This is a genomic window from Aliamphritea ceti, from assembly GCF_024347215.1.
Lineage (GTDB): Bacteria > Pseudomonadota > Gammaproteobacteria > Pseudomonadales > Balneatricaceae > Amphritea > Amphritea ceti.
On the sequence record NZ_AP025282.1, the window covers coordinates 4,322,061 to 4,437,403 of the forward strand.

General features: G+C 47.7%; 96 protein-coding genes (2 of these 96 cut by a window edge). 56 read left to right on the forward strand and 40 right to left on the reverse strand.

Going from position 1 to position 115,343, the window contains the following annotated elements; genetic code table 11:
• The 3 genes from OCU49_RS19590 to OCU49_RS19600 form a co-directional block, all read left to right on the forward strand.
• A protein-coding gene (locus OCU49_RS19590; protein ID WP_261842229.1) for a cytochrome-c peroxidase crosses the window boundary here: on the forward strand, window positions 1-660 show its 3' portion. The gene continues 261 nt to the left of window position 1, outside the view; only the last 660 of its 921 coding nucleotides appear in the window; the start codon falls outside the window, past its left edge; the stop codon is at window positions 658-660.
• On the forward strand, window positions 657-2,009 hold the full coding sequence (locus OCU49_RS19595; protein WP_261842230.1) for a GGDEF domain-containing protein: 1,353 nt from the start codon (window positions 657-659) through the stop codon (window positions 2,007-2,009). Before OCU49_RS19590 ends, OCU49_RS19595 begins: the two co-directional genes overlap by 4 nt.
• Before the next feature lie 189 nt (window positions 2,010-2,198).
• Window positions 2,199-3,122, forward strand: coding sequence for a DMT family transporter (locus tag OCU49_RS19600; protein WP_261842231.1), 924 nt, complete (start codon window positions 2,199-2,201; stop codon window positions 3,120-3,122).
• A gap of 79 nt (window positions 3,123-3,201) precedes the next feature.
• Here OCU49_RS19600 and OCU49_RS19605 read toward each other — a convergent pair whose 3' ends face one another.
• Window positions 3,202-3,930, reverse strand: a complete 729-nt coding sequence (locus OCU49_RS19605) for a class II aldolase/adducin family protein (protein ID WP_261842232.1) — start codon at window positions 3,928-3,930, stop codon at window positions 3,202-3,204.
• 499 nt (window positions 3,931-4,429) lie between these two features.
• Here OCU49_RS19605 and OCU49_RS19610 point away from each other — a divergent pair, with 499 nt between their 5' ends.
• Window positions 4,430-5,191 carry an ABC transporter substrate-binding protein gene (locus tag OCU49_RS19610; RefSeq protein WP_261842233.1) on the forward strand — a complete coding sequence of 254 codons (762 nt, stop codon included), beginning with the start codon at window positions 4,430-4,432 and terminating at the stop codon, window positions 5,189-5,191.
• Window positions 5,192-5,354: 163 nt separating this feature from the next.
• On the opposite strand, the gene pdxH is transcribed toward OCU49_RS19610, so the two are convergent.
• Window positions 5,355-5,987, reverse strand: a complete 633-nt coding sequence (gene pdxH, locus OCU49_RS19615; RefSeq protein WP_376787898.1) for a pyridoxamine 5'-phosphate oxidase — start codon at window positions 5,985-5,987, stop codon at window positions 5,355-5,357.
• Between the two features lie 364 nt (window positions 5,988-6,351).
• On the opposite strand from pdxH, the gene OCU49_RS19620 reads away from it, so the two are divergent.
• Entirely contained in the window at window positions 6,352-7,320 is a 969-nt protein-coding gene (locus OCU49_RS19620; RefSeq protein ID WP_261842235.1) for a class I SAM-dependent methyltransferase, read from the forward strand.
• Between the two features lie 305 nt (window positions 7,321-7,625).
• Here the strand turns inward: OCU49_RS19620 and OCU49_RS19625 are convergent, their stop codons facing one another.
• The gene (locus tag OCU49_RS19625; RefSeq protein WP_261842236.1) at window positions 7,626-8,909 is read right to left on the reverse strand and encodes a cystathionine gamma-synthase family protein; all 1,284 of its coding nucleotides are present in this window, start codon (window positions 8,907-8,909) and stop codon (window positions 7,626-7,628) included.
• 308 nt (window positions 8,910-9,217) lie between these two features.
• Between OCU49_RS19625 and OCU49_RS19630 the strand changes: the two genes are divergently transcribed.
• On the forward strand, window positions 9,218-9,859 hold the full coding sequence (locus tag OCU49_RS19630) for an HAD family hydrolase (RefSeq protein ID WP_261842237.1): 642 nt from the start codon (window positions 9,218-9,220) through the stop codon (window positions 9,857-9,859).
• Between the two features lie 52 nt (window positions 9,860-9,911).
• Here the strand turns inward: OCU49_RS19630 and OCU49_RS19635 are convergent, their stop codons facing one another.
• Window positions 9,912-10,697, reverse strand: a complete 786-nt coding sequence (locus OCU49_RS19635; protein ID WP_261842238.1) for a sulfite exporter TauE/SafE family protein — start codon at window positions 10,695-10,697, stop codon at window positions 9,912-9,914.
• A gap of 134 nt (window positions 10,698-10,831) precedes the next feature.
• Window positions 10,832-12,331 (reverse strand): hypothetical protein, encoded by a 1,500-nt coding sequence (locus OCU49_RS19640; protein WP_261842239.1) that lies wholly within the window; start codon window positions 12,329-12,331, stop codon window positions 10,832-10,834.
• Window positions 12,332-12,548: 217 nt separating this feature from the next.
• Here OCU49_RS19640 and OCU49_RS19645 point away from each other — a divergent pair, with 217 nt between their 5' ends.
• Window positions 12,549-12,911, forward strand: a complete 363-nt coding sequence (locus OCU49_RS19645) for an MmcQ/YjbR family DNA-binding protein (RefSeq protein ID WP_261842240.1) — start codon at window positions 12,549-12,551, stop codon at window positions 12,909-12,911.
• Between the two features lie 93 nt (window positions 12,912-13,004).
• Complete coding sequence (locus OCU49_RS19650; RefSeq protein WP_261842241.1) at window positions 13,005-13,904, forward strand: DMT family transporter; 900 nt, start codon at window positions 13,005-13,007, stop codon at window positions 13,902-13,904.
• On the opposite strand, the gene OCU49_RS19655 is transcribed toward OCU49_RS19650, so the two are convergent.
• Complete coding sequence (locus tag OCU49_RS19655) at window positions 13,876-14,781, reverse strand: LysR family transcriptional regulator (RefSeq protein WP_261842242.1); 906 nt, start codon at window positions 14,779-14,781, stop codon at window positions 13,876-13,878. The genes OCU49_RS19650 and OCU49_RS19655 overlap by 29 nt on opposite strands.
• Before the next feature lie 142 nt (window positions 14,782-14,923).
• Here OCU49_RS19655 and OCU49_RS19660 point away from each other — a divergent pair, with 142 nt between their 5' ends.
• The 4 genes from OCU49_RS19660 to OCU49_RS19675 all read left to right on the forward strand — a co-directional run bounded on the left by OCU49_RS19660 (window position 14,924) and on the right by OCU49_RS19675 (window position 20,760).
• Window positions 14,924-17,344 carry a GcvT family protein gene (locus tag OCU49_RS19660; RefSeq protein WP_261842243.1) on the forward strand — a complete coding sequence of 807 codons (2,421 nt, stop codon included), beginning with the start codon at window positions 14,924-14,926 and terminating at the stop codon, window positions 17,342-17,344.
• A 188-nt stretch (window positions 17,345-17,532) separates the two neighbouring features.
• Window positions 17,533-18,540, forward strand: a complete 1,008-nt coding sequence (locus OCU49_RS19665; protein ID WP_261842244.1) for a taurine ABC transporter substrate-binding protein — start codon at window positions 17,533-17,535, stop codon at window positions 18,538-18,540.
• An 80-nt stretch (window positions 18,541-18,620) separates the two neighbouring features.
• Window positions 18,621-19,436, forward strand: a complete 816-nt coding sequence (locus OCU49_RS19670) for an ATP-binding cassette domain-containing protein (protein ID WP_261842245.1) — start codon at window positions 18,621-18,623, stop codon at window positions 19,434-19,436.
• Window position 19,437: 1 nt separating this feature from the next.
• Window positions 19,438-20,760 (forward strand): ABC transporter permease, encoded by a 1,323-nt coding sequence (locus tag OCU49_RS19675; RefSeq protein WP_261842246.1) that lies wholly within the window; start codon window positions 19,438-19,440, stop codon window positions 20,758-20,760.
• 98 nt (window positions 20,761-20,858) lie between these two features.
• Here OCU49_RS19675 and OCU49_RS19680 read toward each other — a convergent pair whose 3' ends face one another.
• Window positions 20,859-21,803, reverse strand: coding sequence for a LysR substrate-binding domain-containing protein (locus OCU49_RS19680; RefSeq protein ID WP_261842247.1), 945 nt, complete (start codon window positions 21,801-21,803; stop codon window positions 20,859-20,861).
• Window positions 21,804-21,917: 114 nt separating this feature from the next.
• Here OCU49_RS19680 and OCU49_RS19685 point away from each other — a divergent pair, with 114 nt between their 5' ends.
• The 8 genes from OCU49_RS19685 (at window position 21,918) to dapA (ending at window position 29,500) form a co-directional block, all read left to right on the forward strand.
• Complete coding sequence (locus OCU49_RS19685; RefSeq protein WP_261842248.1) at window positions 21,918-23,156, forward strand: MFS transporter; 1,239 nt, start codon at window positions 21,918-21,920, stop codon at window positions 23,154-23,156.
• Window positions 23,157-23,344: 188 nt separating this feature from the next.
• Complete coding sequence (locus OCU49_RS19690; RefSeq protein WP_261842249.1) at window positions 23,345-23,833, forward strand: hypothetical protein; 489 nt, start codon at window positions 23,345-23,347, stop codon at window positions 23,831-23,833.
• 403 nt (window positions 23,834-24,236) lie between these two features.
• Window positions 24,237-25,115, forward strand: coding sequence for a LysR family transcriptional regulator (locus OCU49_RS19695; RefSeq protein ID WP_261842250.1), 879 nt, complete (start codon window positions 24,237-24,239; stop codon window positions 25,113-25,115).
• Window positions 25,042-26,043: a PhnD/SsuA/transferrin family substrate-binding protein gene (locus OCU49_RS19700; protein ID WP_261842251.1), complete on the forward strand. Its 1,002-nt coding sequence runs from the start codon at window positions 25,042-25,044 to the stop codon at window positions 26,041-26,043. The genes OCU49_RS19695 and OCU49_RS19700 overlap by 74 nt, the downstream gene beginning before the upstream one ends.
• Before the next feature lie 49 nt (window positions 26,044-26,092).
• Window positions 26,093-26,527 (forward strand): VOC family protein, encoded by a 435-nt coding sequence (locus tag OCU49_RS19705; protein WP_261842252.1) that lies wholly within the window; start codon window positions 26,093-26,095, stop codon window positions 26,525-26,527.
• Between the two features lie 263 nt (window positions 26,528-26,790).
• Window positions 26,791-27,747, forward strand: coding sequence for a GlxA family transcriptional regulator (locus tag OCU49_RS19710; protein ID WP_261842253.1), 957 nt, complete (start codon window positions 26,791-26,793; stop codon window positions 27,745-27,747).
• Window positions 27,748-27,813: 66 nt separating this feature from the next.
• Window positions 27,814-28,227 (forward strand): putative signal transducing protein, encoded by a 414-nt coding sequence (locus OCU49_RS19715; protein WP_261842254.1) that lies wholly within the window; start codon window positions 27,814-27,816, stop codon window positions 28,225-28,227.
• 406 nt (window positions 28,228-28,633) lie between these two features.
• On the forward strand, window positions 28,634-29,500 hold the full coding sequence (dapA, locus tag OCU49_RS19720) for a 4-hydroxy-tetrahydrodipicolinate synthase (RefSeq protein WP_261842255.1): 867 nt from the start codon (window positions 28,634-28,636) through the stop codon (window positions 29,498-29,500).
• 115 nt (window positions 29,501-29,615) lie between these two features.
• On the opposite strand, the gene OCU49_RS19725 is transcribed toward dapA, so the two are convergent.
• Together OCU49_RS19725 and OCU49_RS19730 are read right to left on the reverse strand one after the other, a co-directional pair.
• Window positions 29,616-30,146 carry a MerR family transcriptional regulator gene (locus tag OCU49_RS19725; RefSeq protein WP_261842256.1) on the reverse strand — a complete coding sequence of 177 codons (531 nt, stop codon included), beginning with the start codon at window positions 30,144-30,146 and terminating at the stop codon, window positions 29,616-29,618.
• Between the two features lie 12 nt (window positions 30,147-30,158).
• Window positions 30,159-30,575, reverse strand: a complete 417-nt coding sequence (locus OCU49_RS19730; RefSeq protein WP_261842257.1) for a hypothetical protein — start codon at window positions 30,573-30,575, stop codon at window positions 30,159-30,161.
• Between the two features lie 665 nt (window positions 30,576-31,240).
• On the opposite strand from OCU49_RS19730, the gene OCU49_RS19735 reads away from it, so the two are divergent.
• The 3 genes from OCU49_RS19735 (at window position 31,241) to speB (ending at window position 34,360) form a co-directional block, all read left to right on the forward strand.
• Entirely contained in the window at window positions 31,241-32,254 is a 1,014-nt protein-coding gene (locus OCU49_RS19735; protein WP_261842258.1) for a TRAP transporter substrate-binding protein, read from the forward strand.
• Window positions 32,255-32,367: 113 nt separating this feature from the next.
• Window positions 32,368-33,279, forward strand: a complete 912-nt coding sequence (locus OCU49_RS19740) for a LysR family transcriptional regulator (protein ID WP_261842259.1) — start codon at window positions 32,368-32,370, stop codon at window positions 33,277-33,279.
• A 100-nt stretch (window positions 33,280-33,379) separates the two neighbouring features.
• Window positions 33,380-34,360, forward strand: a complete 981-nt coding sequence (speB, locus tag OCU49_RS19745; RefSeq protein ID WP_261842260.1) for an agmatinase — start codon at window positions 33,380-33,382, stop codon at window positions 34,358-34,360.
• A 57-nt stretch (window positions 34,361-34,417) separates the two neighbouring features.
• Here the strand turns inward: speB and OCU49_RS19750 are convergent, their stop codons facing one another.
• Window positions 34,418-35,203 carry a hypothetical protein gene (locus OCU49_RS19750; RefSeq protein ID WP_261842261.1) on the reverse strand — a complete coding sequence of 262 codons (786 nt, stop codon included), beginning with the start codon at window positions 35,201-35,203 and terminating at the stop codon, window positions 34,418-34,420.
• A gap of 431 nt (window positions 35,204-35,634) precedes the next feature.
• Between OCU49_RS19750 and OCU49_RS19755 the strand changes: the two genes are divergently transcribed.
• Entirely contained in the window at window positions 35,635-36,594 is a 960-nt protein-coding gene (locus OCU49_RS19755) for a hypothetical protein (RefSeq protein WP_261842262.1), read from the forward strand.
• 146 nt (window positions 36,595-36,740) lie between these two features.
• On the opposite strand, the gene OCU49_RS19760 is transcribed toward OCU49_RS19755, so the two are convergent.
• The gene (locus tag OCU49_RS19760; RefSeq protein WP_261842263.1) at window positions 36,741-37,847 is read right to left on the reverse strand and encodes an alcohol dehydrogenase family protein; all 1,107 of its coding nucleotides are present in this window, start codon (window positions 37,845-37,847) and stop codon (window positions 36,741-36,743) included.
• A gap of 111 nt (window positions 37,848-37,958) precedes the next feature.
• The gene (locus OCU49_RS19765) at window positions 37,959-39,197 is read right to left on the reverse strand and encodes an MFS transporter (protein WP_261842264.1); all 1,239 of its coding nucleotides are present in this window, start codon (window positions 39,195-39,197) and stop codon (window positions 37,959-37,961) included.
• A 126-nt stretch (window positions 39,198-39,323) separates the two neighbouring features.
• On the opposite strand from OCU49_RS19765, the gene OCU49_RS19770 reads away from it, so the two are divergent.
• Complete coding sequence (locus OCU49_RS19770) at window positions 39,324-39,944, forward strand: helix-turn-helix transcriptional regulator (protein ID WP_261842265.1); 621 nt, start codon at window positions 39,324-39,326, stop codon at window positions 39,942-39,944.
• A 74-nt stretch (window positions 39,945-40,018) separates the two neighbouring features.
• Here OCU49_RS19770 and OCU49_RS19775 read toward each other — a convergent pair whose 3' ends face one another.
• Window positions 40,019-40,294: a cupin domain-containing protein gene (locus OCU49_RS19775; protein WP_261842266.1), complete on the reverse strand. Its 276-nt coding sequence runs from the start codon at window positions 40,292-40,294 to the stop codon at window positions 40,019-40,021.
• A complete protein-coding gene (locus OCU49_RS19780; protein ID WP_261842267.1) occupies window positions 40,287-41,978 on the reverse strand; it encodes a choline dehydrogenase in 1,692 nt (563 codons plus the stop codon). Before OCU49_RS19780 ends, OCU49_RS19775 begins: the two co-directional genes overlap by 8 nt.
• 209 nt (window positions 41,979-42,187) lie before the next feature.
• Between OCU49_RS19780 and OCU49_RS19785 the strand changes: the two genes are divergently transcribed.
• The 4 genes from OCU49_RS19785 to OCU49_RS19800 all read left to right on the forward strand — a co-directional run bounded on the left by OCU49_RS19785 (window position 42,188) and on the right by OCU49_RS19800 (window position 46,190).
• Complete coding sequence (locus OCU49_RS19785) at window positions 42,188-43,045, forward strand: LysR family transcriptional regulator (RefSeq protein ID WP_261842268.1); 858 nt, start codon at window positions 42,188-42,190, stop codon at window positions 43,043-43,045.
• Between the two features lie 289 nt (window positions 43,046-43,334).
• The gene (locus OCU49_RS19790) at window positions 43,335-44,222 is read left to right on the forward strand and encodes a DMT family transporter (RefSeq protein WP_261842269.1); all 888 of its coding nucleotides are present in this window, start codon (window positions 43,335-43,337) and stop codon (window positions 44,220-44,222) included.
• Between the two features lie 113 nt (window positions 44,223-44,335).
• Entirely contained in the window at window positions 44,336-45,583 is a 1,248-nt protein-coding gene (locus OCU49_RS19795) for a S1 family peptidase (RefSeq protein ID WP_261842270.1), read from the forward strand.
• A gap of 10 nt (window positions 45,584-45,593) precedes the next feature.
• Complete coding sequence (locus tag OCU49_RS19800; RefSeq protein WP_261842271.1) at window positions 45,594-46,190, forward strand: hypothetical protein; 597 nt, start codon at window positions 45,594-45,596, stop codon at window positions 46,188-46,190.
• Window positions 46,191-46,221: 31 nt separating this feature from the next.
• On the opposite strand, the gene OCU49_RS19805 is transcribed toward OCU49_RS19800, so the two are convergent.
• The 6 genes from OCU49_RS19805 to OCU49_RS19830 form a co-directional block, all read right to left on the reverse strand.
• Window positions 46,222-47,172, reverse strand: a complete 951-nt coding sequence (locus OCU49_RS19805) for a GlxA family transcriptional regulator (protein ID WP_261842272.1) — start codon at window positions 47,170-47,172, stop codon at window positions 46,222-46,224.
• Window positions 47,173-47,187: 15 nt separating this feature from the next.
• Entirely contained in the window at window positions 47,188-47,958 is a 771-nt protein-coding gene (gene gloB / locus OCU49_RS19810) for a hydroxyacylglutathione hydrolase (RefSeq protein WP_261842273.1), read from the reverse strand.
• 33 nt (window positions 47,959-47,991) lie between these two features.
• A complete protein-coding gene (locus OCU49_RS19815) occupies window positions 47,992-48,951 on the reverse strand; it encodes a PDR/VanB family oxidoreductase (protein WP_261842274.1) in 960 nt (319 codons plus the stop codon).
• Between the two features lie 150 nt (window positions 48,952-49,101).
• On the reverse strand, window positions 49,102-49,488 hold the full coding sequence (locus OCU49_RS19820; protein WP_261842275.1) for a EutQ-related cupin domain-containing protein: 387 nt from the start codon (window positions 49,486-49,488) through the stop codon (window positions 49,102-49,104).
• A 70-nt stretch (window positions 49,489-49,558) separates the two neighbouring features.
• A complete protein-coding gene (gloA, locus tag OCU49_RS19825; RefSeq protein WP_261842276.1) occupies window positions 49,559-49,969 on the reverse strand; it encodes a lactoylglutathione lyase in 411 nt (136 codons plus the stop codon).
• Between the two features lie 83 nt (window positions 49,970-50,052).
• On the reverse strand, window positions 50,053-51,180 hold the full coding sequence (locus OCU49_RS19830) for an aromatic ring-hydroxylating oxygenase subunit alpha (protein WP_261842277.1): 1,128 nt from the start codon (window positions 51,178-51,180) through the stop codon (window positions 50,053-50,055).
• Between the two features lie 568 nt (window positions 51,181-51,748).
• Between OCU49_RS19830 and OCU49_RS19835 the strand changes: the two genes are divergently transcribed.
• Window positions 51,749-53,368: a BCCT family transporter gene (locus tag OCU49_RS19835; protein ID WP_261842278.1), complete on the forward strand. Its 1,620-nt coding sequence runs from the start codon at window positions 51,749-51,751 to the stop codon at window positions 53,366-53,368.
• A gap of 190 nt (window positions 53,369-53,558) precedes the next feature.
• On the opposite strand, the gene OCU49_RS19840 is transcribed toward OCU49_RS19835, so the two are convergent.
• Entirely contained in the window at window positions 53,559-54,416 is an 858-nt protein-coding gene (locus OCU49_RS19840; protein WP_261842279.1) for a LysR family transcriptional regulator, read from the reverse strand.
• 419 nt (window positions 54,417-54,835) lie between these two features.
• Here OCU49_RS19840 and OCU49_RS19845 point away from each other — a divergent pair, with 419 nt between their 5' ends.
• Window positions 54,836-55,747 (forward strand): DMT family transporter, encoded by a 912-nt coding sequence (locus OCU49_RS19845; RefSeq protein WP_261842280.1) that lies wholly within the window; start codon window positions 54,836-54,838, stop codon window positions 55,745-55,747.
• A gap of 78 nt (window positions 55,748-55,825) precedes the next feature.
• On the opposite strand, the gene OCU49_RS19850 is transcribed toward OCU49_RS19845, so the two are convergent.
• The gene (locus OCU49_RS19850; RefSeq protein ID WP_261842281.1) at window positions 55,826-56,020 is read right to left on the reverse strand and encodes a hypothetical protein; all 195 of its coding nucleotides are present in this window, start codon (window positions 56,018-56,020) and stop codon (window positions 55,826-55,828) included.
• A gap of 149 nt (window positions 56,021-56,169) precedes the next feature.
• Window positions 56,170-57,060, reverse strand: coding sequence for a LysR family transcriptional regulator (locus OCU49_RS19855; protein ID WP_261842282.1), 891 nt, complete (start codon window positions 57,058-57,060; stop codon window positions 56,170-56,172).
• Window positions 57,061-57,211: 151 nt separating this feature from the next.
• On the opposite strand from OCU49_RS19855, the gene OCU49_RS19860 reads away from it, so the two are divergent.
• The 3 genes from OCU49_RS19860 to OCU49_RS19870 all read left to right on the forward strand — a co-directional run bounded on the left by OCU49_RS19860 (window position 57,212) and on the right by OCU49_RS19870 (window position 61,488).
• Complete coding sequence (locus tag OCU49_RS19860; protein WP_261842283.1) at window positions 57,212-58,138, forward strand: MBL fold metallo-hydrolase; 927 nt, start codon at window positions 57,212-57,214, stop codon at window positions 58,136-58,138.
• Between the two features lie 334 nt (window positions 58,139-58,472).
• Window positions 58,473-59,876 carry a nucleobase:cation symporter-2 family protein gene (locus OCU49_RS19865; RefSeq protein WP_261842284.1) on the forward strand — a complete coding sequence of 468 codons (1,404 nt, stop codon included), beginning with the start codon at window positions 58,473-58,475 and terminating at the stop codon, window positions 59,874-59,876.
• A 262-nt stretch (window positions 59,877-60,138) separates the two neighbouring features.
• Window positions 60,139-61,488 carry an 8-oxoguanine deaminase gene (locus OCU49_RS19870; protein WP_261842285.1) on the forward strand — a complete coding sequence of 450 codons (1,350 nt, stop codon included), beginning with the start codon at window positions 60,139-60,141 and terminating at the stop codon, window positions 61,486-61,488.
• Between the two features lie 62 nt (window positions 61,489-61,550).
• Here the strand turns inward: OCU49_RS19870 and OCU49_RS19875 are convergent, their stop codons facing one another.
• Window positions 61,551-63,422, reverse strand: coding sequence for a PhoX family protein (locus OCU49_RS19875; RefSeq protein WP_261842286.1), 1,872 nt, complete (start codon window positions 63,420-63,422; stop codon window positions 61,551-61,553).
• A gap of 140 nt (window positions 63,423-63,562) precedes the next feature.
• Window positions 63,563-64,174: a TetR/AcrR family transcriptional regulator gene (locus OCU49_RS19880; protein ID WP_261842287.1), complete on the reverse strand. Its 612-nt coding sequence runs from the start codon at window positions 64,172-64,174 to the stop codon at window positions 63,563-63,565.
• 290 nt (window positions 64,175-64,464) lie between these two features.
• Between OCU49_RS19880 and xdhA the strand changes: the two genes are divergently transcribed.
• The 5 genes from xdhA (at window position 64,465) to OCU49_RS19905 (ending at window position 72,689) form a co-directional block, all read left to right on the forward strand.
• The gene (xdhA, locus tag OCU49_RS19885) at window positions 64,465-65,922 is read left to right on the forward strand and encodes a xanthine dehydrogenase small subunit (RefSeq protein WP_261842288.1); all 1,458 of its coding nucleotides are present in this window, start codon (window positions 64,465-64,467) and stop codon (window positions 65,920-65,922) included.
• On the forward strand, window positions 65,915-68,338 hold the full coding sequence (gene xdhB / locus OCU49_RS19890) for a xanthine dehydrogenase molybdopterin binding subunit (protein WP_261842289.1): 2,424 nt from the start codon (window positions 65,915-65,917) through the stop codon (window positions 68,336-68,338). The genes xdhA and xdhB overlap by 8 nt, the downstream gene beginning before the upstream one ends.
• A complete protein-coding gene (gene xdhC, locus OCU49_RS19895) occupies window positions 68,328-69,197 on the forward strand; it encodes a xanthine dehydrogenase accessory protein XdhC (protein WP_261842290.1) in 870 nt (289 codons plus the stop codon). The genes xdhB and xdhC overlap by 11 nt, the downstream gene beginning before the upstream one ends.
• 22 nt (window positions 69,198-69,219) lie before the next feature.
• Complete coding sequence (guaD, locus tag OCU49_RS19900) at window positions 69,220-70,524, forward strand: guanine deaminase (RefSeq protein WP_261842291.1); 1,305 nt, start codon at window positions 69,220-69,222, stop codon at window positions 70,522-70,524.
• A gap of 245 nt (window positions 70,525-70,769) precedes the next feature.
• Complete coding sequence (locus tag OCU49_RS19905) at window positions 70,770-72,689, forward strand: sensor domain-containing diguanylate cyclase (RefSeq protein ID WP_261842292.1); 1,920 nt, start codon at window positions 70,770-70,772, stop codon at window positions 72,687-72,689.
• A gap of 48 nt (window positions 72,690-72,737) precedes the next feature.
• Here OCU49_RS19905 and OCU49_RS19910 read toward each other — a convergent pair whose 3' ends face one another.
• Window positions 72,738-73,490 (reverse strand): GntR family transcriptional regulator, encoded by a 753-nt coding sequence (locus OCU49_RS19910; protein WP_261842293.1) that lies wholly within the window; start codon window positions 73,488-73,490, stop codon window positions 72,738-72,740.
• A 430-nt stretch (window positions 73,491-73,920) separates the two neighbouring features.
• On the opposite strand from OCU49_RS19910, the gene OCU49_RS19915 reads away from it, so the two are divergent.
• Together OCU49_RS19915 and OCU49_RS19920 are read left to right on the forward strand one after the other, a co-directional pair.
• A complete protein-coding gene (locus OCU49_RS19915; RefSeq protein WP_261842294.1) occupies window positions 73,921-75,258 on the forward strand; it encodes an NCS2 family permease in 1,338 nt (445 codons plus the stop codon).
• A 155-nt stretch (window positions 75,259-75,413) separates the two neighbouring features.
• Entirely contained in the window at window positions 75,414-76,031 is a 618-nt protein-coding gene (locus OCU49_RS19920) for a LysE family translocator (RefSeq protein WP_261842295.1), read from the forward strand.
• A gap of 81 nt (window positions 76,032-76,112) precedes the next feature.
• Here OCU49_RS19920 and uraH read toward each other — a convergent pair whose 3' ends face one another.
• Window positions 76,113-76,463, reverse strand: coding sequence for a hydroxyisourate hydrolase (gene uraH, locus OCU49_RS19925; protein ID WP_261842296.1), 351 nt, complete (start codon window positions 76,461-76,463; stop codon window positions 76,113-76,115).
• A gap of 294 nt (window positions 76,464-76,757) precedes the next feature.
• On the opposite strand from uraH, the gene puuE reads away from it, so the two are divergent.
• The 5 genes from puuE (at window position 76,758) to OCU49_RS19950 (ending at window position 81,150) form a co-directional block, all read left to right on the forward strand.
• The gene (gene puuE / locus OCU49_RS19930; RefSeq protein ID WP_261842297.1) at window positions 76,758-77,675 is read left to right on the forward strand and encodes an allantoinase PuuE; all 918 of its coding nucleotides are present in this window, start codon (window positions 76,758-76,760) and stop codon (window positions 77,673-77,675) included.
• Between the two features lie 16 nt (window positions 77,676-77,691).
• Window positions 77,692-78,210: a 2-oxo-4-hydroxy-4-carboxy-5-ureidoimidazoline decarboxylase gene (uraD, locus tag OCU49_RS19935; protein ID WP_261842298.1), complete on the forward strand. Its 519-nt coding sequence runs from the start codon at window positions 77,692-77,694 to the stop codon at window positions 78,208-78,210.
• 50 nt (window positions 78,211-78,260) lie between these two features.
• Window positions 78,261-79,247, forward strand: coding sequence for an allantoicase (alc, locus tag OCU49_RS19940; protein WP_261842299.1), 987 nt, complete (start codon window positions 78,261-78,263; stop codon window positions 79,245-79,247).
• 126 nt (window positions 79,248-79,373) lie between these two features.
• The gene (locus OCU49_RS19945) at window positions 79,374-79,874 is read left to right on the forward strand and encodes an ureidoglycolate lyase (protein WP_261842300.1); all 501 of its coding nucleotides are present in this window, start codon (window positions 79,374-79,376) and stop codon (window positions 79,872-79,874) included.
• Between the two features lie 103 nt (window positions 79,875-79,977).
• Entirely contained in the window at window positions 79,978-81,150 is a 1,173-nt protein-coding gene (locus OCU49_RS19950; RefSeq protein WP_261845268.1) for a urate hydroxylase PuuD, read from the forward strand.
• Window positions 81,151-81,242: 92 nt separating this feature from the next.
• Here the strand turns inward: OCU49_RS19950 and OCU49_RS19955 are convergent, their stop codons facing one another.
• The 8 genes from OCU49_RS19955 to OCU49_RS19990 form a co-directional block, all read right to left on the reverse strand.
• Window positions 81,243-81,992 carry a PhnD/SsuA/transferrin family substrate-binding protein gene (locus OCU49_RS19955; protein ID WP_261842301.1) on the reverse strand — a complete coding sequence of 250 codons (750 nt, stop codon included), beginning with the start codon at window positions 81,990-81,992 and terminating at the stop codon, window positions 81,243-81,245.
• Between the two features lie 188 nt (window positions 81,993-82,180).
• Window positions 82,181-83,236 (reverse strand): TRAP transporter substrate-binding protein, encoded by a 1,056-nt coding sequence (locus tag OCU49_RS19960; RefSeq protein WP_261842302.1) that lies wholly within the window; start codon window positions 83,234-83,236, stop codon window positions 82,181-82,183.
• A gap of 116 nt (window positions 83,237-83,352) precedes the next feature.
• Window positions 83,353-84,657, reverse strand: a complete 1,305-nt coding sequence (locus tag OCU49_RS19965; protein ID WP_261842303.1) for a TRAP transporter large permease — start codon at window positions 84,655-84,657, stop codon at window positions 83,353-83,355.
• A 3-nt stretch (window positions 84,658-84,660) separates the two neighbouring features.
• Window positions 84,661-85,176, reverse strand: a complete 516-nt coding sequence (locus OCU49_RS19970; RefSeq protein ID WP_261842304.1) for a TRAP transporter small permease — start codon at window positions 85,174-85,176, stop codon at window positions 84,661-84,663.
• A gap of 178 nt (window positions 85,177-85,354) precedes the next feature.
• Entirely contained in the window at window positions 85,355-86,341 is a 987-nt protein-coding gene (locus tag OCU49_RS19975; RefSeq protein WP_261842305.1) for a TRAP transporter substrate-binding protein, read from the reverse strand.
• 200 nt (window positions 86,342-86,541) lie between these two features.
• Window positions 86,542-87,894 carry a sigma-54-dependent transcriptional regulator gene (locus OCU49_RS19980; protein WP_261842306.1) on the reverse strand — a complete coding sequence of 451 codons (1,353 nt, stop codon included), beginning with the start codon at window positions 87,892-87,894 and terminating at the stop codon, window positions 86,542-86,544.
• Window positions 87,891-89,834 (reverse strand): ATP-binding protein, encoded by a 1,944-nt coding sequence (locus tag OCU49_RS19985; RefSeq protein WP_261842307.1) that lies wholly within the window; start codon window positions 89,832-89,834, stop codon window positions 87,891-87,893. The genes OCU49_RS19980 and OCU49_RS19985 overlap by 4 nt, the downstream gene beginning before the upstream one ends.
• A gap of 223 nt (window positions 89,835-90,057) precedes the next feature.
• Window positions 90,058-91,062, reverse strand: a complete 1,005-nt coding sequence (locus tag OCU49_RS19990; protein ID WP_261842308.1) for a glycine betaine ABC transporter substrate-binding protein — start codon at window positions 91,060-91,062, stop codon at window positions 90,058-90,060.
• A gap of 715 nt (window positions 91,063-91,777) precedes the next feature.
• Between OCU49_RS19990 and OCU49_RS19995 the strand changes: the two genes are divergently transcribed.
• Window positions 91,778-93,337, forward strand: coding sequence for a BCCT family transporter (locus tag OCU49_RS19995; protein ID WP_261842309.1), 1,560 nt, complete (start codon window positions 91,778-91,780; stop codon window positions 93,335-93,337).
• Window positions 93,338-93,495: 158 nt separating this feature from the next.
• Here the strand turns inward: OCU49_RS19995 and OCU49_RS20000 are convergent, their stop codons facing one another.
• On the reverse strand, window positions 93,496-95,247 hold the full coding sequence (locus OCU49_RS20000) for a diguanylate cyclase domain-containing protein (protein ID WP_261842310.1): 1,752 nt from the start codon (window positions 95,245-95,247) through the stop codon (window positions 93,496-93,498).
• A 344-nt stretch (window positions 95,248-95,591) separates the two neighbouring features.
• Between OCU49_RS20000 and OCU49_RS20005 the strand changes: the two genes are divergently transcribed.
• The 6 genes from OCU49_RS20005 to OCU49_RS20030 all read left to right on the forward strand — a co-directional run bounded on the left by OCU49_RS20005 (window position 95,592) and on the right by OCU49_RS20030 (window position 104,554).
• Entirely contained in the window at window positions 95,592-96,419 is an 828-nt protein-coding gene (locus OCU49_RS20005; RefSeq protein ID WP_261842311.1) for a mechanosensitive ion channel family protein, read from the forward strand.
• Window positions 96,420-96,807: 388 nt separating this feature from the next.
• Complete coding sequence (gene ilvC / locus OCU49_RS20010; RefSeq protein WP_261842312.1) at window positions 96,808-98,283, forward strand: ketol-acid reductoisomerase; 1,476 nt, start codon at window positions 96,808-96,810, stop codon at window positions 98,281-98,283.
• 211 nt (window positions 98,284-98,494) lie between these two features.
• Window positions 98,495-99,916 (forward strand): molybdate ABC transporter ATP-binding protein ModF, encoded by a 1,422-nt coding sequence (gene modF, locus OCU49_RS20015; RefSeq protein WP_261842313.1) that lies wholly within the window; start codon window positions 98,495-98,497, stop codon window positions 99,914-99,916.
• A 327-nt stretch (window positions 99,917-100,243) separates the two neighbouring features.
• On the forward strand, window positions 100,244-101,953 hold the full coding sequence (locus OCU49_RS20020) for a PepSY-associated TM helix domain-containing protein (protein ID WP_261842314.1): 1,710 nt from the start codon (window positions 100,244-100,246) through the stop codon (window positions 101,951-101,953).
• A complete protein-coding gene (locus OCU49_RS20025; protein ID WP_261842315.1) occupies window positions 101,943-102,272 on the forward strand; it encodes a hypothetical protein in 330 nt (109 codons plus the stop codon). Before OCU49_RS20020 ends, OCU49_RS20025 begins: the two co-directional genes overlap by 11 nt.
• Window positions 102,273-102,388: 116 nt before the next feature.
• Complete coding sequence (locus OCU49_RS20030; protein WP_261842316.1) at window positions 102,389-104,554, forward strand: TonB-dependent siderophore receptor; 2,166 nt, start codon at window positions 102,389-102,391, stop codon at window positions 104,552-104,554.
• A gap of 95 nt (window positions 104,555-104,649) precedes the next feature.
• Here OCU49_RS20030 and OCU49_RS20035 read toward each other — a convergent pair whose 3' ends face one another.
• From OCU49_RS20035 to OCU49_RS20045, 3 genes are all read right to left on the reverse strand, one after another.
• Window positions 104,650-105,252 carry a LysE family translocator gene (locus OCU49_RS20035; RefSeq protein WP_261842317.1) on the reverse strand — a complete coding sequence of 201 codons (603 nt, stop codon included), beginning with the start codon at window positions 105,250-105,252 and terminating at the stop codon, window positions 104,650-104,652.
• 83 nt (window positions 105,253-105,335) lie between these two features.
• On the reverse strand, window positions 105,336-106,265 hold the full coding sequence (locus tag OCU49_RS20040; protein WP_261842318.1) for a LysR family transcriptional regulator: 930 nt from the start codon (window positions 106,263-106,265) through the stop codon (window positions 105,336-105,338).
• A gap of 138 nt (window positions 106,266-106,403) precedes the next feature.
• Entirely contained in the window at window positions 106,404-110,237 is a 3,834-nt protein-coding gene (locus tag OCU49_RS20045; RefSeq protein ID WP_261842319.1) for a bifunctional diguanylate cyclase/phosphodiesterase, read from the reverse strand.
• A gap of 342 nt (window positions 110,238-110,579) precedes the next feature.
• Here OCU49_RS20045 and OCU49_RS20050 point away from each other — a divergent pair, with 342 nt between their 5' ends.
• A complete protein-coding gene (locus tag OCU49_RS20050; protein WP_261842320.1) occupies window positions 110,580-112,853 on the forward strand; it encodes a bifunctional diguanylate cyclase/phosphodiesterase in 2,274 nt (757 codons plus the stop codon).
• A gap of 170 nt (window positions 112,854-113,023) precedes the next feature.
• A complete protein-coding gene (locus OCU49_RS20055; protein WP_261842321.1) occupies window positions 113,024-113,797 on the forward strand; it encodes a response regulator in 774 nt (257 codons plus the stop codon).
• A 97-nt stretch (window positions 113,798-113,894) separates the two neighbouring features.
• Here the strand turns inward: OCU49_RS20055 and OCU49_RS20060 are convergent, their stop codons facing one another.
• Window positions 113,895-114,554: a glutathione S-transferase family protein gene (locus tag OCU49_RS20060; RefSeq protein WP_261842322.1), complete on the reverse strand. Its 660-nt coding sequence runs from the start codon at window positions 114,552-114,554 to the stop codon at window positions 113,895-113,897.
• A 131-nt stretch (window positions 114,555-114,685) separates the two neighbouring features.
• On the opposite strand from OCU49_RS20060, the gene OCU49_RS20065 reads away from it, so the two are divergent.
• Window positions 114,686-115,343, forward strand: the 5' portion of a protein-coding gene (locus OCU49_RS20065; RefSeq protein ID WP_261842323.1) for a LysR family transcriptional regulator. Its footprint extends 227 nt past the window's final position; only the first 658 of its 885 coding nucleotides appear in the window; the start codon lies at window positions 114,686-114,688; the stop codon falls past the right edge of the window.

Sequence of the window (115,343 nt, forward strand, 5' to 3'; positions counted from 1 at the left end):
AACTACCCGCTTGGCTGGGAAGGTCAGTTAATCTCCATGCAAGAACAAATGCACAGCCTGGTCGACCAACAAGTCAAAATGGGACTGAGTTGGAGCACAATCGAAACCCGGCTACAGCAACAACCTGAATATGTAGAACGTTTTGCAAAGCTTTATCCACAGGGCATCACCCGGGAAACTATTACTCAGGCGCTGGTGACTTATGAAATCGCTCTGACTACCCCAGCTCCTTTCGATGCTTACTTGCTGGGCGACACTAATGCGATCAGTGAAGACGCAAAACTGGGCTATGAACTGTTCAAACGTTATGGCTGTGTTTCATGCCATCAGGGTGAAAAAATCGGCGGAAACTTACTGCAAAAAATAGGCGTTATAGAACCCTACGCTTATGATCCGGATGACAGTTCACTGGCAAGTCTGGGGCGCTATAACACCACCGGCAACAAAGCTGACATTCAGGTATTTCGTGTTCCCAGTTTACGTAATGTTGCCGATACTCCCCCCTATTTTCATGATGGTTCCGTCAGTACCCTCGAACAGGTTGTCAGCCTGATGTCCCGCCACCAGCTTGGACGGGAAATTCCAGAAACTGATATTAAACTTATCGTGGCATTTTTAAACAGCCTTAGTGGCTCGCCTCATCCGAAATTAATGCCATGAATAACCTGCAAAGCAGAATAATAGTTAGTATTTTAGTGGCCATTCTGGGCCTGACCCTGTTATTCCTGTTTGTTCAGGACCAAACCAGTTCAGAACGCCACCAGCAAGCTGAAATCAATCAATATATCAGCAAGTTAGAACAACTGGATGCGAAGCTTGAAAAGCAAATTCTGTTGATGGACAGCTGGTATTTCCGTAGTTATGACGATCTGAATTCAGTTTATTCACAATACAAAGCTAAGCTGGCTTCTCCACCGTCGCTGCCTGAAACCCTGGCGCCCTGTATTCCAGAATTACAGGCTAATCTGGAAAAGAAATTTCCACTTATCGAACAGCTAAAATCAAATAATGCCTTACTGCGGAATTCATTGAATTATCTGCCAAACCTGATTGAACTTATGTTCAAAGGTTTGGAAGACGCCAAACGGCAACGCAAAATTTCGGCTGAAACCAATACTTTGTTTCGTAATTATTTGCAGAATGAAGTGATTCAGAGCCTGACGAATCAATTGGTAGATTACCGCCTGGAAACTCAGCAGGTGGTGCCTTATAGCGGATTACTGCCTGACGAGTTACAGCCACTATGGCAGAACATGCTTAAACATCTGAGCCGGCTGAATATGCACCGGGATAATAATATCAAACTCAGTCAGCAGCTGGATAACGTAGCCATGCAGCCCAAGATTGAGGCGTTTAATAAACTTTTTTCTGAACATCTGGCCTTCCTTGATGAACACCGTGAACAGCAACAAACCTGGCTCGCTGTTTATGTATTAGCTGGTCTGCTTCTTATCAGCGTGCTTATCTATGCTTTACGCCACTACCACGAACAGCACTATTTCCACAAAACAGAATCAATGACCGATACCCTCACCGGTCTCGGTAACAGACGTTTACTGGAACATAAGCTGCCCGTACTGTTCAATGAAGCCAAACGCAACCATACCTCACTGGGGATTCTGTTTATCGACCTTGATGGTTTTAAAACAGTTAACGATACGCTTGGCCACCAGCGGGGTGATGAACTGCTTCGACATATAGCTAACGAGTTACAACTGTCGTTACGGGAAAATGACCTGGTCATCCGTTTTGGCGGTGACGAATTCGTACTGGCTATCGCTAACGCCAATAAAGATATTCTCGAGCGTATCGCTAAAAATACTTTACGGCTTTGCAGTACCCGCCTCGAAGAAAATATTCAAGTCAGCGCCAGCATTGGAATCAGCCACTTCCCGTCTAATACCCGTAACATGCACGAACTGGTCGGGCTTGCTGACAAAGCTATGTATCAGGCGAAGCAGGATGGTAAACAATGTGTTCGCTTTTATGATCCGGAACTGCACAGTTAATCGACCTGGCGCCTGATCAACAACCTTAACAACTTGTCACGAGTTACAAGTTGTCTCTGCCCGCAAAAATTTCTCCGGCAATGTTTGCCAGTCGTTACCGTCAGATCGTATTATCAGTGATCGCTGCTCCTGAACACTGTCCAGCTCGCACAAAATAAAAACACAGAGATCTCCTAAGGAACACTGCTAATGAATCAGGCGTTGTCACTCGCTCCGGCTAAACTTAATCATGCCATTGGTGCCATAATCCTGGCGGTGTTTGCTCTGTCCCTGGGCGATGCACTTATCAAAGCTCTGAGCTTGTCATTCCCACTCTGGCAGCTGTTTGTCATGCGTAGCATTGTTGCCGTAATTCCGCTTATTTTACTGATTCACTTCATGCCAAAGGAACAGGGATTCCGTGCTCACGCGAGAGGCTGGGTGGCCCTGCGCAGCCTGATGCTAACCTTACAATGGGTCGCCTATTATGCCGCCCTGCCCAGCATTGATCTTTCAGTAGCCGGCGCAACTTTCTATACATTGCCACTGTTCATTACTCTTTTTGCAGCCTGTTTTTTAGGCGAGCAGATTCGGGCACTCGGATGGCTGGCTATTGCACTCGGCTTTAGCGGTGTATTAATCATGCTGCGCCCCGGTGCAGATGATTTTAGTCTGACGGCCTTATTACCTCTGGTTGGCGCGATTCTCTATGCACTTTCAATGGTACTAACCCGGGCAAAATGCCAGCAGGAAAGCCCGCTGGTATTAGGGCTGAGCTTGCACCTGACTATTTTTGTAGTCGGCGCTGTAGCCAGCATAGGTTTTCCCCTACTCTGGCCTGAAGCACTTGAGAGCACCGGTAATCAGTTTATATTTGGAGCCTGGACGGAGATGGGAATCGTACAGTGGCTGGCAATGAGTGCACTGGCAGTGGCAGCTGTGGTCGGTGCTGTTGGTGGTGCATATGCATATCAGAATGGGCCAAGTGCCACCATAGCAACCTTCGACTACAGCTACCTCGCCTTTCTGACTCTCTGGGGAATTCTGTTCTTTGCCGAAATTCCTGATGGTTACACTATAACTGGTATGGCACTTATCGTAGCCGCCGGTGTACTGGCTGTCCGGCAAAAATAACCAAAGCACAACAGATGTTATACGCATAAAAAAGCAGCCAACCGACTGCTTTTTTTGTTTTCCTTACTTTGCCTTACCCTTAATCCCGGAAAGACGGATCCTTTTTTTCCAGCATTGCTTTCAACTGCTCGAAATGCGCATCCCCGGCACCTTTGAACTCATCCCAGCTGGCAGCAGTTTCTTCAGCAAGGTCATCCGGTAACACGTTCAGTGGCTGTCCGGTTGAGTACGCCAGCACCATCGTCTTGCAGGCTTTTTCCAGATAATACAAACTCTCAAATGCTTCCGCGACGGTTTCGCCCACAACGCTAACGCCATGGTTCCCCATCATCAGGGCTTTCTTACCTTCAAAGGTATCCATGATCCGCTTACCTTCTTCATCACTTGTCGCAATCCCCCCGAAATTAGTATCGTAAGCAATGCGGTTAAAGAACCGTGCCGTGTTGTTATCCAATGGCAAAATGCGCGGGTCTTTAAGCGTCGACAATGCAGTCGCATATGTTGAATGCACATGCAAAATAACCCGCGCCTGAGGAAATGCTTTATGTACATTACCGTGGATTGCCCAGGCCGATGCATCCGGTGCTTCGTCGGTTTGCATGATGCTCTCGTCTTCGCTATTCAATAACTGCAAATTACTGGCAGTAACATTGGCAAAATGCATCCAACGACGGTTCATCAAAAAGCTTTTGCCGTCCGCAGACACCGCTGCACTGAGATGATTAGCAACCGATTCATGCATATCAAGTTCATGAATCAGCCGAAATGCGGCTGCCAGATCGATTCGTAACTGCTGTTCCTGAGACATAGATTCCTCACTCCCGCAAAGCGGCCGTCACCTGTTTAGCACAGGAATATTTTATTGTTCGTTTAGGATTGTCCTACAATCTACATTAAACTTTTTCACAGCTCTATATACACAGCCATTTTTTGCAAAACATGTCGGGAGCGCTCAAGCATGTCGCCGGCAGGCAATTTATTAGAATAAACGTCTGCCTGGCACTGCCTTCCAGACATAAAAATATCTTCCGATATATAAGAGTAAAGCTTTGTAACTCACTGGTAAGAATTATCTATACACTGACAAGCTAAAGACTAAAAGTCTGATCAATAAACACACAATTCATGATTATTTAATCCTTTATACCAACAACCTATGGCAATGCCTTGAATCTATTGCTATAAAAAAGTCTGAACATAAACAATATGTTCAAAATGTGCTTAAAGAACTTAACAGTCTATATGCGCGAAAACTGTTGTTATTCCAAGTCGCAGGATAGGCTGTCATAAACAACAAGAGAACGGTCATGCTTAACCCATACGATTTTGATTCTGTCGGCCGACATTTAGCGCCAAGCGGTCGTCTTCGGGTAGCAATTAATCTCGGCAACCCGGTACTGGCACAACGTAACCCTCATACCAATGAACCTCAGGGTATTTCTGTCGAACTCGCCAAACGTCTGGCGAAACAGCTCGGCCTGGTGATGGAAATTATCGAGTACGACGCAGCCGGGAAGGTTGTCGACGCACTTGATAGTGAAGACCCTGCAGACCACTGGGATCTGGCATTCCTTGCCCGTGATCCGCTGCGGGGTGAAACCATCGGTTTTACCCGCCCTTATGTCGTCATCGAAGGCTGTTATATGGTTCGCAAAGACAGCGAAATCGATAACAACCTGGATCTCGATCAGCCCGGTATGCGCGTCAGCGTAAACAAAGGTGCTGCCTATGACCTGCATCTCAGCCGTAACCTTGTTCAGGCCGAAGTTGTCCGTGCCGAATCAGGTGAGACTGCAGTCGGTCTGTTTGTTGAACAAGGTCTGGATGCTGCGGCTGGCGTACGTCAGTCACTCACCCAGATTGCGGCTGACAATCCGGACCTGAAAGTGCTGGACGAGAACTTCATGACAATCGATCAGGCCATGTGCGTACCAAAAACCGTACTCTGCGGGAACAACTGTATCGCCCAGGAATACCTGCAGGATTTCATCCGCGAACAAAAACGCAGTGGTTTCATCCGACGCTGGTTAAACAGCAATGGACAACACGAAGTAACGGTTGCTGACTGAACATTGAATATTTAAGCCATCTGAATAGATGGCTTTTTTATTATGTAACTGTCTTTTTACAGGCTGGAAACAGACAAAAAAATACCCGCGGTTAACGGGTATCGATAAACCTTGTTCTGCAAACTCTTAGCTTTAGTTAAATACTTTAGCTAAGGAACTCGTCTTACGGTGCCAGCCGCTCAATTTTCCAGCTGCCATCCGCCTGTAAGTAATACTTAAAACGGTCATGTAAACGGCTGCCGCCACCCTGCCAGAACTCAATCGTTGTCGGCACTATTCTGTACCCACCCCAGAAATCCGGCAGTGGAATCTCACCTTTAGAAAACTTATCTTTCATCGACTTAAACTGCTGCAGCAACATCTGTCGCGAAGACACTGGACGGCTCTGCTGAGATGCCCACGCAGCTAGCTGGCTCTCCTCCGGGCGGGAAGCAAAATATGCCAGTGACTCGCTGGTCGGTACTTTTACTGCCTCACCACATATCTTTACCTGACGCTCTAGCGCATGCCACGGAAAATGCAGGCTCACTTTTGAATTAGCGGCAATATCGTCCGCCTTACGTGAACTATAGTTTGTGTAAAAGACAAAACCGTTATCATCCGCACCTTTCAGCAATACAATCCGCTGTGACGGCTGACCATCGCCATCTACTGTCGCCAGCGTCATAGCTGTCGGATCCTGCATACCGGCATCAACTGCCTGCTGCAGCCAGATATTAAACTGCTCAAAAGGGCTCACAGCCAGCTGCTCGCGGCTCAAACCATCCTGTAAATATTCTCTGCGGATGTGATCAATGTTCATGCGAATCTTTAACCTATTATCTGCGGCTTAAAAAGCCAGCCATCTACGAACTTTCCACTTCATTGGCATCATTACAACCAGATTACAGATGCAACAATGACCCGGCTATGTCATACAAAGTGAAGACATTCTATGACTACTAAATTTCCGGGTATTCTATCCTGCTTATCTTTTATATGCTCAATAAATCCCTCTTGTAGTTCATGGTTACTACTTATGAACATACAAATACAGCAACTATTTATACACCTGGAAATTCTTACTTATTGCACTCAATTAAATGCACTGACATTTATCGACATTTCATTCACATCGCCACAATTACCCTACAGGTATAAGTCTTAATGGAGGGTATTCCATGAAATGTGCATTGTGTAGTAGTACTGAAGGTCATGAAAACCTTTCGTATCAAGACAGTAAAACCACCAAACCGCTACTTGTATCTATGTGTAACCATTGTGGGCTAATTCAGCAAAACCCCATACCCAGTAAAGCAGAACTTTGCAGATACTACAGTCACGATTACCGTCAAGACTACAAACATAGCTTTGAGCCAAAGCCTAAACATGTCTACCGTGCCGGGACAACGGCTATGCAGCGTATCCATTTTTTAACAGATAACAATATTTCCAGCGGAAAGTTGCTGGATATCGGTGCAGGAGGTGGAGAGTTTGTTTACCTGAGTAGCAAACAAGGATTTAACAGCAAAGGATTGGAACCCAATATCGGTTATGCGGAATTCGCCAACAAGCACTACGGCAACCAGATAACAGCTGGTAACCTAGATGATCTTCAAGGGAGTTACGATGTAATAACTCTTTTCCACGTTCTGGAACATTTAGCCTCTCCAATTGACGCATTTGCAAAGCTGCATGCTGCACTTAACCCGAATGGGAAACTGCTGATCGAAGTCCCCTGGATTGAAACAAACGATGCATCACCTAAGAACATATACTTCAAAGCCCATCTCTATTATTTCTCAACAGAAACGCTCATTGCCTGTGCCAGCCATTACTTTGATGTCGTCAAAATAGACACTCAATCGAACCTGAAGATTATTTTCAAAGCAAAAGCGCAACTTACAGAAACTACACTGCCCAGCCCGCAATCAGTAGCAGCCTTGAAAACCAGAATGAAAAACAAAGGCTGGGGTGAATATTTATTTATCGGTGGAGGACTTCTGAAACCTGTAAAACAACTCCGTCGAATACTGAAAGAAAGACAAATTAAAGACGGCAGCCCAAAAAATATTTTGGATAACCTCAGCCTAAAGCAATCTTTCCAAAGTCATGACAATAACAATTTACAAACAAAGGCTTACGAATAGGTCTTAACAGCATAATCTTATCCATATATATCTATGACTAAGCCCTGAACTACGACTGCCTGGTAGAGAATAAGCAGGTACTACCAGGGCTCTGAAAAACCATTTTAAAGCTCATCGAGTAAAACCAGACTTCTTACTTACTTCAGCGAACTATTCTTAGTATGTTCGTAAATCAAGAGGAAATGAGTCAATTCAAGTATCAACACCGTCTCCCCAACACAAAAACCTTATCGGAAACGAGATACAAAAAAGCCGGTTGTTATCCACAACCGGCTTTTCAGTTTAAGCATATATCACTATAAATATTAGCCTTTTGCGACAGCCTCAAACGCCTGCTGCAAATCAGCAATCAGATGCTGACTGTCTTCCAGACCCACTGACAGACGTAACATGCCATCGCCAATGTTCATTTGCTTACGTTTCTCTGCACCCATTTCCCAGAAAATAGTATGCGCAACAGGAATAATCAGGCTACGGGAGTCGCCCAAACCTGTGGCTTTCATAATAATTTGCAGAGCATCAACAAACTCTAAGCAGCTATCGGCATCTGACAGTTCAAAAGAGAGTAACCAGGCGCCGGAACGAAACAGTTCTGTTGCCAACTCATTTGCTGGATGGCTCTTGAGGAAAGGATAATGCACCTTCGCTACCTGCGGGTGATTTTCCAGAAACTCTGCCACTGCCAGCGCAGTTTCACTGCTCTTACCCAGGCGCAGTGCCATAGTCTCCAGCCCAAGGCTGATCTGATGTGCAGTCGCAGAACTCATGGTTCCGCCCATATCACGGAGACCTTTTTTACGAACCTGCATCAGGCCCCACATTTTTGAATCGCCACTGCGATAGTTTTCAAAAATGTTCGGATAGTTTTCCCAGTTATACAAACCGGTATCGATTACCACACCGCCCAACGCCTGTCCCTGACCCGCAGCTGATTTAGTCAGCGAGTGAATCACCATCGAAGCACCAACAGCTTTAGGTTTAAACAGGCAGGCAGACAGAATAGTGTTATCCACAATGTAAACCAGTTCTTCCTTATTACAGAACTCACCGATCTTCACCATGTCAGCAACCTGCGTACCTGGGTTAGCAACTGACTCAACAAATACCATCCGGGTATTGTCCTGACGGGCGTCAATAACGTTTTGTACGTCAGTGCCATCAACCCGGGTAATTTCCACACCGAAGTTCGCCAACGTATCCAGCAAGCTGGCAGTATTACCAAACAAGAACTTAGAAACGATCAGGTGATCGCCAGCTTTTAGCAATGTCAGAAATACTGCGGTAATAGCAGCCATTCCCGTCGAAAAGCCAACGGCACCTACTCCTTCTTCAATACTCGCTAGCTTAGCTTCCAGCGCAGCAGTACTGGGGGTGCCCTGCCGGGCGTAAGGAGAGTTACCTTTAATTCGCCCCTGAAAAGCGCCGATCAGATGATCAACACTTTCAAAGGTATATTGAACAGATGGGTGTACAGGGCTGTGAATAGTGCCATTGGCATTCGCCATGCGACGGTCAAAATGCACTACATCCGTCGTATATTGATCAGTCTGCGCCCCAGAACCGGCGGCATTGTCTTCGCGCTTTGCCATAAAAAACTACTACCCATAAATAAAATATTCATACAGAGTATGATGCTAATCTATCCGCCGCCAAGACTCCACGAAATCCGCCAGCTTTTAGCCTTTTCCTGACCTGAACACAGGGTTATGCCTACCCTTGAAGACAAACAGACACTGTTGAGTATGTTTTTGGCATGCTGTCTGCTCTCTCAATATAAAGTTGCAACACAACAATCATAAATCTGTGACACACTTAAATCAGGCTGACTGATATCAAACGCTCAGACATACAGCACTTAATTTTCTCAGCCCCACACACTTAGCACAGGACGGCTTACATGCATCACATCATGTTCGACATTGACGGTACTCTGGTGCAATCCTGCGACTTTGACGAACATTGCTATATAGCCGCAATTAAAGAAGTTACCGGGCATACTCTCAACGGAGACTGGAGTACATATCCACAGGTTACAGACTCCGGTGTACTGCTACATTTTTTACAACAGATAGGCTTGCAGGATAAATTCACAGAAATACATCAACAGGTAAAAACACTCTTCACGGAAAAGATTGCGGATCACCTGCAACAAACACCCTTAACAGAAGTGCCAGGCGCAGCAACATTTATCAACTATTTGCGGGATCAACAGCAGGTCAGACTATCACTGGCAACAGGTGGCTGGAATGAAACGGCCCGGTTAAAGCTGGCCGCAGCGGGTATCGACATTACCGGTATTCCATTAGCATCCAGTAATGACCACTATGCCCGAACAGAAATCATGCAGCTCGCGCTGCAGCAAGCCTGCGAAAACAGAACACCCAGCAGTCTGAGCTATTTTGGTGATGGCGAATGGGACCGCCGCGCCTGCTCAGAGCTGAACTTTAATTTCATACTGGTAGGTAATCGCACCTGTCACCACCAGCAAATCAGTGACTTTAGCGACTTACAGCAAGCACTGACATTTCTGCCGCTGTGAATATCTTCACAGATTTCATTCAGGCCTGCCTAAGAGCCCTGTTATCAGAACCTTACTTTAGAAAATAATACGCCGAAAAACTCAGCCCAAGCACCACAATCGCACTTTTAAGTATGTCCTGTGGTAAGCGGCGTGCATAGCTAGCAGCTCCGACACCACCCAGCGCAGACCCACACATCATTACTATCGACTCTGGCCAGGAGACCAAGCCACCGGCGACAAAAATTGCAATGCTGAGCAAAGAGACGGCCGTAATCATCAGGTTCTTTATCGCATTGGATTCATGATAATCGTGATAGCCAATGATCTTGAGGATCGACAGAATAATAATCCCCAGTCCCGCACCAAAATACCCACCGTATATAGAGAAGGTAAAAATCGATACTTTACCCATCAGACTATCTTTCATGTCTTCACCGTTACGGCGCTTACTGATGAAAGCATTAATACGGCTACCAAAGGCATACAACAGCGTGGCAATCAGTAACAAATAAGGCGTCAGGATGACAAAAATTTCACTGGGGCTAAAGATCAGGATCACAGAGCCCAAACCACCACCAATAACACTGACTGCGATAATCAACAGCGCTCGCCGCCCCATATTTCGCAGTTCATGCATATAGAAAGGAATCGCCGCGGCATAACCCGGCATGGTCGCCAAAAAGTTACTGGCATTGGCAACACTCGGTGGCAACCCCACACTGATGAGCACAGGAAACCCCACCAGCGTTGCACCGCCAACCACTGCATTTATCATCCCGCAGACGATACCAGCAGCAAACAGATACGCTATAACCAGAGGCGTCATGCCCCAGAATTCCGCGTTTAACCATTCCATGTATTCAGTTTCCGCCTATGTAAGAAACGCTGAACTAAAAACGGCTATTTAATCGGATTACAGCTATAGCGTCACCCGAGAATATCTAAGGTAAAAAAACACAAAAAATGATGATCAAATTCAAAACTGCCAGTTCAGCTTTGCAGTAACTCACTGGCCTGGCTAACAACAGTATTCAACTTATCTCCAGAGCCATTCATATAATACACGCTGGCCGCCAGATAACGGTCACGCCACTCTGGGGATACTGCATAACTATTTTCAAACGCCGCTTCAGTGAACTTATAATCATGGTAACCGGCGTTTTGCTGCATGGTATGAAACCGACCTAATGCCCGATACAGATTTGCATCACCGCCCTGCTGCAAAATATGCAATAACTGACGTGATGCAACCGAGCGATTCTCACTGATACTGGCAAACAATTCTCCGAAAGTTTGCTGAGCATCATCTCCCACAGGAATGGTTTCCAACGGTTCCATATTATCGATCATGATGCCCTTTCGCCGATCGCCTAATAAATCCCGGAATAAAGTAACAAAAGACATAGCCTGCAACAGCAACATACGTTTCGTCCGGTCATCATCAGAGCGCTTATAACCGTAATACATAGCGTTGATGGAAGTATTGGCATGCACACTGGTAATGCCCGATACCCGTGCGAGTAACTCACCGGCACTAAGAATAATCCCGTCCCACAAAGTTTGCGGTGCAATGCTTTGCTGCAACATGTCCACGACCAGTGAACCGGTTTCGTCCGCCCTGGCAGAACGCAGCGCATTGAGAACTTCCGGTACCAGTAACGGATCAGGCTTGCCTTCTTCCCAACTCAATGGAAACAACGTGGCAAAATGTACATTCGCCCGCCACGGCTTATCGGCAGCATGATCACTGGTCGAAGGATTACTCACACCCTCATGATTCAATAAGGCATAAACAGTAGAACGCAGCACCGGTTCCGCATAAGCATCGCCAAACAAGCGCAATAAGCGATAACTGTTGCTGACGGTGATCGTCTTATGACCAATATCACGAAAATCCCTGGCACCGTAATAAAACAGCAGCGGAAACAGCTCATCTAGATCGGCTTCACCGGCCAGTTGGCTGATCGCGATATCAGCCCCTTCGCCATCCCAGCTATCCATAGCCCGTACAAAATCCCCCATAGGATCATTACTGCTCGCTTCAATAGCATCAGCAAGCTGCCAGTCACCATTAAACGTATCGTGCCGCTGAGCTTGCTTGAAGGTGTCCGCCGCCCACAGCATTCCCAACCACTGTTCAGATTCATCTAAATGTCGCAACGTGTTATGCACCGACGACAGCATCATCACTGCATGATATTTAAAACCAACATCCGGATAAGGTTCCACATGATGCACCGCCGCCATGGTCAGGCTTGCCAGTAAAGAGCGGGGAAAAATCCCCTGATTAATCTTGGTGACCAGTAAAGGTAAGAGTTCTGCCCGTGGCGTTTCTACTAACATACGTGTCAGCCGTTCCACACCGGACACAGGAATTGAAAATGCCTGCGCACGGCCCGACATCATGGCCGAACCAACTGCACTGCCAAGCGTTGATCCCAGTATCAGGCCAGAGGGGGCTAATTGCAGAAAGCGACGTCGGGAAAACATAACAACAACTCCTTGAAACCAAAGCGGTTAGTACCGATAGGCTTCTTATATTTATTGTATTGAAGAAACCCTGCACTGCAGCACGCAAAATCCAAAATGCAAACTTCTCCGAATATCAATATAGTGCAGTTAACGGCGTGGACCAGCTCTATCCCGTAAAACAGGGCATAGATTTAGCCCCTTACCAGCCTGTTGAATAGTTGCAAAGGATGTCGTTTTGACCCCGGATGACGTAAAACAATATTGCAGTCGCTTACTTGGCAGCGAGAGCAAACTCAGCGGTGCACCTGCCAATATTCTTACTTATAAAATTGGCGGTAAAAAGTTCGCCTATTTCAAAACCAGTGAACCGGAACAATGGCGTTTCAGTGTAAGAGTGACGCCCGAACAGTATCTTGAACTGACGGATCAGCCCGGTATAAAACCTGCCCGCTATATGCACCGATTTCACTGGATCAGCATCGTTCATGTCGCTCAGCTGCCGGATGATTATCTGCAATTACTGATCGAAGACTCCTATACCCGGGCATTTAACACGCTGAGTAAAAAAGTCCGGGAAGCAATCATTAACAACGAATAATAAACTGCTGTCGGCACAGTCATTGCGGACTATAATACGCCCCTAATTTACACGCTTCCGGTAAACGAAAGACTGATCCAACAAGGACGATTAATGCAAATCAGAATGCCATTGCTGGCTGCCGTATGTGTCACCGCTATCTGGGGACTGAATGTTGTTGCACTGAAGATTGGTGTGACTGAAATCCCGCCCAGCCTGTTGAATACACTTCGTTTCGCCCTGCTAGCAGTGCTACTGTTGCCGTTTGCCAGAATCCCCTGGAGTACTCTGCCAAGCGTCTTATTAATCGGTTTACTGATGGGCGTGGGACACTTCTATCTGCTGACCTTAGGCGCCAGTTATGTCAGCAGCAATACCACCGTTATTATTGTCATCACCGGTGCACCAATTTCGTCATTACTGGCCTATCTGCTCAAGATGGAAAAGCTCAGCCGCAAGCAAATGACCGGTATTACCATTGCGTTTTCCGGCACGGCGATACCATTATTGCTAAGTGGTTCGGTAGATTTAACGCTTGGTACTCTGATCATTGTCGCTTCAATGACCTTCTGGGCAATGACCAATATCATCATCCGTAAACTGGACGATATTCCCCTGCTAAGCCTGCAGTTCTGGATCGGGATTATCACAGCACCTGCCTGTTTTTTTGGTTATTACCTGGCAGGAAACAGCATGGATATTGTCTCGCAAATCACTGTACCGGTGATCATTACTGTTGTGTATATGGTGATTTTTTCATCGATTATCGGCTACTACCTGTGGTTCGCAATCATCAACCAGCACGGCATAAACCGCATCGTCCATGTCACCCTGTTGCAGCCACTCTTTACCATGGTCTTCGCCTATCTGTTACTCGATGAAGTACTTTCCGGCCCTCAGTTACTCAGTGCCGGCGTAACCCTTGCAGGTATGGGCATTTACTACCATAAAAAACGCTGCGATAAAGCTGCTGCTCAGGCAGCACTTAACGCTGATAGCGGGAAGGATAACTGACTTCTTCTAACAGCCAGTCGGCAAAGTAACGCGCCCCTTCGGACAATGCTTTGCCGCTGCGATAACACAGATAGTAACTGCCATCAGTATCAATTGTGTCGGTAAAAGGCGCAGTCATTTGCTGCGCTAAAACACCATGCTGCATCAACTCGTCGTACATCAGACAAACTCCCAAACCATTAGCAGCCATAGAAACCGCCGTGCCGTGGCTGTCCATATACTGCAAACTACGTGACTGGTGCATATCCAGCTGATGCCCTTCACACCAAGCCTCCCAGCCCTTTGGCGTGCCGATAACGTCCAGTAATGTCAGCGATAAAATATCTTCTGGCTGCCGTAGCCAACGGGCATTTTCCAAGCTGCAGTAAGGCCGGAGTTTCGGTGTAATAAGCCGCTCGGACGTGAACCCTTCCCAGCTTCCCGAGCCATAGCGAATCTCCAGTTCTGCCGTTGAAATTTCAAAATCACTTGACCAGTTGGTTCCCAGTTGACGAATTGAAATCTGAGGAAAAATAGCCGTGAAATGATGCAGCCGCGGCCCCATCCAGAGCACGCTGAAAGCACTGTTCACACTGACATCCACCGTCGCGCTCTCCCGGGGTGAAAAAATCTTCGCCGCACCGATATTCAACTGCTTCAGATTCTCTTCCACCAGCGGTAAAAACGCTTTCCCGGCATCACTGAGCTGCACGGTGCGCTTCACCCGAATGAATAACTGCTGGCCCAGATGATGCTCCAGCAACTGCATTTGCTGACTCACTGCAGACTGGCTCATATGCAGTTCTGCCGCGGCCCGGGTGAAACTCAGACAGGTACCAACAGTTTCAAATGTCCGCAGCCAGTTCAGCTGAATTTTTGATGTAAGTAATTTATCCATAAGCTCAGCTTATTAATTATCGAGTTTTAAATCGTTTGTTTGGAGATACAGGGATATTTAGCATGGAATCATCCGGTCAACAAGTGGCGAGATGCTGTATCAACCCACCCGACCATGCACCACAAACAGGATTAAAATAACAATGAAGAACACCACTGATGTATTAATCATCGGCGGCGGTATCGCCGGCGTCAGCACCCTCTACCACCTGACTCAGATGGGCTGGACAGACGTGATGCTGACTGAAAAACTTGAGCTGACTGCCGGTTCTACCTGGCACGCTGCCGGTAACCTGCCGCACTTCAGCAACAGCTACAACATCATGAAGCTACAGCAATACAGCATCAGCCTGTATGCCAGACTGCAGCAGGAAAACGAAGGTGGAGTTTCCCACCACCAGACTGGCGCGGTACGCCTGGCACACACTCAGGACCGAATGGATGAGTTCGAGCGGGTTGTTGCCATGGGCGAAATGGCCGGCCTGCGTCTGGAAATGGTTGATACCGACCGCCTGAAAGAACTTTATCCACACCTCAACACCGAAGGCCTGCTGGGCGGTATGTGGGATCCGGACGATGGTCACATCGACCCGACTACAATCACTAACGCCATGGCAACCCGTGCCCGTGCTGCTGGTGCAACTATCGTGCGTCAAAATCCGGTAGAAAGCATTGAGCAACAGCCAAACGGCCGCTGGACAGTCACCACAGCGAAAGGCGTCATCGACGCCGGCATCATTGTTAACGCGGCCGGTTTCCGTGCCAACGAAGTGGCATCCATGGTTGGCCATCACCTGCCAATGTGCTCAATGGAGCATCAGTTCCTGGTAACGGACAACATTCCGGAACTTGAAGAGTTGGATCATATGATTCCAATGCTGCGTGACCCTGATGTGTCTTACTACCTGCGTCAGGAAGGCAAAGGCCTGATCCTCGGTCCATATGAGCCAGGCGGGATTCCATGGGCAGTAGACGGTGTGCCTAAAGCATTCGGTCAGGAACTGTTACCCGCTGATCTGGAACGTATTGAAGACATCATGTGCACGGCGATGGAGCAGGTCGAGATTATCGGCAAAGCCGGTATCAAAACCGTGGTTAACGGCCCGATCACGTATACTCCAGATGGCCACCCACTGATTGGCCCGGTACACGGCTATGACAACTACTTCGTCTGTACCGGTTTTAACTTCGGTATCGTTCAGGGCGGTGGTGCAGGTCATTTCATGGCCCAGTGGATTGTTGATGGTCATCCGGAACTGGATTTCTTCGAACTGGATCCACGTCGTTTTGGCGACTACGCCAACCACGAATACACCGTTGCCAAAGCTACAGAAGTCTATGCCAACGAATACCAGTTGGGTTTTGCAAACGAATACGCAATGCGTCCGGCTAAGCGGGATCAGAAAACCGTACCGGCATTGCTGCGCCAACAGCAGAAGAACGCAGTCTGTGGTGCTTACTTTGGCTGGGAACGTGCCAGCTGGTTTGCACCTGCCGGCCAGCCTGCCACTGAAGTTCACAGCTTCCGTCGTGGTAACTGGTTTGAAGCGGTTGCAGAAGAATGCCGCCTGGTTCAGGAAAAAGCCGGCGTTATCGATCTGTCACCTTTCACAAAATTTGAGATCAGCGGTGCGGGTGCTTACAACTGGCTGGAGTCGATTTCCCCTAATCAGACACCACAGGAAGTCGGTGCTATCACCCTGTCTCACCCGCTGAGCCGTAACGGTGGTATCGCCTGGGAATATTCCATCACCAAACTGGCTGATCAGCACTACTACATCATGGCACCGGCTGCGGCTGAATTACTGGTAGAAGACTGGTTGCGTCAGCGTTTACCTGCCGATAACTCAGTACAGCTGGATAACATTACCCGCAACTACGGCACCTTAGTACTGGCAGGCCCTGAAGCCCGCAAGATTCTGTCCAAACTGACAGATACACCGCTGGATAACGACAACTTCCCATGGTTTACCGGGCAGCAAATTGAAGTAGCTGGCGTGCCGGTTCGTGCCCTGCGTATGAACTTCGTTGGCGAACTGGGCTGGGAACTGCACCACCCGATTGAACATCAGCTGGCACTTTACGATGCCCTGATGGAAGCCGGCGCAGCGCACGGAATTGGCGACTTCGGTCTGCGGGCTATGGACAGTCTGCGACTGGAAAAAGGCTATCCGATGTGGGGTCACGATCTGAATCTTGAATTCAACAGCCGCGAAGCCAACCTCAGTTATTTTGTTAAAACTGAAGGCCGCGAATTTGAAGGCAAAGCAGCGCTGGCAGAGTCCCGCGGTGATGACGAGCACCGCCTGGTATTGCTGAGCATCGACAGTACTGATATTGACGCCAGCACAGGCATGGAACCTGTCTACTGCAACGGTGAAGTCGTCGGCCAGGTCAGTTCCGGTGGTTACGGCCACCGTATCCAGCAAAGCCTGGCACTGGCATACGTACGTCGTTCCGCATTAAACGCAGAGTTGAGTGTGAAAGTTCTGGGCAAGACCTATCCGGCCCACCGGATTAAAGGCTGTGCCTACGACCCAAGCAACGCCCTACTCAAAGCATAAACCGAGCAACTCCTGATTCCCCGGCCTGGCCGGGGTTTTTTAGCCTTTTTTGTAACCTAAAAATAAGCCCAACAGCCCAACCCGGAAAGAGGAAAAAACCGATCCAGACGCGAAGTTGAAAATAACAATAACACCGGATTCAGCCTGTAAAACGGCACTGAGTCTGAACTTTATAATATGGAGTACCTATGCACTACCAGAAGACTAAAACTGTACTGAAGCATACTCTGATGGGCGCAGCACTGACCGCTGCCCTGAGCACAACGGCACAAGCCCGTGACGAAATTACTGTTGCCTACTTTCTTGAGTGGCCAACCCCTAACCTGTTTGCTCAAAGCACCAAGGCTTATGAAGAAGCCATGGACGTTAAGATCAATTGGGTATCTTTTGATTCAGGCACCGCTATGTCTGCAGCAATGGCATCCGGCGATGTGCAGATCTCATTCTCACAGGGCATCCCACCTTTCGTAGTGGCGGCATCTGCTGGCCAGGATCTGCAAATCATAGATGTAGCCGTTGCTTACTCTGAGAACGATAACTGCGTCGTCCGTGAAGACCTGGAAATCGACAAAACCAATGCCAAAGAACTGGCGGGTAAGGAAGTCGGCGTGCCAATTGGTACAGCCGCTCACTACGGTTTCCTCAAACAAATGGAATATTTCGGTGTTGATACCGCCGGTATGAAAGTTGTTGATATGGCGCCACCTGATGCCGCCGCTGCTTTTGCGAACGGTAATCTGGATATGGTCTGCGGCTGGGGCGGTGCTCTTAAGCGCATGAAGGAACACGGTAACGTTTTGCTGACTGGTGCTGAAAAAGAAGCCATTGGCATTAAAGTTTTCGATGCGACGGTAATTCCATCCAGCTTCGGTGATGAATACCCGGAACTGATTGCTAAGTTCCTTGACGTAACTGCCAGTATGAACAGCCGTTACAAAGCACAACCTGACACTATGTTGCCAACCATTGCTAAGGCCGCCGGTATGGACGAAGCCGCCGCAAGTGGCACGCTGGCAGGTTTCAACTTCCCAGCCCGTGATCAGCAGCTGAGCCAGGCATGGTTAGGCGGCGATCTGCAGGTATACCTGAAAGAAGTCGCTGATTTCTTCACTAAGCAAGGCACGATCCCACAGGCCCGTGCGTCTTACGACGACGCGGTGAACGCATCTTATCTGCAAGCCAGCAGCCAGCTGTGATCGTCCGGTACAGCAACTGCATTCGGTGAACCGAGCGTAGTTGCTGCACCCTCTGTTGAATCTGTAGAAGTGAAATCACCATGTCAGGATTAAAAATAAACGCCGTCTGCATGACCTTCGACCTGCCTGACGGCAGCGCCGTTGAAGCCCTGAAAGATATCAACCTCGAACTAAAAAAAGGTGAGCTGATGTCGGTGCTTGGGCCCTCCGGTTGCGGTAAAAGTACACTGCTCAACATTCTCGCCGGTTTTCTTGCACCAACCTCAGGCCATGTCATTCTCAACCATGATGATGCACCTGATACAGAAGTGCTTGGACCCGGCCGTGAACGGGGCATGGTCTTCCAGCAAGGTGCGCTATTTGAATGGATGAGCGTCCGGGAAAACATCGGCTTTGGCCCCCGTATGAAAGGCACTAATGAAAACACCATCAATGCCCGGGTAGATGAATTACTTGAAATCGTTGGCCTGCACGACTTCGGTGAAAAAATGATTTATGAGCTGTCCGGCGGCATGCAGCAACGAGTCGCACTGGCACGCTGTCTTGCCAATGACCCGGATGTCATTTTAATGGACGAACCATTGGGCGCACTGGATGCCCTGACCCGGGAAAAAATGCAAAGCCTGGTACTGGATATCTGGAAGAAGACCGGTAAGACCATCATTCTCATCACCCACTCTGTGGAAGAAGCTCTCCTGCTGGGCGAACGCCTACTGGTAATGGCACCCCGCCCTGGTCGCATCCACAAAGAATATCAGCTTCCATTTGCAGAACTGGGCGCCCGCGCCGATCTGCGTGAAGTTAAGAAGCATCCTGATTTTGCAATCAAACGGGAAGAAATTCTCGGCATGATCTGGGATATGGAAGAAGAAATCATGGGCCGTAAGGAGGCTTAGTATGTGGCAGGAATTTCTCGCTCTCAGTTCCGACACCCTGTCTCTGGCGGTCGGTATCGCTATCATCTTTTCCCTGTATGTTGGTATTAGCGGTTTTTGTTACATGGCGTTCAGCCTAGTATCACAATTCCGCCCACAACATGCAGACTTCACCAGCCGTAAAACTGTCACCTTTGGTGATGAAAGCGCGGTCACAGCTAACCGGGTCGCTTCGGTTCTGGCGGTTATCACTATCTTCCTTATCTGGGGTGTATTCACAGGTTCAAAAATTGTGCCCTTACATGTACCGGGTCCTTTCAGTGGCAACACCAGCTTCACCTATACAGCTGAAAACACACTGGGCAAAACAGCCACCGCTACCGTACATGTACAGGTAAAAGACGCCGAAACCCCGGCGCATAATTTTAATCTGGATACAGCTCAGGGATTCGCCAGTGACGATCAGCTGATCGTGCCGGTTTCCCGTAGCAAGCTGCTTAAAGCACAAAAAAATGATCGGGGCGGCGACCAGCAGGGCTATAAAATCACCCATGTGGATCATCAGCAGATCAGCCCTGGCACGACGCTTAATGTCGATCACGGCACCGTACGTATGACCGCTAAAGGTAGCTTGTCATTTACGCCGAATGCAGGCTGGCAGATGGAAGCAATCTGGCTACCTGCACCGGAAGCAGTGGTTGAAAAAATTATCAGCATTGCCGCCGAAGGCTATCAGAATGTCAGCTTGGCACAGAACGTAGGCTGGTCTATGACCCGGGTCATAATAGGCTTCCTGCTGGGCTGTCTGTTCGGTATTCCACTGGGCTTCGCCATGGGCCTGAATGGCTGGCTACGCGGCTGGTTCGATCCGATCGTTGAGTTTATGCGCCCGGTACCACCACTGGCACTGATTCCATTGGTTATCATCTGGTTCGGTATCTGGGAACAGGGCAAAATCAGCCTGTTATTCCTGGCATCCCTGTGGATCATGACCATTGCTGCCCGTGCTGGTGTGTCCGGAGTAAACATTACTAAGGTGCATGCGGCCTATTCACTGGGGGCTTCCAAACGCCAGGTTTTAAGCAAAGTTATTCTGCCCAACTCCCTGCCGGAGATCTTTACCGGTGCCCGGGTTGCTATGGGTGTCTGCTGGGGAACCGTAGTCGCTGCCGAACTGGTTGCTGCTGAAAAAGGCGCCGGCAAGATGATTATTGCTGCATCCAAATTCCAGCAAACCGATATCGTTATTATGGGTATCGTTATTATCGGCATCATCGGTTACAGCATCGAGATTCTGATGCGTAAAGCCGAAGACCGACTGGTGCCATGGAAAGGTAAGAGCTAAAAAAGATAACTACCAGATATTTGTATAACAACAGATAAACGATTGCCAATGGGTAAAGGGGCTCTGCTTTGCAGGCCCCTTTTTATACTTTCTGTTATCTATTTACCTTTGTTCTTACTATCAGAACGGCCACCAAAGCTCTCCAGCAGCCATTCTTTAACCAGCAAGGCATCATCACTGAGTAACACGTTATCACTATGGACCAAATACATATGCCGGCTGGCTGGCAAAGGTTCATTTAACAGGCCTACCAATTCGCCACTGGCAAGCTCCCGCTCGATCAGTGATCCTTCCAGCAAACCTATTCCTACATGATGGCGTACAGCATCCAGTACATTAACGCTGGTATTACAGTGATAAACCCGCTCAAGATCCGGATTAATATTTAGCAACGGATAGACTTTGTGCCAGTCCGGTTGCTGCTGGTTATAAATCAGACAGCAATCTGCTGATGTCATCGCTTTAAATCCGTTATGTTCAGCGTCTGATACATTCTGTAATTTTACTTTAAGCAACGGATGGCTATGCAAATACGCCGTCGAGCAAACCGGCATCAGGCAAACATCCTGCAGTTTTTCGCACACAAGCCCGCTAGTAGGTGTACTTAAATGCCTAACCGCCAACTCGTTGTGTTCACCATTCAACGCTTCCGGTAAAACAGAGACATTGGTCTGTAATTCTAACTGTGGATAACGCTGAAAAAATGCTGCTAACCGGGGTGCAAAGCATTGTTGTGCAAAGCCCGGAGGCAAAGCGAGTTTAACCTGACGCCGCCGTGACTGACGGGATATTGAGTGACTCACACCCAGTAATTCATTTAACTGATGGTCTACTCTTTTAAAGTAATCTTCACCCATACGGGTCAGGCGAATCACCCGAGTGCCACGTTCAAACAATGCAGCGCCCAACCAGCTTTCCAGAATCCGGACCTGTTGGCTGACTGCACCAGGTGTTATCGACAATTCTTCGGCTGCAGTTTTAAAACTCATATGCCGGGCCGCGACACAAAAATAATGTATCGCTTTAATTGGTGCTGTATCCATAAGAGAGATTTTCTATTCTATATCCGGGCTATTTATCATTTGTCAGAATTACATCATTACTTCAGGATAGCCAGCAACTTACTTACACACCGATATCAGGAACGGCTTAAGACAATGAATCGCATTCTTTCCAGCCCTTGGTTTGTAGTTGCTGCAGCAGCCATCATTCTTGCAGTAAACATGGGCATTCGCCAGACAACCGGAATCATGCTGCCGGAAATCAGCCTGGATCTTAACTTACCCCGGGCCGAACTATCTTTTGGCTTTGCCGTACAAAATCTACTGTGGGGCGCTGTTGCACCTTTCGCGGGTTTGCTGGCTGAACGCTATGGATTATTTCGGGTAATGTCAGTCGGCGCCCTGCTCTACGCAGCAGGTATGATTCTCGCGGCGCTGGCCGAAAACGGCTGGATGTTCTTTGCCGGTAACGCCTTATTAATTGGTGTTGGTGTGGGCGCAACAACTTATCCGCTTGCCCTGGCAGCCGTCGGCAAACGCTTCGCTGAACACAACCGCACTTTTGCTTTAGGCATTGCCAGTGCTGGCGGTTCGCTCGGGCAGTTTCTCTATGCATTTGCACTGGGGCAGATCGACGCGGAATATAACTGGTCAGAAATATTTCTGATATTTGCCTCCAGTATCATTCTGATCATGCTCTTTTCCCGGGCTTTGTTACCGCCTAAAAATCAAAATTCTTCTGCAGCCTCCACTGATGTTCCTACGAACTCCGCAGTTGCTTCATCAGGCGTCAACTGGCGGGATATTCTTGCCGCTTTTAAAGTACGGGATTATCAACTGCTAAACCTGGGATTCTTTGTCTGCGGTTTTCACATCGCATTTTTATCAGTGCACATGTCCGGAATTGTTGCTTACTGTGGTTTACCGGCATCAGTAGCATCTGAATCCATCGCACTGATCGGCTTAGCAAATGTTGCCGGAGTTATTCTCGCTGGTTGGGCGGGAGATCGCTGGCACAAGCCCTGGCTGTTATCGTTAATTTACTGGCTGCGTGCCTGCCTGATTATGCTTCTTTTGCTGATGCCCGCTGATGAAACCCTGTTCTATCTCTTCTCTGTCATCATGGGGGTATTATGGTTATCCACAGTGCCTCTCACCAGCGGCATTGTGGCGAGAATCTTCGGACCTAAAAACCTCGCATCGCTATTTGGCTTTGTTATGTTCAGCCATCAAATCGGTGCTTTTTTTGGCAGTTGGTGGGGCGGGCTGATTTTCGATGCGACCGGCTCATATGATCTTGCGCTGATCATCAGTGCGGCACTGGGTTTATTCGCTGCTTTTATACATCTGCCAATTACGCCGGCACGCTTACAACAATACCAGCCTGCAAACTGATCGCCGGCTGTTTAGCTACATCCGAAGCGCCGGCAGTATGTAGTTGTAAAGTTCTGTCAAAAACAGCCTCAAAATGTGTAATGAAATTTTTTCCTGACTTCCCGGTCACATCTACACTGAAGTAAGCTTTACAGCCAACAATGCTGTTTTATCTTGCCCGTTTTCCTTACCTATTTGGAATCTGATCTATGCGACTGTTACTCACCCTGACTGTTACTTTCCTGCTCAGCGCCTGTATGGATACCAAACCACCTCAGTTACAAACACAGGTAACAGCAGTAACTTACACGCCGGATGCTATAGAAATGTCTGCACGCTCAATGCAAAGTGGCGAAATTCGTGCGTTAAACAGGCACCTGGAAAATATCTATTACACCGCCCAGCAGCCGAATGCTCCTGTGAACATTAAAGTCACGGCACTGAAACGAAAGGAAGACTGGAAGCGCGGTTATTTGCCGCTTGGCTGGGTTGTGCGTGGTACCGCTAATATTCTGGCCCGGGCAGATGGTGCGACTTCGATGCAAACCCACCTATGGGTAACGGTAAGTAATGAACATCAAAGCCGGGATTACTACATTGAAGGCGGCCACTTTACCAAACACAAACAGGCATTTTATAGCAATGACTTCCCCGCGCTTGCAGAAGAACTACAGGAAGAAATCGATGATGATTTTTAAGTTTTAAAGCAGCAGCCTGCCTATACAGGATGCAATATACCGGGCTGTTATCAGATCCAGATGAGGCCCGCCAGTATTCTTATACACAGTAATATCCTCCGCTGTTAAACGTCCCAGAACCTGCCCTTGTTTACTAAGCCCCGCATAACTAAAACAGATCACACAGACTATATGTAGCGCTGATCACTCTTTCCTTCATCGACACCACTCAATCACCACAGTGTTCGACAGTCAGCCACGGCTTCTCTGGCAACCAATGTAAAAACGACTAACTGATTACTCAACTGGTTTCTGTTATAGCCTCTATAATCATTACGACATACATCAGTATCTGCGCATTAACCACTTGATCGGTATGGATAAACTGCTAATCTCAGAGAAAATCAGTAGCCAGATAAAAATTATGCGCGCACTTCCTCCCCTGAATGCCTTACGGGTATTCGAAGCAGCAGGTAAGCAACTTAGTTTTACGCAAGCAGCACATACTCTCAACGTAACTCAGGGAGCCGTGAGTCGTCAGATAAAACAACTTGAGGATTACCTCGGTGTGCCGCTGTTTATTCGTCTGCACCACCGTCTGGAACTGACAGACGCAGGTCGTCAGCTACTTGCCAAGCTGGAACAGTCATTCAACCTCATGGAAGGCGCTGTCCAGGAATTACGTGACCCTAATCAGCGTCAGAAACTGAATATTCTGGTGCCGCCTACCTATGCAACACGCTGGCTGGCACCGCGGCTAAGTGATTTTCACAACCGTTTTAAAGAACTCGAATTATCAATTCAGGATCAGACCAACGATCAGATTACCTTTGACTGCCAGATTCGCTTCGGTCAGACAGCCCGTCCTCAGCATTACAGCGAGCTATTAATTCTCGAACAGCATATTCCGGTATGTGCACCACAGATGCTTGAACAGGCAAAACAGCTGGAAAATCAGAACCATAACTTATTGCACATATTACATCAGGGTAAGCGCTTGCCGGTTTGGAACAACTGGTTACAGGCCGCCGGATTACTCGACCTGATTGACCCCGCCCGGGGGATGGAATTCAGTACGCTTGATCAGGTCATCAACACTGCTAAAGGCGGCGCTGGCTTCGCCATTATTGATAAACAGATGATCCATGAAGAGCTGGCTGATGGTAGCCTGGTTCAGTTCAGCAATATTGAAGTATCCGGCCCTTCCGGTTACTGGCTGGATATAGTCAATGACCGTCAGGGGCTGGCTAAAGTTATTCACTTCACCGACTGGCTACGCGACGCGACGCTGGCTATTTCGTAATCAATCTGAAGCGTGTATCCTGCCCGGCATCTGTACTGATACCTATAACCGCAACCCGGATAACCGCACGCTCGTGAAACTGATCGCCAGCCTTCCCTGGTATGACCTGACTGCCACTCAACATCAGCTGGATAATTTCTGGCAGACGATGCGTGCCTGTCTGTCTGTGGAAATCGCTGATCAACTGGCGGGTCAGTCCTATGGTCAACGCTCAGAAAGTAGCGTTATAGAGTTACCTGAACAGCTAGACCGACAGACGCCATTGGACCAGCAATGGCAAAGTCGCGCATTACTCATCAGCCAATGCTGTGGTCCTGATCTGTTTACACCACAGGCAAGCGAGCTGGTTGCCGTGGCACGTCCGGTATTCAGTGATCTGGACTGTCGCCCTGGCAACTATTTCAGCCACATTGTTACAGCTGCATCGCCACGTTCAGGTAAACGATTGGTGGTGAACTCCCCCAGCTCCCGCTCAGGCTGTAACGCGCTACTCGAATGGTTTGACGCTCAGGGTTGGCAGGCCGATCAGTATCTGGTCAGTGGCTCACATGAAGCTAGCCTGCAGCTTATCCGGGAAGGTCGTGCTGATTATGCTGCAATAGATGCGCATTCCTGGAATCTGCTCAGCCAGACAGAAGCTGACAATGGTGTCGTTATTATCGACCAGAGCAGTGAAGCCCCTGCTCCACCCTATGTAACGCACCGAGCAAATCCGCTTTCAACCGATATATTGCTCTCGGCGCTGCAACAGAGCGTGGCTTTAAATGGCCAGCAACTGGGGATTATCGATATCCTACCCACTGATATCGAGGTTTATCGCTGCATGCAAACACCATCAGCCACTGGCTGGCGCTGTAACACTCCTCTGACAGATCTGCATGTGCATTGCACCGCAGACAACCTGCCCTGGCAAATTTCCTGCCTCTGAACTGACAGGCGGCTATCCTTAAAGGCAGTTTGCTAAAAGGAGAGTCAGTATGTTGAATATAGAAAACGTAAATCACATCGGCATTCGTATTCGCGATAAAGCACGGTCGGTCAGTTTCTACGAGTTACTCGGTTTTCAGTTCATGACAGATACCGGCTTTGACGAAGGGCATCCAGTCGTTCTGCGACATCCCAGTGGCGTTGTTCTTAACCTGCTTGGTGCTCCGAAAGTAAGTGGTGAAGGTAATATTCTGATGGACGTGCCTGAAAAATATACCGGCATTACCCATGTTGCCCTAACAGTCACTTCCCTCAGCGATACCCGGAAATTTATGACGGAAAACAACATCGAGATTACCGGCAGTTTTGAAATCCCACATATGGAGGCGATCTTTATCCGCGACCCGGACTGTAATGTCATCGAACTGGATGACTTTGTTGATAATCAGCAAACAGGCACTGCCGGTTTCGATCAGCACATCTGAAATATATTATTTACAGCTGCCATATAACGAGGAACCTCAAGCTAACTGATAAAACAGCTCTTAGTTAAAAACTCCTGGTTACATGGCAACCTTACCGACGACGACAAAATTTACCGCCAGCACGACAAAAAACGCTATGTGAAAGAAAACATTCACTTTTTTTAGGGTATTTTTGTAAAGTTATAGTAATCTCAATCACGCTGTATGACTGCTGCAGGTGCCGTCACAGTTGAGTTTAGTTTGACCAAACGGAAAACCCGCTTATGATTCTCAAGCCCGATCACGACGGCATTTTTACCATCTCGTTTCTGCTCTTGCCGGAATACGCAATGGTCGGGTTACTCTCCGCCATCGAACCCTTACGTGTCGCTAATCGCTTTGCGGGCCGTGAAATCTTTCGCTGGCAACTGCTTTCTGATGACGGTGACAGTGTTAACGCCTGTAACCAGTTGGCAATTCAGCAAACACAATCCATCCAAGATGTTGATACCCCGAAAAACCTGTTTGTGTGCGCCAGCTACAATCCTGAGAAGTACATTAACGAGACGACTCTGGCCTGGCTGAAAAAACTCTATCGTAAAGGCTCAATACTTGGTGCGATGGATACCGGCTGCTATGTACTGTCCGCTGCAAACCTGCTGCGCAATCAGCGTTTTACACTGCACTGGGAAGCTGTTCCTGCATTTCAGGAAGATAATCCCGGTGTGGAAATCAGTAACGAACTCTTTGAAATTGATAAAAACCTGATTACCTGTGCTGGCGGCACCGCTGCAATCGACATGATGCTGCACATAATTCAGGCTGAATTTGGGCACGATCTGGCGATTAATGTCTGTGAGCAGTTTATCCAGAGTGGGATCAGGCAGAAGTCAGCCAAGCAACGAATCGGGCTGGCGGCCCGGTTAAAAATTCATCATCCCCGGCTATTAAAAGTACTGGCAAAGATGGAAGCGAATATCGAAAATCCGTTATCGCCTACTGAACTTGCAGAACATGCTCATTTGTCGGTACGCCAGCTAGAACGGCTATTCCGCAGCCATTTGGACAAGTCACCCACCGGCTATTACATGCAGATTCGCCTTGAACGGGCACAGCAGTTACTGCGTGAGTCGCATCTGAGTGTCGCTGAAATAGGTATTGCCTGCGGCTTCAGCTCTGCACCACACTTCACCCGCAGTTACCGTAACCAGTTTCAGCTCAGCCCCAGCGAAGACCGTTGACAGCTATGCTGTACAATAAATGCTATATCTCATAAGAGATGTTCAGCACACGAAAGGAGAACAGATATGATTACCATCGCACGTTTTTCTTTTCCTTATGAAGCACATATCGCACGCGCCAAACTGGAATGTGCAGGCCTCACCCCTTTTATCGCTGATGAACACACCATCAATATGCAATGGCTTTACTCCAACGCGATGGGTGGTGTACGGCTTCAGGTACCTCAGGCTCAGGCCGAAGCAGCACTGGAATTACTGGCAGAAGAAGACGATGAAGCAAACCTGATTGCTGAACAGGGCTGTGATACCACTGCCTGTCCAAATTGCCAAAGCTATAATACTGAGTATTATCAATTCGGCCGCCGCTGGACCTTTCTGTCAATAATCCTACTCGACCTGCCTGTATTTCCCATTCACGATGGAATCAAGTGTCGTGATTGCGGTGCTTGTAGCAAAACCGCAAAGCCTGACTCAAAATAACTATTCCCACCCAGACCGACACATCGTTGCCACTATCTGAAACAACCCAAAACTGTATACAGAGCTATATACAATTACATACCGCAGAGCCTGTAAAACCGTCACTTTTAAGCGTTTTTTTAACGATCTGAATACCAAAGTCGTAGAAGCTAAAACTAAGCCTCTGAACAACTTGACTGCAACCACAAGACCCGCTAAATTCCTGCTCCAATAGTAAACAGGATTTAATTTTGGCAACTTTCGCTTCTTTCGATAAACGCAACGATAAACCGGGGAAAACCTCTGGCGATTCGGCGTGCGTGTGAAATAGCGAAAAACTGCAAGAAATCACATACGAAAACCGGTCGCAGGCGCACCGGTTTTTTTTTGCTTGTGTGCGGCGGCCAATAAAACCCAGGAGTTGAACATGTACCGCGGATCCTATGTCGCAATTATTACCCCATTACGCGACAACCAGCTGGATGAAGAAGCCTTACGCAAAATGGTTAACTGGCAGATCGAACGTGGCACCAACGGCATTGTGCCTGTCGGTACCACAGGTGAGTCGCCAACCCTCAATGAACAAGAACACAAACGTGTTATCGAAATCGTTGTGGAAGAAACTGCCGGCCGTGTACCTGTTGTAGCAGGTGCTGGTTCCAACAACCCTGTAGAAGCGGTTGAATACGCCCGCCACGCACAAGACGCCGGTGCAGACGCACTGTTGTGCGTTGCTGGTTACTACAACCGTCCAAATCAGGAAGGTCTGTACCAGCACTTCAAACTGGTTCACGACAGCGTTGATTTGCCAATCGTTATCTACAATATACCGCCACGTGCGATTGTTGATGTCTTGCCTGAAACAATGGCTCGTCTGGCAGAACTGCCGCGGGTAGTGGGCGTAAAAGACGCTACAGGTGATCTGTCACGTATTTGCCAGGAACGCCTGCAGATTAGCAAAGAATTTTCTTACCTGTCCGGTGAAGATATGACTGCACTGGCGTATAATGCCTCCGGCGGTCACGGTTGCATTTCAGTAACTGCTAACGTTGCACCAACACTTTGTGCACAAATGCACAAAGCGTCACAGGAAGGTAACTTTGCTGAAGCGCTGGCCATTCACGACAAGCTGGCACCGCTTCACAATGCTATGTTTGCTGAGCCAAGTCCAGCTGGCCCTAAGTATGCAGCGTCCCTATTAGGCCTGTGTACTGAAGAATGCCGCATGCCGGTTATGCCACTGTCTGAAGAGACAAAGCGTACCCTGGAAAGCCTGCAGCACCTAATGGGTTAAAGCACAATTTACGTGCTGTAAAAGACTCTGGGTTATCGCGGTCAGATTTATTGTTAAATACATAAGTCTGATCGCGAACCTACTTAATCCCAGCCCGAATTCCTTTTAGCTTCTCTTAGCTAACAGTCATTCCCGACCACACCCGTATCTGTCTGATTTCTTCTGCATCAATTCCCAACGACTCAAGAAAATCCTGATGGGCTTCCGGCATCTGTTGTTCAAACTGAACGTGCCAGTTATGTTGTGCTTCGCTATCCATTCCACTAGCTTCCAGTACCGCTACCCAGGCGTCTTTATCCAGCGCACGGGTTTGTGCCTGCATCGCAGGATCGCCAAGCAAACCTAAAAGTATCTGCTGTTGCTCCCGCAATTCGGCTATTTCCTGATTAAGATGCCGTAAACGCTGTTGCAGGATATTTCCCGCAGACTGCGGTTCACTTTCCAGTAGCTGGGCAATTGCTTCCAGTGTCAGGCCTGCCTGGCGATAGCGGCAGATATCCTCCAGCCGCTGTAGATCTTGCTGACTATACAAACGGTAATTTGCAGCACTGCGACCACTTGGCTGCAACAGACCAATTTTGTCGTAATACAGTAAACTGCTGCGGGACAAACCAAACTGACGGCTCAACTCTCCAACGGTATACATAGCTATTTCCTGTTAACTGGCTGCAAATGCCTGAATATCTGGCTCAACCCAGGCAGCCTTTGCTGCATCTGAAAACAACACCTCTCTTCGATAATGCCTCAATAATAATTGCTCTGCATCTGTTACCAGATCACTGTTCATTTCAATAAATGTTAACCAGTCAGAGGCCTTACATTCTGCCTGTCGAAGTACCAGTATCTGTAACAATGCAGTGGTAATGGTGTAATGAAACTTATCAGCGGCATCAAGACTGCCAGCATAACGACGGATACCTGTTACCAGTTTATCCAGTGCTACGGAGATAACGTTGTTCTGCAAATACAGCCAGGCAATTCTGATATGACCACGATGATTAAAATGTGTTGGCGACAGGCTGCAATCTTCAAACTGTGCAACAAACTCACTGTCTTGCAAAATAATATCTGACATTTTTCTCTATCCTTTCCGGTAGTGTATAAAAACCGGCAGCCTAAACTATGAAGTTATAGTCAGGTAAAGGCAAAATCGGGTAAAACAATAACAATCAAAAAAGCCGGTGGCCGGCAGTACACCGATAAAAAATGCTTCACACGCGATAAAGTAATAACTACATGATTTATGACTCAATGACGTCTATTTTCACTCCCATTGGTCTTAGGAAAATCATATATACGCTGCAATTCTGTTACCTTATATATCACGTAACTACCTAGTAGTTTTCCAAATAGAACACACAAATAGTATTTAGTTTTAATTACTAGCGTTACTAAAGGCTGAAACTGTAAAGCATAATATTTGGTACATTTATTAGCCGTCTCCAATAACTTTTGTAACGCTTTCACGGCTACAACCCCCTTGATACCCGAGATATTAAAGAAAAAACTGGTTCATTAAAAACCCAGAAAAACCAATATTACAGCCCCATAAAAATCCCATAATCATGTTTACCTTATGTTTTATTAAGAATATAAAGTTTCCATTTTAAGCAACTAAACATTCATGTTTTTGCATTTAACAAGCAATGTGTTTATTGCAGGATTGGACACAGACTTGGCATAAACAGCGGTCAAACTGCTGCAGGTCTCTGGAGACCAACACGACTATCTGAGGTTTGTATGAAATATAAAAATAACATCGCCACCGCCGCCTCCCTGACCGCCGCTCTGGTCATTGGCAGCTGTACCAGCAGCTTTGCAGCTACCGAATTTAAAATTGCCGGTGGTGATTCCGAAGGCAGCTCACAGCATGCATTTGGTCTGAAATTCGTTGAACAATTAGAAGCAAAAACCAACGGAGAATACTCCGGTACTTTGTTCATGAACAGCCAGCTTGGCAGCGAACAAGACACCGTAGTTGAAGCCGGGCTGGGTACTCTGGATTTCTCAATCCTGGCCATCAACAACGTAACGCCTTTCTCACCAACTGTCGGTATTTTCACTTTGCCTTACGTGATTCAGAGCCTGGATGAAGCAGAGATGCTAACGCAGGGCGAAGTTGGGGCAGAACTGGTTGAGAATACGGTTAAAGACGCAAGCGTTCGTATCGTCGGCTGGGCCTATACTGGTTTCCGGGTTCTGACGAACTCTAAGCAACCAATTGAAACCTTAGAAGATCTGCAAAAGGTCATCGTTCGGGTGCCGAAGAACGAAATCATGATCGATACATATAAGGCTTGGGGTGGTAATCCGACACCTATGGCCTGGTCTGAAACCTTTACTGCTCTGCAACAGGGTGTTGTGGATGGTCAGGACAACCCATATGTAACGGTTGATGCGATGAAGTTTGATACCGTACAAAAGTACGTAACGAACATTCGCTACATCTTCTCTATCGAACCACTGATCATGAGCGAGAGCGTATATCAGGATCAGACGCCTGAAGTACAACAAGCGATCATCGAAGCAGGTAAAGAAGCGACTAAAGACAGCGCTAAATTCCTGACCGCTAACGAAGCTCGCATCAAACAGCGGTTAATCGAAAAAGGTATGGTCATCAATGACCCTGCCAACGGCGAAAAAGAGTGGATTGAAAAGGCCACTATTGCGGTATGGCCTAAACACTACGAAAGCATCGGTGGTAAAGACAAACTGAATCGCGTACTGCGCCTGCTGGGCCGTGACGAGGTTTAATACTGCATATACCTGTTAGACTTCATAAGTAACAGATTGCCCTGTCGGCTCATGCCGACAGGGCTTTTTTCGGTTACTCTAGTACTAAACCCAGTTATTGTATTGTGAGCTTCATGAAACGCACTAGCTTTTCTGGCCAGGTTGCCGACATTGATCTGAAATTATTACGAGTATTCAAAACCGTCGTAGAATGCGGCGGTTTCTCTGCTGCCGAAGTAGAACTAAATATTGGCCGTTCGGCCATCAGCCGGCTGATGTCTGACCTGGAAACCCGTCTGGATATGCATCTGTGCCTGCGGGGACGCTCCGGTTTTCAACTCACCGAACATGGCGAGTTGGTATATAAGACAACCCAGGAGCTATTGATCGATCTTGAAAAGTTCCGCGCTAACGTCAACGCACTTCACCGTCGCTTAGTCGGCGAACTGACACTCTGCCTAACCGATAACATGCTCACTGATGCCAACTCACCAGTCACAGAAGTCTTAGGTACATTCCACCAACAAGAGCCTGAAGTAAAAATCAACCTGCAGGTTGCCTCTCCTAACGAAGTAGAACGGGCAGTGATTGAAGGCAGAGCAAATATGGGAATTATCCCTCAACACCATCTGCTTCCCGGGCTTGAATATCACAATTTGCATACTGAAACATCTTTGTTTTATTGCGGTCAGCGCCATCCATTATTTGCTGTTCCCAACGCTGAACTTGATATGCCACTTATCAGTAAGCATGACTTCATCGCCCCCAGTTATACGCACTTAGTGCTGCTGAAAGAACAATTTCCACAACTAAAAGCTGCTGCTAGCTCCTATCAGGTAGAAGGTATTGCCACGCTGATTCTCAGCGGGCAGTACGTTGGCTTTCTACCAGAACATTTCGCGGCTATCTGGGTAGAGAAAGGCCTTATGCGGGTACTATTACCAACGACACTAAACTACCAGGTCCCTTTCAAAATTATTGTCCGTAGGGATGCCAGACCTAACCTGTTACGTACAGCATTACTGAAAGCATTCAGTGCTACCTAAAAGTTTCCAAACCTGTAAACCTTAGATGCAATAACTATCATTTAACGGAATCTATCTCCCGCTTACAATAAAATTTTTATTGTTAAGATTAGGAGCTCCAATGTCAGTCACACAGGACAAACGTTTCAGCCCACTGGCATCCGAGTCAGTACCACGCTATGCAGGCATTGCTACTTTTATGCGTCTGCCCCACTACAGCATTGCAGAAGCTACTGATGCCGATATAGGCCTGTACGGTATCCCCTGGGATGGCGGGACGACTAACAGGGCTGGTGCCCGTCACGGCCCACGTCAGATTCGTGACTCATCCTCACTGATGCGTAAAGTGCATCCGGTACTGAATCTCAGTCCCTTTAAACTGGCCCGTTGTGCCGATTTTGGCGATGCACCCGTTAATCCTCTGGCGATTGAGCCAACACTGGAAATGATCGAGAACTTTGTTGCCGAGATGGTTGAGCACAACATCATTCCGCTCGGCGCCGGTGGTGATCATCTGGTGAGCCTGCCGGTACTACGCGCGCTGGCCAAGAAACATGGGCCCCTGGGCATGGTGCATTTTGATGCCCATACCGATACTTGGGATCGCTATTTTGGCGACTGTAAGTACACCCACGGTACGCCTTTTCGCCGCGCCATCGAAGAAGGTTTGCTTGATCCGACCCGTATTGTGCAGATAGGTATCCGGGGTGGTTTGTATAGCGAAACAGATGATGACTGGGGGCTAGAACAAGGCATCCGAGTCATGCGAATGGAAGAATTTACTGAACTGGGAGTAGCCGGTGCTCTTAAAGTCGCCAGAGAAGTCGTTGGCGATCAGGCGACCTATATCAGCTTCGATGTTGACTGCCTGGACCCTGTGTTTGCACCTGGCACAGGCACCCCGGAAATCGGTGGCCTGACCACTGTAGAAGCGCAACAGATGGTTCGCGGACTTCGCGGCCTCAACCTGATCGGAGCAGACCTTGTAGAGGTATCTCCACCTTTCGACCCAAGCGGCGCCACGGCTCTGGTGGGAGCAACTCTTATGTGGGAGATGCTTTGCCTGCTAAGTGAAAAAGTATCGTTGGACAGAGCTGAATAGTTCTATGAATTTAAGGCTGGAGGAAAACTTCCACCAGCCTTAAGTAAGAAAGGCCCGCTAAAGGCTGGATACTCCTGCCCTGATCTGTGATCTGAGAATAATCAACTCGGAAAACTCATAAAAGAAGCACACTTTCTGATCGGCAACTGTTACACCACAGTTTTCAGGTTCATCCTCTTCAACGAAAATACTGAAGCTTTCAGCAATATCCTCAACCGGATTTGTTGCCGCATACTCATGCACAAAGTGATTCGTATAACGCCGGTAAACAGTCGCTGCATCCTGAGTCTTAGCAAACGTCAGCATCCCCTTATTCCAAAAACGTTTCACAAAAAGATCAATATAGGAATTATCCTTAGCACAGCCTTCTTCCAGCTCAATAGTCGCTTCACAGGACATATAATCCGCATCAATCTGTTCATGATTAAGTGTCAGAATATGGCCAAACTCATGAATCAGTAAAAAAGCTAAATCCTGCATATCCTGCCGGTCATTCAACTCAACAGACTTCTCATCGATTGATAGCTGCCAGTCACGCAGTTCGCTGTCTACCGCAATGACCGAAGCACCGCCATCATTCTCCGGCCCGTTAACATAGTATTCCTGTACTCTGTAAAGCTGCTTCGCCGGTATAATTGCGGCAAAGACCTGCCAGATTTTCTCTGCCCGGCGGTGATCAATGTCTTCTGGCTGATAACTCTCAGCTTCTTCAATCTGCCCGTCATTTACGAAATATAAGATATAGGCTGAATCATCACTGACAGCAGATTCTGCCCAGGCTGAAGCACCGCTCTGTATTAATAAAACGAAGCTGAGTAGCCCCGCTAAAAACAATCTATACATGTATGTTCCTGTCTTAATTAACCTGTCAGCGGAGAACATCCCGTCACACAAATATAGTCATAACTTCTTACAAGAGAGACCATCAGATAACTTGTGAAGTATAGCGAGCGTTTCTTAACAGTCCGATATATACACAAGCACCCGAGTAAAAATTACGATTCATATCATCGCCGGATAAGTTAGCCAGACACCTTCATGAGGCAAACTATTGCCACCACGCATGTACATAACTCAAACTAACTAACAGCAATGGCAACACTATCTGTTGCGCAAGGGCTGATAACGTAGCCCTGTCACCTGTCCGCCAGTCAAAGACACTAACCGAACCCGGTAATCAGCTCCTGTGGCACGATAACTGCTTTGTTTATATTCATTAATTTTCAAAATTATGCGTCGTAGCAGGTAGTCGCGACTCTACCCGGGGAAAAAGGATGCAAATCAGCAATCAAAATAGCGTCAGTAATACCACTGCACAGGCTTCAACGACTAAAACACCTCAACAGGATTACATCTTCGATACTGTGGATGAAATGATGCAGGCCAGAAACAGCCTGCCAGAAGGCACGACAACCGGTATACGTATCAGCAGCGGCCAGTCAATTATGCACCTCTTGCCATTGCCAACACCCATCGAAGCTTCACGGTTTAACAATATAGAAATGCCCGGGCAGACACTCTATACCCCGGAAGAATACCAACAAAACATGCTCGGGAAGGCCGGACAGCGAGACACCAGCGCTATTATTTACCTGGACGGAAAAGCCGTCGCCATGCATGACAGCCAGGGGGTTACATCCCACAATGCTATTGATACCAGTTCGTTGCGTAACGGCGGCGATTTCAACAGTCTGGTTAGCCAACTGCAATCCCAATATGGCAACCGGGTTCGTGTTGAAAGCTTCGCTCCCGGCAATGGGCCTACCAACGCCGAAGCTTTTCAATTGTTCAGCGGCAAAGATTACCACCAGCACATTGCAGAGCAGGTAGCAGGCATGCGTCAGAAGACCGCAGATAACCAGCGCCGGCAACTTGAATATCAGCAACAGCAATTCGCCTGGAAAAATGCACCTCAGGACAATGTATTCAAAGTAAACGGACAAATAATCGCCAGCGTGGGTGAAGATGGCACAGCCAATATCAGCACCGGTAACCTGCTATACACGATTGATTCGATGGGTAAAGAGCGCGAGGTTGCTAAAAAGCTATTCGCTCTCACAACGGGTCACACGGTCAGCGGAGACGATTTACAAACTTTTTTCGATGAACACTTTGCAGGCCAGAACAGCAGAGAAACGTTCAGCGGTGAACAGCAGCCAACCCGTGAAGATATCAGTAAACAGGCCAACACCCAGTATCTCTCTACCTACCAAGCGATGCAGGCACAGTCCTGACCCAAGGGCGGCGGTGCTTATCCACAACCGCCGCTTTTAAATGATTAGGTAAGTTTTATCCGTTTGTATAAACATACGCCTGATAACTTTTACTTAGCGACTTTTAATTAATAACTTTCACGTTACAACTTTCACTTAACAACATATTACCTACAAACGTAGCCATCATGTTCCGGCACAAGTACAAACTTACCCACATGCTGTTTAGTCAGAAACAACTGTTGTGCAGTAACAATCTCTGCCAACGGAAATGTAGCTGCCAGCAAAGGTTTAATTTCGCCTTTTTCAATGTAAGAAATCAGATTCGGAAACACCGGTTCATCCCAGGCAGTTGTGCCTATCAGGCGAACATCTTTTAAATACATATCACGCATATCCAGGTCGACCACTGGCCCGGCAATCGCTCCGGAAGAGACTAACCGCCCACCCCGCTTCAGCAGTTTGAGCATGGTAGGAAAATTATCCCCGGCAACATTATCCACCACAGCATCCACTGACTGTTCACCTAATATCGCCAGTAAATCAGCATCCCGTGCCAACAACTGGTCCGCACCCATTTCAGGTCCAAGCTCAGCCAGGGCCGCATGTTTATCAGCCCCCGCCACAGCAATCACAGTTGCACCACGGCGTTTTGCCAGCTGCACTGTCGCGGAACCAACGCCGCCAGACGCACCGGTCACCAGCACCACTTCGCCGGCCTGCAGCTGTGCCCTGTGCAGCATATTCTCCGCTGTACCGTAGGCACAGGGAATCGTTCCCAACTCGGCATCACTCCAGTCGCATTCCACCGCAAAGACATCACTGGCAGGTACTTTCACATACTCCGCAAAGGCACCGTCAAAGTCCGACCCCATCCAGACATTGTCCAGACAGCCATAACCATGCTCACGCATACAGGCACGCACCAGCACCCGTTTAGCTAATAGCACTGCATCCACATCTGCTGCAACATCAACCACCTCACCGCAACAATCAGTGCCCTGTATAAAAGGAAATGGCGTTTCTTTATTCCAGCCACCGTCACTTTCCTGGGCTGTCACGCCATCATCAGAAACACTGTTTGTCGATTCAGTCACCGATGATGAATACCAGCCGAGTCGGGTGTTGATCTCAGTATTATTGATGCCGGCAGCAAGTACTTTCAGCAACACTTCACCGGCTTGCAGCTGAGGCATAGGTACATCTTTATACTCCAGACGCTCATAACCACCATTACCTGTGGTCACCACTGCTTTCATTGTTTTCGGCATCATATGCTCTGACCTGTTAACTTACGGATTAGCTGAATATAACAAAAAAGACCGTATCCACCTTACAGCGGATACGGCCAACCTTGATATAACTTTTTGTAAAATCGGCAGAGATCAGGCAAGCACCAACTTAGCTTTAGCTACTGACCGTTTACGTAACCAGAAGCCATAGACAACAAGCCCGGAAAAACACCCAGCGACAACAAATACCCAGTGAATCCCCAGCATAATCAGTACTGACCCCAGCGCGACAGCCCCCAACTCACTTCCCATACTTACCGAGCGGTACATCCCCATAGCCTCACCCTGGCGTGCACCACTCACTTCGTTAGATACCACCAGAGAGGTTGCCAGTTCACTGATGGTCATACCCACACCGGTAAACAGAAGCGTCACCGCGAAGCCTTCCAATGTAGTCATCAGTGGCAGACTGAGCATTCCACCAGCCATCAGACCATGCCCGATCATCCCCAGTACCGAAGTCTTCATTCGGGCCTTTAAACGTGCACCTAACCAACTGCCAAACATCATCGGAATACTGATACATACAGCGCTCCAGGCAATCTCCCGTGGCCCAAAACTAAACACATCGATGGTGTAAACATTAAAGTACGAGAAGTACATACTGATCGCCATGTAACTAAACAGAGTCAGCATGAACAGCGGCGCCAACTTAGAATCCATTAACAATGCCCAACGGGAACTCTCCTGCTGCCGAACGCTGGCCGCTTGTTGCTCTGCCGCATTAGGCTTAATACCCGGTAACCAGACCGCAACCATTACTAAATTTACCAGTACCAGCATCATGCCGAAGATAAACGGCAGGCTGTAATCGTTCCAGGCATACGCGGCATAACCGCCTGTCAGAGGGCCAACAATCCACCCCAGGTTCAGTGCCATGTTAATCCTGGAAAACAATTTTGGCTTGGTCTCCGGGGTACTGATATCTGCGGCGATGGCCTGAGCTATGGCAACATTACTGTTAAAGAAACCTGCTCCCAGGCGACTCAGCACCAGCAACCATAAATCACCGGTATTAATCGCCACAATCATGCCCAGATAACCAATTGCGACACCCGTCAATGTCAGTAACAACACTTGCTTACGGCCAACTTTATCGGAATAACGGCCAAACACCGGGGCACCAAACAGCTGTCCGACTGGATAGAGCAAAATGACCGCCCCCAGCCACCAAACCCTGGCAACCTGATCCAGACCGGTCAGTGCTGTGAACAGATCTTTCTCCGTATCTAAAAATAACGGCGTCAGGACCGGTGCCGGCATACTAAAACCAGCCACAGACAACAAAACCGTCAGGCATATCGCCCACTGTAATGAGGGGGAATAACGCATGAGCCACTCCTTAATATTTGCCACATATTATTAAATAAACTAAATACTTTATTTATTTTGAAATCAGCAACTCATTAAGTAAAGCTTTTTATTGATTAAATAAATCAATCCCGCATAATTGATTTTATGAATGACAGCAGCGATCGTATTCTTTACATACTCAAAACCAAGGGCCCGCAAACCGCGGCAGCACTCGGGAAATATCTGAAAATCACCTCGATGGGGGCACGTCAGCACCTGCAGGCATTAGAAGAACGTCAACTGGTGAACTGGCAGGATATCTCCAGTGGTCGCGGCCGGCCGTCTCGCTACTGGCAACTGACGCCAGAAGCCTGGCAACAATTTCCAGACAGTCACGGCGAACTTGTCATAACGATGCTGGACTCAATTCAAAGCGTATTTGGCGATACCGGCCTGAAACAACTGATCAGCCAGCGCGAGCAACAGCTGGATCAGCAATATCATGCGGCAATGCAGGGCCGTCCGGAAATTCATCAGAAACTCGAAACGCTGACGCAACTGCGTAACAGTGAAGGGTATATGGCGGAATGGCAGGAAGACGAATCCGGCTACTGGTTCATTGAAAACCACTGCCCGATTTGTGCGGCAGCACAGAATTGTCAGAATTTTTGTCGTTCAGAACTACAACTGTTTCAGTCACTGTTTGCTGATCAGGCTAAGGTTAGCCGTGAAGACTATATTCTCGACGGCGCCCGACGCTGTTCATATCGTATAAGCCCTTTATAAGCTCTATAAAGGGCTATTTTTATAACGACATTTTTAATACAGTACTTTTTATTACTGTACTTTAAATTCAACTTTTACAGATATGCATAACGGTTAACGATTGGTGCAGCTATATCCCAGCGACCGGATACACCCGCCCGGATAATGACCCGGTTACCCGGTGCAATAGCGACACTGTCGCCAAACTGAGTGTGAATAACAGCCTCCCCCTGCTGAACAATAAACTGCACATCCTGATCATAGTCATAAGCAAACTCACTAACATCACCACTTTCCCACAGATCCCAGCACTGACAGGCAGCCTGTTCTTCGGCGCTGATATTATGTACTTCAATCATGTTCTCAGACATTCGACACTCCTGCTTGAGTCGCTTTTGGATTTATAGTTTTATCTGCGGCGTCCTGACGGCTAAAAAAGTCCAGATGCTGGGCAGTTAACATAGGTTTTTCCAACAACATATCACTGGCTTTTTCGGCCAGCATAATCGTTGCGGCGTTAATGTTTGCGCTCGGTACTGAAGGGATAACTGAGGCATCAATTACCCGCAGATTTTCCACCCCTCTAACTCGCAACTGGCTATCAACAACAGCCATAGCATCGTCTGCAGCCCCCATCTTGCAAGTACCACATGGATGGTACGCACTGGCAGCATCATCACGGATAAACTCATCCATCGCCTTACCTTCACGAATGTGGATACCCGGAGTATCTTCACGATAATGATAAGGTTTGAACGCCGGTTGCCGGGCGGCTTCCAGCCCCAGATTCATGGCCTCACGCATAACACGCCAGTCTTCTTCTGTAGCCATGTAATTAGGATCAATACGCAACGGATCGGTCACCTTATTACTGCGTAAGCGGACATTGCCCCGGCTGGTAGGTCGCATCGGGCCAACACCAATTCGGTAACCATAAGTCGTCGGAACAGGTATCCAGTCTTTATCAAAAAATACCGGAAAGAAGTGGAACTGAATATCCGGATGAACCGTCTCCGGTGAACTGTTCAGGAAAGCGCCTACATGACACTGATTCACTGCTGCGACGCCTGCCTTAGCCCCAAACCATTGCATACCGGCCCACAACATTCGGTGCGGCTGTAATTCCCGGTTCAATGAAACCGGCTGTTTAGTTTCAATCTGTATGTGGCATTCGAGATGATCCTGCAGGTTCTCACCCACCCCAGACAGATCCACTTTGCAGTCAATATCATGCTCAGCCAGATGCTCAGCTGGCCCGATACCGGACAGCATCAGCAATTGAGGAGAACCAAATACCCCGGCACATAGCAGTGTTTCTTTGTCAGCAGTAACATCTAGCGTCTGCCCCTTATGCTGCACCTGACAACCGGTGGCAATCGAGCCCTGCAAATTTATCTGCAAAATCTGACAGCCGGTCCAGACCGTAAGATTATTCTGTGCCGGCATATTATGCAGATAGGCGAAAGCAGTGCTATTACGTACACCATTCTTCACGCTCATTTCAAACCGGGAGACACCTTCCTGCTGATAGCCATTTACATCATCTGTCAGGGGCCAGCCAGCTTCCTGACCGGCTTCAAGAAAAGCAGCATTTAACGGGCTTAATTGCTCCTGACGCTGTACCCCAACAGGCCCATCTATACCGCGATAACCACTGTTAACAGTGCTGTTTTCAATCTTTTTAAAATAAGGCAAGCAACTCGCCCAGTCCCAACCTTCCGCACCTTCCTGCTGCCAGCGATCATAATCCAGTGGATGGCCCCGCAACCATGTCATGCCATTAATAGATGAAGAGCCGCCTAATACCCGACCACGTGGCTGCTGTATTTCACGATTATTCAAATGCTTTTGCGGCTCAGTATGAAACCACCAGTTATATTTTGAAGTCGGTTTAAAGGCTGAACGCAGCCCTGCTGGCATTTGTAGAATCCAGGATTTGTCAGAACTGCCTACTTCAAGCAGCAGGACCTGATGTCCGGCGTCGGCTAATCGGCGTGCCAGCACACAGCCTGCAGAACCGGCACCGGCAATTATGTAGTCATAACCTGTTTGCATACTTTTATCTCAACAGTTGATCTAAAACCGGCCAACGCGGTTCAGACCCTTTCAATTTAATTGCTCATCACTATAAATCCCACTTATCTATAAATATATTTAAATTGAAATAAGCATTGTTTAAATATAATTTATGCAATTCGTTAGCCTAAGTCTAAGCAGCAGCTAACCATTACCTAATACTTACAGCCCTGATTACTGAGTCTGCTATGCGTCACCTCGATCTGAACCTGTTAAATACTTTTAAAGCCATTGCGGAATGTCATAGCCTTACTCAGGCATCTCTGCGATTAAACAAAACCCAGGCAGCGATTAGTATTCAGCTAAAAAAACTTGAAGAACTCACTGGCTGTAAACTGATCGAACGGGGTTATCACAAAGCAGAACTGACTCAGGATGGCGAAGTACTTCTGCAATACGCCCGGCGCTTACTCAGCCTCAGCAATGAAGCCATTAATGTGCTGAATGCGGAAGAAGTCCGCGGCACTGTTAGATTTGGAATCCCTGATGACTACGCCAGTCTGATCCTGAAAGATGCTGTGCAGGCCTTTGCTCACCGCTACCCGGGCATTCGTCTGGAAATTCGCAACGATATAAGTCACAACTTATTCAAAGGGCTGGAAAATGGTGAGTTGGATCTGGCATTAGTGACCCAACGCGAAACAGATGCCGGGGGGGAAGTACTACGCCGTGACCCGCTTGTATGGGTTGCTGAACAAAATTTTACTCTGTCGCAAGATGCAGCCTTGCCACTGGCACTTTATCCACACGGTTGTAACTTTAGGAAAAATATTCTGGATGCTCTGAGCAGCGCGAGACAGGATTATTATATTGCCTTTGAATGCAGCGGCGTCACCGGTGTAAAAATAGCCATCGACAGCGGTCTGGCAATTGCAGCAACCGCTCAGGCACTGATTCAACCCAACTGGCGCATCATCCAGCAAGATGAATATCAACTACCCCGCCTGGATGCAGTCGTTATTGAGCTTCGCAACGGCAAAGCAGAACCTAGCACGGCGGTTAAATGCTTCGCCGAAAATATCCGGGAGCTGCTGTGTGATGTATAAGAAAAAACAGCTAACACTGCTGTAAACCAGGCCATTAAAAAGCATCAGTAAATCCCATCACAGCCATCCAATTTTTCAATCTGACATCCTAACATAAACGGCTAGACTGCAAAGCTCATGGGGTGTTCACCACATCAGAAAAATTCTTTCAGACATCAGTAAGCATTACGCATCAGATCATTATTTTTACTCATGAGATATGAGTTTTTTGCGCTTGGCTGAAATAAGAACTGCCCCTACCGTTACAGACTTTAAAGTCCTAAACAGGTATTCAGGAGCAGGGACGATCATGAATCAGAATTATTTCAAAGGCGTACTACTGATTCTGGCTGCAGGTTTATGTTATGCCTTCCAGCCAATCTTTGCCCGGCTCGCTTATGCGGATGGTGCTAATGCTATTGCGCTGATGTTATTACGCTTCTTATTAGCCGCCTGCATTCTACATTTATTTGTATTCCGGCGGCGTAAGCGTCAGCCAGATAAAACCGCCACTCGTATATTTCCGGTACTGGCTACAGGCTTACTCGTCGGCAGCGGCGCTATGTGCTATTTCACCGCGTTAGAACAGTTGTCAATTGGACTGGTTACACTACTGTTCTACCTGTTCCCCCTGTATATATTTATTTTCTCGGTAATCCTCCGCCTGGAGGCTATGTCACTGCTAAAACTGTCAGCCGTACTGTTAGCAGTAAGCGGCGTATATATAAGCGTTGATATCAACAGTGAACTGCCGCTCGGCGGGCTGATACTGGGCATTTTGGCGGGTGTGCTCTATGGCACTTATATTATGTTGAACAACCACTTTTTGGCCCGTCAGGATACTTTGACTTCACTGACATGGATCACCAGCGGCGCCTTCATCTGCTTTACTATACCGGCACTTGCCGGACAGGCAGAATTTCCCGACAGTTTACAAGGCTACAGCGCAGTACTTGGATTAGTCATAGTCAGTACACTTATGTCCCTGGCCTTATTTCTCACCGGTACCCGCCTGATCGCTCGTGCTACAGATACATCAGTGTTAGCAATGGCGGAAATTGGTACCACAATGTTGCTCGCCTGGCTACTGCTGAATGAACAGGTCAGCAACCGTGAACTGCTCGGTGCGGGGGTTATTTTTATAGCCGTAATAATTATTTTGGCTGCCGGGCGTAAACCAGCAAGAGAAGCCATCTGAGGTACAAAACATACTCATTCTGACAATCCGATAACAGTGCTACTTGACCGGATTTACCGTTTTCGGGATAGTTCTTGGCCAATGGAATCAGTATCTTCCGAAAAAGGACTCTTATGCGCTTTCTTCTTATTACTCTGACTGCTCTCATACTGGCAGGCTGTAATGCTGTGCCAGTAAAAAATGTGCAGGAAATCAAAACTGTCGCCAAACTCAATAAAAAAATAACCACGCCAGTTAATATTCCAGTAGCGTACTATGCTGAAGAACAAGAACTGACCAGGATTATGCAGCTGAACTCCGGAGGTGGGGGCCGCTGGATATTTCCGACCGGCCAGCAATTCAAAGAAGCACTGGATCTAGTATTACCAGGAATATTTGCCAGAGCTGAACCTTTAAAACTTGGCGGCAAACCCAAATATCTTTTCAGGTTTTCAGGTAAACCAGAATTCGACTCTATGTTTGGTACTGCGACAGTCACTCTATCAACCAGTGTCACTAATCGCAGCGGTGATATTATCTACGAAACACAGACTGAGGGTTCTTCCAGTACCGGAGGTATCGGTGGAGGCTATGAAACCATCTTCATGAACGCCTTTGCACAGGCAATTAAAGAAGCTACAACCCGCTTTCTAAATCACACCGGCAGCGTCCGCCTCGCAGAAACTCAAAACGCAGCACCGGCTCCACTAGTAACAACTGACAACGTCCTCTCATTACTTGACGGTGTTCAGCCTGTAGGTACCGGAACCGGATTCTTTATGAATAAAACAGGTCAGATACTGACAGCCTCCCACGTTATTAACGGCTGTCTGCTGACCCAAATAAAACATGAGGACAAAACCTATAACACTAAACTTGCTGCACAGAGCCGGATTCTGGATACCGCACTTCTGGAAATAACCAATGATGACTTCCAAGCACCTGAAGCATATGCCCGGATCAGCACTGACGGAAACGTAACTCTTGGCACTCAAGTATTCACCACAGGCTATCCGTTATCCTCTGTACTTTCTGCTCAGGCCAATCTTACCCTGGGCAACATTAGCTCTCTGGGAGGACTTAAAGGAGCAATTGGTGCCTTTCAGTACTCAGCACCTATTCAGTCAGGAAGTAGTGGTGGGCCAATTGTTGATTACAATGGCCAGCTCATAGGCCTCGTTACCAGTACTATCAACGAAGACAAAGTAAAATCTGCTGGCGCTACAACCCAAAATATTAACTTCGGGCTGTCAAACAGTTATATCATTCAATTTCTGAACAATAACAACATAACGTATTCAGGTAAAAAACCAGCGAAGGGATTTGAAAAAGCTTCACAGCAAGCCGTTGCTTATACAATCCCCGTACTCTGTTACAAGTAAGGACACTGACATGAAAACTAACGGCATTAAACTTATAGCAGCCTTAGTCATTTCACTGGGGCTTAGCCAGACAGCTCTCTCTGATGGAACAAATAAGCCCGCCACAGTTAAAAAGTATCAGCATGAGGGGAATATATATCCGCCAGTTTTCTTTGAAACCAATATCACAGCACTACCTATTAAAGACAAACTGGAAAGTTATCAGGCTTTTACCCGGCTGGATGAAAAAGCTGTCGGCTCCCCTATTAAAGTGTTGGCACTCAATAGAGCGCAACGTAAACAGGATGCTGCCGGCTTTTCATCCGCCATGCTCTCAATCACTACGTTAGGCATCATTCCGGTAGTTTCAAGTAAGGTTTATCGAGTACTGTACTTGGTCATAATTGGTGACGAAGTTATCTCATCGCATCATTACGAAATGACCTCTTCTGAAGTGCAAAATCTCTGGACCCTGGATAATAGTCAGAAGCTAAAACCTGAAGAAGAAATTTTCCTTGAACAAAGCATCGATCAGTTTCTAACAGAAGTCGCAGCTCACAAAGAATTGGCTGAATTGTTTGAGGAATATTATCTATACGCACCATCAGAGGTAACTACTACCGACTAACAAGTAACTTATATGACTAACCGAATCCGTTTCATTTCTGCTGCCTGTCCCGGCTGGGACCAATACCGTAATGACGGCTGTAGGTACGGGAAAAGTGAGCACTGGATTTAAAGCCACAGCGGCTAGCGATGACGGCAACGTCACCGCCCGACTGATATAGCAACCGACGGGCCGCTTGCAAACGCAGTTTCATGTAATAAGCACTGGGAGTCATCTCACAATGCTGCTTAAAAAGCCGTTCTAAATGCCTGACTGACACATGTACCTGATCTGCAATCTCACTACTGACAAGTGGTTTCTCAAGGTTTTTCTGCATCAGGTTTACAGCCCGATGCAAGCGTAGATCAGCGACACTTTGTAACGTTTTAGCGCTGTTAAGCTCCCATTTTCCGGGTAACATCATAGCTTCTGCAACAGCACCCGCCACCATGCTATTGAAATGCCGATCGATAAAGCTCAGCATTAACTGCCCGGGAGCAATACCGCTGGCACTGCTCACACAATCATTACCCTGATCCGCCAACACATAAGGTTTATCGGACACCTCTATTTGTGGATACAGCTGCTGAAACTGCTGAGCTGCAGGTCCCTGCATACTCACAACCCCACGGTTCAGCAAGCGGGCCTGTGCAAGTAAATGGCTACCACCGCCAATACCGGCAAACACGGTTTGTTGCCGGTAAAGTGTCTGCAGCCACCAGGCCAATACTGGATAATTTTCCTGCCAAAGCTGCTGGCCAGCGCAAACAAATAAGTTCGCTGGCACCTCATACTGATAGTCCTGACTTGGCAAGGTTAATCCGTTACTGGCGAGCACCGGTGCAGCCGACGCACCTAATAAGCGCCACTGATAACATTCCCGACCAAGAACCCGGTTTGCCAACCGTAACGGATCTATAGCAGCTTGCAGCGCAGCCATTGAGTAACCCGGCAACAATAAAAATGTTAACCGGTACTGGCCGCCAGATTCAGGACGTAGCATTGGCGATGACTTCCTTCACGCCTGATCTTTGCGCAGCCGGATTTCAGCAAACACCGCTGCAGGGTCCGCTCCAGACATACCTAATGCCTGTTGTAATCCAACCACATCTGCACGCATAAAAGGATTGGTCTGCATTTCCTGCTGAACGTTAGTTGGCAGTGTCGGCAATCCCTTCGCCCGTAAAATATCAACTTCATCACAACGCATCAGCAATCGCTGATTGTCAGGCTCCAGAGCAAGCGCAAACAGAGCATTATTCTGAGTATATTCATGGCCGCAATAGATAGCCGTAGTGTCAGGTAAATCACGTAATAACTGAATGCTTTGCCACATTTGTGCTGGCGAACCTTCGAATAAACGGCCGCATCCCATCGAAAATAAAGTATCACCAACAAAAACAGCTTCAAGCTGCTGCGACCAATAACACACATGCCCCAGAGTATGGCCTGGGGTAGCGATTACCTGAATATCAATACCACCCAGCTGTAAGACGTCACCACCTTCGACCCGCTGATCGATATCAGGAATCACATTTTCATTCAGACGCGGACCAATCACCTGACAGTTATAACGTTGTTTTAAGGCTTCATGGCCATCTATATGATCCCAGTGATGATGGGTCGTGAGGATATAGTCCAGTTGCCATCCCCGCGCCTCAAGTGCCGCTTCTATAGCATTAGCATCAGGTGTATCAATCACCGCGGTGATATTGCTGTCAAAATCGTGTAACAAAAAACAATAATTATCCTTCAGGCAGGGTAACTGCACTATTTCGGCATTCAGCATGATCAGGTTCCGTGGTAATTTTTTATTCTAATTTTAAAGATCTAATTTAAGGCTCGGAGAAATCGCCCGGGAGCAACAAACCATCAACACGCTCTGCTCAGCTTTCTCAGCATCGTTAAGAACACTGTCTCTGTGATCAGCTTCACCTGCCAGCAGGTTCACTTCACAACTGCCACACAACCCTTCTTTGCACATCGTTTCAATTTGATGTCCGGCACCCTGCAGAACTTCCAGAATGCTTTGCTCTCCGCTTACTTGTAGTTTTTCACCGCTACTGGCAATCTCGATTTCAAATGCCTGCCTAACCATACCTTCCGCAACGGGAGCTGCACTGAAGCGCTCAAAACTGACATCAATTAATGGCAACGTTTCCGCCGCATTCAGAATGGCCTGTAGCAACGATTCAGAACCACAGGTGTACACCTGAGTAGCTTGCGTCTGGACTGCGAATAACCCAAATAAATCAAGTCGCTTTGCCGCATCCCCATAGCTGTAATGAAACTCTACCGACGTACCGAATGTATCTTCCAGCCACTGCCGAAATGCAGCCTGCTCAGGGGTGCGACACAGGTAATGTAATCTAAAAGGCTTGCCTGCCTGCTGCAGTTGTAATGCCATTAGCATGATCGGCGTAATGCCAATCCCACCCGCCAGCAACAGATAATTTTCACCGGCCATATCCAGTTGAAAATGATTACGCGGTGCATGAATATCCAGCTCATCACCCAGCTTCAGCTGCTTATGAATATAATCAGATCCACCCCGTCCTTCAGGCTCATGTAAGACAGCAACCCGATAATGCTGACTCTCTGCTGGGGAGCTGCACAGCGAATACTGGCGAACCAGGTCATTATCGAGTAATAAATCAATATGAGCGCCGGCACTGAACGGAGGTAATTCCCTGCCGTCTGTGGCTTCAAGGGTATATGCACAAATCTGTTCGGCAACGTTCTCAACAGCGGTAATACGGGTCGTTATTGGCTGAGAAGTCATACTTCACCTCCGGGCAGCCGGTATTCGTAGCGAATTCGCCACCAGCTGACATTTTTCTTCGTGGTGTTATTAAGGACGGGGAGCACAGCCGGTGCTCCCCGTAACCTATCTGACGAATGCTATTACGCAGTCAATCAGGCAGGTTGGTGCTTACATGTCTTCAGGGTCGATGCCTGGTACTTCAGTAATGCCCAGCTGCTGCTTCCAGTCCACCGGATAAACGGCGTAGAAAATTACGCACTTTTCGTCACATTCGTACTTCACATCCATGCCTTTTGGCATGTACAGAACATCACCCGGCTCACACTGATAAGCAACGCCATCAGCGATCAGGCGGAAGTTACCTTCTTTAACAAAAACGGTTTCGTCTACTTCCAGATTCCATGGCACAGACACGTTGTTCAGGAAGTTAACGCCACCAGCCATGCTTTCGCTGACTTTAGTGTTTACCCAAGGTTTGATATAGGTTCCGCCTGGCTCTAACTCAACCAGTCGGTGCTCGATATCAGAAAACTTAAATAACGTTGGTGTAGGCATAACAAATATCCTTTTTTGAATTTATTGGTTGGATTCAGTTGTGGTGCTTAACATGGTTTAACAACAGAACTCAGGGGTTAACCGGTTCATTCAGTTCAATCACATAACCGTTTGGATCTTCGACAAATCCCAGCATGCGGGTGCCGTGGTTCATCGGTTTAGCCGGGCTGCGAATGGTGACGCCTTCTGATTCCAGATACGCCATCGCTTCTACGACGTTATCCACGTTGAACGCTAAATGACCGTAGGCATTGCCTTTGTCGTAATCAGTTTTCTGATCCCAGTTGTAGGTCAGTTCCAGCGTTGTTGTTACGTTCTCCGGACCGAACCCCACAAAAACATTGGTAAAACGGCCATTCGGGTATTCGGTATTACGCAGTACTTCCATACCTAAAATACGGCAGTAGAAATCCAGAGATTTTTCCAGATCCCGCACCCGGATCATGGTGTGATCCAGACGGAATTTATTGGCTTGAGACATCATTCACCCCACTCAAAAACCACAGGCAGCTCGATACCTGTATCAATAGAATGGCCGGGGATTCTGGCCCCCGACCGACTTATTTATTCACTCAGTGCAGCGACTATCTGCTCCTGAAAATTACGTACACTCCGCTCCCAGTGGGGTGACAGCACACCGCCAGTTTGAGCAACCGTAGATTTACGTCCTTCCTGTAAACGGATACACATTTCATGATCTTCAATGTGTACATCAACCCAAAGTTGCTTTAACTTTTCTGTCGCTTCCGCATCTAGCTCGGTGCCATCCGTCATATAAATAGCCCGACGCTGCAACGTTTTATCTGGCCCCAGAGGAACATTCAGATGCACGCCCATCTGGTCCGGAAAATAACGGCCAAACACAAAGTTAGGGAACAGGGTTAAATAGCGGGAGCTCACGGCTAACGTATTACCGCTGCCATCGCCGCCTTCTTCGTTATCATCAAGGTCGACTGCACTGCCCTGGCAATGGCCGTCATCAACAATGTAGTGATCAACTAATGGCTGGTCAGTCGTGGAAGCATGTACAAACTGCACGTGATACGGCTCAATGAAGTTCTCCATCAGGAACTTCCAGTTGGTATTAACAACGCCAAGATCAATAACACCCACCAGCTTTGCCTGATCGAAATCCATCCCCTGCAAGCGGTTCTTTACAGGTGCAATGAAGTCTTCGAACGGCTGTGCATCACCGCTAATATTGACGAATATCCAGTCATACCAAACTTCACAGTTCACGGCTGTCAGACCATGTTCTTTCGGATCAAAGCCTTCCGGGATCGACTTAGGATCATCACCACCAAAGTACGGCGTAGTCCGTAACTCACCGTCCAGACCATATGCCCAGGCGTGATATGGGCACTTCAACATACGGCCCACATTCATTGGCTCATCGACCAGCTTCAGGCAGCGATGACGGCAAACGTTATGGAAAGCATTAATCTGATTTTCACGGTTACGCACCAGTAAAACAGGGCTGTCACCGACGTTAACAGGCATCGCGTCGCCAGGGTTTGCCATCTCATGTGCAAAGCCAACTAATACCCAGTTCTGCGGGAACAAGCGGGCTTTTTCATCCGCCCAAAAGGCTTCACTGGTATAGGCTTCCGGTGGCAGACCGCGCTTTATCTCGCCCGGTGCGTTGAAGGCTTCCAGACTGGCATTCGCCAGGTCAGTTGCAATCAGGGACATGATTGTTTTCTCCGAACATTATTGTCGTTATATCGGGGCGCTGTAATCACATTACTGCTCGTATTTACAAACGCGTCATAAGGTCTGGTCAGGCACTCTGGCATTATTGCCGGAGGCCTTAGCTGGCGATTAAAAATCTATCAGGGAGGTTACGCAGGAGCCCAATTCAAATAATGCACAGGTCATGAGCCTGACTAATAGCACGGTAAATCTGGGTGTAAAAAACATGTATTAAAAGCTAATAAAAACTCTAAAATTTCAACAAGATAAAAACTATTTTTCTAACACTTACCTGCCTGCATCCAGCATTCACACACTTGCTTACTTCGGACAAAAAAAGTCGTTATTCAACTGTTATTAGATAACCTCATGCCTCGTGCGAAATTTGCATTGGGCGTGTTTCCCGGTACTTGTTAGCGTGTTACATCTGGTCAGTCATAGCTGGCGAAACCGGAAACAACTGAACGCTGAAAACAGCGTGTCAGGATGATCCTCTTTATCTCAATACAACAATAAAAGAGCGGTAGCAGGTCTCTGATAGCATCAGTCGCCCGTACCGGGAGAGATTATGAACAACAAAAACAGCAACACAGGTGTTGCCGAGTCGGGGCTATTTACCGGCATTAACCCTTCTATGGGGATTTTGGCAAAAGGCATGGTTGTGGCATTTCTGGTGTTTACCATTATGAATGTCGATTATGCCGGTGGCGTTTACGCCGACATCAAAAACTGGATTCAAACCACACTCAACTGGTATTACGTCAGTCTAATCAGTGTGTTCTTTTTCCTGAGTATCTGGCTAACCACAGGTAAGATGGGCAGCTTACGACTGGGTGCAGACGACGAACGTCCCGCTTTCAGTTTCTTCTCCTGGTTCGCCATGCTATTTGGCGCAGGTATGGGAATTGCGATGCTGTTCTGGAGCATTGCAGAACCTATTTTCCACTTTCAGGGTAATCCGTATATCACTATGGCCGGAATTGAAGCAGGTACTGCTGAAGCCGCTCAGGTGGCTATGCGTATTTCCTTCTTTCACTGGGGATTCCACGGTTGGGCAATCTATGCCATCGCCGGTCTGGCTATGGCTTACTTCGCTTTCCGCAAAGGCCTGCCTCTCACTATTCGTTCGGCGCTTTATCCAATTCTTGGGGATAAAATCTACGGACCAACAGGACATGCCGTTGATCTGTTAGGCGTGTTTGCCACCATTTTTGGTGTTGCAACTTCATTGGGACTGGGCGTTTCACAAATGAACGCAGGTCTTAACTACTTGTTTGGAATGGAAATATCTGTTCTTAACCAAGTCATTCTGATTGCGGTCATTTCAGTTGCAGCTACTTTTTCTGCTGTTTCCGGCGTTGCTAAAGGTATTCGGATACTCAGTGAGCTGAATATTAAACTCACTGCAGTTTTGTTCCTGTTCTTCCTGTTTGCAGGCCCAACAGTATTCTTACTGGGTTTTTATGTAACCAGCGTCGGCGATTATCTGGCGAACATGATACCTATGGGTTTCTGGACAGATCCAAATCCAGAAAGTCAGTGGCAGGGTTGGTGGACCGTATTCTACTGGGGTTGGTATATCTCCTGGGCACCTTTCGTTGGTATGTTCATTGCGCGCATTTCCCGCGGCCGTACCGTACGTGAATTCCTACTCGGTGTGATCCTGGTACCCTGTATGGTCAGCTTTTTGTGGCTGACACTCTTCGGCGGTACTGCATTACATATGGAATTATATGGTGATGGCGGTATTGTTACTGCGGTTAACGACAACCTGACAACAGCATTATATGTGACTCTGGAAGCATTAAATGTTGAATGGGCAACCTGGGCAATGGCCGCGCTGGCTACCCTGATGATTCTGACCTGGTTCGTTACCTCGGCAGATTCAGGCACGCTGGTTATCTGTACCTTATTGTCTATGGGCAGTGAAAACCCACCACATAAATTCCGTGTTATCTGGGGTTTAGGTGTAGGTGCTGTTGCAGCTGTACTGCTACTGGCTGGCGGACTCAAAGCATTACAGGCGGCGTCAGTCGCTGCTGCTCTGCCATTCTCAATCGTGATGATTATGATGGTTATCGGTTTGCTCAGTTCGATGCTGACTGATTCTGAATATGTACCTTCGCAGTCAGTACAACCTGTTGATCAGGACGATCTCAGCCTGAACAAACCAGTCCAGGCTGGATAAATTTGCGAGGCATTAAAAAGGGCTACCAGTAGCCCTTTTTTATTGCCTGAGATGCTGACCGACTCTGATTATATTCCTTCTCAGAAAGCAGCACTTTCTGAACAGGACAACCTAAGCCTGAAGAAATCTGCACAGGCACTGCTAATACAATAGAGGTATAAAAAAAGGGCTACTGAGTAGCCCTTTGTCGTTACATTACATGGCTAAGCCAATGCACAAAATCCCTCACCTTGGCAATATTCAACCGATCATCCGGCACAATCAGATAGTAAGAATAACTGTCCAAACTTTGCTGAAACGGGCAAACAAGCTTACCTTCGGCAACATCATCCGCAATTAGCTCCGGACACACCAGCGCGAAGCCCTGCTTCTCAATTGCCGCTTGCTGACGCACATTGGTATCACTGTAATACTCATTACGTAAAGGGGATAAACCGTCCACTCCGGCTAACTGCAACCATTCTTGCCAACTGGTGACATCTGCTTCATGCAATAACGCAAAGCGCTGAAGTAATTTTGGATCAGCAGGATCATCGATGCCTTCCAGTAATGAAGGATGGCATGCCGGCGTCAGGTTTCCTGAAACAATCAGACGAGCATTAACCGGTACCTCCGCCACGTGCAGCCATTCGATAGATACATGAACATCTGCGTTAGAAAAATCCGCGGAATCATTACTGTGAAAAAAACGAAAATCATAACTAAAATCCGCTGCACGTAATCGCGACGACAGCCATTTCAGTGCGAAATGCGAGCGTACCGAAATACCGATAGGTGTTAACGCCAAATTCGCTTTTAAACTGCCCACACCGCGCCGTAGCAGCGCCATAGATGCAGATAAATCTTTATACAGAATCTCACCTTCCTCAGTCAGTGCAATACCAACCCCGGAACGGTCAAGCAACTTGGTATTAAAATAATCTTCCAGGTTGCGGATCTGATGACTAATTGCCGACTGAGTGACATTCAGTTCTTCGGCAGCCTTAGTAAAGCTCTTGTTGCGAGTTACCGCTTCAAAAACTAACAGGGACTTAAACGGTAGTAGCATAGCTTCTCACCCTTCAAACTTTGCCAGAAGGTTTCCTCAGAAACCCCGAAGCCTATGACTTTTCAACCAATAATCATATTTTTGGCATGACTACCGTCAACTATCTGAATACACAGATTCGTCACAGGATTCTTGTTTATTTTTATAATTAGAGGCACGTTTTATACTACTGCCTGAACGCCCTTCCCGGATCATAAAGAAAGCCGTATGCCAGCACAATCATTACAAATCCCTGGGATTTCGGCTCTACTTCCAAACTGCAACATACGCCTAATCTGCAACGCAGGCAGTTCGTAGCCTGAGCCTCATACACTTACTAAACCCGGCAGTGAGTCCAGCTAATACCCTATGAGATCTTTGATTTTTCACTGCTGGTCTCTACAGGTAATTTGTAGCCTTTTGTGCAAGAGGCACGGACCATGCAAAACAATAAATATACGGCTGATCTGATTCTGTTACTGGTTGCAGCTGTCTGGGGATTCTCCCTGGTAGCACAAAGTATGGGACTGGAATATTTGGGACCATTCGGTTTTAACGCCGGACGCTTTTTACTTGGCGCACTGGTACTGATTCCGGTTTGTCTGTTTTGGCATAAGGCTTCAATTCCCAATTGGCCCGCTATGCTGAAAGGCAGTATTGCAGCCGGCTTTATATTGTTTATGGGAGCATCTCTGCAGCAAGCAGGTCTGCAATATACAACTGCAGGTAATGCCGGCTTCATTACCAGTATGTATATCGTTTTCGTGCCTGTTTTTGGCCTTGTTCTTGCGCAAAAAACCGGCATTAATACCTGGCTGGGTGCCGGACTGGCTGTCACAGGTCTTTATTTACTCAGCATCGGGGAAAACTTCAGTATCAATCCCGGTGACGCCCTGGTACTGGCAGGTGCAGCCTTCTGGGCTGGGCACGTATTACTAATTGCTAAACTGGCCCGTCAGTTGAATAACCTGATGCTCTCTCTGCTACAGTTCATTTTCTGTGGCCTGCTGTGTACAGTACTGGCAATCAGTTTCGAATCGGCAAACTTTAGTACAGGTAATTTGTTAGCCGCCTGGCAACCCTTATTATTCGCTGGTGTTTTAACCGTCGGAATTGGTCATACTTTGCAAGTCGTCGGGCAACGTTCTGCCCCGGCATCTCACGCGGCTATCATCATGAGTCTGGAGGCGGTCTTTGCGGCTCTGGGAGGGTGGCTATGGCTAAATGAACATCTGGATACCCGACAGTTTACCGGTTGTGCGCTCATGCTGGCAGGTGTGTTGTTATCGCAATTACCATTATCCCGTCGGACCAAAGTAACTACTGATAAAACCGCGCCTGAAAACGCCTGATAATTTAATTACGTTATTGCATGATACGGCAGACAACTCTGCCGTATTTAACTAACATAGCGGTTAAAACACTATCTGTTAAATCGCCGTCTTCCGCGTGTTCCAGCGACGTAAAACATCTTCCTCAAACTGACCATTGATCGATAAACCACAACTACACTTTATGAAATAATAAGTACCATAACCATTTTGAAATCCTGCACTGCACGTCACCTCTTCACCACAACACGGACAAGGTAATTCCTTTTGTGATGGATTTTCCTCTGTATTCATAATCTGCCCTTAAGCTTTTATTCTGCGAACTTAACAGTTCCTAACAGTTGAGCTTAATCACCAGAAGCCATAGCTATCAGCACCAGCCTGGAATGTCATCCAGACCAGTTAAAGCAAGATTTTGCATCAGGCCGACACACAGGTCCGAATCAGTCATCCACTTGTGCAAAATACTCCACCAGTTTGTCCAGCATTACCCTCAATGCTGCTGGCTGTTTTTTACGGGAATGGTACACACCATAAATATTCAGTGTCTGAGGCTCATAGTCCGGCAACAGCTGTACCAACTGTCCACTGCGAATATGCTCGATAACTGAGTGACGCGGCTGCATCGCAATTCCGACACTGTTAAGTGTTGCTCCCAATACCACCATAGAGTCATTCGCAGTAAAGTTGCCGCGGACAGCGACAGCGCTGGGCTCTCCATCCCGGTTAAATGACCAGAGGCTGTTACCAAAATAGGAGTACGTCAGACAATTATGTTGTGACAATTCCTGCAAGCGCACTGGAGTGCCATGTGCTTCCAAATATTCCGGCGTCGCACATATTACCGAGCGGCATACACCCAACGGGCGGGCGATAAGATTCGGATCTATCTCCTGACTGATACGTATCGCCAGATCAATGCGTTCAGCGACTAAATCGATTACCTGGCCACTTATATGAAAATCCACAGACGTCTGTGGATAATCTCGTAAATACTGTTTGATCAGCGGCGCCAGAACATCCTGTGCCAGATACTGTGAACAACTGATACGCAGCAGCCCTTGTGGTCCACTCAGATCAGCGTCACTCAGCGCAGGTAAATAGTCAGCAATATCCAGTAACTGCCTGCAATGCTGCAGTGCCGTTTCGCCCGCGGACGTCAGGCTTAAGCGCCGGGTAGAACGGTGTAGCAAGCGACTACCTGCCCAATTTTCCATTTCGCTCAGATAACGGGTAATCATCGACCGGGACATATCCAGCCGTTCTCCAGCAGCAGCCATAGTGCCTTGTTCAACAATAGTGACAAACACTTGCGCAGCGGTTATTCGGTCCATATTAAGCCTCCCCTAAAGCAGTTAAGACAACCTTGGCCTAAAAATATTCGTTCGATATAAGCAACAATTACTGCCGATTAAACCCGTATTCCAATCGATATAGGAAATATAAGCTTAATTAAAATCTGACGCTATAAATCTGGAGAACTACATGAAAGCTTCAAGCAAAGCTACATTCAGCCGCCGTCGCATGCTGGCGGTACTGGGTGCAACTGTACTCGGTATTGCCGGCCTTAGCGGTTGTGCTTCAAACACTGCAACCCCATCTGCTGCACTCACTGTCGACGTATACAATCCGAAAGAAACTGCTATTTTCCCAGCCAGTTCCAGCATCATCAGCGGCCCTAGTGAAGCAATTCTTATCGACGCTCAATTCCAGAAAAATGATGCGCAAAAGTTAGTTGATATGCTTCAAGCCGGCGGGAAAACCCTGAAAGCGGTATACATCAGCCACGGTGATCCGGATTACTACTTCGGCCTGGATGTTATTCGTGCAAATTTTCCGGAAGTAAAAGTCTACGCAAGCCCAACAACTCACGCGTATATTGCCGCCAGTATGAAACCAAAACTGGCCTATTGGGGGCCAATCCTCAAAGATAATGCACCATCTGAACTGATCCTGCCGGAACAGTTACCCGGTGATACCCTGACAGTAGACGGTCAGGAAATTAAGGTCATCGGCCTGAACGGTAACGATCCAAAGCACACCTTCGTTTGGGTACCATCAGCTAAGACCGTCACCGGTGGCGTTATCGTGTACGAGAATCAGCATGTTTGGATGGCAGACAATCAGACCGAAGAATCTCGCCAGAAATGGCTGCAAACGCTGGAAAATATCAAAGCACTGCAACCAAAAACCGTTGTACCTGGCCATTATCTGGCAACACCCCGCCTGAATACCCGTTCTGTAGACTTCACCCGGGACTATGTTCTCAACTTCGAAGCGCAAGCTAAACAGGCAAAAGATGCAGCGGACCTGCGTGAACGCATGATCAGGCTCTACCCAGACTTTCCTCAGGACGTAGGTCTGGATATCAGCACGAAAGTTAGAATGGGCGAAATGCAGTGGCCCCAGTAATCAGAAACAAATTCTGACTTCAGCGACAGCCCGGCAATAGCCGGGCTTTGTTCGTCTCAGACTCTTTTAAATCCAAATTTTTATGAAATAAGAAATCTTATTAACAGGGTATACAAAGTAAAGACGCGCTAATTCATTCAATTAAAAGCAATAAGCAGGATAAGACCAGAAACAAGAACACGCACAAAAAGACAATACATTGCTAAAAATGTGCACAATCTGAAATTTATATTGTAGACACTATTTTCCACAAGGTTTATCTTAGCCTTAACTAATGTGCCTCACCTGGCAGATTAGACATGGAATACAACAATAAAAAATACAGGTGCATAACATGGCAAACCAAGACGACGCTGCACACAGCGATCTGGTCTTTGGACTGGATGATAAACCCAGCTTTTCCGTTTCCACATTTGCAGCACTGCAACACGTGCTGGCGAGTTTCATCGGTATCATTACCCCTACCCTGATCGTTGGTGGCGTACTTGGCTTAGGCAGTGAAGTGCCTTACCTGGTAAGCATGGCGTTGATCGTATCCGGTATAGGTACCTTCATTCAGGCACGACGCATAGGACCTATCGGCTCTGGTTTGTTATGCGTTCAGGGCACCAGCTTTGCCTTTCTCAGTTCAATTTTAGCCGCAGGCTTTATCGTTAAAGGTAACGGTGGCGGACCGGATGAGATTCTATCGACCATTTTTGGCGTCTGCTTTCTTGCGGCTTTTGTCGAAATATTCCTCAGCCGTTTTATTGAGAAACTGAAACGCATCATTACGCCAGTCGTAACCGGTACCATTATTACGCTTATAGGCCTGTCACTGATTAAAGTCTCTATGACAGATATCGCGGGCGGTTTCGGTGCGCCGGATTTAGGCGCTCCGGTTAACCTAGCTCTGGCAGGGTTAGTACTGATTACTATCGTGATCTTTAATCGCTTTCAGATACATATGTTGCGTTTAAGCGCCGTAATCATTGGCCTGACCGTCGGTTTTGTGGTCGCATGGTCCATGGGTAAAGTAGACTTCAGCGGCCTCATCGATCTCTCACTGATCGCTATTCCTGTGCCATTTAAGTATGGTTTCAGTTTCGATTTTGCAGCATTTTTACCTATCGCTATTATCTACCTGATTACCGCTCTGGAAACTACCGGTGACCTTACCGCCAACAGCATGGTTTCTAAACAGCCGGTAAAAGGACCAGTCTATATTCGCCGCATTAAAGCCGGTGTACTGGCTGACGGTGTAAATTCAGCAATTGCTTCCACACTCAACAGCCTGCCAATGACGACTTTCAGTCAGAATAACGGTGTTATTCAGTTAACAGGGGTTGCCAGCCGCCATGTCGCAGTATTCATTGCCGCTATTCTGGTGATTCTCGGTTTATTTCCGGTTATCGGCGGTGTTTTACAGCAAATGCCTAAACCTGTGCTTGGCGGTGCCACACTGATTATGTTCGGTACCGTTGCAATGGCCGGCGTAAAAATCATTGCGGAAGCAGGTCTCAACCGTCGCAACATGCTGATTACAGCAATTTCAATCGGTCTTGGGCTAGGCGTAGCCTCAGTACCGGAAGTGCTGTCGGCAATGCCTAAAGATTTGAAAAACATCATAGGTTCACCGCTCACAATCGGGGCGCTTTCCGCCATCTTGCTTAACTTCATTTTACCACTGAGAGAATCTGATGATGTCACTGAAGAGCAATCAGCGGAGAATCTGACAACTGATGATAAGACCGCCTGAGACCCGCATTTAGCTGAATAAAAGCAGCACTTTAAAACAAATCAGGTAAAGATTTTCACCAATGTCCCGCTGTTTTATCCACAAAGCGGCGGGATTTTTGTATAAAATCACATACTCACATACATAACCGGACGGACATTCAAGCAACACAAGATCTACTTACAACACCGTTATGGCAGTCACACACGCCCAATCCCTGCCACATCAAAATTTCAGGCGCTATTCACATGTAATTGTGAGACAAACTTCTAAGGAGAATACTTTGTCTAACGCCTCAAGAATCTGGATAAAAAATCCTCTGGCCACTCTCGACTCAGCCTCCGCTGGCGGCATTGTCGTTCAGGGAACAACCATTACTGAGCTTATTCCAGCCGGTGGCCAACCAGCTACTCCCGTCGACAAAATTTTCGATGCCAGTCAGCATGTTATGCTGCCCGGTCTGATTAACGCCCATCATCACTTCTACCAGACATTGACCCGTGCTTTTCCTGCTGCGCTAAATAAATCATTATTCAGCTGGCTGAAAAGCCTATATCCGGTGTGGGCCAAGCTCGGCGAAGAGATGATCGAGATTTCCACCCAGGTTGCACTGGCTGAGCTGTTATTGTCTGGCTGCACTACCGCCAGCGATCACCATTACCTGTTCCCGGAAGGGCTTGAAAATGCCATTGATATTCAAATGGCTCAAGCAGCTAAATTGGGGGTTCGTGTGCACCTTACCCGAGGGTCTATGAGCCTGGGTGAAGATGACGGCGGTCTGCCACCACAAAGTACAGTGCAAACAGAAAATGCCATTCTGGCAGACAGCGAACGCTTGATTCAGCAGTATCATCAGCCAGAAGCAGGCGCTATGAGCCGGGTCGCGCTGGCCCCCTGCTCACCTTTTTCTGTTAGTGAAGATCTTATGCGCGCAAGCGCAGCAATGGCGGCCAAACACAATGTACGCCTGCATACGCATTTAGCGGAAACTCACGACGAAACGGACTTCTGTATCCAGATGTTTGGCCTTCGTCCGGTGGATTATCTGGAGAAAGTTGGCTGGCTGACCGACCGGGTCTGGCTGGCTCACGGTATTCACTTTAATGATACTGAAATCGCCCGACTGGGTGCTGCCGGCACAGGTATCTGCCATTGCCCGTCATCCAACATGCTGCTGGCATCAGGGCAATGCCGTACGCTTGAGCTGGAAGCAGCAGGCAGTCCGGTAGGGCTGGGTGTCGACGGTTCTGCATCCAATGATGGTTCCAACATGATTCAGGAAGTCCGTCAGGCATTTCTGTTACAACGACTGCGTTATCCGGCTGCTGAAATAACTCACCAGAAAGCTATCAGTTGGGCGACTGAAGGCTCGGCACGATGCTTAGGCCGTGACGATATTGGCAAGCTGGAAGTAGGCAAGCAGGCAGATATAGGCCTGTATAAGCTGGACGAACTGCGCTTTGCCGGTGCCGGTGATCCGTTAGCCGCTCTGGTTCTCTGCGGCGCGCAACAGGCCGACCAGGTAATGGTTGCAGGCCAGTGGCGTGTAACCGACGGGAATATCAACGGCTTAGATCTGAACGACCTGATCCATCGTCAGAAACAGTTAGCCCAAAAACTAGCTGCACTGTAAAACAAAAAAGCCAGCTGTTAACAGCTGGCTTTTTCTTTCCGCTAAGAAAATTAAGCCGCAACTTACGCCGCAATAATGCCGCCATCTTTACGCTGCACAACCATGATAGTTGAACGTGGTTTGCTGTCACCGCCTGCAGGGAAGTGTGAAGGCTTGTCCTTTTCGCCTGGGTGTTGCACACCAATGAAAACCGTACGCTGATCAGGGCTAAAAGCCAGACCGGTCAGCTCAGATGCTATCGGGCCTGTTGCAAAACGACGTACTTCTCCGGTTTCAGGATCAGCAACCAACACCTGGTTGTTACCCATACCTTTATAAGAGCCTTCATTAGAGTACTTTCCGTCAGTCATAATCCACAAACGGCCGGCATCATCAAAACCTAAGCCGTCTGGGCTGTTGAACATGTTCTCATCATTGATGTTGGCAGAACCCGCATAAAAGTCTTTATGGATAGTTGGGTTACCGGCCACCAGAAACAGATCCCAGTCAAATGTAGTCGCAGTGTTATCAGATCCCGCTTCACGCCAGCGAACAATCTGACCATACTTATTTTCCGCACGTGGATTAGGGCCACCAACAGGCTGGTTGTCCTTTTTACCGCGCTTGGAGTTATTCGTCAGTGTGCAACAAACTGTTTTAGTTTGCGGATGTACTGCTACCCATTCAGGGCGGTCCATTGTAGTCGCACCAACAACAGAGGCTGCCTCACGGGCATAAATCAGTACTTCAGCCTGGCTGTTAAAGCCATTGCTGCTGTCCAGACCATTCTTGCCATACGTCAGCTCCAGCCAGATGCCTTTACCTTTTACGTCACCATCAACTGATTCAAAGCGGGCAACATACAAGGTACCCTCTTCTAACAGGCTGCGATTAGCTGCTTTGTTATCTGGCTGATACTTGTTTTCAGACACGTACTTATAGATGTGTTCACCGCGCTCATCATCGCCCATGTAAACGACAACATGACCATTATCAGCAACTGTTACTGCAGCATTTTCATGCTTGATGCGGCCCAAAGCAGTACGCTTAAGCGGTGTAGAAGTCGGATCCATCGGATCAATTTCCACAACCCAGCCGTGACGATGTGGTTCGTTAGGTTCTTTGGTCATGTCGAAACGGTCATCAAACTTATACCACTGATAACCACGGTCTTCAGCTTTCAGGCCATAACGCTTCTGATGCTGATCCAGCTCAACGCCTTCTCCCGGTGCAGCAAAGTAACCGTTAAAGTTCTCTTCACAGGTCAGGTAAGTACCCCATGGCGTTTCGCCATTAGCACAGTTGTTAAAGGTGCCCAGTACTTTCGTGCCGCTAGCATCATCACTGGTTTTCATCAGGCCATGACCGGCAGCAGGGCCAGTCAGCTGCATTTCTGTATAGGCAGTAATACGGCGGTTATATTCTGAATCAGGGTTATATTCCCAACCATCAGCAGTACGTTTGATTTCAAAGACAGATACACCGTGCGCCGCCTGAGCTTTCCTGACGTCATCAGCTGTCATTGCCTCACCTTTGTGAGCAAACAACAGCTTATAGTTTGTATATTCGTTGTTAACAGCCAGCAGAGCACGGTCTTCTGATAATGGGAAGAAACTCATACCGTCAGTATTATCACCGAACTGTGCAGCCTGAGCACTGCTTGGCTGCTGGCCGTTTTCATTAAACGCAGGTGCGCCTTTCAGGATCGGATCACCCCATGAGATCAATGGACGAGCCACATAGCCTTCCGGTACTTCAAAAGTATCAGCGGTGCTGGTTGCGATTTTCGCAAAACCCAACAACTTACTTTCTGGCTGAGTGGTCGCTGCGACTGCCTGGGCTACAGGATTAGCCGCAAGGAACATGCCCATCGCCGTGGCACCACCCTGCAAAAAACGTCGGCGGCTTACACCGGCATCGACAATTTTGCTGAAATCCGATTCCTGATTTTTCATTGTTATGGCCTTTAATACTTGTCATAAGTGGTTTTAAGGTGAATCAGCCTAAAACCCGCTGATGACAGTTTAATGACTGAAATATAACAGTTTGTAGTCGCAAGCAGGATTGAGAAATACGGATAACAGGCAGTAAGAATTTAAGGCGACTTTACTTCACAGCCCTTCAAAACCAGCTGACAAATCAGATCTGCAGCGGCTCTGTAGTCTTCTTCTTCCAGAGTTTCTTTGCCGGTTACCCGGCTGATCTGCCAGTCAAAATCGGCATAGGTCTGAGTCGATGCCCAGATAGTAAAAAGCAGATGCTGAGGATCCACCGGCGCCATCAGGCCACGGTCTATCCAGTCCTGAATACGCTGGCTACTTTGCCGGGTCTGCTGCAGCATTTGTTCAGCCACATCTTCCGGTAAATGCGGCGCACCGTGCATAATTTCACTGGCAAACACTTTTGATGCGTAAGGCTGTTCCTGAGAGATTTTAACTTTGGCCCGGATATACTCCGTCAGCGCGATACGCGGATCATCATGTTCGTAAAACGGATCAGACGCGGCCAATAAAGGCTCAATTACACTCTCCAGCACACTGCTGTAAAGATTCTGTTTAGTCTTAAAGTAATAATAAATATTCGCTTTGGGGACGCCGGCCAATTCGCCAATATCAACTGTTTTTGCAGCAGCAAAGCCCTGCTCAGCAAACACTTTACTGGCCGCCTGGATAATCAGTTCCCGGTTACGTTCTCTTATCTTTGCCATACAGCTGTCAGGCCCTCTCCAAGCGTAGCTTGTTGATAATCCGAATATTCTTGAACAGGCATGTTAGCACTCGCCCGGCATAGCGCTCAAGCAAGCTACTTCTCACCTGATGGGATAACACATTCCTCTCAGGCACAGATCTCACCTGACTCCTACACTTAATACATAGGGTTATGCACAGCGTAGTTCACGATGTGAAACATCGTTTCTTGACTTAGAAGTCAGCTTTTACTTAAATTGAGTGTATACAATCCATTCTCATAATAAATACAACAACAGAGGAGCCTGCCTTGATACAGTTCCTGCTTAACGACGAGCTAAAGTCTGAAGACAATCTCGATCCAAATACTACCGTGCTGAAATACCTGCGCGAACAGCTGGGTAAAACCGGTACCAAAGAAGGCTGCGCCTCCGGAGACTGCGGCGCCTGTACCGTTGTACTAGGTGAGCTGCATGGTGAAGGAATGCGCTATAAAAGCATCAACTCCTGCCTGACATTCGTTTCCGGCTTAAATGGCAAACAGCTAATTACGGTAGAAGACCTGAAGCATGCCGGTGAATTGCACCCGGCTCAACAAGCCATGGTCGACTGCCACGGCTCGCAGTGTGGTTTCTGTACTCCAGGCTTTGTTATGTCGATGTTTGCATTGGGTAAGAATGTTGCTTCTAAAAATGCTTCTGAACCGAGCAAACATGATATTCATGAGGCACTGGCGGGTAACCTCTGTCGCTGCACCGGTTATCGTCCAATCGAGGTCGCCGCTGCCAGTATGGCTGCACAGCCTGATCAGTTTGATCAGCACCAGGCCCGTACGATTCAGCGTTTACAAAACATTGAAGCCCAGCAAACTGAACAGAGAACGGAACTGCAGGGTGCTGGCCGCAAAGCCTTTAACCCACGCTCAGTTAACGAACTTGCTTCTCTGCTAGAAGAACACCCTCAGGCAAAACTGCTGGCAGGTGGTACTGACCTCGCCTTAGAAGTTACCCAGTTTCACCGTGACATAGACACATTGATTTATCTGGGCGAAATATCCGAGCTTCAGAAGATAACTACAACCGATGCGTTTATTGAACTGGGTGCTGGCGCATCATTAACCGACTGCTATACCAGCCTGACAGAAGAGTATCCGGATTTTGGCGCTCTTCTACAGCGCTTTGCTTCGCTGCAAATTCGTAACCAGGGCACGCTGGGCGGCAACATTGGTAATGCCTCTCCGATTGGCGATTCACCACCAGCGTTAATCGCACTGAATGCTCAGGTCGTACTTCGCCATGGCAATAATAGCCGTACCTTGCCACTGGAAGACTATTTCCTAAGTTACAAAGTAACGGTGCAGCAACCGGGTGAATTTATCGAAAAAGTTCTTGTACCCCGGGCTCAGGAAAACCAGGAATTCCGTAGCTATAAAATATCTAAACGACTGGATGACGATATATCAGCAGTGCTCGGCTGCTTTAACCTGAAAATTGAAAATAATGTCATCACGGAAGCACGGGTTGCTTTTGGCGGCATGGCTGCAATACCCATGCGCGCCAAACAGTGCGAGCAGGTTTTACAGGGTGGCAACTGGAATAAACAAACCATCAGCCTTGCCAAAGCTGCCCTACTGGAAGATTTCCAGCCTATCTCCGATTTCCGGGCCTCTAAGGAATACCGCCTGCTCACCGCTGCAAACATGCTCACCCGCCTGTTTGTTGAACTTGAATCCCCTGCTGTTGAAACCCGGGTAACTGCTTATGTCTAATCACAATCATCAGACTCTTTCTCAGGAAGAAATGCTACAGCAGGCTAAACAGAACCTGACCACAGGTGTTGGCCGCAGTGTTAAACATGAAAGTGCTGCCAAGCAGGTGACCAGTGAAGCGATATATATCGACGACCGGTTGGAGTTTCCAAACCAGCTACATGTATATGCCCGTCTTTCTGACGTTGCCCACGCGCGGATTACCAAAATTGATGTCAGCCCTTGCTACGACATTCCCGGGGTTACCATTGCCATTACCGCAGCCGATGTACCCGGGCAACTGGATATTGGTCCGGTACTTCCCGGTGATCCGTTACTGGCGCAAGACACTATCGAATTCTATGGCCAGCCATTACTGGCAGTAGGTGCCTGCGATCTGGAAACAGCCCGTAAAGCCGCCATGGCAGCGATAGTTGAATATGAGACGCTGGATGCCGTGCTTTGTGTTGAAGAAGCACTGGAAAAAGAATTCTACGTTAGCGAACCCCACCAGCATAAGCGCGGCGACTCCGCTACCGCACTCAGTAAAGCTAAGCACACACTCGAAGGTTCCGTGCACATAGGCGGCCAGGAGCACTTTTATCTGGAGACTCAGGTATCTTCTGTTATACCAACAGAAGATGGCGGCATGATCGTTTATACCTCCACCCAGAACCCGACTGAGGTACAGAAACTGGTTGCTAAAGTACTCAACGTACCTTTCAACCAGATACAGATTGATATGCGCCGTATGGGCGGTGGTTTCGGCGGAAAAGAAACCCAGGCCGCAGGCCCTGCCTGTATAGCTGCAGTCATTGCCAAGCTGACTGGCCGCCCGGCTAAAATGCGCCTGCCTCGCATGGAAGACATGCTGATGACCGGTAAACGGCATCCATTCTTTAACCAGTACCAGGTTGGCTACGATGATAATGGCCGCATCCAGGGCTATGAAATGCAGCTGGCAGGTAACTGTGGTTATTCTCCTGACCTGTCTAATTCCATTGTCGACCGGGCGATGTTCCACAGCGATAACGGCTATTACCTGGGCGACGCGACTATCACCGGTTACCGCTGTAAAACCCATACAGCATCAAACACCGCCTACCGGGGGTTTGGTGGGCCACAAGGCCTGATCATGCCGGAAATAGTGCTGGATGAGATCGCCCGTAATCTGGGTAAAGATCCATTAGAGATCCGCAAGCTGAATTTATATGGCGAAGAAAGCCGTAACGTCACCCACTATTACCAAACGGTGGAAGACAATCAGTTACCGGAAATGCTGGCAGACTTGGAAACCAGTAGCGATTATCAACAGCGTCGTAAAGAGATCCGTGAATACAACGCTGACAGCCCGATCCTGAAAAAAGGCCTGGCACTGACACCGGTGAAGTTCGGTATCTCTTTTACAGCTACCTTTCTGAACCAGGCTGGCGCGCTGATTCATATTTATACCGACGGCAGTATTCACCTGAACCACGGTGGTACTGAAATGGGTCAGGGCCTGAACACTAAAGTGGCTCAGATAGTCGCGGAAGAATTTCAGGTAGATTTCGACAGCATTCACATCAGTGCGACGAATACCGATAAAGTGCCGAATACGTCACCAACAGCAGCATCATCAGGCGCAGACCTGAACGGTAAAGCCGCTCAGAACGCAGCTCAGACAATCAAGCAACGGTTAGTCGAGTTTGCTGCACGTCATTATGATGTGACTGAAGAGGATGTCAGCTTTAAAAATAATCTGGTGCAAATTCGCGATACGCTGGTGCCGTTTGCTGAGTTTATCCAGCTGGCATATTTCAATCAGATATCGCTCTCGAGTACTGGCTTCTATCGCACGCCGAAGATTTTCTATGACAGAGATAAAGCCCGCGGCCGCCCTTTCTATTACTTCGCATACGGCGCGGCCTGCACTGAAGTAGTTATCGACACGCTTACCGGAGAATACAAAATCCTGCGGGCAGATATTCTTCATGATGTTGGCGCATCCCTGAATCCGGCAATCGACATCGGTCAGGTTGAAGGTGCTTACGTCCAGGGTGCGGGTTGGCTAACCACTGAAGAACTGGTATGGAATGATCAGGGTCGGCTGATGACCTCTGGACCAGCCAGCTATAAGATTCCGGCCATCGCGGACGCACCGGTAGACTTTAGGGTCAAACTGGTGGAAAACCGTAAAAACCAGGAAGACACGGTATTCCATTCTAAAGCAGTCGGTGAACCGCCATTTATGCTGGGCATCTCAGTGTTTTGTGCCATTAAAGATGCTATTGCCAGCCTGGCTGACTACAGCATCAGCCCAAAACTGGATGCACCGGCTACCCCTGAGCGGGTGCTCTGGTCAGTACAGGCTACTCAGAATCAATACCAGGCGAATGTAAACAACACAGAGTCGAGCTCTAAACAGCCGGCAAGTGAGCATATATATGAGTCATAAATGGATTCACGCCCTCGCCGAACTGGATAGCCAGGGCACTGCAGGCATTCTGATTACCGTCATAGAAGAACGCGGTTCCACACCCCGTAATGCCGGTGCAAAAATGGTCGTCACCACTGATGCTCAGTTCGACACTATTGGCGGCGGCCATCTGGAATATAAAGTCATAAAGCTGGCCCGACAAATGCTGGAAGACAATCAGCATGAGCCACGTCTGGAGCGTTTCTCCCTCGGTGCCAGCCTCGGTCAGTGCTGTGGCGGCGCTACCACGGTTTTACTCGAACCTATGGGCACCGACGTAAAAGAAATAGCCGTATTCGGTGCCGGACATGTTGGCCAGGCACTGATCCCGGTACTTGCCAGCCTGCCCTGTCGGGTCCGGTGGATTGATGCCCGGGAAGACATCTTTCCGGAACACATTCCTCAGGGTGTGGAGAAAATTGTTAACGAATTTCCGGTGGACGAAGTCGAAGAACTGCCGGCTAACAGTTACTTCATCGTCATGACCCACAACCATCAGCTGGATCAGGAAATCAGCGAGAAAATTCTCACCAGAAATGACTTCAGCTATTTCGGCTTAATCGGCTCAGCCACTAAGCGTAAAAAATTCGAACACCGTTTGACGGCAAAAGGCTTTACCCCCGAACAACTAACTAAAATGACCTGCCCAATGGGCATCCCAGAAGTAAAAGGTAAATTGCCGGCAGAAATAGCCATTTCAGTTGCAGCAGAATTCATCGCCCTATATAACCGGAATTTCGGCAAAGGGACGAACGCGAACGACGCAGGGAAAATAGATACAGCAGCTAAAGCAAATACACTTCAATCCAATAAAGTCGTCAGCCGCCTGGCAGTCTGATTATAAAGAGTAGAGACAAAACATGACTACAAACAGCCATGCGTATCGCGCTGCCCTGATCCACAGTATCGCAGACCCTGCCAAAGTTGGCATTGAAGCCTCCTACGAATACTTTGACGACGGCCTGCTAATTGTTACCAACGGCAAAGTACAGGCTGCAGGCGACGCTGAGACACTACTGGCAGAGCTATCACCTGACACCCCCGTGACTCAGTATGAAAACGCCTTACTGTGCCCGGGCTTTATCGACACGCATATCCATTATCCACAAACCGGTATGATCGCTTCTTACGGCGAACAACTACTGGACTGGCTGAACAATTATACTTTTCCGACTGAGCAGCATTTCAGCGACGCTGAACACGCCAGCGAAGTCGCTAATATCTTTCTCAATGAACTGACCCGCAACGGCACCACCACCGCTCTGGTATTCGGCACTGTGCACCCTGAATCGGTTGATGCTTTCTTTACTGAAGCAGAACAACGCAACCTGCGGATGATCGCCGGTAAAGTTATGATGGATCGCAACGCGCCGGACTACTTAACCGACACTCCTCAGTCCAGCTATGAAGACAGCAAAGCACTGATCGAACGCTGGCACGGCAAAGGCCGCCTGCATTATGCAGTCACACCACGCTTTGCTCCGACCAGCAGTGATGAACAGCTGACCATGGCCGGCCAGCTGCTGAAAGAATATCCGGATCTGTACATGCACACACACCTGTCTGAAAACAAACAGGAAATTGAGTGGGTGAAAGAATTATTCCCGGAACAGAGTGGTTATCTGGACGTCTACGACCACCACGAACTGCTCGGCAAACGTTCTGTCTTTGCCCACGGTGTACACTTGTGCGACAGTGAATGTAAGCGACTGGCGGAAACTGAATCAGCTCTGGCATTCTGTCCAACATCCAACCTGTTTCTGGGCAGTGGATTATTTGATCTGCCAAAAATGGAAGCTGAAAAAGTTAAAGTAGGATTAGGCACGGATGTCGGCGGCGGCACCAGCTTCTCTATTCTGCAAACGCTTAATGAAGCTTATAAAATCATGCAGTTACAGGGCCATAAACTGAACCCGTTTAAGTCGCTGTATCTGGCTACTTTAGGCGGTGCTGAAGCGCTTTGTCTGGAAGATAAAATCGGCAGTTTTGCCAAAGGTAATGAAGCTGATTTTGTCGTACTGGATTATCATGCAACACCGTTAATGGAATACCGGATGCAACAGGCTAAAACCATTGAAGAACGTCTGTTCGTTCTGATGATGCTCGGTGATGACCGTGCCATTCGCGAAACCTTCGCAATGGGCGCCTCTGTGTTCCAACGCTAATATCCGAATCACCAAAACTGCTGATAGCTCAGTTATCAGCAGTTAGTTTCCTCTCCCTGTATTCCTCCCGGCAAAATATTCTGATTGCGCCAAAATGTGAAGAAAAAACGAAGTTCACCATAATGTCACCCTATTCTCTCGACTCTTCTGGAAAGATTCAGCACACTTCACATAAATAGCGTGCTACAACCGCAGGATTAGAGCCGCTAACTTTCTTACGGGTCGTTCTCAGCCAGGATCATATTATGACAACAGCTGAATATTACATGGAGTCTCGCTACCCGCAGACCAGCCACCAGCAAGCACTCTGCTCGCGCGGGTTTATGCTTGCCCTGCTGATATTAATAATCCTTACCAACAAAGCTCTGGCTGACACTACCGACACAAAACATTTCCATCTACAGTCTGATATGTCTGGCCAGGTGATGACACCTTTTATGCAGGTGTTAGAAGACCCTGATAGCGGTCTCAGCTTTGCTGAAGTCCTGCAACCTTACTGGCAAAACAAATTCACTCCTATTCGCAACGAGCAAACGGCACATGGTGTTTCCAGCTCTGCCTGGTGGATTCGCATACAGGTCGCGAATGACACCCCCGAAAAGATAAACTGGGTCGTTGAAGCCCTGCATAATATTACCGATTACATCGATGTTTATGAGATTGATGCTAAAGGCAATGTCAGTGCACAACAGCTGGGCGACCATCGTCCGTACGCCATTAATAACTTACCCAGCGAAGCTTTTTCCTTCCCACTGAGCACTCCTGCAGGAGAACACAGTACCCTCTATCTGCGCTTTAACTTTGAATACGCAGGGGTTGTTAACCTCTACCTTGAGGCTTCTACCCCCGAGGCTTATGTACAAAAGCAGCATATTCAGGGCATCTGGCTGGGGATTTTTCTTGGCGCAGCTGTACTGGTCATCATTTATACACTGTTCCTGATGCTATCCATTCGGGAGAAGCCTTACTTCTGGTATTTACTCTACGCCTGCTCAGCATTGGTAATGTATCTCGCACTGACAGGGCTGGGTTACCGCTATCTATGGGGATTCACGCCAGCACTGGCTGATGCAATTCCACACATAGCCATCGTGGCGTTTTACAGTCTGGCCATTCAGTTCTCCCGGAGCTTTCTGGATACAGAAACCCGGGCACCCCAACTGGATCTGTTGCTGCTGTTCTTACTGGGCATAACTGCTTTCAGCGGCATTTTACTGCTTATTAACGTTCGTGAAATTGCACTTAACCTGCTGATGCTTACCGGTATTGCGCTGGGGCTTTTTCCCGCGATTGGTATGTATCTGTGGAGTAAAGGTCATCATCAGGCACGGGGCTATACATTGGCCTGGAGTATCTGGTCACTCACTGTAATCTGCAGCATTTTGCGCTTTCAGGGCATTATTCCCACCAGCAATTTCGCCATTAGTGCGACCCGTTTTGGTATGATTCTCGAGACTATTTTACTGGCATTCGCGCTGGTTGACCGGGTCAATATTTTACGAAAAGAAAAGCTTGCGGCTGAAAACCGCGAAAGAATCGCTGCCCAGCAAGCGACAGATCAACTGGAAACGAAAGTGAGGGAACGCACACTGGAGCTGGAGCTGGCACGACAACATGCCGAAAATCTGGCCAGCCTGGACTCACTATCAGGCTTGCTCAACCGCCGGGCATTCTTTCAACAGGGCAATGTAGAAGTACACCGTGCGCATCGCTATTCACAGCAACTGACGGTGATGATGCTGGATATTGACCACTTCAAAGGTATTAATGATCAGTACGGCCATGCGACAGGGGATCGGGTCATCAGTACGGTTGCCGATATTCTCAATAAAATACTCAGAGAATCCGATGTTAAAGCCCGGATTGGCGGAGAAGAATTTGCGGTAGTACTGGTACAAACACCACGTAACAAAGCTCTGCACCTTGCAGAACGTATCCGTGAAGAAATACAGCAAACTCAGATTATTAACCAGGATGTTTCTGTAAACATCACCGCCAGTTTTGGTATTGCAGAGCTCAGTACCGATGTCAGCCCCAGCACTTCGCTGGACCAGTTACTTGCCCGTGCAGACAAAGCGCTGTACTGGGGTAAAAATAACGGCCGTAACAGAGTGACAGGGTACATAGCTGAAACAACTCCGGAAGCAGAAGCCGAACCTGGCTAACTGTTACAGAGGCTGAGACTTAGGCCGAAGAGCTGACCCAATTTAAAACTATTTACCGCTCACCACACCGGCAAATATTGCCCTTAAGTCATCTGACGACACTTCATCATCCAACTTAAGTTTATTCTCAATATGATCCAGGTGATGCTGCATCAGTTGCAGTGCCAATGGCTTGTTACGCTGAAGAATCGCATCCAGAAGTTCGAAATGCTCGTCATAGGAGCAGTGGGATTTAGAACCGCTTTCATACTGTGCAATGATCAGTGAACACTGCGATACCAGACTACGCTGAAAGCTTAGCAAAGGTGGATTATCGGCCATTTCAGCCAGTTGCAGGTGAAATTCACCTGACAAACGAATACCTGCACCACGGTCGCCCTTATCGAAACATGCCTGCTCTTCCAAAACCAACTGTTTGAGTGCATCAACCTGAGCATCCAGCGCGTTATCCACAACCAGTTCAGTGATTGCTTTTTCAACAACACGGCGGGCAAACACAATCTGCCGGGCTTCTTCAATACTCGGACAAGCGACAATTGCACCTTTATTTGGCCGCAAATTGACTACTTGCTCATGACCTAAACGGGATAATGCACGGCGCACAATCGTCCGGCTGACACCAAAAATTTCGCCCAGTGATTCTTCATTCAGCTTTGTTCCAGGTGCCAGTCTTTGCTCAAGAATGGCATCAAAGATATGCGCATAAACAATCTCATCCTGAGTTTTTCCTGCTTTCCGGGATTTTTTTACCGAACTTTTTACGGAATTTCCCGCTGAGTCTTGTGTTGAAATCTGAGTCATAAAATCTGCTATATCCGGACCAAAAACTGAAAACAATTGCTGTCTGATTAACCGCTCCGAAATACATAAACCAACGGAGAAAATACCAATGCATATTTGGCCAATCAGATTTATCGCTTAGCTTTCAAACAATTAACAAGGCCTAAAATAAGCCTGTTACAACCTCTGTGCCAGTGAAAAATAGTACACAAAAGCGACTGAACTGTACACACACATGGCTGCTCAGGATCAATGCTTCGGCGCAAATATCACCACTGCAAAACAGAAGATTTCAGCAAGTGAAAAAGAAAAACCTGACCCGAGAGTTGATTTTTTTGTATACAATCTTACTATTGAATTCAGTACATAAGTTGTACCGCATGCCAAGTTGCTGCACAACGAGCGCCATTTATAAAAATAACTAGTGGCTCTCTAACCTGAGGAGTAAGTTGTGGAAAATATTCAGCAAGACCAGCAAACATTGAGAGAAGAACGCGGATTTATCGATCGCTACTTTAGGCTCAGTGAACATAAAACTAATATTAAAACTGAGCTTATTGCCGGTTTAACTACCTTCGTCACCATGGGTTACATCATCTTTGTTAACCCAAATATCATGTCTGATGCAGGCATGGATCACGGTGCTGTTTTCGTCGCAACCTGTATCGGTGCTGCGATCGCCTGTTTCCTGATGGGCCTTTACGCTAACTGGCCTGTAGGCCTTGCCCCCGGGATGGGTTTAAACGCTTTCTTTACCTATACCGTCGTCGCCGAAATGGGCTATGAATGGCAGGTAGCACTGGGCGCGGTATTTATTTCCGGCATTCTGTTCGTCATCATGAGTTTTTATAAAATTCGTGAATGGCTACTCAATAGTATTCCTACCAGCCTGAAATTCGCGATGACCGCCGGTGTAGGTTTATTCCTTGGCCTGATCGGTCTGAAAACCGCAGGTATCGTGGTCGACAATCCGGCGACTCTGTTGTCGATGGGTACTTTCCTGGAACCATCTACCTTACTGGCAGCAGTTTGCTTCCTGATGATCTCAATACTCGCCTACCATAACATCTTCGGTGCAGTGCTAATCAGTATCCTGGCAGTTACCGGTATAGGTTTGAGCATGGACCTGGTGCAATACAACGGTGTTTTCTCCGCGCCACCAAGCATCGCACCAACACTGCTGGCCCTGGATATAATGGGTGCGCTGAATATCAGTATGGTCAGCATCATTCTTGCCTTCCTGTTCGTTAATATGTTCGACACCGCCGGTACCCTGATGGGCGTGGCAACGAAAGCAAAATTAATCCGCAAAGACGGCTACATTGAAAATCTCAGTAAAGCGTTAAAAGCAGACAGTAGCTCCAGTGCAATTGGCGCCCTGTTCGGTTGCCCACCAGTAACTAGTTATGTGGAAAGTGCGTCCGGTGTTGCTGCCGGTGGCCGTACCGGTCTGACAGCTATCACAGTAGGTATGTTATTCCTGGCGGCAATGTTCCTGGCGCCTCTGGCGGGTATGATTCCAGCTTACGCAACTGCCGGTGCACTGATCTATGTCGCCATGCTGATGATGACCGGCATGAAGCAGATCAACTGGGATGACACTACTGATGCAATCCCGGCAATTGTCACCGTTATTATGATGCCGCTGACCTTCTCTATTGCGAACGGTATTGCGATGGGTTTCATTACCTATACCGCCATGAAGCTGTTTACCGGTCGCCGTGATGAAATTTCACTAAGCATCTATGTACTGACAGCTATCTTTATCAGTAAATTTATATTCCTTTAATAACAGATACTCCGTCAGTGGGTGCGCCACTGTACGGAGTTGTGCCCTCTGTTATTATACGAATGGCCCGTGGCCGAAACCCTTGCCTTCCCCCGTGGAAGGCTTTTTTCGTTACTGCTTAATCTTATTTATTATCCCGGACAGGAATAGCTCTGATGAACATCGAAACCTGGTTACTGTTTTGCTCTGCTTCCATGTTAGTAATTCTGGTCCCGGGACCTCTGTCCCTGCTGATGGTTGCGAACAGTATAAATTACGGACTGTTACGTAGCGCACCAGCCTTTGCCGGCGGCGTGAGCGCTTCCTTAATTCTGCTTACCGCATCGGCAACCGGCTTAGGCGCGCTGTTGCTCGCCTCTGAAAGCCTGTTTAGCGCCATTCGTTATGCCGGCGCAGCTTATCTTATTTACCTCGGCTATCAGGCCTGGCTTAGTGCCAGACGGGCAGAATCTGCCGGCAGTCTGAACAGTTCTCAACCCGGTTTTTCCAGCATGTTCTGGCGGGCATTCAGTCTGGGTATCAGTAACCCAAAGGACATTCTGTTCTTTGTTGCATTTCTGCCGCAGTTTATCGATCCGGCCAGTGCCTTTTTACCGCAACTGATCACTATGATACTCAGCTGGTGCGTTCTGGATCTGGTCTGCAAGCTGTTTTATGGTGGCGGCGCACAACTGCTCGCACCCTGGTTACAAAAAAGCCGTGGCATACAAATATTCAACCGTATCAGTGCCGGTATATTTGTTACTGCCGGTGGTGCTGTTTTGTTGAAATAGATACTGAAATAAAGACACAAAAAACCGGCTCAGTGAGCCGGTTTCTGATACGTATAAATTAAAAGCTAATAATTAACAGGCTTAACTGCCCCGATAGGTTGAGTAGCTATACGGCGAGATCAACAGCGGCACATGATAATGCTCGTCTTCATCCGCAATACCAAAGCGTAACACCACTTCATCCAGAAATGCCGGCTCCGGTAACGTCAGTCCTTTACCCCGATAATAATCACCTACCCGAAACACCAGCTCATAAACGCCGGCAACAAAATCATCGCCCTCTAATATCGGGCTGTCGCAACGGCCATCATCATTAGTGCGGCGCTCAGCCAGCAACTGCCGCTCACCGTCGACCCGATAAAGAGTCACTGGAATATCATGACCCGGACAACCATGTGCAGAGTCCAGTACGTGGGTTGTTAAGTAGCCCATCAAGAGTACCTCCTGTTAAATACGTCAGATACGGATATAACTCCGCGCTTACTAAGTCGTTACTGAATAGCTAAACTATAATGCTTTTGAAACAAAAATAAACCAGCTTTGTATACAATCAAATTCATTTACGGTCTAATCAACTGTTTTATAAGCAGTTTATTACTCGTTTCAAATAATGAAAAGCAAAGGGATCATATACCTTTGCATATAAAACCATAAATTGTATACAATGATTTCATTCTGACCTTCAGGTCAACTTGTTATCTAGTTTAATATAGAAGGAATGTCACCGTGAATCATGCATATCCCCGAGATCTGATCGGTTACGGTAATACCCCTCCTGATCCGCAATGGCCAGGTCAGGCGCGCATCGCCGTATCCTTTGTCCTTAATTATGAAGAAGGTGGCGAACGCTGCATTCTTCACGGTGATAATGAATCCGAAGCTTTTCTGTCGGAAATTCCTGGCGCAGTGCCGTTTCCGGAAGCACGCCACATGAGTATGGAATCGGTCTATGAATACGGCAGCCGCGCAGGTGTCTGGCGGATTCTGAAACTGTTCGCGAAACATAAGATACCACTGACAGTTTTCGCCGTGGCAATGGCCGCGCAGCGCTACCCGGAAGTTATTCAGACAATGCATCAGGCCGGCCATGAAATCTGCAGCCACGCTTATCGCTGGATCGATTACCAAAAACTCAGCAAGGAAGAAGAGCAGGAGCACCTGTATAAGGCAATTAATATCCTGCAGGACATTACTGGCCAGCGTCCATTAGGTTGGTATACCGGTCGTAACAGCCCTAATACCCGCGACATCGTTATGCAGGAAGGCGGCTTTCTTTACGACAGCGATGCCTACGATGATGATCTGCCATACTGGGTCAATAATCAGGGTAAAGGCCATCTGGTCATTCCATACACTCTGGACAGCAATGACATGCGCTTTGCTACCCAACAGGGATTCAACAGCGGAGAACAGTTCTTTCAGTATCTGAAAGACAGCTTTGACAGCCTTTACGAAGAAGGTGCTGAAGCACCTAAAATGCTGTCTATCGGCCTGCACTGCCGGCTGATTGGCCGCCCGGGCCGAATCGCTGCTCTGCGCCGCTTTATTGAATATGCCCAGTCCCATGAGCAGGTCTGGTTTGCCCGTCGCGTCGATATTGCCCGCCACTGGCATGTTACTCACCCTTTTCAGGCTAACACTTAAACGGAAGCGATCTGTCATGACTCAGCAATTTCAACACTGCAACCCGAGCCAAATGGACCGTGCTACTTTTGTCAGCACCTTTGCTGATATTTATGAACACTCTCCCTGGGTGGCAGAACAAACATTTGATCAGGGGTTACCAGCAAATGCTGCCAGCGTAGAGCCACTGCAGCAGCAGATGGCCAGCGTGCTGTTATCCGCCAGCCAGGAAGCTCAGCTGGCGCTGATCAACGCTCACCCGGATTTAGCAGGCAAGGCAGCTGTTGCCGGTGAATTAACAGAATGTTCGACCTCAGAGCAAGCCGGTGCCGGTATTAACGAGTGTACCGCAGAAGAATTTAAGCGCTTTACCGAGCTCAATGATGCTTACAAGGCCCGTTTCAATTTCCCGTTCATCATGGCGGTAAAAGGCAGTAACCGGCACGAAATTCTGGCGGCTTTCGAAACCCGCATACATAACTCGCCGGACACTGAATTTGCCCGTGCGCTCGAAGAAATTAACAGGATAGCTCTGTTCCGCCTTAGCGCTATGTAATAAGGCAGACCAACACCACAGAGCAAATACTCTAAGCAGGATAATAAATAATGAGCAAAGAATTTTTAAAATACATCAATCTGGCGGACGCCCGCCTCGGCACTAAAGCTGTATTTGTCACCGATGACTGGTTTGCTGATGTAAATCGTATGTTTCAGCCAGAAGCAGCGGTCTGGAAAGAAGGTGTATTTGACGATAACGGCAAATGGATGGATGGCTGGGAATCTCGCCGTAAGCGCTTTGAAGGCTATGATTTCACCGTTATTCGCTTAGGTGTGCCAGGCGTTATTAAAGGTGTAGACATTGATACCTGCCATTTTACCGGTAACTTCCCACCATCAGCGTCACTGGAAGCCTGCTTCTGCCCGGAAGGCGATCCGGGTGAAGATCAGCAATGGGAGGAAATTCTGTCAGCAGTTAGCTTGCAGGGTAACAGCCAGCACCTTCACGATATTAATGATGACCGTGCGTGGACTCATTTACGTTTTAACATCTATCCGGATGGCGGCGTTGCCCGTTTACGAGTATACGGAATTCCGCACCGTGACTGGTCCGCTCAGAGCAGCGAAGAACAGGTTGATCTGGTGTCATCATTAAACGGTGGTCGCGCCCTCGCCTGTAGTGATGAGCACTTCGGCACCATGAGTAATATTCTCAACCCAGGCCGTGGCGTGAACATGGGAGATGGCTGGGAAACCGCCCGTCGCCGTACCCCGGGTAATGACTGGGTCATTGTTGCACTTGGCCACCCGGGTGAAATCGAGCGAATTGTTGTCGACACCCTGCATTTTAAAGGGAACTACCCGGACAGCTGTTCAATTCAGGCGGCCTATGTAAAAGGTGGCACCGATGAGCAAATTGAAACCCAGAGTTTATTCTGGAAAGAACTGCTGCCATCACAAAAACTGGAAATGCATCAGGAACATGAATTCGCAGAACAGATAACAGCGCTGGGCCCAATTACCCATGTACGCCTGAACATCTTCCCGGATGGTGGCGTTAGTCGGTTACGTTTATTCGGTAAAGTCGCCAAGTAATATCTGGCGAACATAGCGACAAAAAGAGTACCAACGACAAGATTGCCAGGTGGAAAATGCTGCTCCCATCCTGGCAAACCAAGCCCGCCCAAAAATTATTGAAGTGGCGGCAACCATGAGGTGATTATGTTAACACTGAAGCCACAACCCTTAACCGCCGAAGCTTTTGCACCTTTCGGTGATGTCATAGAAACCCGTGACCGGGATTTCTTTATGATCAATAAGGGCAATACCCAGCGCTATCACCGTCTCGCGGATGTCAGTCTGGGCAAAGCAGAAGATACGGCGATTATCAGCATTTTCAAAACCCATGCTTATACGATGCCAATGCCAATCAGTATGTTGGAGCGCCACCCACTGGGTAGCCAGGCATTTATTCCTCTTAACGGTGAGCCGTTTCTGATTGTAGTAGCGCCTTTGGGCGAAACGCCTGATGTCAGCAAAATTCAGGCATTCATCAGTGACGGGCAGCAAGGTATTAACTATCACACAGGTGTCTGGCACCACCCGGTAATCAGCTGCGCAGCTGAAGACAGCTTTCTGGTCATAGACCGTACCGGTGAAGGTCATAACTGCGACGAATACGATTTTCCGGCAGAAATTAGCATCCAGCTGCTACCCGCCTGATGCAGCTGCTACAAACGGTTACTTCGGTTAACCGGAACGGAAATAAATAATAAAAATATTGGCAGGTTGAGAAATACCTGCAACTTAAGATGAGGAGTTAATGATGGATCCCCATATTGTTGAGTGGTTAAACCTGGCGGTTCGCTGGGTACATATGATCACCGGCGTTGCCTGGATAGGTGCGTCCTTTTATTTTGTCTGGCTGGAGAACCATCTGGAACGCAGTAATCCCCGCGAAGGATTATCTGGCGATCTCTGGGCGATTCATGGCGGCGGGATTTATCATCTGGAAAAATACAAACTTGCACCACCACAAATGCCGGAGAAACTTCACTGGTTTAAGTGGGAAGCCTACGCAACCTGGTTATCAGGTGTCACTCTGCTGGCCGTGGTTTACTACCTTAACGCTCAGTTATATCTGGTTGCACCAGGCTCAGACTTAAGCTCTGCTGCTGCTATTGGCATCGGTGTTGCCAGCCTGATTGCCGGTTGGTTTATCTACGACCTGCTATGCGACTCACCACTGGGTAAGAAACCTGCACTGCTCGGCGCAATACTCTTTGTGTTACTGATTGCCGCAGCCTGGGGACTTTCACAGATATTCAGCGGCCGTGGCGCTTTCATTCATGTCGGCGCGATCATAGGTACAATCATGGTCGGTAACGTATTCCGCACTATTATGCCGGCGCAGCGGGCGCTGGTAAGTGCGATAGAAGCCGGACAGCAGCCAGATCCGTCTTTGCCAGCAAAAGGCTTACTGCGTTCACGCCATAACAACTACTTCACGTTGCCGGTACTGTTCATCATGATCAGTAACCACTTCCCAAGCACTTATGGCCACGAATATAACTGGTTAATTCTTGCTGGCATTGCAGCAATCAGCGTACTGGTACGCCATTACTTCAACACCCGCCACCTGACGCAAAAGTTTGCCTGGACCTTACCGGCTGGCGCGCTCGGTATGATCTGTCTGGCATTTGTTGTTGCCCCTAAACAGAACCAACAGGACAGCGCTAATGTCAGCGCACAGGTGGTGCATGAAATCATCAGCGAACGCTGCAGTGTCTGCCACTCAAACACGCCAAGCTACCCGGGCTTTACCAGTCCACCAGCAGGTTTTGTATTAGATACTATTGAACAGATTTCACAGAAGTCGGCACAGATAACTGCTCAGGCAATAACCACTAAAGCAATGCCACTGGGGAATATTACCCAGATGACCCAGGCAGAAAGAGATCAGATTGCCGCATGGATCAGTGCCGGCAAACCTGAGTAACAGCGTTTAAACCAGAAGGCGATAGCCAACTTATGGTGCTTCTTAACAGAAGCACCTTTTTTTTCGCTTCAGATAACCTATCTAAAACAGCTTTATTCATACGCAGTAAAACCCTGCAGCCAGCCGGGGAAAATCTTTAACAACTTCTTCCTGCTACGTGACCCATCAGACAAACCAAGAAATGCATTACGGCAGGCCGAAAACGTAGCCGGTGATAAATCCCGGCTCCACAAACCTCCAGCCTCAACCGACTCACTCTCTCCCAACACGAGTAAATCATTTGCCAGACGCCACTTTTCTGCCAGAGGAGTCGCAATCACTGCTGCAAAAACATCTTTATGTAGCAGCAAAGACATTGCGCCAACGTTAGTTCGGGTAAAGGTAATTCTGTCTCGATTGTGTTCAACACCATGCTTCAGAAACATATCCTGAGCGAGCTGATATCCGGTTATAGAATAAGGGGATAAAAATGCTATACGTACATCATGTAGTGCCTTCAGATCAGGTACTGCTGTAGAGCCTCGCACCAGCACACTGCTTGAAAGAGCTAAATCGTTAAGTACCTTAACCTTTAACAACGGCTGGTATGATGTGCCAAAGTCATGCTCTAACGCGGTAAAAACGAGCTCGGCAGTCAATGGTTCAGGAAATTCTGCTGCCGTTTTAACTGCTGATACCGGGCAACCATTGCTATTCAGATAATGGCTAAAATCATTCAGCCGACGGCCGGATATTGCCCCACCTTCTGCGGAGTTAATAAACAGGGTCAGAGGCTCCGCAGCAGATACTTCAACAGAAAGACTACTCAGGCACGCCAACAGACAAAGCACAGCTTTACTCATAACATTCACCGTAATCTACAACGCTAAGATTTAACCGAAATATTATGCGAACCGGACTTTTCCACCTATGCGCCAGATCAGGCAAAATCTTTTTGATGCTACTTATTAAGTGAACCTGGATTAATGCCACTGATTTAGCGGTCACATATACCGCCAGAGAATTATCATTCAGAACCAAACGATATAGTTTATTGACGGCTGGCTTCAGCCCTCAGACCCAGGATTTTTCCAACGGTACGGTTCCAGTTTGCGGCACATTCAGGCCCGCATCTGCCGGCCCAGCGAGGCAAAATAACATCCGCAGCAACCTTATCCCGAATTATCAGATCTGATGCTGCAGGCTCAGCCAGTGTCATGCCGCCAACCTCACCCAGCTCACAGGGACCTGTGGATAAACACGCCAGTGCTATCGCGTCTTCTGTTGCAGTTTCCTGCCACATACGCTCGGTCAGTGTGGCAACTTCCTGTTGAAGCAGAGCTTTTTGAGGCTCACTCAGCAAATTCCATTTAGCTATATTCATTGCGCCAAAGGCTAAGCCCCACCCAACCCGTAACGTAAAACCATGCGAGGCAACTTTATATAGCTCACCGGTATAGGCCGACATAGTGCCGGTTATAACACAGTCGAAAACACCTTTTTTCATTGCCTCAGAAACATCATGAAAAGGGGCACTGACCGGAATTGCGCCTACCCCTTCAACGAAGTCCCCAAGGGTCGTTAAATACACCCGAATACGTTTACCACGCAGGTCTTCAATACTGTTAACCGGGCTGTTGCACCAGATCATCTGACTGGGAAAGGGATATAGCATCATCAGCTTAGCATTGTATTTTTCTTCAAAAGCACGCGCCAGTGTTGGAAAATAAGCATTCGCAACCTGCTTTTGAACGGCAATATTCTGCACCAATGATGACAAATCAGCCCCTTCAAAAATCTCACTTTCAGGCACTACATAACCAGGTAAACCAAACGCGAAATCAAACACCCCATTCTTCACCAGACGCATGATTTCATAACCCCGCAACCCCAGCTCTGTTTGCGGTTTTATTTCACCAATTATCTGGCCATCAGATACGGAAGCCATATGCTGATTCCAAAACGGCCCTTCATGCTTCTGGTAATTCGTAAAATATCCCCAGGTACCAACCGCTTTAATGATGATAGTGTCATTAGCCAGCAACTGGCTACAAAACAACCAGCCTGCCAGCAACGGTATAACAAGATATTTTTTACTCAGTTTCATAGCAGTAACGGCCCTTTATACTCACGGTAACTCTGGATAATGCCGGGCTCAGTCAGATATCCCGGCTTATCCAGAGTAGCTATTATCAAGTCAGTTAGCCATTGCCGAAAGCCCCGTTAACTGCTCATCAGCGTTGGCAAATACAGCACAATCGATGGGAATACAGAGATCAGTACTATGGCAACCGCGATCATAAAAAAGAATGGCAACGCAGCTTTTGCGACATACAGAATATTCTTCCCGGTCAGAGCCTGAATAACAAACAGGTTAAAACCTACCGGCGGTGTAATTTGTGACATTTCCACCACCAGTACCAGAAAAATACCGAACCAAATCAGGTCAATATTCGCCTGTGTGACCATAGGCAACACCACTGACGTGGTAAGTACGATGACGGATATTCCATCCAGAAAGCAGCCCAACACCACAAAAAATACTGTCAGACAGATAATCAGCTGTACTGTCGATAATCCCTGCTCAGCAATCCAGCCCGCCAACGCGTTCGGAATGCCAATAAAGCCCATCGCCAGCGTCAGAAAATGCGCGCCGATCAGTATCAGCCCCAACATGCATGAGTTCTTTACCGCACCGGCAACGCTGTCGATAAAGCCCTGCCAGGTAAAACTGCCCAATACTGCAGACAATAAAAAAGCTCCCGCCACACCAAACGCTGCGGCTTCTGTCGGCGTCGCCACGCCCTGATAAATAGACCCCAACACGCCACCAATGAGCATAACAATTGGTATCAGCTTGGTCAGCGCCTGGAATTTGTCCCGGGTGCTATATTCGACCTCATCTGCCACTTTTGCAGTTCGCCCCTTGAGAACAGTCCAGCCGATGGTAAACGCCATAAATAAGCAGATCAGTACCAGACCGGGAAACACTCCGGCCAAAAACAGACGCGCAATAGATACCTCCGCTGATACGCCATAGACGATCAGAATAATTGACGGCGGTATCAGCAGTCCCAGCGTACCAGAACCTGCCAGTGTGCCGATCGCCATAGTGTCATCATAACCACGCTTAGACAGCTCCGGCAGTGTCATTCTGCCAATGGTTGCAGCCGTCGCGGCAGAAGATCCGGACACCGCTGCGAAGATTCCGCAGCTGAGTATATTTACATGCAGCAGCTTACCCGGCAGCTTTGATAACAGCGGTGAAAGCCCTTCAAATAAATCCTGTGACAACCGGGTACGGAATAATATTTCCCCCATCCAGATGAACAGAGGTAAAGCCGTCAGCGACCAACTGGTTACAGCACTCCAGGAAGAAGTTCCGAGTAACAGTCCGATGCTTTCATTGCCAATCAGGCTCAAACCAATAACCGAAAGTCCGGTCAGGGTAAGTGCCACCCAAACGCCACTGGTGAGCATTAGCAACATGCAAACCACCAGAATAATGCCTGTCATTGTCATATCCATGTTCTACTCTCCACTTTCCAGCGCAGCTTCATGGCTGATATAACCCGGCGTGTTACCACGCAATGCAGTGAAAAAATTATCTGCTACTGCGATCAACAGAAACAGTGATCCCAATGCCATTGGCATTTGTACCAGCCACAACGGCATCACCAGATAGGTGTCAGTTACATCATCGTAGGCATATGACTCATACACCGTATAAAGGGTGTACCAGGCAGAATATCCAACAATCAGTAAAGCAACGCTGATGTTCACCAGCTCCAGCCAACGGCGGGTAACGCCTCTCAGGCGAGACAACAAAATGGTTACCCGGATATGCCCACCAGCATTAAAGGTATAGGCCAGGCCAAAGAAAATTGTGGCTGATAACAACCAGCCGGCGAAGTCTTCCGAGGAAGGAATAATCACACCGAAAATACGGGCAACAATTTGCGCCAGAATTAACAGCGTCATTACCACCAGACAGCTGCCTGATAAAACAGCAGAAGCTAAATAGAAGTAATGTCTTAGAGTTTGCATATTATTATTTTTACCCGACATCTTTACCTGACCTGAGCATCCGTAAGGCGCTGTACTTCATTCTGCTTACTTAAGAAAACTGTTAGCAAAACACCAGTGCCTTACATATTCAGGCCATAAAAACGGAGTGATGTTTACCCGTGAGTGCAGCACGGGCGACATCAGTTAAACAGCATGATTAAAGTGCTTTGTAAGTATCAAAGACCGACTGGCCAGAACTTCCGGCTTCATTCAGCCATTCGCTGATCATAGTATCGCCGATCTGACGCATTTCAGTTTCAAGCTGCGCGCTTGGTGCAGTAACAGTCATGCCGTTCTCTGCCAGAGTATTGGTATGCTCTACCGCCAGTTTCCGCCCCAGCGCCCAGCCATTTTTTTCTGCATTAGCTGCAGCTGTCAGAATGACTTGCTGAGTGTCGGCATCCAGTCGGTCGAACATCTTCTTGTTGGCAAACACCATGTTCTTAGGAATCCAGGCATGGATAGTGGTGAAATTAGAAATGTAATCCCAGCTCTGACTGTTCACTCCTGTGCTGGGAGAAGTAACCATGGCATCAATAGCATTGGTGGTGAATGCCTGTGCAACATCACTGAAAGGGATATTTACCGGGGTTGTACCCATCAGATCTGCCAACCGTGAAGTCGTTGGGCTATATGAACGCATTTTCAAACCGCTCAGATCAGCAAGGCTATTAACTGCTTTATTCGAATAAAGGTCCTGAGCCGGCCATGGAGAGGTATACAGCAGGATCAGGTTCTCTTTCGCCAGCGCTTCGCTCAGTGCAGGCTTCGATGCCTGATAGAGTTTTTCTGCACTGTCGAAATCAGTTGCCAGAAACGGAATGTTATCCAGCTTAAAGATTGGATTAATATTACCCAGGCGGCCGATAAATACTTCGCCTATCTGTACCTGACGGGTTTTAACCGCCCGGTGAATTTCCGGATGCTTAATTAACGAGCCACCGGAATGAACATTGATGGTTAGCTTGCCAGCCGAGTTGGCACTCACTTCTTCAGCAAAGCCGCGTGCTACCTGAGTCTGATGCGTACCATCGCCATAAGGCGTAGGCATTTCCCAACGGGTTTCAGCATAACTGCCGGCTGCCGTTCCCAGGGATAATACCGACGCCAGCATTAACGCTGCTTTTTTGGTTACAGATTTCATTATTATTCTCCAAAGTTAAGGTTAATTAGCGATACCAATGGCATGTGCTGATTACCTATATGGCAAAGCTTGTACCAACTCTGAAAAATATTTTTTATCTGTTCAAAAACAAAAAGTTATCAACAACCGAAGAAAACATAAAAAGCATGACTGAGTCACTTTTGACACTGCATATCTATCGCCACTGAGTCACTTTTGACTCAGTCATCCAAAAAAGTCTGACGCTCAAGCCCATACTTCTTCATTCTCAGGTAAAGCTTCTTGCGGGGAATACCTAATGCGTTAGCGGTTTGCTCTGCATGGCCGTTATTCGCTTTCAGTGCAGCAAAAATCAGCTCCCTCTCATAGCTTTCTACCCGCTCATCAAGACTGCCATCAGTGAATTCAACTACCGGGCTGACATTATCAATGGTGAGCCCCAGCGCCCAACGCTCAGCTGCATTCTGTAATTCCCTCACATTCCCCGGCCAACTTTGCATGCTCAACTGCTGCAGTAACAAAGCAGGTACCGGTCGGCTGTCCCGGCTAAACCGCTGAGCAGCACGGTCCACAAAATGAGAAAACAGTAAGGGTATATCTTCTTTCCGCTGATCAAGACAAGGGATTTCCAGGCCCGCTACATTCAGGCGATAATAAAGGTCATCCCTGAAGTCACCGGCATCAGCAGCTTCACGCAGATCTACCTTTGTAGCTGCCAGTACCCGAATATCCACTGCGATATCGGCATTGCCGCCTAAACGCTGTAACACCCGCTCCTGCAGCACACGAAGTAAACGAACCTGGAGTGAGGCCGGCATACTTTCTATTTCATCCAGAAACAGCGTACCGCCACTGGCGTATTCTATTTTACCAGTGCGCCGTTTCTGGGCCCCTGTAAAAGCGCCCGCTTCATGGCCAAACAATTCGCTTTCAATGACCGATTCAGTCAGTGCTCCGCAATTTAGCGCCACAAACGGCTTTTTTGCCCGCGGGCTAAAGTCATGCAAACATCTGGCAACAACCTCTTTTCCCGTTCCTGTAGCACCATTGATAATCAGATCTACATCCACCTGTGCTAACTGCAATACCGTTTCACGCAGCCGCCGGATAGATTGCGTCTGGCCGACTAAGCGCTTATCAATTTCATGCTGGCCTTCGATCACTTTTCTCAATGAACGATTTTCCAGCACTAGCTGACGCTTTTTCCAGGCACGCTGAACAGTGTTCAGATGATGTTGCGGATCATCGGTTTTCTCCAGAAAGTCATAAGCCCCCATACGGATTGCCTGAATGGCAATTGCTATATCAGAGTGACCGCTAAACATGATCACAGGGATTTCCGGATCAATCTCCAGCACCTGCTCCAGTACTTTAAGGCCATCCATAATGTCCATGCGCACATCGCAGATAATCACCCCCTGCCATGCCACTGAGCAAACAGCCATAGCTTCCTGTGGGCTTTCAAATGCAACAGCGCTATACCCTTCCAACTGAAGGGTCTGAATCATTGATTCACGAACGATCTCTTCATCGTCAATAACGATTACCTGGCCATCAGTCATGGCAGTACTCATGCATTACTTCTCCGATACTCGGGTAACTGGATACAAAACGACGCCCCTGATGCCGGTGTATTCTCCGCCGTCAGTTTGCCGCCAAAGTTCTTAATTATGTTATAGGAAATCGACAGACCTAAGCCCAGATTCTGACCGCGACGTTTAGTGGTAAAGAAAGGCTCAAAAATATTATCGCTCAGGTCGCTGCTGATACCTGGCCCATTATCCCGGACATAAACATCCAAACGTTCATCACGCTTTGTACAGCTAATCTGAATGCGTTTATCCGCCTGCTCCCTGATAGCATCCAGCGCATTCGTCAACAAATTGAGCATCACCTGTTCAAGCTGAATAGAATCCGCATATACCAGGCTTGGCTGCGCATCAAAGCTTACGTCAATGTCGGTGAGTTTACGTACCTCATCACCTTCCAGCATCAGCAGAACGTTATCCACAACCTGCAGTAGATCCACGGCCACAAAGTTGTCCTGTTGTTTGCGGGCTAAGGATTTAAGACGGGTGATAATAATCGTGGCGCGCTTAGTCAGATTAGAAATCTGATTAAGATTTTTCTCAGTTTCTTCCAGCCGGCCGGACTGAATCAGACGTACGCCGTTATGCGAGTAATGCCCGATGGCGGAAAGTGGCTGATTAATCTCATGAGCAATACCTGCCGATAACTGTCCCAGTGCCGCCAGTTTACCCGCCTGCACTAGCTCTTCCTGCAAACTACTTAACTGATCACGGAAACTCACCAGTGAGCGCGCCATCGTGCCTATCTCGTCATGACCCTTCACCTGCACTCTGGCATCAAGATTACCATTGGCGATCGCCCGCATACTGGTATCAAGGCTGGTAATTCGCGCCACCATGTTTCGCCCGACATACAACCAGACAATTAAAATAGAAAACAGTAAGCTCGCTGCCACCATCAGCAGCATCCAGATACGGCTCTTTTTGATAGTTCCCTGAGCATTCTCTGCAGAGCTTTTCGCCGCCGCTTCAGTCTTATTGGTCTGAACAGCAATTAACTGATTCAGAGATCCCAGCTGTTCCCGAATCTGCGCTAGCAACGCTTCACCCTCGCCAAGAATCCCCCGTTCCTGGCTCCGAATGGTAAACATATTATTTTCACCGCGGGTCAGAAAGACAATATTCACAACTGTTTGCGTCAGCGCCTGTACTCCGTGTAATTGTTCAACAGCCTTAAGATCCTGCTTTATGCGGGTAATAATTTCATCTGAATGGGTCTGTGTGGCAATCAGTGAGTTCAGATCGGGCAGATGCTGGGCACGGTCCACCAGATTAATCAGCAGATTCACATCCGCTTTGATTCTGAATAAGCGCTGTAAATCAGCATTAATGGTGCTGATTGCATCCTTGCCAAAGTTATTCATGACTATCCAGGAATCCGGAAAATCCTGATTAAACTGACTAAATAAATTCTGCTGAACATTCTCTGTCAGAGTATTGATGTCACTCAGAAAACTCGACGCAACCCATCTAAGACGTTGGTTTTCCGACTCTTTCTGGCGTTGAATTTCCAGCTTATGGAAAACATTCCGATCGAGTTCCGCAAGGGTATTGCTCAATGTTTCGATTTGCCCAAACAGCGCTTGTTGTGCCTGATGATCCTGGGTGACAGCCGAGATTCGGGGTAACAGATCGCTCATAACCGTAATATTGAGGTTTAGTTCACGGTGTATCTGCTGCCTGGTTTGTTCATCTTTCGCCGCCAACAACGTTGGTGCCATCAAGGTGATAGTGGTGCCACGTTCCTTTAGATCCGCCATCAGACTCAGAGTATAAATATTGCCTTCTACGACTCGGTTAAACTCATCTCCCAAACGGTTATAAGAGATCCAGCTAACAATACTGGCCAACAGAGTAAGCGCACTCAGCGCGCCAAATGCAATAAACAGTCGACCACGGAGCCCAAGACGGTGACGAGGTTTCATAAACAGGATGCCTTGATGAATCTATGCTGCATGATAGTCATAACAGGGATTAATTAGAAACCCGGACATAGCATTCCTGAATAAGAATGCAGGTATCAAAAGCAGATCATATAGACAGGCGCATACAAAAAAAGGGATCCTAATAAGAATCCCTTTTTATCTTTCTATCTTTAAACAAAGCCATTACTCAAGAAAGGCTTCTAAGATATGTCAATCAGCGTAATCAGATTGCGCCTTTAACTTTGGCAACATCTTCAGGGCTTAACCACTGAGTCCAGACATCTTCCTGAGTTTTCAGGAACTCAATTGCACCTGTCTCACCGTCAGCCTGATTATCCAGCATGTAAACCAGTACTTTACCTACCTGATCGGAGTTGTAAGCGCGCTTCTTCAGATACTCTACGACGGTAGGGTTCTCCTTGGAAAACTCACTGGCAACAACTGTAAATACATCTGAAGCTGGGAAGCGGGAACGTTTAGGCGTATCACATTCAGGATCGGAGACGCAGTTATCCCAGTTGTCCTGTTCGTAACCGTCAACAAAATCCAACTTTTTCAGCTCATACTTTGAGATTACAGCAGAAGGCTGCCAGTAGTAGCCAAACCATGCTTCGTTACGGTCGTATGATTTAGCAATTGTACCGTCCAATCCAGCCCCGGAACCCGGATCAACACTGACGAAACCATTACCTTCCAGGTTATAAGCGCTTGGCTTGATCAAACCGTCATTCAACACCTGGCAGGACCAGCCGGACGGACAGTTAACAAATGCACCTTTGCTTGGGTCTTCTTTAGAAGGGAACAGATCTTTACGCTTCAGAACATCATCAACGGTATTTAGCTCCGGATGATTGTTCGCAACAAATTCAGATACATACCAGCCTTCGTAAGCATCCGGAATCAGCTTAGTGGTAATTTCCACTTTGCCGGCATCTTCTGCTTTACGTAACTGATTAATAACTGCGTTTGCCCAAAACTCAGGGGCAATGTGTGGACGTCCTTTAGCTTCCATTGACGCCAGACTGGTAATCGCCGCCCCCGGAACTAATGTAACGTTACAGCCAAAAGCTTCTTCCAGAATGAGTTTATCCAGGTTTGCAGCAAACTCTGCTGACGGCCAGGACATCTCAACAATCGATACGTCTCCACAGTCTTCTGCCATAGCGGTAACAGATGCACCCATTACGGCGGCAGCTATAAGGCCTTTCACGAATACCTTTTTAAGCATTTTCGAACCTCTTTTTTATTATTGAACATTTATTCAATATAAACTTAACAGGCTAAGAATCTTTAATAAAGTTTATAAGAATGATTTATGGCCTCTAATAGAAAAACTAAACGATAGTTTCAGTCGAAAATAGTGCAAACCTGCATATTTTCAAGTGCTACATTAGCCCACTTCCCATCCAGTTGATGTACAACTGAGACTAACTGACTCTTCTCTGGAAAGCACCCTCACAGGCCTTTATCTCTCACATACAACCAACAAAGTTGAACCATACCTGACATCACCTGCGATCAGCTTTAGGCCCAGAATTAAGCATCTCTCACCCTGAGCTATTAGAGCACCGCTCACTTATCCACAACTACGATAAATTTCTATTATCAAATGATATTTATTATTAACTTTATTATTGAGTTGCTTTCCCTATGATCAGCGCAATCCAATTTGAAGACCACTATGTCTGATTCAGGCTGCTAACGCAGCACCACCAACAAATGATCAGACGGTACAACGCCGGTCGCCAATATCAGCACTGCTGATAATAGCCACACCAACTGTTTCTACATCCTGGATCAGGGCTCAGGCCCATCATAAATACGTACAAAGACCTTCTGTGCTCGGCATATTCAGTAGCACCCGGTACTTTTTACATTGACAAAAAAACGACCGTTTCGCGGTCACCTGCAATAAAAATAACGACTTGTCAGGAGACAATCTCATGAGCAACACAAGCACTCTTTCATCTGGTGCCTACGAAGGCACTAAGAGGAAAGGCATGTTGGAAGGGGTCGACCTTCCTGTATTCTTGATCAGCGGTGGCGTTCTCGTGCTGTTCGCTATTATGGCGATGTACGATATTGAGCTCGTATCAGGCATGGTGAACAGTGCATTTGCGCTGTCTACTAAGTATTTCGGTGCCTACTGGCAAGTACTTCTGTTACTGACATTCGTGATTGGATTATTTCTCAGCTTCGGCCGCACGGGTTCAGTTATGCTAGGTGGTTTGAAAGCACCTGAGATGACAACCTTTAACTGGGTTTCTATCCTGATGTGTACCCTACTGGCAGGCGGTGGTGTTTTCTGGGCTGCAGCTGAACCAATGGCCCACTTCACTTCACCACCACCTTTATTTGGCGGTGAAACTGGCACTCCGGAAGCAGCTTATAACGCGCTGGCCCAGAGCTTCATGCACTGGGGCTTCCTGGCCTGGGCTATTTTAGGCAGCCTGACCGGCATCGTACTGATGTACCTGCACTATGAAAAAGGCTTGCCCCTTAAGCCACGTACCTTGCTTTACCCTGTCTTTGGCGAACGTGCACTGAAAGGACCTATCGCAATCATTGCTGATGCCAGCTGCGTATTAGCAGTTGTTGCCGGTACTGTTGGTCCAATAGGTTTCCTTGGCCTGCAGGTAAGTTTCGGTCTGGAAAAGCTGTTCGGCATTCCAAATACTTATACCACTCAGCTAACAATTCTGATTGGCCTGATGGCACTTTATACCCTCTCTGCAGTGAGCGGCGTAACTAAAGGCATCAAGGTTCTGAGTAACTTAAACGTAGCACTGGCTGTTGGCCTGATGGCTTTCATCTTATTCTTCGGCCCTACTGCGTTTATCATTGATAGCTACCTGCACTCTTTCGGTATCTACATTGATAAATTCGTTTCTATGGCGACCTTCCGTGCCAGCCCAGGCTGGTTAGACTGGTGGACTGTATTTTTCTGGGGCTGGTTCCTGGGCTACGGCCCGCTGATGGCGATGTTTGTTGCACGCATTTCACGTGGTCGTAGTATTCGTGAGCTGGTACTGACTATCTCGATTGTTGCACCGGTAATCACTTGTTTCTGGTTCACTATTGTTGGCGGGAGTGGTCTGTCTTTTGAGCTGGATAACCCTGGGATTATTTCTGAACCCTTTACCGGTTTTAACTTACCGGCGGCACTGCTTGCGATTACCGAACAGCTGCCTATGGGCTTCACTATTTCTGTACTGTTCCTGATCCTGACAACTATTTTTGTTGCGACTACCGGCGACTGCATGACATATGCAATCTCCATGGTAATGACCGGTCATGATTCACCACAAAGCTCTGTACGTGTGTTCTGGGGCCTGGCAATGGGTGTTATGGCTGCCATCCTGATCTCTATCGGTTCAGGCGGTATTTCAGCACTACAATCCTTTATCGTTGTAACAGCAGTACCTGTATCACTGGTACTGCTGCCATCACTTTGGAGCGCACCACAAATTGCGCGCAAGATGGCAGATGAGCAAGGCTTATAAGCCTAACTCAGGCTGATAATAAAAAGGCGCTTCAATTGAAGCGCCTTTTTTAATTCTGCAACTCAGCAACAACACGGCTGTCCGTTCTTGCTCAATACACTAATCACTCACTAAACCGTTAACATACTGCATTACTCTTTCGCCTTATCAACTAAAGATTAGCTGGCGGTCTGTTCCTGCCTGGATGCTGTATCGTCATCAGCACAACTCTGGTTTCGCCCCAAAGATTTTGCTTTATACAATGCCTGGTCAGCCCGGGAGATGAGTGTCTCTGCTGTTACCTTTTGTAAATCAACAGCCAGTGCGTACCCCACACTTATGGTGACTGACTTTTCTGTCAGCTTAGATGCCTGATGCTCAATTTTTAACTGATAAACCGCGTTTCTGAGTAACTCAGCAACGTCCTTCATGTAAGCAGAGTTTGGTGCAGAAAGAATAATCGCAAACTCTTCCCCTCCATATCGGGCAATCAGATCACCAGGACGGCGAATCACATTTATATTACGCAACGCTTTAGCCACATTGCGTAAACATTCATCGCCGCATGGGTGACCATAAAAATCGTTGTAACGTTTAAAGTAGTCGATATCTACCAGTAAAATACCCAGAGATTTATTTTCACGCTGACAATAAAGCCACTCTTTTTCCAGATGATCATCAAAACAACGCCGGTTAGCCAATGAAGTAAGGCTGTCTGTAGTAGCCAGTACTTCGAGCTCCCGGTTGGCTGTTTCCAGCTCCATCCGGGTAATATTCAGCTCCGCCGTACGAACCGCTACCTTCTGTTCCAGATCATCTTTCGCTTTTTGCAGATATTGCTTTTTAACTTGCTGACTCCGTACCACATAAGCCAGTAATAACAGTGTCATCACTAAAATAACCGTGAGAACACCCAATATTGCCTGACGCGTTTGATAGTAGGATGCCAAAGCCTCCTTTACATCTATTTCAGAGGTAATGCCGAAGCCTAAGTCGTGGTCCCACAACCAGGCACCAAATACAGGTACCCCACGGTAATCACGGTACCCATTCATATCAGACCCTGAAATGCCCTGCGTAGCACTGGCAGCCATGATCGTTAACGGCCACTGCTGCGGTAATGTATCCGGTTTAAAGCCAAGCAAAGTATTACCACCAGGGTCAGTAATACGAATATTCATAATGCTGTTACTGTCGTGACTAATTAATCGACTGTTAACTAACTGGTGTTCGAAACGACTTTCAGTAAGCAGCATGCCATTTTTATCAAAGGCGTATGTTTCCCCTGTATCTCCCAGCCGGGCCAGTCCAGACACATGATTAAACAAAGTATCGAGGTTGATCTGCAAAGCCAGTACAGCTTTCACCTGACCATTCTGCTTAACGGGAGACACAACAAAAATAGATAGGTGCGCGCTCTCTGCCGACACCTGCCCGGTGTCAGTGCTATCTGACGACAAAGTTGGTATGAACAGGGTTTCACCCTGAAATGCGCGATCCAGATAATCGGGACGCTGCATCTGTATCAGGTTTAATCTATGTAATTCTTCATCCCGCAAAGAGGCTATATTCGTCCGCTGCGGTGAAATTATATAAAACCCCAGATCCTTTTCCCGTTGTAAAACCGGCCCAATAAAGCTGCGTAACTCTGCTAATGAACCTTGATGATGCTCAGTACCGGAGCCTCCATGTAACATAGCCTGAACAGGGGAAGACATTGCCAGCTCGACAGCATCACGCTTACGGTACTGTATCCAGATCTGATAAGTGGTAACTGTGGTTTTAAGAATAGTCTGTAACGATGCGCGAATCTGCAGTTTGGTGGCTTGCTCAATATTGTTAATTGCAAATCCGGTAGCAGACGTAATAACAGCAATAAAAACCAGCGTCAGTGTAAAAGTAAATAATGAATACTTATTGATCGTTAGCATTCAGGTAGACTCCGTAAAGACTGACCTTCCTGCCAGTCAGAAATTAGCCTTACCCTGGCTATATCAACAATTGCAGTATAACGAGTTGAAGGGGAATCGCCTCTTAATTCTTGAATAATTTTCAAACACTTGTGTGAAAACAGCTCAGAAAAATCATTAAGTAACATGAACGATCAGCTCAGAACTACATGGCTTTCTGAGAAGAACATTCTCCATTTTTCCTGACCGACTATTAGAAATTGTGACGAGCTCTCCTCTGCCTTATCAATTCTGACCGAAAAGATTGTCCGCCAAGTGGGAAGCTGATAGCTTTTATACAAATACCGCACGACAATGGAATAAAGATGATCGACCAAGAGCTGGAAACACTCACCCACTTCTACAACCTGATTATTGATTTCTTCATCAATTACAGTTTTCAGGTCATTGGCGCCATTATCATCCTTATCCTTGGTCTGATAGTTGCCCGCTGGGTTGGCAATCTGACACTCAAACTCTGTAAACGACATAATGTCGACATCACACTTAGCCACTTTATCAGCAGCACCGTCAGGCTATTACTTATCGCCATGGTCGCCATTATTTGCCTCGGCAAATTCGGCATCAGTGTCGCCCCCTTTATTGCTGCAATCGGTGCTATATCGCTGAGTATTGGGTTTGCTCTGCAGGGTGTATTCTCTAACTACGGTGCGGGCTTCACCATCATAATCACCCGACCTTTTGTAGTAGGTAACACCATCCGTTGTAATGATGTTTGCGGAGTTGTAGAAGAAATCCGTCTGGCTTATACCCTGCTCTCAACCGAAGATGGCGAGATCATCACTATTCCAAACAAGCATATTGTCGGGGAAGTATTAGTAAACTCATTCGAAAATACCGTTGTTGAAGCAGAAATTGGCATCAGCTACAGCGCCGATCCGGCCCAGGCCATTACTCTGATCAAACAGCAATTAAGCAACAACTCAAACATTGTTGATAAGCCTTTACCGCAGGTGGGTATTGCCTCGTTTGGCGATTCCAGCGTGAATATCGCCTACCGCTACTGGGTGCCTACAAGACAATTATTTGAAACACAATTTCAGATCAACGCCGCGGTTTACAGTGCATTCAAAGCGAATAATGTTGAGATTCCATTCCCGCAGCGAGAAGTGACACTGTTAAGTCAGCAATAAAGCCAGGAAGCTAAATAAAATAAGGCAGCAAAATAAAATCAGACCTACATTTTCATCCACAGGCAGCAGTGCTCACAACGCAGAAAAACTATAGAGCACTGCCGTCAGTAACTTGTATTCGCCTGCTTACCGTTCCAAGACTTCCATTATTAATTACTTAAATTGAATGCTGATAATTCATTCCAGAAAAGCATTTCATTTTTTGCAACACTGCCATCCAAATATATCAATATACGCAAGACAAACTTTACACTAAACTTGCCCCATTACAGTCACTGAGCATCTCTATATAATGCTCCGCGACTCGGAATAATCTTTTATGGCTGACAGGCCGTAAAGCAGAATAATGAACGCCTGTTCACAGGCTAACTAAAGAGATACACAGACCATGTCTAATAACTACTTCAACACTTTGCCACTGCGTGAGCAGCTGGCTCAGCTGGCTAAATGCCGCTTCATGCACCTGAACGAATTCGATGAAGGCGTAGAAGCGCTGAAAGGCAAAAAGATTGTTGTTATCGGTTGTGGCGCACAGGGCCTGGCACAGGGCATGAACCTGCGTGACAGCGGCTGTGACGTTTCTTACACACTGCGTGCTGCTGCTATTGCTGAAAAGCGTCAGTCCTGGAAAAGTGCTACTGAAAACGGTTTCACCGTTGGCACTTACGAAGAACTGATCCCTACAGCTGACGTTGTACTGAACCTGACGCCTGATAAGCAGCACACACCTGTAGTTGAAGCTGTTATGCCGCTGATGAAAGAAGGCGCTTGCCTGTCTTACTCTCACGGTTTCAACATCGTTGAAGAAGGTATGCAGATCCGTGACGACCTGACAGTAATCATGGTTGCACCTAAGTGCCCAGGTTCTGAAGTACGTAACGAATACGTGCGTGGTTTCGGTGTTCCTACCCTGATCGCTGTTCACGAAGACAACGATCCTAAAGGCGAAGGTCTGGCTCTGGCTAAGGCATACGCTGTTGGTACTGGCGGTCACAAAGCTGGCGTACTGATGTCTTCTTTCGTTGCTGAAGTTAAGTCCGACCTGATGGGCGAGCAGACAATCCTGTGCGGTATGCTGCAGACTGGTTCTATCCTGTGCTTCGACAAGATGGTTGAGAAAGGCATCGATGCGGGTTACGCGTCTAAGCTGATCCAGTACGGCTGGGAAACTATCACTGAAGCCCTGAAGTACGGCGGCGTGACTAACATGCTGGACCGTCTGTCTAACCCAGCGAAGATCAAAGCTTTCGATCTGTCTGAAGAACTGAAAGTTATCATGCGTCCACTGTACAACAAGCACCAGGATGACATCATGACTGGCGCTTTCTCCAGCGGCATGATGGCTGACTGGGCGAACGACGATGCGAACCTGCTGGGCTGGCGCGCAGAAACTGCTGAGACTAATTTCGAGAAGACTCCGGCAGGCGACGTTGAAATTTCTGAACAGGAATTCTTCGACAACGGCATCCTGATGGTTGCTATGGTTAAAGCGGGTGTTGAACTGGCTTTCGAAACTATGACAGCTGCTGGCATCATCGCTGACTCTGCATACTACGAGTCTCTGCACGAAACACCGCTGATCGCTAACACTATCGCACGTAAGAAACTGTACGAAATGAACGCGACTATTTCTGATACAGCAGAATACGGTTGCTACCTGTACAACCACGCGTGTCTGCCTCTGCTGACAGATTTCATGAAGAGCATCGAAACTGACGTTATCGGTAAAGGCATGGACCTTGCTGACAACGGCGTAGACAACGCGCGTCTGATCGAAGTTAACGCTGCTCTGCGTGCTCACCCGGTTGAAGCAATCGGTACTGAACTGCGTGGCTACATGTCTGACATGAAGAAAATCGTATAAGACTTTCTCCACAGGCATGACTGTCTGAACCACAAGTTCAGATAAGCAAGCATACGAAGGCCGGAACGCTTCTTTTAGAAGTATCCGGCCTTTTTTATATCTACAGAGACCTTTGTAAAACGCCTAATGATATTCCCCAAAATACCCAAGCCTTTTGCAAAGCTCTTTACCTACATTTTATAACTGGCTATTACAGACTGCAGAGCAAATTATGACTATCCGTTTTGACAATCTTAGTGTCGACTTCGACGAGCGCTTCCAGCTCGAGCAGATCAACTGGAAAATCGAACCACAACAGCACTGGGTAATTACCGGTACCAATGGCGCGGGAAAATCAGCCCTTGCGGCCGTTCTTGCCGGTGTGGGAGATATTCTCGAAGGCAGCGCTGAAGGCATGCCAGCCAAAGTCGGCCTGGTTTCATTTGAAGCTCAGGCAGAACTGATTGCTGCTGAACTGAAAAAAGATGATGCCGATATCATGGATGTGATTACTGAAGGTACATCGGTAAAAGACATCATCGCACAGGTATCTGATAACCAGACTTTAATTGACGACTTAGTCGCTAAGTTTAAGCTTGAATACCTGCAAGAACGGGCATTTCGGAAGTTATCCACTGGTGAATCACGTAAGGTAATGCTGATTCGCGCCCTCGCCAGTGAACCGGATATGCTAGTACTGGATGAACCTTTTGATGGACTGGATGTGGATACGCTGGCCATGTTACAGGCCTATTTAAGTTCGCTGATCAAAACAGTACCTATGATTATGGTGTTGAACCGCTTTGATGAGTTTCCGGATTTTATTACTCATATTGCCTATATGGATCATGGACGTCTGCAGCTAACAATCGATAAACAGGATCAGCAAGCATATGACGAGCTGTATAAACTGCTACACCTGAAGACCACTGATTTACAGGTACCTGATGCAGATCCTGAAACCGCCATTCCAGCATTAAATCCGCAAGACCCTCTGGTAAAGCTAAACGGCATAAACATCAAATATGCAGATAAAGCCATTATCAAGAATCTGAACTGGACGATTAATCCTGGCCAGCACTGGCAACTCAGTGGTCCTAACGGTTGTGGTAAAACCGGTTTGCTGTCGCTGATTACCGGCGATCATCCACAATGCTATGTGAATGATATTTTCGTGTTTGGTTTTCAGCGCGGTAGCGGTGAAAGTATTTGGCAAATTAAGCAGTTCATAGGCTATGTATCCACTGCTCTGCAATGGGAATACCGAGTCAGTATCAGCCTGCGAAATGTTATTATCTCCGGTTTTTACGACAGCATCGGTCTGTACAGCAAATATACTGACCGTCAGCGCAGTATTGCCGATCAGTGGCTGGCATTATTAGGTATGACTGACCGTGCTGATCAGCCATTTAACAAACTTTCTTACGGTGACCAGCGCCTGCTGCTAATCGCCAGAGCCATGGTAAAACACCCACCACTACTGATCCTCGACGAACCTTGCCTGGGCCTGGATGATATGAACCGGCAGCTAGTGCTTAGCCTGATTGAAAAAATCTGTGCAGATAGTGAAACCACCGTGCTTTATGTAAACCATCACCCGGAAGACAAGATCAAAGGTATTGATCAATATCTGGCATTGGAAAAAAATCAATAACATCCCCCCCACTGCCTGCCCTAATGTGTCAGGCAGTTCCTCCTCCCGAATACCTTTCCTAATCATCTGTTTTTATTAGATATAACCTTCGAAAAAACACCTTAATAGGAATGATTTGCAATAATATTTACATTGTTTTAACATGCCAGCCGCTGTTTTTTACCATAGGTAAAACTTACCTGAATAGCAGCAAATACTGAACCAGCCAGCTGACGACATCATTAAAATACGTCTGTCAGCAAGCCATTCAAAGATCGGCGAAACACGCCGCAATTATAGCCAAAGGGCCTGGTCCCTTATTGCTTCTGACGATTGGATGGCTCTGGTATGCAAGGCCTGCAAAACTACTTCCGCGCCCGGATGAATATTCTTCGTGCGCCCCGAAAACCTCTGTCTGTTCAATACACAGCATTTCTAATCCACAGTTTCGTTGGCCTGAAACTCAGTCTGTTATTTACAGTTGTGTTACTCAGTGGTGCTTTAGCTGTTCTGTCTTTGGAAATCGACTGGTTACTGTATTCTGAATTCCGCGCCTCTCCAGGAGATGTGCGGCTCGGTGCTGGCGAATTACTGGATCGCTTACAGGCCGCATATCCGGAATTTGGTTTAAGCTTCTTTGAAACAATGAGTCAGCACCCTGGATTTGCATCCTTTGCAATGTTTAACGATGCTGCCGGCGGCTTCCGTTACGCCTGGATTGACCCATACACTGGCGAAGTTAACGGTGATACACCAGTCCTGACACCGGGCCGTTTTATTGGATTCCTTCACTCTACACTGTACTTACCCGTAATTGGTCGCAGTGTAGTGAACGTATTCGGTCTGCTCACTCTACTGTCTCTGATCGCGGGTCTGTACGCCTATCCAAAATTCTGGCGCTTCTTCTTCCGGTTACCCCGTACTCAGAATGCCCGGCTATTCTGGTCTGATCTGCATAAGCTCATCGGTCTTTGGAGTTTATGGTTTGTGCTTATCATTGGCGTTACCGGCACCTGGTGGTTTTACGAAAACCCACTTATCAGCCACCTGGATGCACCAAACCCAGTGGAACCGGCCAATATCAAGCCATTGCTTAGCTACGCAGACATCGACAATGTCTCAGGCACTATGCTTAGTGCTGCCAGCATGATCACAACCGTCAGAAAAGCATATCCAGACGCTCAGATTCTTGGTATTAACCCTCCTGAGCACAATGCCGATCCTTACACAGTCACCTTCGCCGGCGACGCCTGGCTGGTGCCGAACGGCCGGCAAAATAAGCTTTACCTGAACCCTTTTACCGCTGAAATTATTGCCAGCCATACTGTTGATAAGTACACACCGGCACAACGGGCTGATATGGCTATGCCGCCTCTGCATATTGGCAACTGGGCCTCAGGAAACGCCTTTGACTTACTGATCAAACTCATCTGGTTTCTGTTTGGAATAGGCATGACGGCACTCTGTATCAGTGGGTTGATTATCAATCTGAAGCGTACTGCCCGTGCCGCCCGTATTGTCTATTCCCGCAATACTCTTATTCGCCGACTGCATAAATCATGGCGTATTACACGCCCCTGGGGCAGACCTTTCGGCGTATTCAAATACATGAACGTTTTGCTAATTTTAGGTATCTGCGCAGGTTGTGGTATAGCCCTGACACTAAGCAGTCAGGGCACTAAAGGTGCGGGCTTCCTATACCAACCTCAGTCTGTGAGTAACTGGAAAGTATCGATGAATGCGGTGGCCGGCCTGTTGGAAAAAGACCTCAACCCTATCCGGCCAAATGCTTCGGTCAACTTCAATGTTGCGCTGCCCGACGAAGCCGCTGAAGTATTCAAATTTACCTATCTAAGGGTCGGAGAACCCCGCACGTTACGTGCTCCGGGAGTTCTGATTCATGGCCCTAAAGGATCACGTCATGCGGATATTCACCTGCCCCGCACACTAACCGGCAATGAACAGATCTGGTTAACTGCAATTGGCTGGAACGGCCAGGTATATCAGACCAGCTGGTCACTGAATGCCAACGGCAAGGAGACAATCGATGGACGTTAAAAACATTAGCCGTCTATTATGCACAACCGCTGCACTGCTAACGGTAATATTACCTGCGCACAGTTATGCTGACGGCGCTGATGTCAGTTGTGAAACTGAAGGTAGCCGCCAGATTTGCTCAGTTGAGTTAGACGAAATCAGCCCGGCTAATCTTTCAATTGAAGTTATGAGTCTGGACCTGTACCGCCTGAATAAAACCCGGACAGACCAACAGGGTAAATTTAACTTTATCACCCCAAAACAAGATTACTTCCTGCTAATTGATGCCGGCCCCGGCCATATTTTTGATGTTGGACCGGAGCATTACGCCAGCCACTAAGCAGACATTCCGCCAGTAAACCAAATAACAAAACTCTCTCAAGGCCCCACCCAGCTATTCGCCAGGCACTGCCCTGATCAGGTATACCACCTGTAATTTATAAGGAAAGCAGTTCTATGAAACCCCGAATGAACTCCTCTGTGCTGGCGCTGGCGATTTGCAGCGCGAATGCGGTACTCGCAGCAGAAGTAACCCAGCAAGAAACCGTTGTAATCAACGCAAAGGCCCTTGGCTATTCGGAAGAAGGGCCTGCAAGCAGTACCAAGTCTTCACGGCCTATAAGCGATTCACCATATTCAATTTCCATCATTAATCAGGCTCAGCTGAAAGATACCGGCGCACAAACTCTGCAAGACGCTCTGACGTATAACGCAGGTGTGCAAGCAGGTGAATTTGGCGTCGACAGTCGAACTGATACCGTGGTGATCCGTGGCGCTGATGTGTCTTATTATCTGGATGGGCTTCGCACAGACTATGGTTTCTATAACCGTGCCCGTATCGAACCTTATACACTGGAAAACATTCAGATATTAAAAGGCCCTGTATCTTCTCTATACGGCCAGGGCTCTCTGGGAGGAATTATTGCTGCTGACTCTAAAACACCACAAGGGGAAGAGCGTACCGAAATTGGGTTACAGGCAGGCAACCGAAACCGTGCCCAGATAAGTTTAGACACTCAGGGCAGTGTGGCGGGTCGTAATGATCTCAACTACCGTCTGGTGGCTTTAGGCCGTAAAGCAGATCAACAGGTAGATCATGTTGAAGATAACCGCCTGCTGCTTAATCCTTCTCTGCACTGGCAAATCAACGAAGCTACAGACCTGACGGCTATAGCCCTGGTACAACGTGACAAGTCCGGTTCAACCCTGCAGTTCCTGCCACAGGAAACAACAATTGGCCTACCGGAAAACCAGAGACTGCCTACTGATACTTTTCTGGGACATCCTGACTTTGATAAATACGAGACAGAAACTGATTCAGTCACACTGAAGCTTAAGCACAAGTTCAACGATACCTGGAAATACAACTCTAACTTCCGCTACCTGAGGGGCGAAGGCGATTACAACAGCCAGTACGCTATTTCTAAAACAGGTATTATCGATGCGCTGGTCGCCCAGGGCCTCCCAAGAGCTAATGCAACAACACTGATCAATACGCAATTCCCGGGCAATAATGTGCCGGTACTATCCGAAGCCATCAATCGTGAGCTCAGCTCATTGGGCTGGGATAACCAACTGACAGCTAATTTCGAAACAGGTGAAGCGGAACACGAGGTGACCCTGGGGCTGGACCTCAGCCATAACACGCTAAGAGAATCCCGCTGGAATGACCAGACCAGTCTGCTAACGGCCATCCAGACAAATAACGCTGCAACACTGGCAACCAAACAGGTTGACCCGTTTAACCCGTCACCAAACCTGCCAACAAATGTCGTACTGACTAAACGGCCAACCAATACGCTGAAGCAGCAAGGCATCTATCTTCAAGACAATATTCGAATTAATCAATGGGACCTGAGAGCTGCGATGCGCTGGTCACACTACTCCAGCAGTTTCGATAATGGCACCAGACGCTCCGGTGATAAACTGTCCGGCCGTTTAGGTGCATTGTATAACTTTGATAATGGTGTCTCGCCATACATCAGCGTAGCCACAGCATTTGATCCAACTGCAGGCTCTGACGGCAGCGGTAATCCGTTCAAACCACAGGAAAATATACAGTATGAAGCAGGAATAAAATTCCAACCGGACAGCAGCCTGTCGCTGAACACTGCTATCTACCACACCACAGAGGAAAACCGCCTGGAACGCGATCCGGCCAACCCTCTACTGGGCAGCAGGATTCAACTGGAAGAAGTGACGATTAAAGGCTTTGAAGCAGAACTGCGTAAAGACTGGAATCGTTTCAGCCTGCTAGCAAACTACACCCATGCAAAGACTGAAGTGACTAAAGACAGTACTGGCAAGTTCCTCGGTAATGAACTGGCGGGCCGCCCGAAAGATATGGCTTCCATATTCGGTAAATACCGAATTAATGAGGCACTGGAAGTTGGTTTAGGTAGCCGGTTTGTAGGTTCCAGCGACAACGGATACGGTACCCTTCGTACTCCATCCGTTACACTTTATGATGCGCTGGCAAGCTACGACATTGCTGACTGGCAGCTATCTCTGAACGTACGTAATCTGGCAGATAAAAAGTTTATTTCGGCCTGTAGTGGCAACAGCGCTTGCTACTACGGAGCGCGTCGTACCATTCTGCTCAATGCCCGTTACGAGTTCTGATACTTCACAAAACAAAAAAAGCCGGACTGCCTGAGCAGCCCGGCTTTAAGCCCCTGCAAAAGGCTTAAACTTTTTTCCAGATGTTCCGGTAAGTTTTAAATCGCTATTTTCAGTGCTAATCCGATTAACACCACGCCGCTGACTTTATCCACAGTCGCAGCGCCTCGCTGCATCTTCGCTAACAGCCCAGTCCTTGCCAGTAAAACAGTCAGCAGGATATACCAGCCAGAATCGATCACAGTTACGGTCGATAGCATGATTAGCTTATCCGTCAGCAACAAATCTGCAGATACAAATTGCGAGAACAGCGCGATAAAAAAAACAGCCAGCTTAGGATTCAGCACTGAGACCATAAGTCCGTCCCAGGCGGCCGCAGATACGGGCACTTGCTTCCCATCCAGTGCTAACTGACTGCCCTTTGAACGCAGTGCTTTAATACCCAGCCAGGCCAGATATGCGGCCCCCACATAAGTAATTATCTGGAAGATCTGCGGGGTTTCTACCACCAGTACAGCCAGCCCCCAGATTGTCAGCATGGCCCACATAGCCACACCAATAGCATGACTCAGGGACGCTATTACGGCATGGCGTGTACTGTTACTCAGAGCATGACGCAGCACGACAGCCAGACTTGGTCCCGGGGACATTGCCCCCAGACAACAGACTGCTACCAGTGATAACCAGGTCACTAAACTCATTACGCTGCACTCACATCGATTTTCAATAGCGGCAGTGTAGTCGCTTAGTCTATATGCGAGAAATGCATTTTCTTAATGAAAGGTTATGATTTCAAATCATACTCATGTGGTGAATACAGCGAAGCTTTAATTTGTGCAGCAATACACTCCCGCAACCAACGATGTGCCGGATCAGCATCATGCAATTCGTGCCAGTAAAGATAGTAATTAAATGCCGGTGCCTCAACGGGTAATTGCCGATATGTCAGGGGATATAATTCCATGGCATTACGGGCAATATGTGCCGGCGTGATTAATAACATATCGCTGTGTACCAAGGCAGGAAAAGCCGCAGCAAAGAAAGGCACTTCATAACGTACCCGACGCTGCTTACCCTGGCTTTGCAGTAAACGGTCAAAGAAAGAGTCTTTATCTCCGCCGCTGCTTAGCTGTAAGAAAGGAAACACCAGCATATCATCCAATCCGAACGCCTGACGTTGTGCCAGAGGATGATTCTCTGCCAGCAGACACACCGGAGAGTCCTGCCCTATATGCAAATGGCAAAGGCTGTCTGCGCTGTCCAGACTCACAGTAGAAACCAGGTCCAGTGCAAGCTGGCCAACTTTGTTCAGCCAGTCTGGTTGCCACATTTTATAAGCAATATCGATTTGAGGCGCTTCCTGAGCCAGCTGCTGGAGAATATCCGGAAAGATAAACTGGGCAACATAATCACTACAGGCAAAGCTAAATTTGCGCTGACACGCCGCCGGATCAAATAAAGGGGTCTGTTTAAGCTCACTGATCTGGCCGAGAATTTCCTGCACCTGTGGTAACAGCTGCTTTGCCCGGCTGCTAAGCAGGTACTCGTTACCATCCCGTATCAATAAAGGATCATCAAAATACTCCCGTAGCTGCCCTAACTGCCGGCTCATCGCCGACTGAGTCAGATGCAGCTGGTCTGCCGCACGGGTCACATTACGAGTTTGTAACAACACCTGTAACGCTTTGAGTAAATTAAGATTTAAATGATCCACATGCCCAGCCATCAGAGAAACAGTAGGTAGTCATCTTACCTTATTTGTCCGTTTTTCAGCACTGACCTTATGAGCCCGGTCTGAAAAGTACCTCACATATAAAGCTGATAACCACTACAAAATCACAGTAAACTGATATCAGGTAATACGAAATGGCTGGTAGCGCGCCAGCACTTCCGCCAACTCATTAAAGGCAGTGTGCAAATGTGATAACTCATCACGCGCCTGTTCTTCATCTCCCCTGCTATGCATAGCGACCAGTTTGGATGCCAACGCAAGGAAATCAGCCTGTGCTCTGGACAAGCGTTCCAGCCAAACTGGGTCAAACAGTTGCTCCTGACGGGCGCGGGTAATCCAGGCCCGGAAATGACAGTTTTCCACAGCCATAATCCCCCACGGATCATCCTGCATACGCGGGGCAATAATTTTCGCTTCGAAATTCTGATACCAGTGTTTAGTGGTTAAGCGCAGCAGCTGAATTTTGTTGTCTTCATTACTACGTACCATCTGTGCAAAACGTCGCCATTGAGAGTTTGGCGAATAATCTTTCAGCCACTGAGGAACTTCACTGGCAGGCATAGGCCGGGCAATTCCGTATCCCTGAGCTTCGTTACAGCCCATACTCAGCAGCATTAAACCATGTTCAGTGGTTTCCACCCCTTCGGCAATGACATCCCGGTTAAACGAGTCTGCGAGCCCCAAAACCCCATCAATAATGGCGTAATCGTTCGGATCGACCAGCATATCCCTTACGAAACTCTGATCAATCTTAATAGTTCCCGCTGACAGGCTGCGTAAATGCGCCAGTGAAGAGTAGCCTGTGCCGAAATCATCCAGAGCAATTTTAACACCGAGCTTATTCTGGCAATTACGAATAATTTCACTGATGACATCAAGATCACCTAACGCACTGCTTTCCAGTACTTCTAACTGCAGGCAGCTGGTTTGAATATTGGCAAACCGTGCTAACTGAGTGGCAAAGTTTTCCAGAAAACAATCCGATCTCAAATGATTAGAAGAAATATTGATACTGACTTCCAGCTCCAGCCCCTGATCTGTCCAGTCGCTCAATTGTTGCAGGGCTTCACTGATAACCCAGTCACCCAGCAAAATTTCCAGTTCGGTACCTTCAACTGCGGGTAAAAAATAGAATGGTGATAACAGACCTTTTTCAGGATGTTGCCAGCGTATGAGCGCTTCCACACCAAATACATCGCCGGAACGCATATTCACTTTCGGTTGGTAATACAGACAGAAATGACGCATATCCAGACTGGTGGCAATCTCATCCAGTAACTGGTTTTGCTGGATCAGCTGCTGGTCCTTTTCTGTGTTAAAGAAATGATAACGGTTACGGCCAGCTAATTTCGCCTGATACATCGACTGATCAGCATGGCGCATCAGAGTATCCAGATCGGCGTGATCATCCGGATAAAGCGTTACGCCAATAGACGCACTGATACTGATTACATGCCCGTCAATCATATAGGGGTGTGAAAGTAATCCGATAATGCGCTGCAGAATTGACTCACAATGTTCCAGCGACTGAATATCTCCCAGCAGCATCGCGAACTCATCGCCGCCCTGTCTGGAAACAGTATCCTCTTCACGCAAAGCTGTATTGATGCGTTTGGCAACTTCAATAATCAGTTGGTCTCCGACTTCATGGCCGTACTGGTCATTTACCGGCTTGAAGTCATCCAAATCCAGAAAACAAATTCCTAACTGCTTGTTATGACGCTTACTGTGAGCAATCGCCTGCCGAAAGCGGTCCGCAAACAGAGTACGGTTAGGTAGCCTTGTCAGCTCATCATAATGGGCCATAAGCCGGAGTTTATTTTCCTGCTCTTTATGCTGAGTAATATCCGATGCCAGCCCAACATAGTTAAGTACGTCACCACGGTTATTCCGTATTGCCGATATTTTCATCAGGATGGCATACGTGTAACCCTCTTTATGACGATTCCAAATCTCTCCCTGCCAGTGTCCGTCTCGACGCAAATTGCGCCACAAATCTTCATAAAAACTGCGCGGATGGCGGCCTGAGCTAAGTAGCCCGGGCTGCTGGCCTACCGCATCTTCAGCGCTATAACCGGTTAATTCTGAGAAGCGTGTATTCACATCAACTATGGTGCCGTGAATATCCGTCACCATGATAGATTCATGAGTATCATTAAAAATACGTGCAGACAGCTGCAGCTTTTCATCCGTCTGGTGCCGTTCAACCGCAATTGCAACCAGTTGAGCAGCAAATTCGATAAGCTTAATATCATCGTCTTCAGGAGAATGAGGCCGGGGATGGTAGATCGCAAACGTACCCAGAACTTTATTGTTGGCCCCCATCACTGGTTCAGACCAGCAGGCCTTCAAATTTGCCTGGGTCGTTAACGTTAAAAATGGCGCCCAGTTAGGATGATTATCAATATCGGAGACAATAACCCGTTGCTTAGTATATGCTGCACGGCCACAACTACCGACCATTTCACCTATTTCTACACCGTCTACGGCCTCATTATAGAAGTCTGGCAAGCTCGGCCCTGCCCCGGTAAACAGCTGATTAGTTTTCTCATCTAACAGCAACACGCTGCCTAAGCACCCAGGACTCTGAGTTTCAATTGTTTCTATTATCGCTTCCAGGATAACGTCCAGCGAAGCGCCTTCCAGCAACAGCTCAAGCACTTTGCTACGGGTCATATCCAGTGCTTCAATTTTTTTCTGGCGGGTAATATTGGTATTTATTCCAATCAACCGGGAAGGTTTACCATCTTGCCACTCAACTGCTTCAGCGATGCCCTGTAGCCATATCCAGCCACCCGCAGCCGTTTGAACCCGGTACTCTGATTCGCAGGCTTCGCCAGATGTTGCTAATAATGCATATTCAGCCAATATTTTCTCTTTATCCGCTGGATGCAGCCGTCTCTCCCAATCTTCAACACTTGCCTGATATTCCTCAGGTGCATATCCAATCATGCGGATATACTCATCGCTAACCAAAACAGTATTTGTCGCCACATCAATATCAAACCAGGCCTGATGAGATGCGCCCAGCGCCAGATTTAAGCGTTTTAAATTATCATTCAGAGTACGGGTGCGTTCATCAACGGTTATTTCCAGCAAAGAATGATTGTTTTTTAACCGACTGATTAACATAGCAATCAGAGTAATAAATCCGCAGAAGAAAACCGCCACCAACAGTTCCAGCGCTAACAGAAAGCTGTCCAGATAGCCCTTCGCCGGAGCAACCCGGAATATCCACAAACCATTCGGCACCTGAATATCAAAACTTTCAAAATCATCAATTAGCGGCTCTGCTGAACCCGCAATCGGTACTTCCTTACCATTCAGCGCATCCAGCCGGGATAAACGGTATGCAAAGCCACCAGCCTCCAATCGATGAAGTAATGCCTGTTCAAGTATTTCAGGAAAACGGATCAGTACAGAAGAGAACCCCCAGAAGATATTCTTCCCTTGACTGTCTGATAAGTAGATAGGCAAACGTCCGACAGCCCCTACACCGCCCTGCTTAAGTTCAAAAGGGCCTGCAAGCGTCAGTTGACCCGAAGCCCGGGCAAGAAAAGCAGGTTTGTCTCGGTTCTGATCCACCAGCAAATCGTAACCAATAACCGCCTCATTACCCGCCAGAGGAATAACTTGCTGGATCACCCCAGCTGGCGCAAGTTCCAATGCTGATGCACCGGTATAAAATGGCAACATTTCTGCAGCCAGCTTTTCAAAACCATCGGTGCTGCCATTTTGCATCCGCACCATAGCCGCCACAGGATAAGTAGCCGATAGCGCCTGACTGATATTCGCTTCAATCAGGCTGACATAGCTGGTAGAAAGCTTCTCCAGCAACATATGTTTTTGCTGATACCGGTAGTTTTCAACAAAATAAATGACACAGCCGCTGATGATTATGGCAACCAGTAAAATTAACCGTATCGTCAGCGAACGTTTGAGTTCGTAAAGCATTTATTACCTTCAGGTATATGTGTCTGGCTAAACATTCACAGACATAAAATGCTGTCCTTGCAATCACTTATATAAGATTAAGGAGAACACGCCTCCGGTGATTCTCACGAAATGCAGACTAACGTGTATTTTCAACTCTCGCCAGCAATCGGCTACCCAAGCTGACCAACAAAACGGGGGACTATTATCGATTTATGCACACAGCATTAACTGAATCTGAATAGTTTCTTGATCCAGATTAAGTAAACGCGTCTTTTTCAAAAAGCGATGCGCAAATTCAGATAGAGTTGATCGGCTAAAGAGCGTTCCCTAGGGATCCGGTGTTCAGATAAGTAGTCAGGCATGAAACTTAATAATAAAAACAAACTTCTGTATAGCATTCTAAGTCTGTTGGTATTGGGCCTGCTGTCTTCTGCCCTCGTCGCCTACCTGTACATCAGTAGTGCTCAGCGCCAGGCATTACAAAACGAACATCTGGTAAAAGCCCGCGCGACCACTGAAAAGCTATCTATCTGGCTGAGTGATAATCTTAATATTGTCAGCCATTATGCCGAGGTAATCGCTCAGCACCCCCAGGGATTAAGAAATAACCCTGCGCTACAGGAATACCTGCGCCAAAGCACCGCGACCGGACGTTTCGATTACATCAGCTATAGCCTGGAAAGTGATGGCTATATGTGGATCAACGACTGGATGATCCCTAAAAATTACAACCCACGCTTACGTCCCTGGTATATCAACAGCAAGCAGGCAATGGCACCGTCAATACCGGAACCTTACTTCAGCGTAGATGCTGTGCCTTATCGTTACCTCGCAGTCACCGCTCCGCTCTTACAAGACGGGCAATTCATCGGCATGGTACTCGGTGATGTCCCACTGGAGTTCGTAAAAAACACCGTAATGGATATAAAGCTGGATTTTGATGGACAGGTATTTATCACTAACCATCAGGGCGAAATTCTGATTCACAAAAACGGACAGATGGAAGGCTTACTGCAGACAACGCTACTGGGCGAAAATCTTTCCGCAAGTAGCCAAAGCTCGCTATCGGATAACAAAAACAATCAGCCGCCACACACTGATATCTCCCAAATAATGGAGACCGACGCTTATATATACACAGTTTCATCTATTGGCGTTGCCGACTGGCACTTAGTGCTGGCTCAACAGAAAAGTATTCTGAATAAGCAGTTATTCAAGTCCACCCTGAATTTACTCAGTGCTTTTGTTGGTATTTTCCTGATGACACTAACCTTACTGTTTATCTCTAACAGACATGTATTCTCACCGTTGCTTAATCTGCTGGAGCAGGATGCGAATACCGGACTGTCAAATAAACGTACCTTTAAAGAGCAGATCAGCCACCAGTACATTGATGCAAAAATACCAGGCATGCTGGTGATCATTAACATCAATAACTTCAACTTGCTAACCGCGGCCTTATCCGGCCCGGCGATAGCTCAGCTACAAAATGAAATTAAATTCCGGATTCAGCAGATACTGCCACCAGACATCCAATTGGGAATGTTCTCTGAAAACCGTTTCATCGTATTTTTCCCGAACCACTCGAACCAGGAAAAGCGTGACCAGCTTTTCAAACTGCAGCAGCTACACGAAGGTCTTGCCCATTTTTACACTGTCAAAGAGCAGCAAATCACCTGCACTTTCCGACAGGGAGTAAGTTTCTTCCCACAGCATGGTAGCAATATCGAACAACTGATCGACCGGGCGTTTTCTGTCATGGGCAATGCTAAAAAACATACCAACGCCGGTAACATTCAGGTTTACAGCCCAGATATCGACCAACAACTCAGCGAAGACCTGCGTATATTCAGTGCCATTCATAACGGCTTACGTAATCATGAGTTCAAACTTGCCTTTCAACCTCAGTACGACCTTAACCAGCAGGCCTACAAAGGCATTGAAGTATTACTCCGCTGGTATTCCAGCGAACTGGAAAGACAGGTTTCACCCGCTGAATTCATCCCTATTTCCGAAGCATCACATCTGATTATCAACCTTGGTGACTTCGTCATAAATGCAACCTTGCAGCAAATTTCGGAATGGCGAAAGCAGGATATTCACTTTGAAACAGTGAGCATTAACATTTCCCCTAAACAGCTTCTGCAACACAACTTTACAGATAAGCTACTCAGCGCACTGGATCGTTTTCAGGTGCCTGCTGAACAACTTGAACTGGAAATAACTGAATCCTTACTATTTGATGACCCTGAGCGCTGTATTGAGCTGCTTAAACAGCTTAAGTCGCTGGGCTTCGCCATTGCGATCGATGACTTCGGCACAGGATACTCTTCCCTGCAGTACCTGAAACTCCTGCCGGTAGATAAACTCAAAGTCGACCGAGCCTTTATAAAAGAATTAGAAACCAGCCCTAAAGATCAGGTAATTATCAGCATGGTGACTGAAATGGCAAAGGCACTTAGCTTCACCACACTTGCCGAAGGTGCCGAATCTGAAGCGCAGATAGATATACTGCGCCAGGCAGGCTATGACATGGTACAGGGGTTTTATTATGCTAAACCCATGTCTGCCACTAAGCTGATTCAGTTTATTAACACACTGCCAATAGCTAACCCACAACGCCATCCTGCCTGAAAAAAGATGCAATAACAGCTGCTTAGCGCTCCGGCGCTGAAGTACGCGTTTCGGGTAATCTCTATTTAAAGCTGTCGCTTACGCATGCTATGCTTCGCAGAACATCAGGTCTTACTTCAGTAAGATCATCTGCGCTACCCGGTATACATCAACCAGAGTGAAGTACATTAATGGCAGGACTAAAAGCAATCATTGTCGACGACGCCCGTTTTATTCGCGACCTTGTTACTAAGATTCTGCGGGACGCTTTCCCTGACTCACAGGTAAAATCCGCCGAGAATGGCGAAGCAGGTAAGCAGCTACTCGCACAGGAAACTTTCGACATCGTCCTTTGTGACTGGGAGATGCCTGGCATGTCTGGCCTCGAGCTATTGCAATGGACCCGCCAGCAGCCCAGCTATCAAACGGTGCCATTTCTGATGATTACCAGCCGGGGGGAACGGGAATACGTGCTGAAAGCAGTCAGCTCCGGCGTTAACGATTACATAGGTAAGCCATTCGAGCCACAGCAGCTGGTAGATAAGGTAAAACTCTGGTTGGCGAAAGGTGGTGAAACCAGCCCTGCAGCCCGGCAACGAGCCGCACAGTTACTGGCATCTGTGCAGTCTCCGGCAGCGAAAAAAGCAGCGCCAAAACCCAAAGGGATGGCACAACTGCGTTTTGGCAGTAACACTCATAAATGCGCAATTAAAGAGCTGACTCTGCAATACGCAAAAGTAGCGATTAAACATGACGGTCCGCTACCGGCTATCTTTGAACAGGCCGTTGTCGATATAGAACAGCAGAACGGCAAAGGAATCGCACGGATAAACGGCTTCGTCCGGGCTATTTCGGCACTGGAACCAGATATGAACTCCAGTTTTATCGACGTCAATATTCACTTCAGTGATAACGATGCCGACAAGCTTGAAGTACTGTCTCACTACATGTCGACGATGAAATAGACAGGCTAAATAAGCCGACCGCAATAAACGGCCCTTTCAGCAACACACAAAAAAGCACCGGTCACGGTGCTTTTTTATATCACATAAAGTATCGGTGTTAGCCGTCGAAATCGCGCCCAACTTCTTCTTCAGAAATTACTTCTTCTTCAGTAATCGAAGCTTCTACCCATTCAACAATAGCAGGGTGCGCCATCAGAGTTTCCACATAAGCTTTACTCAACGGACTGATTGCCGGCGCATAGGTATTAAGACGCAATGCAATCGGTGCATACATAATGTCTGCAATACTCAGTTCACCAAACAACCAGGGGCCCAATTCCTGATGCTCATACCGCAGTTCCTGCCACATCAGATCAATACGCCACACATCTTTAAGTGCCGCAGTTGAAAGATCCACCTGCCGGCGTGCCCGGCAATTCATGGGCATTTCTTCCCGCAGCGCCATAAAACCGGAATGCATTTCACAGCTGATAGCCCGCGCCTGAGCACGTTTTGCCACATCTTTTGGCCAGGCATCACCGGCAAGGTATGTCTCATTGATGTATTCACAGATAGCCAGTGAGTCCCACACTTTAATATCACCATCGATCAGTGCCGGAACTTTACCGGTGGGAGAGAATGCTTTGATCTGCTCAGCAAACTCAGGTGTAAATAAAGCTAACCGACGCTCTTCAAACTCAACGTTGCAAGCCTTCAGCATCAACCAGGCACGTAACGACCAGGATGAATAATTTTTATTTCCAATAATTAATTCCACTTCCGTTCCTCATTCTATCTGGCCGGTGCTTTCTACTGGTTATAGTAAGCCTGACACCGACGACTCCGTGTTGTTATCCGACTGCAAGCATTCTCGCCTCTTGCATTCAGGAGAACCAGCGAATAGTTTTGATGCCTCCTATCTTGATTGCTAATAAATACCTTATGGATATTGATGCATTACGCAGCTTCATCGCCTTCGTTGACACGGGTAGCTTTACCCGGGCAGCAAAACAAACTTTCCGCACCCAGGGTGCGGTCAGCATGCAGATGAAAAAGCTCGAAGAAGAAACCGGACGAGACCTGTTCACTAAAGATGGCCGCAACCTGAGCCTGACGGATGACGGCCGGAAACTGGTTAGCTATGCCAGACGTATTCTTGCCTTGCATGATGAAGCGCTTGGAGAGTTCTCTCATTCATCAGGTATGCCCCCGCTACGCATAGGTTGCCCCGATGATTATGCTCAGGAGATTTTCCCGGATCTGGTCGCTCTGTTATTAACAGAATATCCGCAGCTGCAAATACGTCTGTTATGCGATAACAGCAATGGTCTGCGTCAGGCACTTGATCAGGGAAAGATTGATTTAGCTATCCTGACCCGGGCGCCGGACAAAGAAGAAGGCTACCTTCTACGCCATGATAAAGGTGTGTGGGTGCACGCCGGTTTTCCAGAACTGCAGCAATATGCGGAATTGCCGCTAGTGCTCTATGAGGCTGACTGTAAATTTCACTCCAGCGCCGTTGATGGACTGGAGAAACAGGGACAACGCTTTCGGGTAGTCTGTGCAT

Bases quoted from the DNA above. Each gene is read 5' to 3' on its own strand.
- OCU49_RS19595 (WP_261842230.1), top strand. From the start codon at position 657: ATGAATAACCTGCAAAGCAGAATAATAGTTAGTATTTTAGTGGCCATT.
- OCU49_RS19600 (WP_261842231.1), top strand. From the start codon at position 2,199: ATGAATCAGGCGTTGTCACTCGCTCCGGCTAAACTTAATCATGCCATT.
- OCU49_RS19605 (WP_261842232.1), bottom strand. From the start codon at position 3,930: ATGTCTCAGGAACAGCAGTTACGAATCGATCTGGCAGCCGCATTTCGG.
- OCU49_RS19610 (WP_261842233.1), top strand. From the start codon at position 4,430: ATGCTTAACCCATACGATTTTGATTCTGTCGGCCGACATTTAGCGCCA.
- OCU49_RS19620 (WP_261842235.1), top strand. From the start codon at position 6,352: ATGAAATGTGCATTGTGTAGTAGTACTGAAGGTCATGAAAACCTTTCG.
- OCU49_RS19625 (WP_261842236.1), bottom strand. From the start codon at position 8,909: ATGGCAAAGCGCGAAGACAATGCCGCCGGTTCTGGGGCGCAGACTGAT.
- OCU49_RS19630 (WP_261842237.1), top strand. From the start codon at position 9,218: ATGCATCACATCATGTTCGACATTGACGGTACTCTGGTGCAATCCTGC.
- OCU49_RS19635 (WP_261842238.1), bottom strand. From the start codon at position 10,697: ATGGAATGGTTAAACGCGGAATTCTGGGGCATGACGCCTCTGGTTATA.
- OCU49_RS19640 (WP_261842239.1), bottom strand. From the start codon at position 12,331: ATGTTTTCCCGACGTCGCTTTCTGCAATTAGCCCCCTCTGGCCTGATA.
- OCU49_RS19650 (WP_261842241.1), top strand. From the start codon at position 13,005: ATGCAAATCAGAATGCCATTGCTGGCTGCCGTATGTGTCACCGCTATC.
- OCU49_RS19655 (WP_261842242.1), bottom strand. From the start codon at position 14,781: ATGGATAAATTACTTACATCAAAAATTCAGCTGAACTGGCTGCGGACA.
- OCU49_RS19660 (WP_261842243.1), top strand. From the start codon at position 14,924: ATGAAGAACACCACTGATGTATTAATCATCGGCGGCGGTATCGCCGGC.
- OCU49_RS19665 (WP_261842244.1), top strand. From the start codon at position 17,533: ATGCACTACCAGAAGACTAAAACTGTACTGAAGCATACTCTGATGGGC.
- OCU49_RS19670 (WP_261842245.1), top strand. From the start codon at position 18,621: ATGTCAGGATTAAAAATAAACGCCGTCTGCATGACCTTCGACCTGCCT.
- OCU49_RS19675 (WP_261842246.1), top strand. From the start codon at position 19,438: ATGTGGCAGGAATTTCTCGCTCTCAGTTCCGACACCCTGTCTCTGGCG.
- OCU49_RS19680 (WP_261842247.1), bottom strand. From the start codon at position 21,803: ATGGATACAGCACCAATTAAAGCGATACATTATTTTTGTGTCGCGGCC.
- OCU49_RS19685 (WP_261842248.1), top strand. From the start codon at position 21,918: ATGAATCGCATTCTTTCCAGCCCTTGGTTTGTAGTTGCTGCAGCAGCC.
- OCU49_RS19690 (WP_261842249.1), top strand. From the start codon at position 23,345: ATGCGACTGTTACTCACCCTGACTGTTACTTTCCTGCTCAGCGCCTGT.
- OCU49_RS19695 (WP_261842250.1), top strand. From the start codon at position 24,237: ATGCGCGCACTTCCTCCCCTGAATGCCTTACGGGTATTCGAAGCAGCA.
- OCU49_RS19700 (WP_261842251.1), top strand. From the start codon at position 25,042: ATGACCGTCAGGGGCTGGCTAAAGTTATTCACTTCACCGACTGGCTAC.
- OCU49_RS19705 (WP_261842252.1), top strand. From the start codon at position 26,093: ATGTTGAATATAGAAAACGTAAATCACATCGGCATTCGTATTCGCGAT.
- OCU49_RS19710 (WP_261842253.1), top strand. From the start codon at position 26,791: ATGATTCTCAAGCCCGATCACGACGGCATTTTTACCATCTCGTTTCTG.
- OCU49_RS19715 (WP_261842254.1), top strand. From the start codon at position 27,814: ATGATTACCATCGCACGTTTTTCTTTTCCTTATGAAGCACATATCGCA.
- dapA (WP_261842255.1), top strand. From the start codon at position 28,634: ATGTACCGCGGATCCTATGTCGCAATTATTACCCCATTACGCGACAAC.
- OCU49_RS19725 (WP_261842256.1), bottom strand. From the start codon at position 30,146: ATGTATACCGTTGGAGAGTTGAGCCGTCAGTTTGGTTTGTCCCGCAGC.
- OCU49_RS19730 (WP_261842257.1), bottom strand. From the start codon at position 30,575: ATGTCAGATATTATTTTGCAAGACAGTGAGTTTGTTGCACAGTTTGAA.
- OCU49_RS19735 (WP_261842258.1), top strand. From the start codon at position 31,241: ATGAAATATAAAAATAACATCGCCACCGCCGCCTCCCTGACCGCCGCT.
- OCU49_RS19740 (WP_261842259.1), top strand. From the start codon at position 32,368: ATGAAACGCACTAGCTTTTCTGGCCAGGTTGCCGACATTGATCTGAAA.
- speB (WP_261842260.1), top strand. From the start codon at position 33,380: ATGTCAGTCACACAGGACAAACGTTTCAGCCCACTGGCATCCGAGTCA.
- OCU49_RS19750 (WP_261842261.1), bottom strand. From the start codon at position 35,203: ATGTATAGATTGTTTTTAGCGGGGCTACTCAGCTTCGTTTTATTAATA.
- OCU49_RS19755 (WP_261842262.1), top strand. From the start codon at position 35,635: ATGCAAATCAGCAATCAAAATAGCGTCAGTAATACCACTGCACAGGCT.
- OCU49_RS19760 (WP_261842263.1), bottom strand. From the start codon at position 37,847: ATGATGCCGAAAACAATGAAAGCAGTGGTGACCACAGGTAATGGTGGT.
- OCU49_RS19765 (WP_261842264.1), bottom strand. From the start codon at position 39,197: ATGCGTTATTCCCCCTCATTACAGTGGGCGATATGCCTGACGGTTTTG.
- OCU49_RS19770 (WP_261842265.1), top strand. From the start codon at position 39,324: ATGAATGACAGCAGCGATCGTATTCTTTACATACTCAAAACCAAGGGC.
- OCU49_RS19775 (WP_261842266.1), bottom strand. From the start codon at position 40,294: ATGTCTGAGAACATGATTGAAGTACATAATATCAGCGCCGAAGAACAG.
- OCU49_RS19780 (WP_261842267.1), bottom strand. From the start codon at position 41,978: ATGCAAACAGGTTATGACTACATAATTGCCGGTGCCGGTTCTGCAGGC.
- OCU49_RS19785 (WP_261842268.1), top strand. From the start codon at position 42,188: ATGCGTCACCTCGATCTGAACCTGTTAAATACTTTTAAAGCCATTGCG.
- OCU49_RS19790 (WP_261842269.1), top strand. From the start codon at position 43,335: ATGAATCAGAATTATTTCAAAGGCGTACTACTGATTCTGGCTGCAGGT.
- OCU49_RS19795 (WP_261842270.1), top strand. From the start codon at position 44,336: ATGCGCTTTCTTCTTATTACTCTGACTGCTCTCATACTGGCAGGCTGT.
- OCU49_RS19800 (WP_261842271.1), top strand. From the start codon at position 45,594: ATGAAAACTAACGGCATTAAACTTATAGCAGCCTTAGTCATTTCACTG.
- OCU49_RS19805 (WP_261842272.1), bottom strand. From the start codon at position 47,172: ATGCTACGTCCTGAATCTGGCGGCCAGTACCGGTTAACATTTTTATTG.
- gloB (WP_261842273.1), bottom strand. From the start codon at position 47,958: ATGCTGAATGCCGAAATAGTGCAGTTACCCTGCCTGAAGGATAATTAT.
- OCU49_RS19815 (WP_261842274.1), bottom strand. From the start codon at position 48,951: ATGACTTCTCAGCCAATAACGACCCGTATTACCGCTGTTGAGAACGTT.
- OCU49_RS19820 (WP_261842275.1), bottom strand. From the start codon at position 49,488: ATGCCTACACCAACGTTATTTAAGTTTTCTGATATCGAGCACCGACTG.
- gloA (WP_261842276.1), bottom strand. From the start codon at position 49,969: ATGTCTCAAGCCAATAAATTCCGTCTGGATCACACCATGATCCGGGTG.
- OCU49_RS19830 (WP_261842277.1), bottom strand. From the start codon at position 51,180: ATGTCCCTGATTGCAACTGACCTGGCGAATGCCAGTCTGGAAGCCTTC.
- OCU49_RS19835 (WP_261842278.1), top strand. From the start codon at position 51,749: ATGAACAACAAAAACAGCAACACAGGTGTTGCCGAGTCGGGGCTATTT.
- OCU49_RS19840 (WP_261842279.1), bottom strand. From the start codon at position 54,416: ATGCTACTACCGTTTAAGTCCCTGTTAGTTTTTGAAGCGGTAACTCGC.
- OCU49_RS19845 (WP_261842280.1), top strand. From the start codon at position 54,836: ATGCAAAACAATAAATATACGGCTGATCTGATTCTGTTACTGGTTGCA.
- OCU49_RS19850 (WP_261842281.1), bottom strand. From the start codon at position 56,020: ATGAATACAGAGGAAAATCCATCACAAAAGGAATTACCTTGTCCGTGT.
- OCU49_RS19855 (WP_261842282.1), bottom strand. From the start codon at position 57,060: ATGGACCGAATAACCGCTGCGCAAGTGTTTGTCACTATTGTTGAACAA.
- OCU49_RS19860 (WP_261842283.1), top strand. From the start codon at position 57,212: ATGAAAGCTTCAAGCAAAGCTACATTCAGCCGCCGTCGCATGCTGGCG.
- OCU49_RS19865 (WP_261842284.1), top strand. From the start codon at position 58,473: ATGGCAAACCAAGACGACGCTGCACACAGCGATCTGGTCTTTGGACTG.
- OCU49_RS19875 (WP_261842286.1), bottom strand. From the start codon at position 63,422: ATGAAAAATCAGGAATCGGATTTCAGCAAAATTGTCGATGCCGGTGTA.
- OCU49_RS19880 (WP_261842287.1), bottom strand. From the start codon at position 64,174: ATGGCAAAGATAAGAGAACGTAACCGGGAACTGATTATCCAGGCGGCC.
- xdhB (WP_261842289.1), top strand. From the start codon at position 65,915: ATGTCTAATCACAATCATCAGACTCTTTCTCAGGAAGAAATGCTACAG.
- xdhC (WP_261842290.1), top strand. From the start codon at position 68,328: ATGAGTCATAAATGGATTCACGCCCTCGCCGAACTGGATAGCCAGGGC.
- guaD (WP_261842291.1), top strand. From the start codon at position 69,220: ATGACTACAAACAGCCATGCGTATCGCGCTGCCCTGATCCACAGTATC.
- OCU49_RS19905 (WP_261842292.1), top strand. From the start codon at position 70,770: ATGACAACAGCTGAATATTACATGGAGTCTCGCTACCCGCAGACCAGC.
- OCU49_RS19910 (WP_261842293.1), bottom strand. From the start codon at position 73,490: ATGACTCAGATTTCAACACAAGACTCAGCGGGAAATTCCGTAAAAAGT.
- OCU49_RS19920 (WP_261842295.1), top strand. From the start codon at position 75,414: ATGAACATCGAAACCTGGTTACTGTTTTGCTCTGCTTCCATGTTAGTA.
- uraH (WP_261842296.1), bottom strand. From the start codon at position 76,463: ATGGGCTACTTAACAACCCACGTACTGGACTCTGCACATGGTTGTCCG.
- uraD (WP_261842298.1), top strand. From the start codon at position 77,692: ATGACTCAGCAATTTCAACACTGCAACCCGAGCCAAATGGACCGTGCT.
- alc (WP_261842299.1), top strand. From the start codon at position 78,261: ATGAGCAAAGAATTTTTAAAATACATCAATCTGGCGGACGCCCGCCTC.
- OCU49_RS19945 (WP_261842300.1), top strand. From the start codon at position 79,374: ATGTTAACACTGAAGCCACAACCCTTAACCGCCGAAGCTTTTGCACCT.
- OCU49_RS19950 (WP_261845268.1), top strand. From the start codon at position 79,978: ATGGATCCCCATATTGTTGAGTGGTTAAACCTGGCGGTTCGCTGGGTA.
- OCU49_RS19955 (WP_261842301.1), bottom strand. From the start codon at position 81,992: ATGAGTAAAGCTGTGCTTTGTCTGTTGGCGTGCCTGAGTAGTCTTTCT.
- OCU49_RS19960 (WP_261842302.1), bottom strand. From the start codon at position 83,236: ATGAAACTGAGTAAAAAATATCTTGTTATACCGTTGCTGGCAGGCTGG.
- OCU49_RS19965 (WP_261842303.1), bottom strand. From the start codon at position 84,657: ATGGATATGACAATGACAGGCATTATTCTGGTGGTTTGCATGTTGCTA.
- OCU49_RS19970 (WP_261842304.1), bottom strand. From the start codon at position 85,176: ATGCAAACTCTAAGACATTACTTCTATTTAGCTTCTGCTGTTTTATCA.
- OCU49_RS19975 (WP_261842305.1), bottom strand. From the start codon at position 86,341: ATGAAATCTGTAACCAAAAAAGCAGCGTTAATGCTGGCGTCGGTATTA.
- OCU49_RS19980 (WP_261842306.1), bottom strand. From the start codon at position 87,894: ATGAGTACTGCCATGACTGATGGCCAGGTAATCGTTATTGACGATGAA.
- OCU49_RS19985 (WP_261842307.1), bottom strand. From the start codon at position 89,834: ATGAAACCTCGTCACCGTCTTGGGCTCCGTGGTCGACTGTTTATTGCA.
- OCU49_RS19990 (WP_261842308.1), bottom strand. From the start codon at position 91,062: ATGCTTAAAAAGGTATTCGTGAAAGGCCTTATAGCTGCCGCCGTAATG.
- OCU49_RS19995 (WP_261842309.1), top strand. From the start codon at position 91,778: ATGAGCAACACAAGCACTCTTTCATCTGGTGCCTACGAAGGCACTAAG.
- OCU49_RS20000 (WP_261842310.1), bottom strand. From the start codon at position 95,247: ATGCTAACGATCAATAAGTATTCATTATTTACTTTTACACTGACGCTG.
- OCU49_RS20005 (WP_261842311.1), top strand. From the start codon at position 95,592: ATGATCGACCAAGAGCTGGAAACACTCACCCACTTCTACAACCTGATT.
- ilvC (WP_261842312.1), top strand. From the start codon at position 96,808: ATGTCTAATAACTACTTCAACACTTTGCCACTGCGTGAGCAGCTGGCT.
- modF (WP_261842313.1), top strand. From the start codon at position 98,495: ATGACTATCCGTTTTGACAATCTTAGTGTCGACTTCGACGAGCGCTTC.
- OCU49_RS20020 (WP_261842314.1), top strand. From the start codon at position 100,244: ATGCAAGGCCTGCAAAACTACTTCCGCGCCCGGATGAATATTCTTCGT.
- OCU49_RS20025 (WP_261842315.1), top strand. From the start codon at position 101,943: ATGGACGTTAAAAACATTAGCCGTCTATTATGCACAACCGCTGCACTG.
- OCU49_RS20030 (WP_261842316.1), top strand. From the start codon at position 102,389: ATGAAACCCCGAATGAACTCCTCTGTGCTGGCGCTGGCGATTTGCAGC.
- OCU49_RS20035 (WP_261842317.1), bottom strand. From the start codon at position 105,252: ATGAGTTTAGTGACCTGGTTATCACTGGTAGCAGTCTGTTGTCTGGGG.
- OCU49_RS20045 (WP_261842319.1), bottom strand. From the start codon at position 110,237: ATGCTTTACGAACTCAAACGTTCGCTGACGATACGGTTAATTTTACTG.
- OCU49_RS20050 (WP_261842320.1), top strand. From the start codon at position 110,580: ATGAAACTTAATAATAAAAACAAACTTCTGTATAGCATTCTAAGTCTG.
- OCU49_RS20055 (WP_261842321.1), top strand. From the start codon at position 113,024: ATGGCAGGACTAAAAGCAATCATTGTCGACGACGCCCGTTTTATTCGC.